Annotated in this window: 119 protein-coding genes and 1 riboswitch (2 of these 120 only partly in view); of the genes, 42 read left to right on the top strand and 77 right to left on the bottom strand. The window is 63.9% G+C overall.

From position 1 onward, the window contains the following. The 7 genes from tpx to ACOZ9V_RS07850 form a co-directional block, all read right to left on the bottom strand. On the bottom strand, positions 1-268 hold the 5' portion of the coding sequence (tpx, locus tag ACOZ9V_RS07880; RefSeq protein WP_181270412.1) for a thiol peroxidase. The gene continues 233 nt to the left of window position 1, outside the view; 268 of the gene's 501 nt are visible here — the first part of the coding sequence; the start codon lies at positions 266-268; its stop codon lies off the left edge, out of view. A 139-nt stretch (positions 269-407) separates the two neighbouring features. Beyond that, complete coding sequence (locus ACOZ9V_RS07875; RefSeq protein WP_434594989.1) at positions 408-2,606, bottom strand: bifunctional metallophosphatase/5'-nucleotidase; 2,199 nt, start codon at positions 2,604-2,606, stop codon at positions 408-410. Positions 2,607-2,721: 115 nt separating this feature from the next. After that, positions 2,722-3,729 carry a DUF368 domain-containing protein gene (locus tag ACOZ9V_RS07870; RefSeq protein WP_139466898.1) on the bottom strand — a complete coding sequence of 336 codons (1,008 nt, stop codon included), beginning with the start codon at positions 3,727-3,729 and terminating at the stop codon, positions 2,722-2,724. Positions 3,730-3,773: 44 nt separating this feature from the next. Next, entirely contained in the window at positions 3,774-4,292 is a 519-nt protein-coding gene (locus tag ACOZ9V_RS07865; RefSeq protein WP_172169044.1) for a DinB family protein, read from the bottom strand. A gap of 55 nt (positions 4,293-4,347) precedes the next feature. Next, positions 4,348-4,719, bottom strand: a complete 372-nt coding sequence (locus tag ACOZ9V_RS07860; RefSeq protein WP_101544850.1) for a VOC family protein — start codon at positions 4,717-4,719, stop codon at positions 4,348-4,350. A 107-nt stretch (positions 4,720-4,826) separates the two neighbouring features. Further along, complete coding sequence (locus ACOZ9V_RS07855; RefSeq protein WP_434594985.1) at positions 4,827-5,645, bottom strand: thioesterase family protein; 819 nt, start codon at positions 5,643-5,645, stop codon at positions 4,827-4,829. Positions 5,646-5,687: 42 nt separating this feature from the next. Beyond that, complete coding sequence (locus ACOZ9V_RS07850) at positions 5,688-5,903, bottom strand: hypothetical protein (RefSeq protein WP_139466894.1); 216 nt, start codon at positions 5,901-5,903, stop codon at positions 5,688-5,690. An 84-nt stretch (positions 5,904-5,987) separates the two neighbouring features. On the opposite strand from ACOZ9V_RS07850, the gene ACOZ9V_RS07845 reads away from it, so the two are divergent. Then, the gene (locus ACOZ9V_RS07845; RefSeq protein WP_434594981.1) at positions 5,988-6,965 is read left to right on the top strand and encodes a GNAT family N-acetyltransferase; all 978 of its coding nucleotides are present in this window, start codon (positions 5,988-5,990) and stop codon (positions 6,963-6,965) included. A gap of 75 nt (positions 6,966-7,040) precedes the next feature. Here ACOZ9V_RS07845 and ACOZ9V_RS07840 read toward each other — a convergent pair whose 3' ends face one another. Together ACOZ9V_RS07840 and ACOZ9V_RS07835 are read right to left on the bottom strand one after the other, a co-directional pair. After that, positions 7,041-9,236, bottom strand: a complete 2,196-nt coding sequence (locus ACOZ9V_RS07840) for a S1 family peptidase (RefSeq protein ID WP_139466893.1) — start codon at positions 9,234-9,236, stop codon at positions 7,041-7,043. A gap of 267 nt (positions 9,237-9,503) precedes the next feature. Then, complete coding sequence (locus tag ACOZ9V_RS07835; RefSeq protein ID WP_181270408.1) at positions 9,504-11,444, bottom strand: S1 family peptidase; 1,941 nt, start codon at positions 11,442-11,444, stop codon at positions 9,504-9,506. A 246-nt stretch (positions 11,445-11,690) separates the two neighbouring features. On the opposite strand from ACOZ9V_RS07835, the gene ACOZ9V_RS07830 reads away from it, so the two are divergent. Genes ACOZ9V_RS07830 through ACOZ9V_RS07820 form a run of 3 tightly spaced genes read left to right on the top strand, consistent with a single transcriptional unit; the run spans position 11,691 to position 13,459 of the window. After that, positions 11,691-12,170 (top strand): META domain-containing protein, encoded by a 480-nt coding sequence (locus ACOZ9V_RS07830; RefSeq protein ID WP_434594977.1) that lies wholly within the window; start codon positions 11,691-11,693, stop codon positions 12,168-12,170. After that, positions 12,167-12,487: an META domain-containing protein gene (locus tag ACOZ9V_RS07825; protein ID WP_434594974.1), complete on the top strand. Its 321-nt coding sequence runs from the start codon at positions 12,167-12,169 to the stop codon at positions 12,485-12,487. Before ACOZ9V_RS07830 ends, ACOZ9V_RS07825 begins: the two co-directional genes overlap by 4 nt. Then, positions 12,488-13,459: a DUF808 domain-containing protein gene (locus ACOZ9V_RS07820; RefSeq protein WP_434594971.1), complete on the top strand. Its 972-nt coding sequence runs from the start codon at positions 12,488-12,490 to the stop codon at positions 13,457-13,459. An 82-nt stretch (positions 13,460-13,541) separates the two neighbouring features. On the opposite strand, the gene ACOZ9V_RS07815 is transcribed toward ACOZ9V_RS07820, so the two are convergent. The 7 genes from ACOZ9V_RS07815 to ACOZ9V_RS07785 form a co-directional block, all read right to left on the bottom strand. Beyond that, positions 13,542-14,471, bottom strand: a complete 930-nt coding sequence (locus tag ACOZ9V_RS07815; protein WP_434594969.1) for an ABC transporter substrate-binding protein — start codon at positions 14,469-14,471, stop codon at positions 13,542-13,544. A 29-nt stretch (positions 14,472-14,500) separates the two neighbouring features. After that, positions 14,501-15,328, bottom strand: a complete 828-nt coding sequence (locus ACOZ9V_RS07810) for an ABC transporter ATP-binding protein (protein WP_434594966.1) — start codon at positions 15,326-15,328, stop codon at positions 14,501-14,503. Continuing rightward, a complete protein-coding gene (locus ACOZ9V_RS07805) occupies positions 15,325-16,338 on the bottom strand; it encodes a FecCD family ABC transporter permease (RefSeq protein ID WP_434595374.1) in 1,014 nt (337 codons plus the stop codon). The genes ACOZ9V_RS07810 and ACOZ9V_RS07805 overlap by 4 nt, the downstream gene beginning before the upstream one ends. 86 nt (positions 16,339-16,424) lie before the next feature. After that, positions 16,425-17,492 (bottom strand): iron chelate uptake ABC transporter family permease subunit, encoded by a 1,068-nt coding sequence (locus ACOZ9V_RS07800; RefSeq protein ID WP_139466886.1) that lies wholly within the window; start codon positions 17,490-17,492, stop codon positions 16,425-16,427. 96 nt (positions 17,493-17,588) lie between these two features. Further along, positions 17,589-18,074 carry a SufE family protein gene (locus ACOZ9V_RS07795; RefSeq protein WP_181270406.1) on the bottom strand — a complete coding sequence of 162 codons (486 nt, stop codon included), beginning with the start codon at positions 18,072-18,074 and terminating at the stop codon, positions 17,589-17,591. Further along, positions 18,074-18,982 carry a sulfurtransferase gene (locus ACOZ9V_RS07790; RefSeq protein ID WP_420096839.1) on the bottom strand — a complete coding sequence of 303 codons (909 nt, stop codon included), beginning with the start codon at positions 18,980-18,982 and terminating at the stop codon, positions 18,074-18,076. Before ACOZ9V_RS07790 ends, ACOZ9V_RS07795 begins: the two co-directional genes overlap by 1 nt. 72 nt (positions 18,983-19,054) lie before the next feature. Continuing rightward, the gene (locus ACOZ9V_RS07785) at positions 19,055-19,843 is read right to left on the bottom strand and encodes an alpha/beta fold hydrolase (protein WP_434594961.1); all 789 of its coding nucleotides are present in this window, start codon (positions 19,841-19,843) and stop codon (positions 19,055-19,057) included. A gap of 91 nt (positions 19,844-19,934) precedes the next feature. Here ACOZ9V_RS07785 and ACOZ9V_RS07780 point away from each other — a divergent pair, with 91 nt between their 5' ends. Further along, the gene (locus tag ACOZ9V_RS07780) at positions 19,935-20,393 is read left to right on the top strand and encodes an NUDIX hydrolase (RefSeq protein ID WP_139466882.1); all 459 of its coding nucleotides are present in this window, start codon (positions 19,935-19,937) and stop codon (positions 20,391-20,393) included. Between the two features lie 38 nt (positions 20,394-20,431). Here ACOZ9V_RS07780 and ACOZ9V_RS07775 read toward each other — a convergent pair whose 3' ends face one another. From ACOZ9V_RS07775 to ACOZ9V_RS07750, 6 genes are all read right to left on the bottom strand, one after another. Then, positions 20,432-21,388 (bottom strand): ABC transporter substrate-binding protein, encoded by a 957-nt coding sequence (locus ACOZ9V_RS07775; RefSeq protein ID WP_434594957.1) that lies wholly within the window; start codon positions 21,386-21,388, stop codon positions 20,432-20,434. Between the two features lie 100 nt (positions 21,389-21,488). Continuing rightward, positions 21,489-22,967 (bottom strand): amino acid permease, encoded by a 1,479-nt coding sequence (locus ACOZ9V_RS07770; RefSeq protein WP_301539170.1) that lies wholly within the window; start codon positions 22,965-22,967, stop codon positions 21,489-21,491. 106 nt (positions 22,968-23,073) lie between these two features. After that, on the bottom strand, positions 23,074-24,393 hold the full coding sequence (locus ACOZ9V_RS07765; protein ID WP_434594954.1) for an FAD-dependent oxidoreductase: 1,320 nt from the start codon (positions 24,391-24,393) through the stop codon (positions 23,074-23,076). Positions 24,394-24,420: 27 nt separating this feature from the next. Beyond that, positions 24,421-25,674: an alpha-hydroxy acid oxidase gene (locus ACOZ9V_RS07760; RefSeq protein ID WP_139466879.1), complete on the bottom strand. Its 1,254-nt coding sequence runs from the start codon at positions 25,672-25,674 to the stop codon at positions 24,421-24,423. Beyond that, positions 25,671-26,330, bottom strand: coding sequence for a response regulator transcription factor (locus tag ACOZ9V_RS07755; RefSeq protein ID WP_139467405.1), 660 nt, complete (start codon positions 26,328-26,330; stop codon positions 25,671-25,673). Before ACOZ9V_RS07755 ends, ACOZ9V_RS07760 begins: the two co-directional genes overlap by 4 nt. A gap of 29 nt (positions 26,331-26,359) precedes the next feature. Further along, complete coding sequence (locus ACOZ9V_RS07750) at positions 26,360-27,556, bottom strand: sensor histidine kinase (RefSeq protein ID WP_259356680.1); 1,197 nt, start codon at positions 27,554-27,556, stop codon at positions 26,360-26,362. A 153-nt stretch (positions 27,557-27,709) separates the two neighbouring features. Between ACOZ9V_RS07750 and ACOZ9V_RS07745 the strand changes: the two genes are divergently transcribed. Continuing rightward, positions 27,710-28,933, top strand: a complete 1,224-nt coding sequence (locus ACOZ9V_RS07745; RefSeq protein WP_434594950.1) for a DedA family protein — start codon at positions 27,710-27,712, stop codon at positions 28,931-28,933. Here the strand turns inward: ACOZ9V_RS07745 and ACOZ9V_RS07740 are convergent. Next, a complete protein-coding gene (locus tag ACOZ9V_RS07740; RefSeq protein ID WP_434594947.1) occupies positions 28,887-29,852 on the bottom strand; it encodes a ketopantoate reductase family protein in 966 nt (321 codons plus the stop codon). The genes ACOZ9V_RS07745 and ACOZ9V_RS07740 overlap by 47 nt on opposite strands. Then, positions 29,849-30,532 (bottom strand): thiamine phosphate synthase, encoded by a 684-nt coding sequence (gene thiE, locus ACOZ9V_RS07735; protein ID WP_434594944.1) that lies wholly within the window; start codon positions 30,530-30,532, stop codon positions 29,849-29,851. The genes ACOZ9V_RS07740 and thiE overlap by 4 nt, the downstream gene beginning before the upstream one ends. An 11-nt stretch (positions 30,533-30,543) precedes the next feature. Continuing rightward, positions 30,544-30,647, top strand: a riboswitch (TPP riboswitch). Between thiE and thiO the strand changes: the two genes are divergently transcribed. The 4 genes from thiO (at position 30,637) to moeB (ending at position 34,094) form a co-directional block, all read left to right on the top strand. Then, the gene (gene thiO, locus ACOZ9V_RS07730; protein ID WP_434594941.1) at positions 30,637-31,794 is read left to right on the top strand and encodes a glycine oxidase ThiO; all 1,158 of its coding nucleotides are present in this window, start codon (positions 30,637-30,639) and stop codon (positions 31,792-31,794) included. It overlaps the preceding riboswitch by 11 nt. After that, positions 31,791-32,048, top strand: a complete 258-nt coding sequence (thiS, locus tag ACOZ9V_RS07725; protein ID WP_139466873.1) for a sulfur carrier protein ThiS — start codon at positions 31,791-31,793, stop codon at positions 32,046-32,048. Before thiO ends, thiS begins: the two co-directional genes overlap by 4 nt. 1 nt (position 32,049) lies before the next feature. After that, positions 32,050-32,817 (top strand): thiazole synthase, encoded by a 768-nt coding sequence (locus ACOZ9V_RS07720; RefSeq protein ID WP_139907529.1) that lies wholly within the window; start codon positions 32,050-32,052, stop codon positions 32,815-32,817. Continuing rightward, positions 32,814-34,094, top strand: a complete 1,281-nt coding sequence (gene moeB, locus ACOZ9V_RS07715) for a molybdopterin-synthase adenylyltransferase MoeB (protein ID WP_434594936.1) — start codon at positions 32,814-32,816, stop codon at positions 34,092-34,094. Before ACOZ9V_RS07720 ends, moeB begins: the two co-directional genes overlap by 4 nt. Here moeB and ACOZ9V_RS07710 read toward each other — a convergent pair. Then, on the bottom strand, positions 34,065-34,580 hold the full coding sequence (locus ACOZ9V_RS07710; RefSeq protein ID WP_434594933.1) for an SRPBCC family protein: 516 nt from the start codon (positions 34,578-34,580) through the stop codon (positions 34,065-34,067). The genes moeB and ACOZ9V_RS07710 overlap by 30 nt on opposite strands. A gap of 23 nt (positions 34,581-34,603) precedes the next feature. On the opposite strand from ACOZ9V_RS07710, the gene ACOZ9V_RS07705 reads away from it, so the two are divergent. After that, positions 34,604-35,248 (top strand): mismatch-specific DNA-glycosylase, encoded by a 645-nt coding sequence (locus ACOZ9V_RS07705; RefSeq protein WP_434594931.1) that lies wholly within the window; start codon positions 34,604-34,606, stop codon positions 35,246-35,248. Positions 35,249-35,272: 24 nt separating this feature from the next. Here the strand turns inward: ACOZ9V_RS07705 and ACOZ9V_RS07700 are convergent, their stop codons facing one another. The 5 genes from ACOZ9V_RS07700 to ACOZ9V_RS07680 all read right to left on the bottom strand — a co-directional run bounded on the left by ACOZ9V_RS07700 (position 35,273) and on the right by ACOZ9V_RS07680 (position 38,396). Next, complete coding sequence (locus ACOZ9V_RS07700; protein ID WP_139466868.1) at positions 35,273-35,893, bottom strand: thymidine kinase; 621 nt, start codon at positions 35,891-35,893, stop codon at positions 35,273-35,275. Then, positions 35,886-36,566 (bottom strand): PepSY domain-containing protein, encoded by a 681-nt coding sequence (locus tag ACOZ9V_RS07695; protein ID WP_434594927.1) that lies wholly within the window; start codon positions 36,564-36,566, stop codon positions 35,886-35,888. The genes ACOZ9V_RS07700 and ACOZ9V_RS07695 overlap by 8 nt, the downstream gene beginning before the upstream one ends. A gap of 80 nt (positions 36,567-36,646) precedes the next feature. Further along, the gene (locus ACOZ9V_RS07690; RefSeq protein WP_139466867.1) at positions 36,647-37,108 is read right to left on the bottom strand and encodes a VOC family protein; all 462 of its coding nucleotides are present in this window, start codon (positions 37,106-37,108) and stop codon (positions 36,647-36,649) included. A 13-nt stretch (positions 37,109-37,121) separates the two neighbouring features. After that, positions 37,122-37,694 (bottom strand): DinB family protein, encoded by a 573-nt coding sequence (locus tag ACOZ9V_RS07685; RefSeq protein WP_434594924.1) that lies wholly within the window; start codon positions 37,692-37,694, stop codon positions 37,122-37,124. Positions 37,695-37,754: 60 nt separating this feature from the next. Continuing rightward, entirely contained in the window at positions 37,755-38,396 is a 642-nt protein-coding gene (locus tag ACOZ9V_RS07680; protein ID WP_139466865.1) for a hypothetical protein, read from the bottom strand. A gap of 113 nt (positions 38,397-38,509) precedes the next feature. Between ACOZ9V_RS07680 and ACOZ9V_RS07675 the strand changes: the two genes are divergently transcribed. After that, a complete protein-coding gene (locus ACOZ9V_RS07675; protein WP_139466864.1) occupies positions 38,510-38,797 on the top strand; it encodes a YrhK family protein in 288 nt (95 codons plus the stop codon). Between the two features lie 39 nt (positions 38,798-38,836). Here the strand turns inward: ACOZ9V_RS07675 and ACOZ9V_RS07670 are convergent, their stop codons facing one another. From ACOZ9V_RS07670 to ACOZ9V_RS07650, 5 genes are read right to left on the bottom strand one after another with little or no spacing between them, the layout of a single operon-like run. After that, positions 38,837-40,243, bottom strand: a complete 1,407-nt coding sequence (locus ACOZ9V_RS07670) for an ATP-binding cassette domain-containing protein (protein ID WP_139907527.1) — start codon at positions 40,241-40,243, stop codon at positions 38,837-38,839. 1 nt (position 40,244) lies between these two features. Then, entirely contained in the window at positions 40,245-41,063 is an 819-nt protein-coding gene (locus tag ACOZ9V_RS07665) for an energy-coupling factor transporter transmembrane component T family protein (RefSeq protein ID WP_434594919.1), read from the bottom strand. Between the two features lie 17 nt (positions 41,064-41,080). Then, the gene (locus ACOZ9V_RS07660; protein WP_139466861.1) at positions 41,081-41,959 is read right to left on the bottom strand and encodes a histidine kinase; all 879 of its coding nucleotides are present in this window, start codon (positions 41,957-41,959) and stop codon (positions 41,081-41,083) included. Further along, positions 41,956-43,116, bottom strand: a complete 1,161-nt coding sequence (locus ACOZ9V_RS07655; RefSeq protein ID WP_434594916.1) for a nucleoside hydrolase — start codon at positions 43,114-43,116, stop codon at positions 41,956-41,958. Before ACOZ9V_RS07655 ends, ACOZ9V_RS07660 begins: the two co-directional genes overlap by 4 nt. A gap of 27 nt (positions 43,117-43,143) precedes the next feature. After that, positions 43,144-43,602: a DUF2695 domain-containing protein gene (locus ACOZ9V_RS07650; RefSeq protein WP_259356668.1), complete on the bottom strand. Its 459-nt coding sequence runs from the start codon at positions 43,600-43,602 to the stop codon at positions 43,144-43,146. Between the two features lie 119 nt (positions 43,603-43,721). Between ACOZ9V_RS07650 and ACOZ9V_RS07645 the strand changes: the two genes are divergently transcribed. Further along, on the top strand, positions 43,722-44,624 hold the full coding sequence (locus ACOZ9V_RS07645) for a carbohydrate kinase family protein (protein ID WP_434594913.1): 903 nt from the start codon (positions 43,722-43,724) through the stop codon (positions 44,622-44,624). Here ACOZ9V_RS07645 and ACOZ9V_RS07640 read toward each other — a convergent pair. The 3 genes from ACOZ9V_RS07640 to ACOZ9V_RS07630 form a co-directional block, all read right to left on the bottom strand. Continuing rightward, positions 44,614-45,084: an SRPBCC domain-containing protein gene (locus ACOZ9V_RS07640; RefSeq protein WP_259356666.1), complete on the bottom strand. Its 471-nt coding sequence runs from the start codon at positions 45,082-45,084 to the stop codon at positions 44,614-44,616. The two genes, ACOZ9V_RS07645 and ACOZ9V_RS07640, sit on opposite strands and share 11 nt — an antisense overlap. Continuing rightward, positions 45,077-45,409: a VOC family protein gene (locus ACOZ9V_RS07635; RefSeq protein ID WP_434594909.1), complete on the bottom strand. Its 333-nt coding sequence runs from the start codon at positions 45,407-45,409 to the stop codon at positions 45,077-45,079. Before ACOZ9V_RS07635 ends, ACOZ9V_RS07640 begins: the two co-directional genes overlap by 8 nt. Positions 45,410-45,512: 103 nt before the next feature. Beyond that, positions 45,513-45,902, bottom strand: a complete 390-nt coding sequence (locus ACOZ9V_RS07630; RefSeq protein ID WP_259356664.1) for a DoxX family protein — start codon at positions 45,900-45,902, stop codon at positions 45,513-45,515. Between the two features lie 77 nt (positions 45,903-45,979). Between ACOZ9V_RS07630 and ACOZ9V_RS07625 the strand changes: the two genes are divergently transcribed. Then, positions 45,980-46,840 (top strand): sigma-70 family RNA polymerase sigma factor, encoded by an 861-nt coding sequence (locus tag ACOZ9V_RS07625; protein ID WP_434595369.1) that lies wholly within the window; start codon positions 45,980-45,982, stop codon positions 46,838-46,840. 11 nt (positions 46,841-46,851) lie between these two features. Here ACOZ9V_RS07625 and ACOZ9V_RS07620 read toward each other — a convergent pair whose 3' ends face one another. Further along, on the bottom strand, positions 46,852-47,343 hold the full coding sequence (locus ACOZ9V_RS07620) for a winged helix-turn-helix transcriptional regulator (protein ID WP_139466855.1): 492 nt from the start codon (positions 47,341-47,343) through the stop codon (positions 46,852-46,854). Between the two features lie 120 nt (positions 47,344-47,463). Here ACOZ9V_RS07620 and ACOZ9V_RS07615 point away from each other — a divergent pair, with 120 nt between their 5' ends. Continuing rightward, positions 47,464-48,102: a dihydrofolate reductase family protein gene (locus ACOZ9V_RS07615; protein ID WP_434594906.1), complete on the top strand. Its 639-nt coding sequence runs from the start codon at positions 47,464-47,466 to the stop codon at positions 48,100-48,102. Between the two features lie 137 nt (positions 48,103-48,239). On the opposite strand, the gene ACOZ9V_RS07610 is transcribed toward ACOZ9V_RS07615, so the two are convergent. Then, positions 48,240-48,926, bottom strand: a complete 687-nt coding sequence (locus tag ACOZ9V_RS07610; protein ID WP_434594903.1) for an SDR family oxidoreductase — start codon at positions 48,924-48,926, stop codon at positions 48,240-48,242. Positions 48,927-49,014: 88 nt separating this feature from the next. Between ACOZ9V_RS07610 and ACOZ9V_RS07605 the strand changes: the two genes are divergently transcribed. The 4 genes from ACOZ9V_RS07605 to ACOZ9V_RS07590 are packed head-to-tail and all read left to right on the top strand — an operon-like array spanning position 49,015 to position 51,220. Next, a complete protein-coding gene (locus tag ACOZ9V_RS07605; RefSeq protein ID WP_434594900.1) occupies positions 49,015-49,596 on the top strand; it encodes a hypothetical protein in 582 nt (193 codons plus the stop codon). A gap of 33 nt (positions 49,597-49,629) precedes the next feature. Next, on the top strand, positions 49,630-50,235 hold the full coding sequence (locus ACOZ9V_RS07600) for a 1-acyl-sn-glycerol-3-phosphate acyltransferase (RefSeq protein ID WP_139466851.1): 606 nt from the start codon (positions 49,630-49,632) through the stop codon (positions 50,233-50,235). Position 50,236: 1 nt separating this feature from the next. Continuing rightward, entirely contained in the window at positions 50,237-50,680 is a 444-nt protein-coding gene (gene arfB, locus ACOZ9V_RS07595) for an alternative ribosome rescue aminoacyl-tRNA hydrolase ArfB (RefSeq protein WP_139467401.1), read from the top strand. Positions 50,681-50,725: 45 nt separating this feature from the next. After that, positions 50,726-51,220, top strand: coding sequence for a mycothiol transferase (locus ACOZ9V_RS07590; RefSeq protein ID WP_181270397.1), 495 nt, complete (start codon positions 50,726-50,728; stop codon positions 51,218-51,220). Positions 51,221-51,226: 6 nt separating this feature from the next. Here the strand turns inward: ACOZ9V_RS07590 and ACOZ9V_RS07585 are convergent, their stop codons facing one another. From ACOZ9V_RS07585 to ACOZ9V_RS07570, 4 genes are all read right to left on the bottom strand, one after another. Next, positions 51,227-52,090, bottom strand: a complete 864-nt coding sequence (locus ACOZ9V_RS07585) for a GNAT family N-acetyltransferase (RefSeq protein ID WP_219922125.1) — start codon at positions 52,088-52,090, stop codon at positions 51,227-51,229. Between the two features lie 2 nt (positions 52,091-52,092). After that, positions 52,093-52,620 carry a GNAT family N-acetyltransferase gene (locus ACOZ9V_RS07580; RefSeq protein ID WP_139466848.1) on the bottom strand — a complete coding sequence of 176 codons (528 nt, stop codon included), beginning with the start codon at positions 52,618-52,620 and terminating at the stop codon, positions 52,093-52,095. A gap of 34 nt (positions 52,621-52,654) precedes the next feature. Beyond that, entirely contained in the window at positions 52,655-53,626 is a 972-nt protein-coding gene (locus tag ACOZ9V_RS07575; protein ID WP_434594895.1) for an alpha/beta fold hydrolase, read from the bottom strand. Between the two features lie 124 nt (positions 53,627-53,750). Next, positions 53,751-54,146 carry a hypothetical protein gene (locus ACOZ9V_RS07570; protein WP_139466846.1) on the bottom strand — a complete coding sequence of 132 codons (396 nt, stop codon included), beginning with the start codon at positions 54,144-54,146 and terminating at the stop codon, positions 53,751-53,753. 148 nt (positions 54,147-54,294) lie between these two features. Between ACOZ9V_RS07570 and ACOZ9V_RS07565 the strand changes: the two genes are divergently transcribed. Continuing rightward, positions 54,295-54,768 carry a phage tail protein gene (locus ACOZ9V_RS07565; protein ID WP_172168946.1) on the top strand — a complete coding sequence of 158 codons (474 nt, stop codon included), beginning with the start codon at positions 54,295-54,297 and terminating at the stop codon, positions 54,766-54,768. 77 nt (positions 54,769-54,845) lie between these two features. Here ACOZ9V_RS07565 and ACOZ9V_RS07560 read toward each other — a convergent pair whose 3' ends face one another. The 4 genes from ACOZ9V_RS07560 to ACOZ9V_RS07545 form a co-directional block, all read right to left on the bottom strand. Beyond that, a complete protein-coding gene (locus ACOZ9V_RS07560; protein ID WP_139466844.1) occupies positions 54,846-55,286 on the bottom strand; it encodes a YtoQ family protein in 441 nt (146 codons plus the stop codon). Between the two features lie 164 nt (positions 55,287-55,450). Then, a complete protein-coding gene (locus ACOZ9V_RS07555; RefSeq protein WP_139466843.1) occupies positions 55,451-55,804 on the bottom strand; it encodes a DUF1801 domain-containing protein in 354 nt (117 codons plus the stop codon). A gap of 221 nt (positions 55,805-56,025) precedes the next feature. Then, entirely contained in the window at positions 56,026-57,255 is a 1,230-nt protein-coding gene (locus tag ACOZ9V_RS07550; protein ID WP_434594890.1) for an alpha/beta hydrolase fold domain-containing protein, read from the bottom strand. 207 nt (positions 57,256-57,462) lie between these two features. Then, positions 57,463-58,056, bottom strand: a complete 594-nt coding sequence (locus ACOZ9V_RS07545; RefSeq protein ID WP_229663894.1) for a TetR/AcrR family transcriptional regulator — start codon at positions 58,054-58,056, stop codon at positions 57,463-57,465. A gap of 167 nt (positions 58,057-58,223) precedes the next feature. On the opposite strand from ACOZ9V_RS07545, the gene ACOZ9V_RS07540 reads away from it, so the two are divergent. Then, positions 58,224-59,078, top strand: coding sequence for an NAD(P)H-binding protein (locus tag ACOZ9V_RS07540; protein ID WP_181270394.1), 855 nt, complete (start codon positions 58,224-58,226; stop codon positions 59,076-59,078). Positions 59,079-59,198: 120 nt separating this feature from the next. Continuing rightward, positions 59,199-60,200, top strand: coding sequence for an IS481 family transposase (locus ACOZ9V_RS07535; RefSeq protein ID WP_434594887.1), 1,002 nt, complete (start codon positions 59,199-59,201; stop codon positions 60,198-60,200). Here the strand turns inward: ACOZ9V_RS07535 and ACOZ9V_RS07530 are convergent. Both ACOZ9V_RS07530 and ACOZ9V_RS07525 read right to left on the bottom strand, forming a co-directional pair. Further along, positions 60,197-60,451 carry a 2-phosphosulfolactate phosphatase gene (locus ACOZ9V_RS07530; protein WP_139467400.1) on the bottom strand — a complete coding sequence of 85 codons (255 nt, stop codon included), beginning with the start codon at positions 60,449-60,451 and terminating at the stop codon, positions 60,197-60,199. The two genes, ACOZ9V_RS07535 and ACOZ9V_RS07530, sit on opposite strands and share 4 nt — an antisense overlap. Before the next feature lie 43 nt (positions 60,452-60,494). After that, the gene (locus ACOZ9V_RS07525; RefSeq protein ID WP_139466839.1) at positions 60,495-61,442 is read right to left on the bottom strand and encodes a LysR family transcriptional regulator; all 948 of its coding nucleotides are present in this window, start codon (positions 61,440-61,442) and stop codon (positions 60,495-60,497) included. Positions 61,443-61,565: 123 nt separating this feature from the next. On the opposite strand from ACOZ9V_RS07525, the gene ACOZ9V_RS07520 reads away from it, so the two are divergent. Together ACOZ9V_RS07520 and ACOZ9V_RS07515 are read left to right on the top strand one after the other, a co-directional pair. Further along, on the top strand, positions 61,566-62,558 hold the full coding sequence (locus ACOZ9V_RS07520) for a putative oxygenase MesX (RefSeq protein WP_139466838.1): 993 nt from the start codon (positions 61,566-61,568) through the stop codon (positions 62,556-62,558). A gap of 17 nt (positions 62,559-62,575) precedes the next feature. Further along, the gene (locus tag ACOZ9V_RS07515) at positions 62,576-63,610 is read left to right on the top strand and encodes a methionine synthase (protein WP_139466837.1); all 1,035 of its coding nucleotides are present in this window, start codon (positions 62,576-62,578) and stop codon (positions 63,608-63,610) included. A 332-nt stretch (positions 63,611-63,942) separates the two neighbouring features. Here the strand turns inward: ACOZ9V_RS07515 and ACOZ9V_RS07510 are convergent, their stop codons facing one another. The 7 genes from ACOZ9V_RS07510 to ACOZ9V_RS07480 all read right to left on the bottom strand — a co-directional run bounded on the left by ACOZ9V_RS07510 (position 63,943) and on the right by ACOZ9V_RS07480 (position 67,325). After that, positions 63,943-64,212 (bottom strand): hypothetical protein, encoded by a 270-nt coding sequence (locus ACOZ9V_RS07510; protein ID WP_434594883.1) that lies wholly within the window; start codon positions 64,210-64,212, stop codon positions 63,943-63,945. Continuing rightward, positions 64,205-64,381, bottom strand: a complete 177-nt coding sequence (locus ACOZ9V_RS07505; RefSeq protein ID WP_180345507.1) for a hypothetical protein — start codon at positions 64,379-64,381, stop codon at positions 64,205-64,207. Before ACOZ9V_RS07505 ends, ACOZ9V_RS07510 begins: the two co-directional genes overlap by 8 nt. After that, complete coding sequence (locus ACOZ9V_RS07500; protein WP_139466835.1) at positions 64,374-64,967, bottom strand: ArsR family transcriptional regulator; 594 nt, start codon at positions 64,965-64,967, stop codon at positions 64,374-64,376. Before ACOZ9V_RS07500 ends, ACOZ9V_RS07505 begins: the two co-directional genes overlap by 8 nt. A gap of 129 nt (positions 64,968-65,096) precedes the next feature. After that, positions 65,097-65,495, bottom strand: a complete 399-nt coding sequence (locus tag ACOZ9V_RS07495) for an NUDIX hydrolase (RefSeq protein ID WP_139466834.1) — start codon at positions 65,493-65,495, stop codon at positions 65,097-65,099. Positions 65,496-65,539: 44 nt separating this feature from the next. Then, complete coding sequence (locus ACOZ9V_RS07490; protein WP_139466833.1) at positions 65,540-65,860, bottom strand: HigA family addiction module antitoxin; 321 nt, start codon at positions 65,858-65,860, stop codon at positions 65,540-65,542. Beyond that, positions 65,835-66,116, bottom strand: a complete 282-nt coding sequence (locus ACOZ9V_RS07485) for a type II toxin-antitoxin system RelE/ParE family toxin (RefSeq protein ID WP_139466832.1) — start codon at positions 66,114-66,116, stop codon at positions 65,835-65,837. Before ACOZ9V_RS07485 ends, ACOZ9V_RS07490 begins: the two co-directional genes overlap by 26 nt. A 228-nt stretch (positions 66,117-66,344) precedes the next feature. Further along, positions 66,345-67,325, bottom strand: a complete 981-nt coding sequence (locus ACOZ9V_RS07480) for an NAD(P)-dependent alcohol dehydrogenase (protein WP_181270392.1) — start codon at positions 67,323-67,325, stop codon at positions 66,345-66,347. Positions 67,326-67,455: 130 nt separating this feature from the next. On the opposite strand from ACOZ9V_RS07480, the gene ACOZ9V_RS07475 reads away from it, so the two are divergent. Continuing rightward, positions 67,456-68,022 (top strand): TetR/AcrR family transcriptional regulator, encoded by a 567-nt coding sequence (locus tag ACOZ9V_RS07475; RefSeq protein ID WP_218973592.1) that lies wholly within the window; start codon positions 67,456-67,458, stop codon positions 68,020-68,022. A 157-nt stretch (positions 68,023-68,179) separates the two neighbouring features. Here the strand turns inward: ACOZ9V_RS07475 and ACOZ9V_RS07470 are convergent, their stop codons facing one another. Both ACOZ9V_RS07470 and ychF read right to left on the bottom strand, forming a co-directional pair. Further along, entirely contained in the window at positions 68,180-69,028 is an 849-nt protein-coding gene (locus ACOZ9V_RS07470) for a serine hydrolase domain-containing protein (RefSeq protein ID WP_180345506.1), read from the bottom strand. Further along, positions 69,025-70,128, bottom strand: a complete 1,104-nt coding sequence (gene ychF, locus ACOZ9V_RS07465; RefSeq protein ID WP_434594876.1) for a redox-regulated ATPase YchF — start codon at positions 70,126-70,128, stop codon at positions 69,025-69,027. Before ychF ends, ACOZ9V_RS07470 begins: the two co-directional genes overlap by 4 nt. 72 nt (positions 70,129-70,200) lie before the next feature. On the opposite strand from ychF, the gene ACOZ9V_RS07460 reads away from it, so the two are divergent. Beyond that, positions 70,201-71,397, top strand: a complete 1,197-nt coding sequence (locus ACOZ9V_RS07460) for a DNA recombination protein RmuC (protein ID WP_434594873.1) — start codon at positions 70,201-70,203, stop codon at positions 71,395-71,397. Between the two features lie 72 nt (positions 71,398-71,469). On the opposite strand, the gene ACOZ9V_RS07455 is transcribed toward ACOZ9V_RS07460, so the two are convergent. Further along, positions 71,470-72,486: a 4-hydroxy-3-methylbut-2-enyl diphosphate reductase gene (locus ACOZ9V_RS07455; protein ID WP_420095771.1), complete on the bottom strand. Its 1,017-nt coding sequence runs from the start codon at positions 72,484-72,486 to the stop codon at positions 71,470-71,472. A 91-nt stretch (positions 72,487-72,577) separates the two neighbouring features. On the opposite strand from ACOZ9V_RS07455, the gene xseA reads away from it, so the two are divergent. Together xseA and ACOZ9V_RS07445 are read left to right on the top strand one after the other, a co-directional pair. After that, on the top strand, positions 72,578-73,885 hold the full coding sequence (xseA, locus tag ACOZ9V_RS07450; protein WP_434594869.1) for an exodeoxyribonuclease VII large subunit: 1,308 nt from the start codon (positions 72,578-72,580) through the stop codon (positions 73,883-73,885). Positions 73,886-73,937: 52 nt separating this feature from the next. Continuing rightward, a complete protein-coding gene (locus ACOZ9V_RS07445; RefSeq protein WP_025778102.1) occupies positions 73,938-74,177 on the top strand; it encodes an exodeoxyribonuclease VII small subunit in 240 nt (79 codons plus the stop codon). A gap of 20 nt (positions 74,178-74,197) precedes the next feature. Here the strand turns inward: ACOZ9V_RS07445 and ACOZ9V_RS07440 are convergent, their stop codons facing one another. Continuing rightward, on the bottom strand, positions 74,198-74,767 hold the full coding sequence (locus ACOZ9V_RS07440; RefSeq protein WP_253903678.1) for a DUF4245 domain-containing protein: 570 nt from the start codon (positions 74,765-74,767) through the stop codon (positions 74,198-74,200). Between the two features lie 198 nt (positions 74,768-74,965). Here ACOZ9V_RS07440 and glpX point away from each other — a divergent pair, with 198 nt between their 5' ends. The 3 genes from glpX to ACOZ9V_RS07425 all read left to right on the top strand — a co-directional run bounded on the left by glpX (position 74,966) and on the right by ACOZ9V_RS07425 (position 78,272). Then, a complete protein-coding gene (glpX, locus tag ACOZ9V_RS07435; protein ID WP_139466822.1) occupies positions 74,966-76,090 on the top strand; it encodes a class II fructose-bisphosphatase in 1,125 nt (374 codons plus the stop codon). 60 nt (positions 76,091-76,150) lie between these two features. After that, positions 76,151-76,777 (top strand): carbonic anhydrase, encoded by a 627-nt coding sequence (locus ACOZ9V_RS07430; RefSeq protein ID WP_139907497.1) that lies wholly within the window; start codon positions 76,151-76,153, stop codon positions 76,775-76,777. A 91-nt stretch (positions 76,778-76,868) separates the two neighbouring features. Further along, positions 76,869-78,272 (top strand): class II fumarate hydratase, encoded by a 1,404-nt coding sequence (locus ACOZ9V_RS07425; RefSeq protein ID WP_434594864.1) that lies wholly within the window; start codon positions 76,869-76,871, stop codon positions 78,270-78,272. 170 nt (positions 78,273-78,442) lie between these two features. Here ACOZ9V_RS07425 and ACOZ9V_RS07420 read toward each other — a convergent pair whose 3' ends face one another. Beyond that, positions 78,443-79,750 carry a PhoH family protein gene (locus ACOZ9V_RS07420; protein WP_434594861.1) on the bottom strand — a complete coding sequence of 436 codons (1,308 nt, stop codon included), beginning with the start codon at positions 79,748-79,750 and terminating at the stop codon, positions 78,443-78,445. A 211-nt stretch (positions 79,751-79,961) separates the two neighbouring features. Further along, positions 79,962-80,723: an isoprenyl transferase gene (locus ACOZ9V_RS07415; protein ID WP_310650266.1), complete on the bottom strand. Its 762-nt coding sequence runs from the start codon at positions 80,721-80,723 to the stop codon at positions 79,962-79,964. 103 nt (positions 80,724-80,826) lie between these two features. On the opposite strand from ACOZ9V_RS07415, the gene trhA reads away from it, so the two are divergent. Continuing rightward, positions 80,827-81,612 (top strand): PAQR family membrane homeostasis protein TrhA, encoded by a 786-nt coding sequence (trhA, locus tag ACOZ9V_RS07410; RefSeq protein ID WP_434594858.1) that lies wholly within the window; start codon positions 80,827-80,829, stop codon positions 81,610-81,612. 97 nt (positions 81,613-81,709) lie between these two features. On the opposite strand, the gene ACOZ9V_RS07405 is transcribed toward trhA, so the two are convergent. Both ACOZ9V_RS07405 and mca read right to left on the bottom strand, forming a co-directional pair. Next, positions 81,710-82,093 carry a hypothetical protein gene (locus tag ACOZ9V_RS07405; RefSeq protein WP_434594855.1) on the bottom strand — a complete coding sequence of 128 codons (384 nt, stop codon included), beginning with the start codon at positions 82,091-82,093 and terminating at the stop codon, positions 81,710-81,712. Next, complete coding sequence (gene mca, locus ACOZ9V_RS07400; RefSeq protein ID WP_434594853.1) at positions 82,090-83,100, bottom strand: mycothiol conjugate amidase Mca; 1,011 nt, start codon at positions 83,098-83,100, stop codon at positions 82,090-82,092. Before mca ends, ACOZ9V_RS07405 begins: the two co-directional genes overlap by 4 nt. Before the next feature lie 123 nt (positions 83,101-83,223). Between mca and ACOZ9V_RS07395 the strand changes: the two genes are divergently transcribed. Beyond that, positions 83,224-83,649: a DUF4307 domain-containing protein gene (locus ACOZ9V_RS07395; protein ID WP_139466807.1), complete on the top strand. Its 426-nt coding sequence runs from the start codon at positions 83,224-83,226 to the stop codon at positions 83,647-83,649. 259 nt (positions 83,650-83,908) lie between these two features. Next, positions 83,909-84,403 carry a transcription elongation factor GreA gene (gene greA / locus ACOZ9V_RS07390; RefSeq protein WP_101546580.1) on the top strand — a complete coding sequence of 165 codons (495 nt, stop codon included), beginning with the start codon at positions 83,909-83,911 and terminating at the stop codon, positions 84,401-84,403. Between the two features lie 99 nt (positions 84,404-84,502). On the opposite strand, the gene ACOZ9V_RS07385 is transcribed toward greA, so the two are convergent. Beyond that, a complete protein-coding gene (locus ACOZ9V_RS07385) occupies positions 84,503-85,963 on the bottom strand; it encodes an AI-2E family transporter (RefSeq protein ID WP_434594850.1) in 1,461 nt (486 codons plus the stop codon). 64 nt (positions 85,964-86,027) lie between these two features. Here ACOZ9V_RS07385 and ACOZ9V_RS07380 point away from each other — a divergent pair, with 64 nt between their 5' ends. The 3 genes from ACOZ9V_RS07380 (at position 86,028) to ACOZ9V_RS07370 (ending at position 89,728) form a co-directional block, all read left to right on the top strand. Next, positions 86,028-87,059 (top strand): SGNH/GDSL hydrolase family protein, encoded by a 1,032-nt coding sequence (locus ACOZ9V_RS07380; RefSeq protein ID WP_434594847.1) that lies wholly within the window; start codon positions 86,028-86,030, stop codon positions 87,057-87,059. Then, positions 87,056-87,793, top strand: a complete 738-nt coding sequence (locus ACOZ9V_RS07375) for a Maf family protein (RefSeq protein WP_434594844.1) — start codon at positions 87,056-87,058, stop codon at positions 87,791-87,793. Before ACOZ9V_RS07380 ends, ACOZ9V_RS07375 begins: the two co-directional genes overlap by 4 nt. Before the next feature lie 123 nt (positions 87,794-87,916). Then, entirely contained in the window at positions 87,917-89,728 is a 1,812-nt protein-coding gene (locus ACOZ9V_RS07370) for an acetyl/propionyl/methylcrotonyl-CoA carboxylase subunit alpha (RefSeq protein WP_434594841.1), read from the top strand. A gap of 73 nt (positions 89,729-89,801) precedes the next feature. On the opposite strand, the gene ACOZ9V_RS07365 is transcribed toward ACOZ9V_RS07370, so the two are convergent. The 4 genes from ACOZ9V_RS07365 to ACOZ9V_RS07350 form a co-directional block, all read right to left on the bottom strand. Next, positions 89,802-91,079 carry an RNA polymerase sigma factor gene (locus ACOZ9V_RS07365; protein ID WP_434594839.1) on the bottom strand — a complete coding sequence of 426 codons (1,278 nt, stop codon included), beginning with the start codon at positions 91,077-91,079 and terminating at the stop codon, positions 89,802-89,804. Further along, a complete protein-coding gene (locus ACOZ9V_RS07360) occupies positions 91,079-91,420 on the bottom strand; it encodes a YciI family protein (protein WP_139466797.1) in 342 nt (113 codons plus the stop codon). The genes ACOZ9V_RS07365 and ACOZ9V_RS07360 overlap by 1 nt, the downstream gene beginning before the upstream one ends. Positions 91,421-91,541: 121 nt before the next feature. After that, on the bottom strand, positions 91,542-92,966 hold the full coding sequence (locus ACOZ9V_RS07355) for an NAD(P)H-quinone dehydrogenase (protein ID WP_139466795.1): 1,425 nt from the start codon (positions 92,964-92,966) through the stop codon (positions 91,542-91,544). Positions 92,967-93,092: 126 nt separating this feature from the next. Next, on the bottom strand, positions 93,093-93,644 hold the full coding sequence (locus ACOZ9V_RS07350) for a gamma carbonic anhydrase family protein (RefSeq protein WP_139466793.1): 552 nt from the start codon (positions 93,642-93,644) through the stop codon (positions 93,093-93,095). Between the two features lie 283 nt (positions 93,645-93,927). Between ACOZ9V_RS07350 and ACOZ9V_RS07345 the strand changes: the two genes are divergently transcribed. Next, positions 93,928-94,176: a WhiB family transcriptional regulator gene (locus ACOZ9V_RS07345; protein WP_009374875.1), complete on the top strand. Its 249-nt coding sequence runs from the start codon at positions 93,928-93,930 to the stop codon at positions 94,174-94,176. A 213-nt stretch (positions 94,177-94,389) separates the two neighbouring features. Here the strand turns inward: ACOZ9V_RS07345 and ACOZ9V_RS07340 are convergent, their stop codons facing one another. Continuing rightward, positions 94,390-95,907: a sensor histidine kinase gene (locus ACOZ9V_RS07340; RefSeq protein WP_248283827.1), complete on the bottom strand. Its 1,518-nt coding sequence runs from the start codon at positions 95,905-95,907 to the stop codon at positions 94,390-94,392. A gap of 252 nt (positions 95,908-96,159) precedes the next feature. Further along, positions 96,160-101,040, bottom strand: coding sequence for an NAD-glutamate dehydrogenase (locus ACOZ9V_RS07335; protein WP_434594832.1), 4,881 nt, complete (start codon positions 101,038-101,040; stop codon positions 96,160-96,162). Positions 101,041-101,181: 141 nt separating this feature from the next. Between ACOZ9V_RS07335 and ACOZ9V_RS07330 the strand changes: the two genes are divergently transcribed. Beyond that, positions 101,182-101,646: a DUF2505 domain-containing protein gene (locus ACOZ9V_RS07330; protein ID WP_139466790.1), complete on the top strand. Its 465-nt coding sequence runs from the start codon at positions 101,182-101,184 to the stop codon at positions 101,644-101,646. Positions 101,647-101,665: 19 nt separating this feature from the next. On the opposite strand, the gene ACOZ9V_RS07325 is transcribed toward ACOZ9V_RS07330, so the two are convergent. The 3 genes from ACOZ9V_RS07325 to ACOZ9V_RS07315 are packed head-to-tail and all read right to left on the bottom strand — an operon-like array spanning position 101,666 to position 104,077. Continuing rightward, positions 101,666-102,142, bottom strand: a complete 477-nt coding sequence (locus tag ACOZ9V_RS07325) for a DUF6912 family protein (protein ID WP_139466789.1) — start codon at positions 102,140-102,142, stop codon at positions 101,666-101,668. A gap of 10 nt (positions 102,143-102,152) precedes the next feature. Beyond that, positions 102,153-103,430: an AAA family ATPase gene (locus tag ACOZ9V_RS07320; RefSeq protein WP_434594828.1), complete on the bottom strand. Its 1,278-nt coding sequence runs from the start codon at positions 103,428-103,430 to the stop codon at positions 102,153-102,155. Next, complete coding sequence (locus tag ACOZ9V_RS07315; RefSeq protein ID WP_434594825.1) at positions 103,430-104,077, bottom strand: flagella basal body P-ring formation protein FlgA; 648 nt, start codon at positions 104,075-104,077, stop codon at positions 103,430-103,432. Before ACOZ9V_RS07315 ends, ACOZ9V_RS07320 begins: the two co-directional genes overlap by 1 nt. A 159-nt stretch (positions 104,078-104,236) precedes the next feature. Here ACOZ9V_RS07315 and ACOZ9V_RS07310 point away from each other — a divergent pair, with 159 nt between their 5' ends. Continuing rightward, positions 104,237-104,458 carry a helix-turn-helix domain-containing protein gene (locus tag ACOZ9V_RS07310; protein WP_025780784.1) on the top strand — a complete coding sequence of 74 codons (222 nt, stop codon included), beginning with the start codon at positions 104,237-104,239 and terminating at the stop codon, positions 104,456-104,458. 37 nt (positions 104,459-104,495) lie between these two features. On the opposite strand, the gene ACOZ9V_RS07305 is transcribed toward ACOZ9V_RS07310, so the two are convergent. Then, on the bottom strand, positions 104,496-105,011 hold the full coding sequence (locus ACOZ9V_RS07305) for a hypothetical protein (protein WP_434594822.1): 516 nt from the start codon (positions 105,009-105,011) through the stop codon (positions 104,496-104,498). 149 nt (positions 105,012-105,160) lie between these two features. Here ACOZ9V_RS07305 and ACOZ9V_RS07300 point away from each other — a divergent pair, with 149 nt between their 5' ends. Both ACOZ9V_RS07300 and ACOZ9V_RS07295 read left to right on the top strand, forming a co-directional pair. Next, positions 105,161-106,063, top strand: coding sequence for a hypothetical protein (locus ACOZ9V_RS07300; RefSeq protein WP_434594820.1), 903 nt, complete (start codon positions 105,161-105,163; stop codon positions 106,061-106,063). Further along, positions 106,060-106,530 carry an Rv3235 family protein gene (locus ACOZ9V_RS07295; RefSeq protein ID WP_139466776.1) on the top strand — a complete coding sequence of 157 codons (471 nt, stop codon included), beginning with the start codon at positions 106,060-106,062 and terminating at the stop codon, positions 106,528-106,530. Before ACOZ9V_RS07300 ends, ACOZ9V_RS07295 begins: the two co-directional genes overlap by 4 nt. A gap of 18 nt (positions 106,531-106,548) precedes the next feature. Here ACOZ9V_RS07295 and secA read toward each other — a convergent pair whose 3' ends face one another. Beyond that, positions 106,549-107,289, bottom strand: partial view of a preprotein translocase subunit SecA gene (gene secA, locus ACOZ9V_RS07290; RefSeq protein ID WP_139907480.1) — the 3' end only. It continues 1,950 nt past the right edge of the window; the window shows 741 of its 2,691 coding nt (coding positions 1,951-2,691); the start codon falls outside the window, past its right edge; its stop codon occupies positions 106,549-106,551.

Below are 107,289 nucleotides of genomic sequence, written 5' to 3'. Positions count from 1 at the left end.
GGGCGAACGGAAGGTCGTTGGACACGCAGAGAACAGTGGTGTTCTCCAGGCCGGAGGCGAGTTCGTTGAACTTGCGCACCGAGGCGGCGCACACTCCCGTATCGAGGCTGGGGAAGATGTTGAGCACGACACGCTTGCCCGAGTTGTCCTGTGAGTTCACATCACCGAGGTCGGCGCCGACGAGGCTGAATGCCGGGGCTTGTTCGCCCTTGGCGGGCAGTTCGCCGACGGTCTTGACCGGAGATCCCTGAAATGCTGTGTTGGCCATGCTTGACTCTCTCCTTCTTCAGAGCTGACTGCTGTCACCCTCACTCTACGTGAGACGGCTCCGAGGGGAACACGACGAACATGGACCGGACTTTCGCCGGCCCTCGGATTGATGAATCCCACAGATGGCCGACAGCCGCTCAGCGACGACGGCGACGTGAGATGACCACGAGTGCCGAACCGAGTGCGATGATCGCAGCTGCGATGCCGATGCTTGTGGCAAGCTCGAGGCCGGTCCGCGGCAGGTCGGCCCCGCCACCTGCACCGGCTGCCGAACCGTCAGCTTCACGGCCGTCGGCGTCGCGGCCGTCAGCATTGCCGTCCGATGCACTGTTCGTCGAGCCGTCGTTCTCGGATGTTGCCTCTCCAGCATTGTCCTCCCCGTCAGCGCTTCCGGAGCTCCCGGAACCCGCGCCGTCGGAGGACCCACCGGCATCGGACTCGGCTCCAGCGGACGCCTTCGAGCCTGCCTCGGCAGTGGCTTCGCCGGAGCTGTCGGAATCCTCGCTGTCGCCGGAATCGTCATCGTCTCCGCCCGGTGCACGGCTGCTGGTGACGACCTGCCAGTTCTCGTCGAAGAAATCGGCGGGGTCGACGATCTGCTTCTCTTCCGCCCAGTCGATGAGTGCCTGACGAACCTCGACCTGTTCGTTGTAGACCTCTTTGAGTCCGTCGACCGGGTAGCCGCCGCCACCGGACTGACGATAGTTGTTGATGGCGAGGATGAACCGGTCATCGTCTCCGATTTCGCTGCCGTCAGCCTGCGTGAGGTTTTCGATCCTCTTCCCGGTCGGTTTGGAGACATTGATGTCGTAGTCGATTCCGGCCAGAGCATCGTAGTTGTAGTCCGGAATCGGAGAGTCCGAGACTTCGTCGATCGCGTTCGTGCCGTCGACCGGGTCGAATTCAGCGCCTTCCTCGGTCTGTTTGAAATAGCGTGCCGAGAATTCGAGGTAGTCGCGCAGCTGAGCGCCGTTGGTCTCGACTCCGGCAAGAGTGTTGTCGTAGACGTAGAGTCCGGCCACATCTCGGATCGTGATGTCGCCGGCGGGGAATTCTGCGGTGCGGCTGAAGGGTGATGCCTGCGAGATCACGGGAAGATCGGCATAGTCCGTTCCCTTCAGTCCTTCTTCAATCGTCTCGGTTTGGACGTGGGAGATGAAGTCGAGGATGGCCGTGTCTTCATAGTAGGAGGTCTTCGCCGACAGTGTTTCGGTGACCGATCCGATCTTCGTGTTCACGTAGTCGATCGTGGTCTGGTGCTGCTCATCGACAAGGTCTTTGATCTCCTGGTCCTCAGCGACCTCCCCCTGGGTGGCAAGAGCGTCTGCGTGCGGCGCGGCCTCGTCCCAGTCCACGTGGTGGGTGTCAAGATTGATCGGCAGTCCCACCTCGGATACCGACCGTGCCCAATAGTTCGGTTGGGTGATGAGCACCTCGGTGCCGTCGTCACGGGTCACGACCTGACTGGGTTCGTTCTGATGAGTATGGCCGGCGACGAGGACATCAACTCCTGGCACTTTCGCTACCGAGGTGCTGACGTTCTCCTGCAGCTGGTCCGGATCCCAGCTCTGTCCCTTCGGATCTTTGCCAGAGTGGGACAGTACGACGATGACGTCTGCGCCTTTCTGTTTCATCTCGGGCACATACTTCTGTGCCGTCTCGACCGGATCGTCGAAGTGCACCTTCCCGGACAGGTTGTTCTTGTCCCAGATGCGGCTGCCGGGAGTGGTCACTCCGAGAACACCGACGGTGATCGTCTCACCATCGACCTGCTTCTCCACCATCGCATAAGGGTCCAAATGGGACTGTCCGTCGGCGTCGTCGATGACGTTGGCCCCGAGCAGTGGAAAGTCGACCTGGTCACGGTAGGTGGCCAGCAGATCGAGGCCGTAGTTGAATTCGTGGTTGCCGACGACCTGTGCGTCGTATCCCAGGTGGTTGTAGGTCTTGGCCAGTGGGTGGGTTTGGCCGCTCGTCGTGATCGGCTCCTGTTTGGCGAAGTAGTATGCCAATGGATTGCCTTGGATCGTGTCACCGTTGTCGACGAGGAGCACGGAATCGGCACCTTTGTCCTCACGCACTCCCTTGATGAGAGTCGAGGCTCGGGACATGCCCAGCTCCTCCCCTGCCGGGTAGGGCTTGTTCGCGAAGTAGTCCCAGTTGAGTACGTTGCCGTGAACGTCAGTCGTCGCCAACAGGGTCAGTTCTCCGGTTGTCGCCGCCTGAGAGTCGGCGGGGGCATCGGCACTGCCGAGTCCGGTCGCGGAGGCGGCCGCGGGACCGGTGACGATGAGAGCGAGGGCGAGTGTGGACGAGGTCAGGGTGCGCAGACGCATGAGTCTCCAGAGAACTGGTCAGAGAGGATGAAAGTGATCCAACTCTCTTACCCTAGTGGGCGCTGATCGTTTTCTGAATGGATCTTGAGAGAAATTTGCACAAACTCGCTTGCGTTCACGCTGTGGTGGAATCGGCTCTATCAGCCTCATCCTTCGCAGACGCAGATTTAGCCTCGACGATGATGAGGATGACGACGACGGCCGCGCCGAGGACCGCAAGCAGGATCGGACCGAGTACCGGGTCGACGGGGGCCAGCAGGCCGCCCGCTCCGTGTTCTTCGCCGTCGGCGCCCACCTCTGCAGATGACTGCCACGGCCAGAGCGCGCGGAGGGAACCGAACATCAGTCCTGCCATGACGATGAGGGTCCACCACCGGTGGTTGTGCAGGAAGTATTTGAGAATGTTGACGAAGACCGCCAGGCCGAGGATCGCGCCGAGCATGAAAATTCCGAGGTACCCGAAATCGCGGGAGTCGACGGCCCGCAGAGTGGTCGAGTACATACCCACTGCCAGCAGGAAGAACGATCCGGACACTCCGGGCACGACGAGAGCGCAGATGGCGATAGAGGCGACGAAGAAGACGGCGATGAGCGGTGGATTCTCCACGTCTGCCCCACCTGCCAGACTCGTCATCCAGAACGCGAGAGCGGCGGCGAGGATGAACGCCAGAACGCCGAGGAGCACGGGCTGCCGTGAGGAGCGGGCCGGCAACATCCTCAACGGCACCGCGATGCTGGCGGCGACAAGACCGAAGAACAGACCCCGGGAGAGTTCGGGGTTGCTGGTGACGAAGCCTTCCATGACACCGGCGATGGTGAACACTGCCGCGGCCATGCCCAACAGCACCGGAATGACGAGGAACCAGTCGGTGCGCCGCAGTTCCGCCAGAGCCCCCGCGGCACGGTTCGGTCCTGTCACGAGGGTCTTCGCGGCCGAAACGACGTGGGCTGCGGAGTCGATGAGCTGGTCGTAGACGCCGGTGACCAAGGCGATGGTTCCGCCGGAGACCCCGGGGACGAGTTCCGCGCTGCCGATGAGAAAGCCCCGGATCAGGTCGAGCGGGAGGAGTGCTTTGGATCTCTTCGGCGCAGCGGCGGTATCGGTCGGCGGGGTGTTCGTCATACTTTCCAGCCTATTAGATCCACCGGGCGCCGATGAGGTGCGACTCAGTCGCCGATCTCACCATCGATGTCTTCGCGGAGGATGTCCGCATGACCTGCGTGACGAGCGTACTCTTCGATGAGATGAATGAGGATCCATCGGACGTTGAACTTCTCTCCGTCACGGTCTCCTCGTTCGGTGAGCGTGTCGAGGTCGGCCACCTCGGTGAGGATTTCACGGGACTTCTCACAGGCCTGCTCGTGGTCCGCCAGGAGCTCGTCCGCGGTCATCCCTGACGCAGACTCGAAGTCCCAATCACGGTCGCTGTTCCAGTCGACGCTCGACCACGGCTCCCCCAGCTCTCGGCCCTGCAGCACTTCGACGAACCAGCTCTCCTCGACGAGCGTGAGATGGCGGAGGATGCCGCCGATCGTCAGAGACGATGAGGCCACGGTGTGGTCGAGCTGCTCGGGCGTCAGCCCATCGACCTTGCGTCTGACCACCTGTCGGAAGTACTCGACGAATTCTTCGAGCCCACGACGTTCGTTCGGGGAGTTGCTCGGATCGGTCAATGGCAGGGTCATGCTGAGCCTCTCTGACCATGCAGACGGCCTGAAGTTCGAACCAGGTGTATGAGGCTCAGTCTAGTTTTCGCCGACCGATGTCGAAGAGATTTCCTTCGGGATCTTTCAGAGTCGTCCATTCGATCCCATATTCGTCGAAAGACGCGAGCTTATGTGCACCCAAGGAGACCGCGCGGTCGACGTCCGCCGGATAGTGCGGATCGTCGAGGTCGATGTGCAGCGGGTTCTTCCCCTCTGCCCGTTCGTCGACCTTGAGGAAAAGCATTCCCGGGGTCGGTGACTCGCTGTTGTGGACTCCCCCGATGCTCGCAACGAACTCGTTGGCGCCGGGATCGATGTCGGCACCGAGGAGGTCTGCCCAGAAGATCGATTGTGCTTCCACATCGAGGCAGTCGAAGGTGATGCTCAAAGATGCCAGCGACGCCATGAGCGCGGTCCTTTCGCAGTCGGATAGGTGTTGACCCGACTCTAGAGCACCCCACAGACATGACAAGTCGAAGGCGTCATCGTCGGTTATCCGCCGTCATCGTCGCGTCACCCGCGGGGCTGGCGCGCCAACTGCCGCGACTGAGCGACGAGGCGACCGGCCGAGTCCCACAGTTCGCAGTCCTCTTCGAACATTCCGCCGGCGATGTTCCGAGTGGACAGTCGCGCGCTGATCCAGCCGGGAGCGGGCAGGGCGCGGACGTGTGCGGTCAGTTCCATCGTCGGCGCCCAGTTGAAGCGACCGAGGTCGAACATCACCGGCGGAAACGAGTCGAGGAAAGTCAGCAATGACAGCGGGTCCGGGTCGGTCCCGTCGATGAGCCGAATCCAACCTTGCAGCACTCCACGACCACTGGGTTTGCCGACCGCGAATCCTGCGGTGGCCGGGTCGAGGCGCATATCGAACCGTTCGATGAGCGGCGCCGCCTTCTTGAAGTCCTCGCTGGCTTCGGCGACACCGACGCATTCTTCCGGTGGGGGCAGCTGGGGCGGCGTGGCTGTCGTGCCGACATCGTCGGGAAGGTCGCCGAGGTTGCCCATCGTCGCCATCGCCGAGATCGTCGGTGCCCCGTTCTGGGAGAGTTCGATGCCGTAGCTCGCCGTCGATCGGCCTTCGCGCAGTGTGCGCGTGGAGATGTCGACCGGACCTTCTCTGCTCGGTCCGAGATAGAAGGTGGAGATGACGAGGGGGTCCGGGGTGCTCGGGTTGACGGCCCGCAGGGCTTGTCCGGCGACTCCGAGGAGGTAGCCTCCATTCACGGCTCCGGCGACTTTCCAGCCGGCGTCGAGGTCGGCGGTAAAGCTGTGGTCGCCTTGGCGGGTGACTGCGGTGGCCTGTGAAAACTCACTGACGGTCGATTGACTCATATCACATACAGTACCAACAACTGAACGAACGTCCAGCCAGATTCAATGCCGACCGGACTGTCGTTCGTTGCCGTGACGATAGTGACCTGTTGCCCGTGCCAACAGCTGCTGGTCGGTGTCGTCATCTCGGCCGAGTTTGGGAATGAGCGCGGCAACCTTCTTTCCGCCGAGCTCCATGACGGTGCGGCCGCCTCGGCGAATGAAGAGGATTCCGGATTTGGTGATTTGGTAGTCGAATGGATCGTCTTCAAGGCTCATGTCTGGACTCCTTCGTCGGGCGCACCTTGTCGCTTTCATCTCTGCGTTGAGTTGCTGTGAGCGCTCACCGATTAGTCTAAGCGCATGAGTGTGAAGCTGACCCGGGTCGATCCACATGGCTGCGACGATCATGATCTGACTGAGTTCTACACCACGGAAGAGTTCCCTTTCCACGCCAGGCTGTCTCGCTGGTCGGCAGAAGAAGTCCGCCAACGGATTGCGGACGGCTATTTCATCAGCGAGGAGACCGAGACGTTCTGGCTCGTTCACAGCGAGCTGGGCCGGATCGGCATCGTCCGTCTGGAGGATCTTCGTGACGAGACGCCGATGTTCGACCTCCGATTAGCTTCGCGATTTCGAGGTCGGGGCCTCGGCGTTGAGGCATTGACCGCCATTACCGCTCATGTCTTTTCCACCACGGGAGCGATTCGACTCGAGGGTCAGACGCGCGAAGACAATCACGCCATGAGGGCGGTCTTCGACCGGGCAGGCTGGACGAAAGAAGCTCACTATCGCCGCTCGTGGCCTGTAATCGGCAGCGATCCGCTGGATTCGGTCGGCTATGCGATCCTGCGCGAGGAATGGGAGACAGGCGTCGTCCATGAGCTGCACTGGCATGATCGACGTCATTTCCGTGAGCAGACTCGTGCCGGGATCACGTATTCGTCGAATACTCCGCCATCGTGCAGTGAGATGCTCGCGCTCTACAACTCAGTCGGATGGTCGGCGTACACGAACGCCCCGGAACGACTGGTCCGCAGTGTCCTCAATTCTTCGCACGTGGTTTGTGCTCACCAGGCAGAGCTGCTCGTCGGATTGGCGCGCGTGGTCAGCGACTTCGGAACACTTGTCTACCTCCAAGATGTCCTGGTCGCTCCAGGAATGCAGCGGCGCGGCATCGGGGCTGAACTCGTCGCTCGCGTCCTCGAACCTTTCGCCGATGTCCGACAGACCGTCCTGCTCACCGACGCCGATCCCGGACTGGCTGAGTTCTACACGTCGCTCGGCTTCAGCGAAGCCGCCCGGTCTGCAGGGGCGGCGGTCCGTGCTTTCGTCCGATGACGTGAAAGTGCCCCTGGCCAGAAGGCCAGGGGCACTTTCTCTCAGTCGGTCAACGAGTGACCGTCAGAGTGTGTTTCAGTTGTTCTTCTTGCGACGCATGGTCAGAACAACAGCGGCTCCACCGACGAGGAGCAGTCCGGCTCCGGCGGCCAGGCCGGTCAGCTCGGCACCGGTGCGAGGCAGATCAGATCCGCCGCCGTCACCGTTTCCATCATCGTTGCCGTTGTCGTCACCATCGTTGCCGCCGCCGTTGCCGTCTTCGTCGGCAACAACCTGGAAGGAGCCGGTGAGGGCCTCTTCGTCTTCGGTGTCGTTGGCGCCGGTGACCTGAACGTCGTACTTACCGAGGTAGGCCTCGGGGTTCGAAGCGCTGGTGCCGTAGATCGAGAATCCGACGACTCCCTCAGCGTTGGCAGTCTGCGTCATCTCGTAGTCCTTGACGCCTTCAGGCCCGTCGACAACCTTGAGGGTCACTTTCTCTCCCTCTTCGAAGCCTTCAGCCGTGATCTGCACGCCCTTGTCTTCCTTCACGAAGTCCGAAGCAGCGATCTCCTTCGGCTCGACAGTCAGCTTGCGCTCGGCCTCTGCAGCCCGAACAGTCACCGTGAAGTTAGTGGCTTCCGAGGTCTGTCCGTTAGCTGTGACCGTAGCGGAGTAGGCGTATTCGCCAGCTTCAGCAGGAGCCTCGGTGGAGAAGTTTCCATCAGCATCGGTCTTGACCGTGACGCTGCCCTCAGCCGGTGCGGCCTGGGCCTGAGCGGAACCTGCCTGGGCATCGCCAGCGGGCTTCCAGGTCAGCTTGACGTCAGCGTTCGGAGCAGCCTTGCCGGTGATCTTTCCGCCTTCAACGACTGTCTGGTCTCCGACCTTGGGAGCTTCAGGCTTCTCGTCACCGTCGGCGTCGGAATCGGCCTTGTCATCCTTGCCATCGGCTGAGGAGGAAGCATCGGCATTGTCGCCATCGGCGGCAGCGGAAGCGTCAGCCTCTGCTCCGTCTGCGTCGGCCGAAGCTTCAGCGTCGTCGCCTTCCGCAGCGGACGAAGCATCAGCTTCCTTGGCGTCGGCGTCAGCGTTGTCGGAAGCGTTTGCGTCGTCTCCCTCGGCAGCGGCCGAAGCATCTGCATCTTCACCGTCGGCAGCAGCGGAAGCGTCAGCTTCTGCCTCATCATCACCCGGAGGCTCTTCGTTAGGATCAGTGAACGAGATCGACTGTCCGGACTTCTCGAGCGAGTAGTCGAGGTCGGCTACCCAGCTGAAGTCGATCTCCTGACCGTTCTCGTCCTCTGCAGGACCGCCGCCGGAGATGACGCCGACTGCAGTGTCTCCCTGGAAGACGCCGCCACCGGAATCGCCGGGCGCGGAGAACGGCTTGCCGGACGGTGCCTTAACACCGAAACCATGGACGAAGCGTCCGCTGACGTTGACGAAGTCGAACTGCTCGTTGTAGGCAGTCCATGTCTCGTTCTCGGTCAGTCCGGTCGTCCGGCCGGCCTTCTGAACGGTACCTTCGCTGTGAGCGCCGACCTTGGTGATATCAGTGGCGAGCTTCGCAGCCAGATCGTCGTCTCCGGCGGTCGACCAGTCAGTCACACCTGTCTTGACGTTGTACTTCGAAGCATCGACATTGATGACCGCGAAGTCGATATCGTCGTCATTGGGCTGAGCGTCTGAACCCGGAGGAACCAGTTCGCCGCCGAACTTGTTGTAACCCCAGCTGCCGATGACGCCGAGTCCGGTCTGCTTGAATCCCTCTCCACCGACCGCAGGAGCAGTGGAAGGCTGTTCGGTCTCGTCGACCGTCGTGTCGCCCTCAAATTCCCCGCTCTGCTCGTTGATGATCTTCGCGCAGTGACCAGCGGTGAGCACGATCGGCTTTCCATCAGCATCCCAACCGGAGAATCCGGTTGAACAGGCTCCGCCGCCCTCGCCTGCCTTGACGAGGTAACCTGCGCCGCCAACCAAGTCGTTGCCGGCATAGGCCTTCAGCTCTTTGACTCCCTCAACGACCTTGACGTTCGAGAAATCCTGCTCAAGCTTCTTTGTTGTCTTGTCGGCCTTTTCAACACCGATGGTGAGCTTGCCGTTCTTGGCGCCGTATGCGTTGACACCGGACGCCTTGTCCAGAGTCTTCTGCACAGCCGCATCGCTCTGCACATTCAGCTTCTGCGGACCGTTGTCAGCGACGGCCGGAGAAGCAGCGAACGCTCCGCCCAGGCCGAGCGCCGTTGCCGCTGTGAGCGCCAGCGAACTCTGTACGAGTTTCTTCTGCATAAGTTGTTGTCTCTCTGTTCTGAGGGATCAATGTCACAAGTTGATGACCTAAGTCACGATAAGGTTACGGGGCGCACTCAGTGACTACCAAAAAAGTAGGCCGAAGACTGTGAACTTAATGTACGAAACTTCAGTAGATGTATACAAAGAGACTTGCTGTTATCGCCTCTAGGCAGTCGCCATGAATAGACGATGCCCCCGGTCAGAAGACCGGGGGCATCGTCAGTGTCAGTTCGCCAGACCGTCAGACGGCCGGCATCACAGCACTCAGTTGTTGTTCTTGCGACGCATGGTCAGAACGACCGCGGTTCCGCCCACGAGGAGCAGTCCGGCTCCGGCGGCCAGGCCGGTCAGCTCGGCACCGGTGCGCGGCAGGTCAGAACCGCCGTCACCGTTTCCGTCATCGTCGTTTCCGTCGCCGGCTCCGCCGTCGGCATTGCCGTCGTCGTTGTTGCCGTCATCGTCTCCGCCGGATCCGCCGCCGGAACCGTCTTCGTCAGCGACTACCTCGAACGTACCGGTCAGTGCCGACTCGTCCTCGGTATCGTTGGCGCCGGTAACCTCGACGTCGTACTTACCGAGGTAGGCCTCGGCGTTCTCGGCGCTGGTGCCGTAGATCGAGAATGCGGCGGCACCGTTCTCATTGGCGGTCTCGTCCAGCTTGATGCCCTCGACGCCTTCAGGCCCGTTGGCAACTTCGAGGTTGACCTTCTCGCCCTCGTCGAAGCCCTTAACCGTGATCGTCACGCCCTTGTCTTCCTTCACGAAGTCGGACGCGACGATCTCTTTGGGGTCGACGCTGATCTCACGCTCGGCAGGAGCGGGAGTCTCGGACTCGTCCTTCTCAACGGTCACATCGAATTCGGTCGTCTTGGATTCCTGTCCGTCAACGATCGCCGTCGCAGTGAAGTTGTAGTCGCCTTCGGCCTTGGGGCCCTCGACGGAGAAGTTTCCGTCCTTGTCAGCCGTGACGGTCTCAGAACCGTTCTCGGCTGCCTGAGCACCTTCAGCGGGTTCCCACTTGACCTCGACCTTGGCGCCAGCCTCGGCCTTGCCCTTGACCTTGCCCTCAGGCTCGATGGTCTGGTCTTCGGCCTTCGGAGCAGCAGGTGCCTCAGGGGTCTCCTCACCCGGCTTCTTGAGGTTGAAGTCCGTGCCGGACTCCTCGAGCGAGTGGTCCAGGTCGGCAACCCAGGTGAACGAGGTGTTCGCATCGAGGTCGCCGCCGCCGGAGATGACACCCACGGCGGTGCTGCCCTGGTAGACGCCGCCGCCGGAGTCGCCCGGCTGGGAGAAGGGCTTGTCGATCGGCGCGGTCACGCCGAATCCGTGGACCCAACGACCGCCGACATTCTGGTAGTCGAAGTCGTACTCCGAGCGGGGCAGAACTTCGCCGTCGGTCTTACCGGTGGTGCGACCGGACTTGCTGATGGCGCCGTCCTTGTGCGCACCGACCTCGGTGATCTCGGTGGTCGACTTGGCCAGATCGTCCGAATCGGCGGTCGACCAGTCGGTGATGCCGTTCTTGACGTTGTACTTCGACTCGTCGACGTTGATGACGGCGAAGTCGATGTCGGACTCGCTGGGCTCAGGCCACTTGTTCTGGTCGGCGCCCTCGAGGAGGTCGCCGCCGAAGTTGTGGAAGCCCCACTTGCCGATGACGCCGCTGCCGGAGGCCTGGAAGCCTTCGCCGCCGTTGGCCTCGGAGATCGAGGGCTTCTCGGTCTGATCGACAGTGGTGTCGCCGTCGAACTCGTTGGTCTGCTCGTTGATGATCTTCGAGCAGTGACCGGCGGTCAGGACGACGGGCTTGCCGTCTCCGTCCCAGCCGGAGAAACCGGTCGAGCAGGCCCCGCCGCTCTCGCCGGCCTTGACCAGGTAGCCGGCACCGCCGACGAGATCATTCTTCGCATAGGGCTTCAGTTCCTTGACGCCCTCGGTGACCTTGATGTTCTGGTACTTCTTTTCGAGCTTCTTGATCTCGTCGGTCTTCTTGGCAACGCCGATGCTGAGCTCGCCGCCGTCGGTGCCGTAGGCGTTGACGCCTTCGATACCGGAAAGTGCCTTCTGGACGTGAGCTTCACTCTGAAGGTCCAGCTTCTGCGGGGCGTTGTCAGCCATCGCCGGTGAGGCGACGAGCGCGCCGCTCAGGCTCAGCGCCGCAGCGGCGCTGATCGCCAGTGAACTCTGCACGAGTTTCTTCTGCATAAGGTTGATTCCCTTGATCGTTGTCGATGCTTCGATTGCCCGACCCCGTCAACAGGCTTCGCCGCGACTCGGCGGTTCATGCTTCCGGTGTCAGATTTCCAACCGTGTGAAAGGTTACGGTTTGATCACGACGCAATGCAAGAACCATCAATGTCCCAGGTGAACACAACTTACAGAAGTCGGACTACACAAGCTGTCCTGTGTTCTTCCAGGTCGCTCGAAAACGGTGCCGTTATGATCAGGGGCATGCCGAACCACACAAAGCTTCGCCCCCTGGCCTCCGTAAGACCCGCCTCGAGGCTCGCGCTCGGACTCGCGGCCTTTGCTCTCACTCTGCCGCTGGCAGCCTGTGACACCGGCAACGACCCCCGAAACCCCAGCTCCCCCTCCCCCACCGAGTCCAGCGAAACCACGTCTCCCAGCGACGACGCCTCCAAGCTCGATCCCACCGGTAAATGGACCTCACCGGAGAAGGGCGACCCGTTCCTCGAATTCTCTGACGACGGCTCGCTCGAAGGCTCTGACGGCTGCAACGCGATCGTCACGAGCTGGAAGGTCAAAGGCGACGAGATCACCATCGACTCCTTCATGTCGACCCAGAAAGCCTGCGCCGGCGTCGACACCTGGCTGAGCAAAGCCTCAACGGCGACTATCGAAGGCGATGTCATGAAGGTCAAAGACAGCAACGGGAAAGTCATCGGCGGACTGGAAAAGGACGACAAATGACACAGGAACTCATCGGCCGCTGGACGGCCGAGACGAACGAGCGGGCCTTCCTCGAGTTCACCGAGGACGGCTCACTGCGCGGCAGCGACGGCGCCAACAACCTTATGACCTCATGGTCGGCCGAGCCCGAGGGTTTGATGATCAAGTCCTCGATGATGACGCTCAAAGCCGCTCCCGGAATGGTCACCTGGGTTCCCAAAGCCAGGAGAGTCGAACCCGACGGCGACCGTCTGCACCTCTTCGACGCTGCCGAGAACCACCTCGGCGACCTTCATCGTCAGCCGTCCGGCCCAACTCACAAGCTCGGCGGTCGTTAGATGGCCGGAGGTCTGATCGCACTCCTCGACGATGTGGCCGCACTCGTCAAACTCTCGGCTGCCAGCCTCGACGATGTCGCCGCAGGTGCGTCACGAGCCGGTGCGAAGGCGGCTGGGGTCGTCATCGACGATGCCGCGGTGACGCCGAAGTTCGTCGAAGGAGTGGACCCCAAACGCGAGCTTCCGATCATCCAGCGCATCGCGTTGGGCTCCCTATTCAACAAGCTCGTCATCATCCTCCCGATCATTCTCCTGCTCAGCCAGTTTCTGCCCTGGCTCCTCACTCCGCTGCTCATGATCGGCGGCACCTACCTCTGCTATGAGGGTGCCGAGAAGGTCTTCGAGAAGCTCGGCTGGATCGCCCACCACGAGAAGGACACCCCGGCCGCCGAACAGTCGACCGATGGCAAGGCGGCAGAGAAGAAGGTCGTGCGATCGGCCATCACCACCGATTTCGTCCTCAGCTGCGAGATCATGGTCATCGCCCTCAACGAGGTGGCCGCCGAATCCCTGACCAGCCGTGCCGTCATCCTCGCCGTCGTCGGCGTTGCGATCACCGTCGGCGTCTACGGTGTCGTCGCACTCATTGTGAAGATGGATGACATCGGTCTGCATATGGCGAAGAAGGACTCACCCGGGCAGCAGAAGTTCGGTCGGTTCCTCGTCGGAGCGATGCCGAAGCTGCTCGCTCTGCTCTCCGTCGTGGGCACCTTCGCCATGCTGTGGGTCGGAGGACACATCATCCTCGTCGGCACCGACGAGCTCGGCTTCCACGCCCTCTACGGCTTCGTCCACCACTTCGAAGAGCCCGTCGCCGCGATCGCGGTCCTCGGCGGCTTCCTGGGTTGGCTGGTCAACACGTTCTTCTCCCTCATCCTCGGTGCGATCTGGGGAGGCATCGTCGTCGGCGTGATCTTCGGAGTCAAGGCACTCTTGAAGAAGGACGGCAAGAAGGACACTGCTACCGCCTGAGCTGCGGCGGCGTCCCTCGTCGCTCGGGTTCCGGGCTCCGTGAGTTGGGTTGGGCCGGTGAGAGAAGGGCTGGCCCGGTCGCCTACTTCCTGAGCATGTCCTCGATGCCGCTGTCGGTCACCAGCCAGTCGAGGCTGGCCGGGCTGGCGGCATTGACGGCGGTCGCGAATTCGGCGTCGATGAAGGCTGCGGTGCCGTTCTTCACCGACGGCAGCGAGTCATAGCTCGGATTGTCAACGACCTGCTTCTTCCCGTCGTCGTCCATGGCCCACACGAAGAGGTAGTCTGCGTCGAGCTCGTCGAGATTCTCGGCCGAGAGAGTGAACTTGTTGATCTCTTCAGGCGTCTGGTGCTGCCCGGGTTTGAGGCCGAAGAGTTCCAGCGGTGCGGCGTTACCGAAATAGATCCCTTCGGCCCGCGGCGAGATCAGCTGATATGACTTCCCGTTGACCCCGAGGTCGGCACCGCCGGCTTCGAGCTTGTCTTTCGTCGTGTCGATCAGTTTCTCTGCCTCATCAGACTTCCCCAGAGCTTCGCCGACCTGTTCGGTCATCTCATCCCAGTCGGGATTCGCCGACTCCGTGTCCGGAATGATCACCGGAGCGATGTCGGAGAGCTGCTCGTAGGTGGAGTCGTCGGCGATATTCCAGGGTGCTGCGAAGATGACATCCGGTTCGTATTCCGCGATCTTCTCGAGGTTCGGCGCATATTCGGCGTTGATGAGCGAATCGTCCGCGACATCGTCGGTGACGCCCTTCTGCCACGGCATGATCTGGTCTTTCGTGGATGCAACGGCGACCGGTGTCACGCCCATTCCCGCAGCCGCGTCAGCGGCAGGCGAATTGAGGACGACGACGTTCTTCGCACCAGCCGGGACTTCGACCTCCCCCTTGAGAGTGTCGACCGTGACCGAGTCGGCGTTGTCCGCCGCCTCATCGGTTCCGCCGCATCCTGCCAGCAGCAGCGTCGAGGCCGCCAGCACCGAGATGACTCCGAGAGCGGTCCTTGTCATTAGGGTTCTCATTTCCGGGATACGTGCGCTCAGCGCTGAGCGAATGCCTTCTTCGGTGCTCCCGCCACGATCATCGGCGCACCCGTGACCGGATCGTCGATGACTGTGCAGTCGATGCCGAAGACCTCGTTGACGAGTTCCGAGGTGATGATCGTCTCCGGAGCCCCCTGAGCGACGATCGAACCGTTCTTCATGGCGATGATCTCGTCGGCGTAGCGGCAGGCTTGGTTGAGGTCGTGGAGGACGGCGACCAGCGTGTGCCCGTATTCGTGATTGAGCTGCGAGAACAGGTCGAGCAGCTCGATCTGATAGGCGACGTCGAGAAAGGTCGTCGGTTCGTCGAGCAGCAGGAGGGAAGTCTCCTGAGCGAGCACCATGGCCACCCAGACGCGCTGACGCTGACCGCCGGAGAGCTCGTCGACGAGCCGTGAGGACAGCTCTTCGGTGTTCGTCGCCCGCAGCGCCGACAGCACAGCTGCTTCATCGGCGTCGGTCCACTGGCGCAGGAACGACTGATGCGGGTGCCGCCCGCGGGAGACGAGCTCGGCGACCGTGATCCCGTCCGGGGCGATGGACGACTGCGGGAGAAGACCCAACCGCTGGGCGATCTTCTTCGTCTTCATCTTCTCGATGTTGTTCCCATCGAGAAGCACAGTGCCCTTCGCCGGCGGCAGCAGTCGCGCGAGAGCACGCAGCAGAGTTGATTTGCCGCACGCGTTGGGGCCGACGATGATCGAGAACTTACCGTCGGGAATGCTCACGTCGAGATCGCTGACGATCTGGCGCTGGTCATAGGCCAGGTCGAGGTTCTCGGCGATCAGCGGGGAGGCTGCGCCTGCGGGGTTGGGAATGCTCATGATGCCTTCCGAGCTTCTTGGATGAGGAGCCAGATGAGGTAGATGCCGCCGATGCTCACGGTGATGACGCCGACGGGCAGTTGGATATCGCCGAACGCATGTTGGGCGATGAGGTCGGCGGCGACGAGGAGCAGTGCTCCGACAGCCGCGGAGGTCAGCAGGCTGGTGCCCTGCGCCCGCGCGATCCGCCGCCCGATCTGCGGTGCGGCCAAGGCGACGAAGGCAATCGGACCGGCCGCGGCCGTGACCACGGCGACGAGGGCGACGGCGATGACGATGAGAACGGCACGGATGGGCTCGTTGCGTACGCCCAGCGCTTTCGCCGTATCGTCGCCGAGTTCCAGAGTGCCGAGATCTCGGGAGAAGAGTCCGCAGACCAGACCGAGGACGATGGTGGCCACAGCCGCCGGTGCGATCGTCGACCAGCCCATTCCATTCAGGGTTCCGGCACCCCATGTGGCAGCGGCCATGGCGAGCTCGAGATCGGCGCGCATGATCAGCCAGGTGTTGAAGGCGTTGAGCATCGCCGTCAGTGCGATACCCACGATGATGAGCCGGAAGCCCTGGACCCCGCCTTTCCAGGTGAGCAGGTAGACGACCACGGCGGTCAGGAGTCCGCCGATGATCGCGCCCGCCGCGGTGGAGACGAAGCTCGTGCCGAAGACGATGATCGTGACGATGCCGCCGGTGTAGGCACCGGTGGAGAAGCCGATGATGTCCGGGGAGCCGAGAGGATTGCGTGTCAGCGATTGGAAGACGGCTCCGGAGACTCCGAGTCCGGCGCCGAGGACGATGCCGGCGATGATGCGCGGTGCCCGCCACTCCCCGACGACGGTATTGACGATGCGCTTCTCAGCGGCCCCGAACAGGCCCTGGAACACTTCGGTCGGAGTCAGCGAGAACTTGCCGAGCATGAGACCGGCGAAGCCGCAGGCCAGCGCGATCAGCGTGATGATTCCGGCGGTGATGACAACCCGCAGGTCGATGCGGAATCCGAAGACTCGCAGCATGGGCCGGCCGAAGTCGACTTTCTCCCCCGGTAGTGCATGCGGGTGCGCGGTGAGGCTGCGGTCGGGCACCGCGAGGTTGGTGGTCTTCACAGGCCGCTCGCCTTCTTTCGACGGACAAGGGCGATGAGCACCGGAGCACCGACGAACGCGGTGACGACTCCGACTTGGAGTTCGCCGGGTTTCATCACGACTCTGCCGATGACGTCCGAGGCCAGGAGCAGAATGGGAGACAGGACGAGTGAGTAGCCGAGGATCCAGCGCTGGTCGGGACCGACGATCCAACGGGCGATGTGCGGAATCATCAGGCCGATGAATCCGATCGGTCCGGCGGCGGCCGTAGCCGCTCCGGCAAGGAGGGTCACCGCGAGGATGGAGAGCACTCGGGTGCGGTTGACCGAGGTGCCGAGGCTGGCGGCCAGATCGTCGCCGAGGGCCACGGCGTTGAGTGAGTGGGACAGTGCCAGTGCGAGCACGGTGCCGATGACCATGAACGGCAGGATCGCGGTGATCGTATCGAAATCGCGGCCGGCGATCGCGCCGACGTCCCAGGATCGGAAGGCGTCGAAGGCGCGTTCGTTGGTCAGCAGGATGGCTTTGGTCAGTCCGGTGAGCACAGCGGCGACGGCGACTCCGGCCAGAGTCAGGCGGATCGGATCGACCGTGCGGCTGCGGCCCGCGGACCCGATGACATAGACGCCGACAGTGGCGACGAGGGCGCCGGCGAACGCGAACCAGATGTAACCGGTGATCGAGGAGATCCCGAAGAATGCGACGCCGATCGTGATCGCCAGGGACGCACCCGCGTTGACGCCGAGGATGCCCGGATCGGCCAGGGGGTTGCGCGTCAGGGCTTGGATGAGACCGCCGGCCAGGCCCAATCCCATGCCGACGAGGATGCCGAGCACGGTCCGCGGCAGGCGCAGTTCGAGGACGACGAGCTGATCGTCGCTGCCGGTGGGCGCGAAGAAGGCTCGGAGGACCTCCGAGATCGGCATGTCCCTGGCGCCGATCGCCAAGGAGGCTGCGATCACGACGATGAGCGCAATGATCGCTGCGACCAGTCCCAGTACTCTTCTGATCCGCAGGCTCCCACCGGTCGGATGACTGGTGTCGGTATGCGGTTTCGCCTCGGCGGAGGTGGCGGAACCGGTCATCGAGGTGGTCCTTTGAGTGAGGTGGCGGTCAGGTGACTAAGGGCAGGCTAACCACACTGTAACTCACCGGACCACATCAGCCAAGCGAGAGAGGTCTCACTCGGCTGTGATCTTGCCGATCCTCTCGGACACCTGCCGCTGGATCCGCGACAGCATTCCGCTCATTCCGCGCAGCCTCAGCGGGCTGACGATCTCCGACATCGACAGCCGCAGGGGCAGGTCGGCTGGAACCGACAGGATCGCCTCGGCGGTGGCTCCGTCGAGCCCTTCGTGCAGGATCCCGGCGAAGCCCCGCGTGGTCGGCGCCTCCGGGGGCGCGGAGAAGTGCAGGCGCACTTCCGCCCGCTCCCCCGCCTCGGGGTCGGTCACCTCGGTGACGAGGAAGATCGGCGACTGGCATTCGGGTACCGGCTCGAGCAGCTCCGGGTGGTCCGTGTACTTCTCCGGCAGGTCGGGAAGGTCCGTCGCGAACTCCAGCAGCACCTGGAGACGGTCGTCGGACGGGGTTTCGGCGAAGTCCGTGACGATCTCCGCCAGAGCCTCCGGCAGATCGTCGGTCTTAGGCGTCGTCGTCTCGCTCATCAGCGTCCGGGCACCTCTCCCGGCTCCGCTCCGGTGACGATCGGCACGCCGACGACATTGCCCCATTCGGTCCAGGAGCCGTCGTAGTTGCGCACGTTCTCATATCCGAGGAGGTGCTTGAGGACGAACCAGGTGTGGCTGGAGCGTTCGCCGATCCGGCAGTAAGCGATGACCTCGTCGCTGGCGCCCAGCCCTGCCTGCTCGGTGTAGAGCTCCTTGAGTTCGGCGGCGGACTTGAAGGTGCCGTCTTCGTTGGCCGCCTTGCCCCAGGGCATCGACTTCGCGCCGGGGATATGGCCGCCGCGCAGTGCCCCTTCCTCCGGGTAGGCGGGCATGTGGGTGCGTTCGCCGGTGTATTCCTCCGGGCTGCGCACATCGATGAGCGGCAGGTCGCCGAGGCTGTCTCGAACCTCGGGAAGGAAGGCGCGGATGACCGAATCGTCACGTTCGACGACGGGGTATTCGGAGGGTACGGGCTGCGGCTTGTCCGTGGTCATCTCGCGGCCCTCGGCCTGCCATTTCGCGCGACCGCCGTCCATGAGGCGGACGTCTTCGTGGCCGAAGAGAGTGAAGACCCACAGCGCGTAGGCGGCCCACCAGTTGGACTTGTCGCCGTAGACGACGATGGTGTCATCGCGGGAGATGCCCTTGGCGGACATGAGTGCGGCGAATCCTTCGCCGTCGACGTAGTCACGGGTGACCGGGTCGTTGAGTTCCGTGTGCCAATCGACCTTGACCGCTCCGGGAATATGCCCCGTTTCGTAGAGCAGCACGTCTTCGTCGCTTTCGACGATGACGAGTCCGGGATCGCCTGCATGCTCAGCCACCCAATCGGTGCTGACCAGTCGGGTTCCGTCCGCGTATTCGGCGAACTTCTCTGCGGGATCGGCCGGGATCGAAGTGCTCACGCATTCCTCCTGAGGGTTTGAGTCCAATTGTGCTCGCTGTGGCAACGTCGAGCGCGTTCAGCATATTCCTTTTCAGGGGCGGCTGAGGAATGCCGACAGTGCTGAGACGAACTCACGCGGTTTCTCCGAGTGCACCCAATGCCCCGACCCTTTGACGGTGAGAAGGGTGGTGCGGGGGAACAGACTGCGCATCTGCGGCAGGTCGTCACGGTCGACATAGTCCGATTTCTCACCGGCGACCCAGAGGACCCGATGGTCGAAGACGGCACCGCCCATGTCCGGGAAGCCTCCGATGATGTCGAGGCTCGAGTGCAGCAGCGGCAGATTGGGCTGCCAGGAATACCCCGCCGAGGTGGGGCGCAGGTTCTGCAGCAGGAATCCCCTGATCGCGGCCTCGGGGATCGGCTCCCGAAGCGCCTCATCCGCGTCGGTGCGCGATTCGATCCGGTCGAGGTCGAGGGAGGCGAGACTGGAGAGCAGATGGTCGAAGACTCCGGTGGACCCGCCGGCGTTGGGGCCGATGTCGACGACGACGAGGCGGTCGATGAGTTCGGGGTGGCGCAGGGCGAGCACCATGGCGACCTTTCCACCCAGGGAATGTCCGACCAGGTGCACGGGCTGATCGCCGGGATCGACCGCCTCGGCGATATGGGCCGCCACGGCATCGGCGAGCTCGACATAGTCGAAGGTCTCTGTCCATTCGGATTCACCGTGGTTGGGCAGGTCGACGAGGAGACTGGAGAATTCGGGCTCGATGTCCTTGGCGATGCGGGCGAAGTTCTTGCCTCGGCCGAACAGGCCGTGGAGGAAGACGACCAGGCGCCCGGACCCGCCGATTCGAGTGCTGTTGATGGTGGTCACGATCCCAGCCTAGCCCGTGCCGTTCTGCATATCAGCAACCCTGTTGAGTTCCTCACCCGGCGGTCACTGCTGACGCGGGTAGGGTGAGGTCATGCACTTCTCCGAATATGACACCCGACTTGCCGGTTATGCGGTCATCGTCAATGACGACGACGAAATCCTCCTCAGCTGGTTCAACGGCGGAAAGGACCGCCTGCACGCGATCTGGACGCTGCCCGGAGGCGGAATCGAGTTCGACGAGAGCATCGAAGCCGGCACGGTCCGTGAGATCAAAGAGGAGACCGGGTTCGACGCTGAGGTCGTCCGCCCGCTGACCACTCATTCCTTCACGGAAGCACGTCGCAATCCGATCTTCAGCGATTCGACGGATCGTCCTTTCAAAGGCGTACGGGTTGTCTACGAGGCGCGGATCACCGGAGGCACCTTGGGCACACTCGAGGTCGACGGGACGACGGATCGGGCGGAATGGCTGCCGATCGATTCGCTTCAAAATGTGCGGCACGCCCGCATCATCGACCTCGGCCTGGATGCGTGGCGTGCCGCTGTGTGAGTTCTGCGCAGGGGCGCGCAGCAGCGCTCGTCAGTCGGTTACTTCACCTTGTCGGCGATGAGTCCCGGGAGCTCCTCCGCGGTGTACTTGGCCGAGAGGATCGAGTTGAGTGAGAATGCCTTGCGGATGTCGTCATTGTCGTTGGTCAGAACGAGGTCGTGCCCGTCCTTGACGGCAGGAATGCGCTTGTAGGCAGCATCCTCGGTGACATCCTTGTCCTCGATGTAGATCGGGAACGTCAGGAGCAGGTCCGCGTCGAGCTGATCGAGGTTCTCCTCGGAGATCGGCACGGAGAAGCCGTCCGCCTTCATTCCGGCAATCGTCTCGGACTGTTTGAAGCCGAGCTGCTTCATGACCTGCACGCGACCTGATTCCTCGACGTAGGCGCCCCAGCCCTCGGAGGTCTTCGCTGCCACGGTCACGGACTTGTCCTTGAACTCCGGATGGGCTTCGCGCGCATCGGCATAGGTCTTGTCGAGCTCGTCGAGCAGCTTCTTCCCGTCGTCTTCCTTGCCGAGCGCCTGGGAGACGAGGTCGACCTGCTGGTCCATCGTCGTCAGGTAGTTGTCGCCGCCTTCCGGCACTCCGACCGTCGGAGCGATCTCGGAGAGGCGGTCGTAGCGCTCCTTCTCTCCGGAGCTGTTCGTGTCGAGGATGACGTCGGGCTCGAGTGCGGCAATGGCCTCGTAGTCGGGTTCCATCGTCGCGATGATCTCCGGGGCTTCGTCGTAGAGATCTTCGGCCCAGGGGCCGACGCCCTTGCCGCCGAACTCGACCCAGTCAGAGGCGCCGACGGGCTGGACTCCGACCGCCAGAGCGGTCTCGGCATCGCCCCATCCCAGCGCCACGACCTTCTGCGGGTCGGCGGGCACCTCGACGGCGCCGAACTTCGTGTCGACGGTGGGCCCCGAGGCCTCGTCGGCTGAATCTGCTCCTCCGCCGCAGCCGGCGAGGACGAGAACGGAGGCAATCACTGGGGCGAGAATACGGCGCATGGAATCCTTCTTGACTAGTTAGGCGAGCCTAGCTTAACCCATTTCTCCGGCGGTTCGAATCCGACCGCACGGCCGCCTCGGCGAGGAATCGACCAAGGGATCAGGGAGCCTTGATCTCGAGCCCTTCGACGTCCATGTCGTCGAGGGCGACCATGCGTGAGCGGCGGCCCGTGACGATGCGGTGGATGACCCACAGAAGCAGGAACGCAGGAAGCCCTGCATAGGCGCTGGCGACCTGGAGCAGCTGCCCGTTGACGATCGCCTGCACGTTCTGCCCGATGATGACGACGATGAGCATGATGAGCGCGATGACCGGGCCGATCGGGAACAGCGGCGCCCGGTACGGCAGGTCCGCTACAGCGCGCCCCTGCCGCACATAGGCGCGGCGGAACCGGAAGTGGCACCAGGCGATGCCGACCCAGACGATGAAGCCGGAGAGTCCGGAGACATTCATCAGCCAGGTATAGGCTCCACCGTCACCCATGATCTCGGTGAGGAATCCGAACAGTCCGATCATGGCGGTGGCCAGCAGCGCCATGACGGGGACTCCGCGTTCGTTGAGTCGGGCGAACAGCCTCGGCGCGGTTCCCTCTTTCGCCATGGCGTAGAGCATGCGGGTGGAGGCGTAGAGGCCGGAGTTGCCGGCGGAGAGGATGGCGGTGAGGATGACGGCGTTCATCATTCCGGCGGCCACGGCGATTCCGGCGCGTTCAAAGACGAGGGTGAACGGTGAGGCCGTGATGTCCTCATTGTTCGCCGAGGCCAGCAGGGAGGGGTCGGTGTAGGGCAGGAGGAAGCCGATGACGGCGATGGCGCCGATGTAGAAGAGCATGATGCGCCAGAACACGGTGCGGATGGCGCGCGGCATGTCCTTGCGCGGGTTCTCCGACTCCCCCGCGGTGACGCCGACGAGCTCGGTGCCCTGGAATGAGAATCCGGCGATCATGAAGACGCTGATGATGGACATCCAGCCGCCGACGAAAGGAGCTTCTCCCGTCGTCCAATTGCTCACCCCGGGTGCAGTCCCGCCGAGGATGCCGGCGATCATGAGCACACCGAGGACGAGGAACGCCAGCACGGCCGTGACCTTGATGGCGGCGAACCAGAATTCACCTTCGCCGAAGGCCTTCGCCGACAGGAAGTTCAGCCCGGCCAGCAGGATGAGGAAGACCGCCGCCCAGATCCACGAGGGCACGTCGGGGAACCAGAAGGACATGATGACGCCCGCGGCGACGAGTTCGGCAGCCAGGGTGATCGCCCAGTTGAACCAGTAGTTCCAGCCCATGGCGAATCCGAACGAGGGACTGACGTATTTGGTCCCGTAGGTGTGGAACGATCCGGCCACGGGCAGGTGGGTCGACATCTCGCCGAGGGACTGCATGACGAAGAGGACCATGATGCCGATCGCGGCATAGGCCAGCAGGGCGCCGCCGGGGCCGGCTTGTGAGATCGTGCCGCCGGAGCCGAGGAAGAGCCCGGTGCCGATGGCACCGCCGATGGCGATCATCTGCAGGTGGCGGGACTTCAGTCCCCGTCGGAGTCGGCGTTCTTCGTTCGCCGAGGCGGCTGGCATTCCCATGGTCATCCTCGTTCGTGGTTCGGCAGGTCCGCGCACGAGGACCCTGGCCATTCCTACCACAAACGGAGGCATCCACGGCCGACGAAGATGCAGGGTGGGAGGAGGGTCACACCCTCTTCGGCGGGGATTCGAGCAGATGCAGTATCGGCTTGAGCGCGGTGCGGATGCTGATGAAGCGGAACGCCTGGTCGCGGGCGAACGCGAAGAGCCGGGACCGGTCGAACATCAGTCGGGCCAGGGACCGCGAGTTGTCATGAGCGGCCTCGACTCGCGACCGCTGGCGGGCCTCGAAGCGTTCGAGCGCTGCGAATGCACCTGGCCCGGTCGTCAGGGAGGAGAGTTCGTCGGCGAGCACTCCGGCCGATTCCATCGCCATTCCGGCCCCGATTCCGGCGGTGGGAAGGAACCCGGCGGCGGCATCGCCGAGCAGAACGGTGCGACCACGGCTCCAGCGCTGCGCTCGCGAATCCCGCAGCGGCCAGAAGAACGGTGCTTCGGCCTTTTCGACCGCGGTGAGGCAGGCGTCGATCCGCGGAGTCATCACCGTGAGTCGACTGCGGACCTCGGCGGCGAACCGCCGGGAGCCGAGCGGCTGCCGGGCGTCGGGACAGCCGAGAAAGACTCCGAGGGCGCCCTTGACCGGATAAATGCCGAGGAAGAATCCATCGCCCCATATCTCATCGACGGCGTCCTGATCGTCATCCGCCTCTGCCCAGCAGACCCATCCGCCCCATGTCGTGTCCACAGCGGACTCTGACGAGGGCTTATCAGAACCGTCAGCGGAAGTCTTGCCGGAGCCGGACATGGCGGTCGCGGCAGGCCCACCTGTCACGAGCCTGCGGGTTCGGGAATTCATTCCGTCTGCGATGACGACGGCATCGAATTCGAGCACTTCTTCCTGGCCACGGCTCTGTTCCTGCTCTCCAAAGCGCTGTCGGCCGACGCTCGCCTGGGCCAGTGTTACGGTGCCGCCGTCGTCGGACAGACCGGTCACTGTGGTGCCGAAGGCGATCGGGCAGTCGCTGCCGGTGAGCACGTCGAGCAGCGCTGAGCGGGAGATCCCGCGATAGTCGCCGAAGTCGGCCAGAAGATCACCGAGGTGGTCCTGCCGGAGGACTTTCACGGTGTGCGCATGGGCGATATAGCGGTCGATGCCGACGCTGGCTTCGAGGTAGGCCACCCGGCACTCGAGTTCTTCGATGATGGGATCGACCATAGGCATGAGGGCGAGCATATATCCGGCACGATTGTCACCGATCATCCGACCGGAATCGGCCGACCGATCGATGAGGGTCGGGTGCATCCCGCGACCCCGGAGCAGCTGCGCCAGGGTGATCCCGGCGATTCCGGCTCCGACGATGAGAATGCGCGGCTCGTCCGAGTCCACGTGCTTCAGCTGCTCGTTGACCGTTGCCGCGATGATCATGCGTGGTCTCCTTCGTCGGGCCGAGGCTCACACAGCGTCGGTCCGCAACTCCCCGTCAGCGGCCGGTGCCTGAGGCAGCCCGCGGACGAGCTCGGGACCCAAATCAGAGATGCTCCGGGCACCCATGAGTCCCATGGCGGTGAGGATTTCCTGTCCGATGAGCTCGATTGCCCGCTCGACTCCGCGCTGGCCTCCGGCCATGAGCCCGTACAGGTACGCCCGGCCGATGAGCACGAAGTCGGCTCCGGCGCACAGCGCGGCGACGACATCGGTGCCGGACATGATCCCGGAATCGAAGATCAGCTCCATCTCCGGTCCGACCTCCGCACGGACTTCGGCCAGTGAGGTCAGCGAGTCCGGAGCCCGATCAAGCTGCCGGCCGCCGTGATTGGAGACGACGAGTCCATCGGCTCCGATCGACTGAGCGCGGCGGGCATCCTCGGCGGTGAGAATTCCCTTGACGAACAGGCGTCCGTTCCACTGTTCGCGGATCCACCGCAGGTCATCGAGGTCGAGGGTCGGGTCGAACATCGTCTTCGTCATCTCCGCGAGGGACTGGGAGGTGTTCGACAGCGACGCGTATTTCGGCGGTTCGGTGGTGAGGAAGTTGAACCACCAGCCAGGTCGATAGGAGGCGTCGAGGATGGTTCCCAGCGTCAGTCGGGGCGGGATCGTCAGACCGTTGCGGTGATCGCGCAGACGCTGACCGGTGATCGGAGTGTCGACGGTGACCAGCAGGGTCTCGTAACCGCTGGCGGCGGCCCGCTGGATCAGATCGAGGCTGCGCTGCCGATCCTTCCACAGGTAGAGCTGGAACCACCGGGTGGAATCCGGCGCCGCCTGCGCGACGTCTTCGACCGAGGTCGTGCCCATCGTCGACAGTGAGAACGGGATTCCGGCCTTCGTCGCCGCACGCACTCCGGCGACCTCACCTTCGGAGTGCATCATGCGGGTGTAACCGGTCGGGGCGATGCCGAAGGGCAGCCGGGTTCGGGCACCGGCGATTGTCGTCGACGTATCCGGCGCATCGACTCCGTGGAGGATGCGCGGAAGGAGCTCAACGTTGCCGAGCGCTTCACGGTTCTTCGCCAAGGTCCGCTCGTCCAGAGCGGCACCGTCGACATAGTCGAACGGCGCGGTCGGCGTCACGCGCTTGGCGATGCGGCGGAGGTCCCAGATGTCTGCGGCCGACTCCAATCTGGCTGCGACCCGGTCGAGTCGGGGCAGGTCGAACTGCAGCAAGGGGGCGAGTTCTCTCAGATCGGGCAGTCGGCGCTTCATCTCTCTCCTCGTTCTCGGTTGAGGTAGGCGAGCACTGCCGCGACACGGCGGCTCGTGGTCTCCCCTGCCTGGAGGCCGAGTTTATCGAAGATGGAGCTGATCGCCTTTTCGACGGAACTGACCGAGACGAAGAGCCGTTCGCCGATTCCCCGGTTCGACAGTCCTTCGGCCATCGCCTCGAGCACTTCGCTCTCACGTGGAGTCAGCGTCGACAACGTATTCTGCCTTTCCGAGGTGGTGAGCAGCTGCCGGACGACGTCGGGGTCGATGACCGTTCCTCCCTCTGCGATCCGCTGTACGGACTCGAGGAACCGGTCGATGTCGGTCACCCGGTTCTTCAGGAGGTAGCCGACGCCCACCGATTCGGTGCTCAGCAGCTCCGTCGCATACTCCCGCAGCACATACTGGCTGAGGACGAGGACTCCGATATCCGGGAAGCGACGTTTGATCGCCAACGCCGCTTCGAGTCCTTCGGTGGTGTGAGTCGGAGGCATCCGCACATCGACGATCGCCAGGGTCGGGCGCAGCTCGGCGACCGCCCGCAGCAGCTCCCCTCCGTCTCCGACGGACGCGACGACGCTGATCCCTTCGTCTTCGAGCAGACTGCGGACGCCCTCTCGCAGCAACACCGCGTCATCGGCGAGGACGACGCGCATCCGGTTCTCTGTCTGGACCTCTGTCGTGTTCACTTCTGTCTCTTCTCCTTCGTCGTGCTGCCGTCCTGTGCGTCGGTCCCGAACGGGATCCGAGTTCGAACTGTGGTGCCTGCGCCCTCAAGGGAGTCGACCTCGAGATTCCCGTCGAGCGCTCCGACCCGCCGTGTGAGCCCTTGGAGCCCTCCCCCGCGCGGATCGGCTCCACCGACACCGTCATCGGAGACGGTCACGGTCAACGCGGTCCGGGGCTCGGCGACGATGCTCACCGTGATCGCGGACGCCTCGGCGTGTTTGACGACATTCGTGACGGCTTCACGGACGACGAAGTAGGCGGCAGATTCCACTGCGGGCGGAAATCTGCCTTCCGGCACGGTCACGAGGGTCAGCGGAATAGGACTGCGACCGGCGATCCTCTCGAGCACGGTTCGAAGACCATGGTCGTCCAGCGCGGTGGGATAGACCCGCCAGGCGACTTCCCGCATCTCGTCGATGAGGTCCTGGGATTGGACCAGCGCATCGTCGAGCAGCGCTTGGGACTTCGCCGGGTCAGAGGCACGCCTGGCTCGGGCGATGAGCACGGATAGGGAGACGACGTTCTGCTGCACGCCGTCGTGCAGGTCTCGTTCGATCCGGCGTCGTTCCTCGTCGATGGCGAGCACGACTCCACGGCGGGTCGTCAGCAGCTCGCTGATGCGGGTGTACACGGCGAAGGGGCGCTCCACTTCGACAAAATGAGCGTCGATGCGACCATGCGCCCAGCTTGCCGCCTCGGCCAGAGCGACGGCGCCGATGAGGTTCGCCGCCCCGTAGAGGACACCGACGAAGAGCGTGGGTTGCGAGATCGACCACATGTCGAACCCGATGTTGACCGCTCCCCCGATGAAGAATCCTTGGAAGAGCGATCCGAGAGTCACGACGAAGAATCCGCCGAGGAGGTTCGCGGTGGGAATGATGGCGAGTGCTGCGACCAGGCCGTTGCCGAGCAGGAACCGACGTTTGGTCGGCTCGTCGGCGAGGACGAGTCCGAACCCGCGAGAGTGCCGAGCGAGTTCCCAGCTCCGCACCTTCGCGGCCATGCGTGAGGTGGGCGGAAGCACGGAGGCCATGAGCAGCGGCAGACACAGCAGACCGCCCCACGCGACGGCGAGTACGGACCGCGCCCACCGCGCGGTGAACATCCGTACTTCGGGAGGAAGGCGGGTGGACAGCGCGCTCGGCCATGGCATGAGTCGATCGTAGCAACGCCTGACGCCGCCTCCCAGGGGTTCGGCCGCAGTCTCGGATTCCGGTTTTCCGCAATGGCGGTTGTTGTTCGACCGCACTGACCGTGTGCCCGACCGCGTACCGGCCCTGCCGTCTTGTGCCTAGCGTGGATGAGTATGGATCTCGCACTCGAGCTGCTCACTGCCACCCTCACATCTCCATGGGTGTACCTGCTCATCGCCGTGGCCGCGGCACTGGACTCGCTCATGCCGATTGTGCCGTCGGAGACTCTGCTCATCACCGCTGCGACCTTCGCCGCGACGGGGCACCCTCACCCGGCAGGACTCATCCTCGCCGCTGCCGGAGGGGCTCTCCTCGGGGATCTGGCGGCTCACCTCGTCGGCCGATTCGCTGCGACCGGGGTCGGCCGATGGCGACGGTGGGCTCGCATCGCGAACCTGCTCGACTCCGCCCACACGGTCTTCTCTCGCCGAGGCGGGACCGTGCTCATCGCCGGCCGATTCGTTCCCGGGGGCCGCAGCTTGGCCACCGTCGGCTCCGGTCTGCTCGGGTTCCCGATCCGCACTTTCCTCCTCTGGGACGGGATCGGCAGTCTCGCTTGGGCGCTCTATTCGACGGTGATCGGACTCATCGGGGGAATGATCTTCGAGGACCGGCCGCTGCTCGGAGTCGCCGTGGGCATCGGCATCGCCCTGGCCATCACCGGCAGCGCCGAACTCATCCGCCGATTATGCCGGCGCCGCAGAGGACACACTCGGCACCGATTCACCGAATTCCAAGACCGAGATGTCACGATGGCAGGGATGTCTCAAACATATGTGTGGTACGTCAGCTACGGATCGAATATGGCTCGCGATCGGCTCGCCTGCTATCTGCAGGGCGGGCGACCGCCCGGGGCGATGGTCACCTATCCAGGTGCCAGGGACGCAACACTGCCCCGCGCAGAAGCCGGGATCGAACTGCCCGGAACGATCTATTTCGCCGGCGAGTCCAAGGTGTGGGGCGGCGGCATGGCCTTCTACGATCATTTCCTCCCCGGACCGACCCCCGCCAAGGCCTACCTCATCACTGCCGAACAGTTCGCCGATGTGGCGGCACAGGAGATGCACCGACCGCCCGAACCGGACAGTCCGCTGGAACGCCTCGTCTTCGATCTGGCAGCCGGCAGCTCCCACTCTCTGGGTCCGGGCGGGTACGAGACGCTGCTCGTCCTCGATGATGTCGACGGTGTCCCGATGGTCACGTTCACCGCCGCGCATCGTTCGTCAGACGTCGAACACGCTCAGCCGCAGGAGCCGTATCTGGCGATGCTGCGCACCGGCATTGCCGAAGTCAGAGCCGCTTCTGGGCTTCCCCTGCCCGCAGCTGCACAAGTGTGAGGTCGAGCAGCGGAGTCGCCACTCCCAGATCCTCCGCCTTGATCGACAGGTCGCCGAGGATGTGCTCCGTTTCGCTCGGCAGCCCTGCCGTCACATCCCGGTAGAGGGATGAGGTGAAGGCGGAACCGTCCTCGGTGAGCATCTTGATAGTCATGGCGTGGGAGGCTTCCGACACCGGGTGTCCTGCCGCAGCCGCCACGGCTTCGAGTTCATCGATGATGGCATACACGTGCGATCTGCCGCCGGCTTCCATGATCGCTCCGACCGGGGCGCGGAACAGGCAGGTGACGACTCCTGCCGCGGCGATGAAGATCCATTTCTCCCACAGCCCGTCGATGATTCCATCGACGGTCTGGAGTTTGAATCCGGGCACATCGAGCGCCTCGGAGATGCGTGTGGGCACTTCGGCGCCGCGGAGATCTCCGATGGTCATCACGGCCAGGTCGGTGAGCTGGACGACGGCTCCGTCCCTGATGGTGCCGACGATCTTGACGAACCCTCCGAGCACCTGTCCGGGGTATCTGCTCTGCAGCTTCTCGATCTGAGCCATGCCGTTGAGGAACGGAATGATCGTCGTCTGCTCGCCCACAGCCGGTCCGATATCGGCGATGACCGAGTCGAGTCCACCCGCTTTGACCGCGACGATAACGAGGTCGAAGGTTCGTGGTGCGGCTGTGAGTTCCTCAGCGGTGATGACATCGACCTGATTCGTCCGATCATCACCGGGTGCAGTGAAGCGCAGCCCCTCAGCGCGGACCGTCTCCGCCCGTGCCTGCCGGAGCAGGAAAGTGACATCGCGTCCGGCCTCCTGCAGATAGGTGCCGAACGCTCCGCCGGTCGCCCCCGCCCCGGCGATGAGAATCGACAGGTCAGCGCCAGCACCCATTCCGTCGGATGCGCTGTCAGCTGCTTGGGTCATTCCAACTCCTCCTTGAGCTCCCGCGCGGCCGCAGCGGGATCCTCAGCCGAGGCTATCGCACGGACGACGACGGCACGCCTCGCGCCCGCCTGCCGGATCGCATCCAGCCTCTCCCCCATCGCGATACCGCCGATCGCGAACCACGGTTTGGCCGCCTCGGCGGCGGTTGCGGTCAGCAGCGCCGTCCCCACAGAGGCGCGGCCTGGCTTCGTCGGGGTCTCCCAGACCGGCCCGACACAGAAATAGTCGGTCTCCGGGTCCGCCTCGGCGGCGAGCGCCTGCTCGAGGGAATGGGTCGAGCGGCCGAGGATGACATCGGGTCCGAGCACAGCCCTGGCCTGAGCACTGGTGAGGTCGCCCTGACCGACGTGGAAGACGTCGGCGTCGGTCAGCAGCGCAACGTCGGCACGGTCATTGACTGAGAAGAGCTTGTCGTGACGGGCGGCGATATCTTTGAGGACCTCCAATGCCGCGATCTCGGCGCGGGCCTCGAGGCTCTTGTCCCTCAGTTGGATGATGTCGACACCTCCACGGTAGGCGGCGTCGAGGAACTCGGCGAGGTCGCCCTGACCGGTCCGGGCATCGGTGCACAGGTAGAGCTTCGCCTCTGCCAGTCGCGCCTCTCTCCAGGCTCTCTTCGTCTGCCGCGCTGCGGTGCGCGGTGGCATCTGTGTGGTCATGGTCATAGAGTAGAGGAGTTCGCGGGAGCCTCCCAACGAGGCTGAGAGGGCGTAAGAGCCGACCGTCAGACCTGATGCGGATCATGCCGCCGGAGGGAGAAGCTGTGAGAGTCATTGTCGTCGGCGCCGGGATCATCGGCCTGTCCACGGCCTGGTATCTGCGCCGCCTCGGTACCGAAGTCACCATCATCGATCCTGCGCCCGCTCAGGGTGCGAGCCATGCTGCCGCAGGGATGCTCGCTCCCGCCGCCGAGGTGGTCTGGGGGCAGACTCCCCTGTACCCGCTGATGCGAGCCTCCGCACAGATGTATCCTCAGTTCTCCGCCGAGGTGGCGAGCGCCGCTGGCAGCGATCTCGGTTTTTCGGATGCCGGAACATTGGTGTGCGCCGGTGACCGAGCTGATCTGCAGGCTCTGCGGGAGCTGCGCGATGCACAGTCGCGGTCCGGTTTCGCCACCGAGCTCATCACCGGCAGTGCTGCCCGCCGGGTTGAGCCGTCGTTGTCGCCTGCCGTCGCCGGGGCAGTCCACATTCCAGGCGATCACTCGATCGACCCCCGTCGGCTCACTGCCGCATTGCTGACTGTCCTGTCCTCTCACTCAGGAGGCTTCATTCGCCAGCGGGCGGCCAGCCTGATCAAGGACGGCGATACGACTGTGGGAGTCGCACTGGGCGATGGCCGCCGGTTGGAGGCCGATCAGGTGATCATCTGCGCCGGCAGCGCTGTGTCCGCGATCGTCGGTGCCCCGCAGCTGCCTCTGCGTGAGGTCTGGGGTGATGTTCTGCGACTGCGCGCCTCCGCGAAGGCGACTCCGCTGCTGAGCCGCACCATCCGCGGGCTGGTCAATGGTCGCCCCGTCTACCTGGTTCCTCGCCCGGACGGCGAGATCGTGCTCGGTGCCAGTTCGCGTGAGGACGGACTCTCCGGCACTCCGGCCGGGGCGATTCACCGGCTCCTCGCCGACGGGCAGCGACTGGTCCCGGGCATCCTCGACGCGGAGATCACCGATATCACCACCCGTGCCCGGCCCGGTTCTCCGGACGACCTGCCGATGATCGGCCGCATCGATCCCGGCTGCATCGTGAGCACCGGGTATTTCCGCCACGGCATCCTCTTGGCCCCGTTCGGCGGCAGGCTCGGTGCCGAGCTCGCCCTGGGCGTCGCCTCCGACTGGCCTCCTGACGGGACGCTCGAGTCCGTGTCCCCACACCGCTTCACCACAGACCACACCAGTGCCTACCCGATGAGGAGCATCTCATGACCGACCACGAACACTCACCGACCATCGTCCTCAACGGCGCTCGCCATGAGCTGCCGGGTGCCACCTCGGCGCTCGACCTCATCGCCGACGTCACCGGACGGGAACTGAACCCCGATGGGACACCAGCCGACGGCGGCCGCCTGGGCATCGCCCTGGCCGTCGACGGTGAAGTCATCCGTCGCGGTGCCTGGTCCGATTGCACCCTGGCCGACGGGCACACCGTCGACATCGTCACCGCTGTGCAGGGAGGTTGAGATGACCTGGACGATCGATGATGTGGAGATGTCGTCTCGCCTCGTGATGGGCACGGGTGGGGCGAGTTCCCTGAGCATTCTCGAAGACGCACTCGTGGCTTCGGGAACCGAGCTGACCACTGTGGCGATGCGCCGTTTCGATGCCGAGTCCCGCGACTCAGTGTTCACCATGCTCCAGCGTCTGGGTATTCGGGTGCTGCCGAACACCGCCGGCTGCTATACGGCCCGGGATGCCGTGCTCACCGCCCGACTGGCCCGAGAGGCGCTGGAGACGAATTGGGTGAAGCTCGAGGTCATCGCGGATGAGGACACCCTGCTGCCGGATCCCATCGAGCTCTTCGCCGCAGCCGAGGAGCTCGTCCTCGATGGGTTCACGGTCTTCGCCTACACGAACGACGATCCGGCCCTGGCGAAGCGTCTGGAGGACGCTGGCGTGGCTGTGGTGATGCCGGCCGGTGCTCCGATCGGCAGTGGGCTGGGCATCCTCAACCCTCACAACATCGAGACCATCGTCTCCCGTGCACAGGTGCCCGTCATCCTCGACGCCGGTGTCGGCACCGCCTCCGATGCCGCTCTGGCGATGGAGCTCGGGTGCACCGCGGTGCTGCTGGCCTCGGCGGTCACCCGCGCCCACGATGCTCACGCCATGGCCCGGGCGATGGCTTTGGCCGTCGAGGCCGGGCATCTGGCGGCCGGAGCCGGGAGGATTCCCAAACGACCGTTGGCATTGGCATCATCGCCGTTCGATGGAATGGTCGCAGCACGATGACCACCGTTGCCGCCACTCCTCCGTCGCTGCCTCCTCTCGTCGACCCCGTGGAGTCTCTGTCCCGGACGGAGCTGGAACGCTACTCCCGGCACCTGAGCCTGCCGGGATTCGGACTCGAGGGACAACGGCGTCTGCGGGCCGCCTCGGTGCTGGTCATCGGCGCCGGCGGGCTCGGGGCTCCAGTCCTCAACTATCTCGCGGCCGCAGGAGTCGGGTCGATCACGATCATCGACGATGACGTGGTGGAGGCCTCGAACCTGCAGCGCCAGATCATCCACCGGAATGCGGATGTGGGCCGACCGAAGGTCTCATCTGCCGCCGATGCCGTGCACCGGCTCGATCCGAACTTCGAGGTGCGCACGATCGCGGAACGGCTGAGCCCGGAGAATGTGCTCGGTCTCTTCGCTGAACACGATGTCGTCGTTGACGGGGCGGACAACTTCGCCACTCGGTACTTATCCAATGATGCCGCCGAACTCACCGGCACCCCGTTGGTGTGGGGCACGATCTTCCGCTTCGCCGGTCAGGTGAGCACGTTCGTTCCCGGTCACGGGCCGATGCTGCGCGATCTGTTCCCGGATATCCCGGAACCCGATTCGGTGCCCAACTGCGCCGAGGGCGGAGTCCTCGGTGTGCTGTGCGGAACCGTGGGCTCGGCGATGGCAACCGAGGCGATCAAGCTCATCTGCGGCATCGGTGCCCCATTCATCGGTCGGCTGCTGCGCTATGAGGCGCTGACCGGGGAGTACTCGACCCTGCGGTTCTCCCTCGATCCCGACCGTCCCCCGGTCACCGACCTCACCGAGGTGGCTGCCGCCTGTGCTGTGGACCTCGACGGCGGCGGCGTGGCAGAGCCTGCGGCGGATGAGATCGACGTCGCCGAATTCCTGTCCGTCGAAGACGATGTGCTCGTCGTCGATGTGCGGGAGGACTGGGAACGTGAGCTGGCGGCCATCCCCGGCTCGATGCATCTGCCGCTCGGCGCCCTCCGAGACGGCGGGTGGCCGGCGCTTGAGTCGTTGGTCGGTGCCTCCGGCCGGTCGGAGGCACCCGTCGATATCGTCATCCACTGCAAGTCCGGGGCCCGATCGGCCGAGGCCGCCCAGATTCTGTCCGGATCGGTCCCGACCGGAGTACGTCTGCGCTCGCTTGCCGGGGGCATCGAGGCGTGGGAGGCCGCCGCTCGCGCCTCGGCAGACCAGAGAGACCAGCGATCGGCAGATTCGAGGACCTGGGTACCGGTTCGCTCAGGAGCCGGGCCGGTCGGCCAGTCGTGATCGCAGTCCCCGTTCGCCGGCTCTCATCACTGCCCCATGCATGAGTCCGGACAGCGGTCGCATCGCACTGATGATCGTTCTGCTCGTCGTCACACACCACAGAGAATCGATTGTCGTCACCCCCTCGGTGGCGGTCAGAGTCCATCGGCCTTCGCCGCGCAGATCACCACTCGCCCGGAACCGGATGTGATGGGGTGCATCGACCTCCTCGACTTCGATGGAGAACCGCAGAGACCACCCGACCGGTGCGTGGACCAGAAGGCGGGCTCGGCTGCCTGGGGTCACCGGCAGATCGGCGGCATCAACGTCAGCCTGTGCAGCCCCGACCCTTTCGGCTGCTGTCAGTCCCGGCCACCACCCAGGCCACTCGTCGACCTGTTCCAGAACCGCCCACACCGATTCGATTCCGGCGTCGGTGATCCAGCGGTCGTTGAAATGAAAGGGTGCGGACTCTCCGGGCTGTGGGGTCACATGATCGTGGCTCATGGTACGACGGTAGTGTGAAAGATGTGAGTGAGGACAACTTCGTCAGCAATCGTCGGCTATCCCCTCTGGGCGGTCGCAAACCGACCAAGGACGATCTCGCGGCTTTCGCCACGGACGACCCGAATGCGATCGACGATATTCTGCCGACCGGTTCCTCCGGGCTGAAGATGCTCATCGTCGGCATCAATCCGGGGCTGTGGACGGCCGCGGTGAATGCGCCGTTCGCACGTCCCGGCAACCGTTTCTGGCCGTCTCTGCATCAGGCGGGTCTCACCGATCACCAAGTCGATGCCTCGTGTGGGCTCGAGCCTGCGGATGAGCTGCAGCTGCTCAGTCGTGGAATCGGTCTGACCAACCTCGTGGGGCGAGCCACTGTCCGCGCCGACGAACTCTCCCGGCAGGAGCTGCGTGAAGGTGCGGCTCACCTCATCGAGCGTCTTGCCGATATCCGACCCCGGGCGGTCGCGATCGCCGGGATCACAGCGTTCCGCACCGGCTTTCAGGTGCCGAAAGCTCAGCTCGGCCGGCAGGATACGACGCTGATCGACGGGTGGCCGGCTGATGTGGCGCTGCATGTGGTTCCGCAGCCGAGCGGCCTCAACGCCCACTATCAGATCCCAGACCTCGCGCGGATCTGGCGAGAGGTCTGGGCCAGCATCGACGGCTAGGACCGTTGGACAGGTCCGGTGAAGCTACCCGGCCCCGGTGAAGTGCTGCCGACAGCGAGCGACATAGGTATCCAAGCCACCGATGTGGCTGGCGTCGATCTCAGTCGCGGCCAGAGTCGCCTCGGGTGGCTGAACTGTCCGTGCTGCGTCTGGTCCGTTCGGGCTCTCCGTCTGTTCCAAACGCTGGTGGAACACAGCGTCCTTCCCACAGACTGTGCACACCGCCGTGAGTCTCAGGACCTCCTCAGCGACGGCCATGAAGCTGGGCAGCGGTTCGAACGGCTGCCCGTCGAAGGTCACGCACAGTCCTTCGACGATGACGTCGAGTCCACGGCTGAGGAGGTCCTCGACGGCGGGGACGAGCTCCGGGCCGAAGAACTGCGCCTCATCGATGGCGATGAGGTCATAGTCCTTCTGTAGGGCCGCCCCTGCAAGGGACGCGACGTCTCCGAGCGGCACTGCGGGGATATTCACCCCGGTGTGCGAGGTGATCGTGGAGATGTCCGATCGGGTGTCGAGCGAGTGGGACACGACGAGGACATCGATTCCGGCAATCGTAGCCCGCCGGACCCTGCGCATAAGCTCTTCGGATTTTCCGGAGAACATAGGTCCGGCGATGACCGTGAGACGACCGGTGTCAGTCATCGACGCTGACTCTCTTGGAGTCGGTATCAACGGTGACTTCCACGTCTCCGCTGCCCTTCTCGAAATCGAACTGGTATTCCTGCTTGCCGTCGTCGAATTCGAGTTTCCAGCTCACGAGCTTTCCGTCGGCTTTCTTCTGGGCAAGTTTGAGAGCGTCGTCGAAGGCCATCGGATCGTTGAGGTCGATGGCCTTCTCTTTGTCATCGGTCGAGTCCTGCTCGTGTTCGGCGATCTTCCCGGTCTCCGCGTCGATCTCGACGTCATGGTCGGTGTTTCCGTCGAGGATGGACACCTCGTACTGCCAGGCCTCGTCTTTGTCGTCCCAGTCGAGCTCGATGCCATGAACGATTCCGTTCCCGACTTCCTCCTCGACAGTCTTGATCGCGTCTTCGGCACTGATGGCCGGCGATTCTTTGCTCAGGTCGGCACCGGCGCTCAGGCCTTTCCCGGACGATTCCTCCGCCGGCCTGGTTTCATCGCCGTCATCGTTTTGGCCATCGTCGCTCTGATCCTCGCCTCCGGCAGGGCTGGCCTCGGCCGATTCGCTTGCCGCGGACGAGTCCTGCGCCTCATCGCCTCCGTTTCCGGAATCACTTCCGCCACACCCGGCCAGGCCGAGAGTGAGTGCTGCAAGTCCGGCCACTGTACTCATTGCCATGCGATTCGTCTTCATGGCTGCCACGCTAGCAAGCGAACACCTTTCACAAGTCGTTTCTGAGAACAATCTCATCTGAAGGGGTTCGAGACTGCTGGTCAGTCAAGGCAGAATTCGTTGCCTTCGGGATCGGCCATGACGATGAAGCCGTGTTCCAACGGCGGGTCCGGATCGACTCGGCGCAACCGAGTGCCTCCGAGTCCCGTGAGTCGGGTGCATTCTGCTTCGAGTGCATCCATCCGCTCATCGCCGTCGAGTCCCGGAGCGGCACGGACGTCGAGGTGCACGCGGTTCTTCACCGTTTTGGGCTCCGGCACCGTTTGGAAGAAGACCCGAGGACCGACCTGTTCAGGGTCTTCGATGGCGGCACGCATGTTCTCGGGACCGAGTTCGATGCCGAGTCCGGCGATGAATTCCTTCCAAGCGACGAGGGGGTCGTCGTCAGCACCGAGTCGCACCCCCGGAGGTCCTGGAATGATGTAGCCGAGTGCTTCGGCCCAGAAGCGGGCGAGCCTTTCGGGGTCGTGGCAGTCGACGGTCACCTGGATTGTTCGGCTCATGGTCGGTGGCTCCCTATTGTCCGGTTCTGCCGTCGATGCATTCACGCAGCAGGTCAGCGTGACCACAGTGGCGGGCATATTCTTCGATGCGGTGGACTAAGAATTCCCGAACCGCGATGTCTTCTCGGCCCACGTGTGTGCCGAGGTCGTCGTGTCTGCTGACTTCAGCGTCGGTGGCGGCCTGCTCCTGTTGCAGTCGGGCGAAGGCATCGGTGAGGACGGTTTCCTCGGGGTGAGACGGGACATCACTGAGGTCGAATGCGTCATCCAAGCTCCCATAGATCGGGGGTTCGGGTTCGCCGTCGGTGATCCAATTCCTCCAGTCTCGCTCCACTTCGGTCATGTGACGGACCAACCCGAACAGCGACATCGTCGACGGTGGGACGGAGAGCTTCATCATCTGCTCAAGCGTGAGTCCCTGGCATTTCAGATCCAGGGTCAGCCGGTAGTCGCGCAGGTAGCTCAGCAGTGTGGCGAGTTCTCCGTCGGGACTGTGTCTGTCGGAGCTGCGGGGGTCGTCGTCGGGATCGACCCACATATCGGGGTAGACGGTGGCAATGCTCCAGCGCTGTGGTGAGGTGGACATGATGGTCATTCTGCTCCGGTGGACGGCTGAGCACCAGGGTCGAAGGCGCTTTGCCAGGGTTCAGACAGCCAAGCTGTCATCGAGTTCGAACAGGCTCGGCATCTCCTCTCGGATCATGATCCCGAAGGCGAGCGCACCTCCGAAGAGTCCCTCGATCGTGTCGACGGTCTGCAGCACCCGGTCCCGGGAGAACTCGGGCATGAGCTCTCCGTATTTGAGGTAGCCCTTGAGTGATCCGGTCGCGGCGGCCCTCACACCGAGTCGCCCGGTGATGAGCCAGATGATGCATTCGGTTTCGAACCGCGCCTGGACTCCCTCAGCCTTCGGCTCGACCGACGCCGCACCGAGGTCGCGCCCTGGCCTGCGGTGGTCGGAGAGGCTGAGCGCGAGTTCGCTGAGGAGATGGATGAGCATGACGGAGGGGCTGCGTGTGTGCGGAAGGTCGTCCGGCAGCAGGTTCTTCCGGTGCAGCGTATTGATGACTGCGTGCAGTCCATCCCAGGTGGGTGGGCTCGCCGCGGGCAGAGACCTGAGACCGTCGGTCGTGCGATCGGGCCTCTGCTTCGCACCGCGGGCCGCTTCGACGGCGGAGAGCTGCGGGGACCGACGAACAGCGGCGAGCAACTCATCCCATGACATCGGCAAGTGACGGTCGAGCAACTCGGCAACGTGGGAATCGAATGGTTTCGACTTCTGATCCATGTTCTCACGGTAGGCGCAGCCCCTGACACGAGATTCGGCGCCGGTCGGAGTCCGTGCCCGGGCGGCGGCGGTAGGCTCGCTGTGAAACAGATTCAGCGGGAAAGGAGAGAGTGTTGACCGAGCACAATCCGGATCTTCATCTGCGGATCGGGCGGGAGGAACTCGTCGTCCGGCAGCGCTACCAGGTGATCAGCATCGCCAATGATGTGCTCATCGGCCTGTGGTTCCTCATCGGCAGCTTCATGTTCTTCTCCGAATCACTGACCTATTCGGGAACCTGGCTGTTCGTCATCGGCAGTGTCGAGATGCTCATTCGCCCGGTCATCCGCCTCATCAGGCATCTGCACCTGCAGAGGCTGCGCAGCCCCGCAGCCGCCGGAGACGATTCCTTCGACTACTGACCGCTGTCATCCGCTCTCAAATATCCGCCCGCCATTCCATCATGACCGGGCTCGCCCGTCGATAAGCCGCAGTCTGCGGTGCGCGAACTCGTTCGCCCAGCGCTGGTCGTGTGTTGTTGCCAGGACAGCGCCTCCACTGTTGAGGAACGACTCGATAATCGCGTTCAGTCGGGTCATTGCCGCGAGGTCGCGCCCGATCGTCGGTTCGTCAAGCAGCAGCACCGTGGTCTCGGTCATCAGAGCCGAGGCGATGACGATGTCTTTGCGCCTGGCCACATCGAGGTCGAAGGGATGGTCGTCGGCGACCTCGGTCAGGTCCGCCTCGGCGAGGACGCTGTCTGCGGCTGCCAGGCGATGGTCGCGCACTCGCTTTCGGTCTCGCCGTCGATGCGGCGGCAGCGGAGCGGCGTGAAGCAGTTCGCGTGCCACTGTGGCTGCGGAGAGCTGCAGTCCTGCATCCTGTCCCACCCATCCGAGGTGAGCACTGCGCGCGTGGGCGGGCAGGGTGTCCAATCGGATCATCTCGCCGAGGCGGCTGACTGTGATCGTGCCCGTCACGGACGCCGACCGGTCGAGCAGGCCGAGGAGGGCCCGCAGAAGCGTGGACTTGCCGGCCCCGTTGGCACCGGTGACTGAGGTGAGTTCGCCGGGCCGCAGATCGAGGTCGAGGCCGTCGAGGATTCGGCTGCTCCCCCGATCCACGGTGAGGTCGCGAACGGTGAGCAGCGGATCTGCCTGTGACCTCAGCATCGTCGAGAGAGTCGCATCATCGTTCGGGCGGCTGTCCCAGATTCCGACGGATCGAACCGTGGGAGTCGCCGTCTGCAGCCGACCGGCGTCAAGGAAGCGGACCTCTTCGCAGATCCGGGTCAGTTCGTCAGTCTGATGACCGGTGATGAGCACAGCCCCTCCCCGATCACAGAATTCCTGCAGCACTGTCACCAGGCGCACACGCATCTGCGGATCCAAGGACTGTGCTGGTTGGTCGAGAACGAGCAGGTCGGGCCCGGGTGCGAGGATCCGTGCCACCGCGACCAGTTGCCTCTGCCCTCCGGAGAGCGTGTCCAGCCGTCGGTTCCATAGGTCTCCGATGCCGAGGAGCTCGAGCAGGTTCCGGGCTCGGCGGTGGGCATCGGCCGGATCATGCCCGTACAGTCGACACGCCAGCTGGGACTCGTCACCGACGTGGCTGGTCATTCCGCTCAGTTGCGCTTCCGGGTCATCGCCGAGCAGCGCCACGGTTCCGTTCCGGTCGATGGTGCCGGTCAGGGCTCCCCGAGAGACGAGCTGTCCGGCGAACAGGCGGCAGAGAGTCGACGTTCCCGATCCGAGCGGTCCGAGCACTGCGGTCATGGTGCCGCTGACAACGTCGAAAGTGATTCCGCTCAGCGCGGCAGTGTCCTCTCCACGATAGGTGAACCACGCGTCCGTGATCGAAACGGTCATCTCAGGCACCGCCGATCAGCTGCGCGGCGCCCGGCAGCGGGAGGGATCCCGTCACCGAGGCGACGATGAGTCCGATGCTCACGAGCGGAGTCAGGATCCGCAGGAGGCTCTGCCCTGTCCCGTCCGTGTGGTCCTGGAGCGCAGTCGCGGTCGCGTTCGAATTGAGTCCGCTGGATTCGAGCACGTCGTGACGTTGGTCGACGGTCAGCAGGATCGCGGTGACGAGTCCTGTGACGATTCCCGGCAGCAGTCGGATGCGCACCCGCCAGGAGTCGGTGGCCCAGCCGCGGGCCTGTCTGGCTTCGATGATGTGTCGGGTGCGTGCGCCGATCATTGGGATGAGACCGATGGCAGAGGCGCACATATAGGCGACTGCCGAGGGCAGACGAAGTCGACGCAGACCGTCGAAGAGGCGAGCGGAGTCGGCACCCAGACCGAACATCGCGCACAGCCCGATCAGGGCGCTCACCCGCAGCCAGATCTGAACGGCGATGCTCAGTCCTTCGACGCTGAGGCGAGCGGGTCCGACCTGCCAGAGCACATGCACATCGGTTCCGGGGTAGAACAGCCCCTGCACGACGATCAGCACAACCAGAGTCGGCAGGCACAGGAGACCTACTGTCATCGCCCATTCCCGCAGTCGCACGGCGGGTGAGACTGTCACGGTCACGACCGTGCCGGTCAGGATGATGACCGGCACGATCGGAGAGGGGATTCCGAAGACGAGCAGCAGGCTGCAGGCAAGGATGATCAATTCCGTGGCAGGGTGCAGACGACGCTTCGGGCGGTGAGCCTCAGCCGCGTCAACGGCGGCGTGCATGTCGGAAGAGGCGTGACTCATTCCGCCGGCTGTGCCGATTCGGCCTGTTTGGTCAGATCGGGGCCGTCGGACTTCTTCGCCCGGGGGCGACTATGAGCGGCGAACTCGTAGCGACCGACGATGCGTTTGGGCAGCGACTGGATGACGACATAGGCGAGGGCGAAGATGAGCGCCTTGTCGACGATGTCGGAGACCATGCTCTGAGCGAAGGTGGCATTGAACATCTCGAGGCCCGTCGCTTGGAGGATCGCGACGACTCCCCCGGTGCCGGCCCCCAGCCCGCCGCCGAAGACATAAGCGGCGACGGGTGCTCCGATGGCGCCGGCGGGAACACCGGCGACGGCGCCGACGATGATCGCGGTCCAGGGTGTGCGGAAGACTCCGAGCCTTGCTGCCCAGCCGGCGGCGGCGCCGATGAAGGCGGCCCCGGAGCTGAAGGCGATGACGCTGGGGCTCAGGGTCACGCCCCAGATGAGGTTCGAGATGATTCCCGTGAAGGCACCTGCTGCGGGGCCTGCCAGGACGCCGATGAGCACGGTTCCGATGGAGTCGAGGTAGAGGGGCACAGGCGTGTAGTTGCCGATGATCTGCCCGATGACGACGTTGAGGGCGATGGCGACCGGGATGAGCGCGAGAACGCTGCGGGGAATGAGCGGGAGAGTGCCTGCGGCGAGCAGAACTCCTCCGCCGAGATAGCCGAGCATGACCCACAGAGTGGTGTATCCGAGGTCAACGCCGAGGTTGGCAGGTTGGGTGAGGAGTACGGCGACGTAGGTGCCGATGACGATGAGGGTGCCGAGCAGTGTGAGGATGAGGGGAAGAGTGCGGTTGCGGTTTTGTCCGGGACCGACCGTGGTGGTCGGCCCCTGCCCAGACTGTCTGGAGTGTGCGGTCATGCGGGTGGTCCTTTCATCAGGGTGGCGCTCAGGTGGTCGAGGAAGGCAGGAGCGTCGATGGCGCGGATGATCTCTGCGTTCACGGGGCGGCCCCACCGCCCCAGCCAGTCGGCGACGGTTTCGCCTCGTGTGAGTGTACCCGTGAGTTCGACATCGACAGGTGCCCACAGCGTCGACGCCCATGGCAGGTCCCCCGCACTTCCCCTCACGGGCACCGGGGCGGACGGCTCCCGGGAGTCGGAGTCCGATCCCTCGAGCTCTGTTCCGGTCGACGTTGTGGTGTCTTGCCGAGCCCAGGACAGAGCGCAGGCGAGGACGAACGGGTCGTGGATGTGGGCGAGGTAGCCGAGCCCGTCGGTTTCGTGGAATTCGAAGTAGAACCGAAGCGCCTCGGCCAGTTGTGCGAGTACTGATTGCCAGCGGTCATCGGCACCACCGGCAGAGGATCCGTCGAGGATGGTGGCGAGACGCTCGGGTGTCATCTCAACGGCTTCGGTCGCTTCGATCGGGGCGATGACCGGAAGGTGGGCCAGCCTCTCCTCCTGTCTGGTGCGGTCGAAAGCGGCAAGCACCTGGGCGGTGGACTCAGGGTCGAAGGTGACATTCCATTCCGTCGTCGGGTGGGTGTTGCCCCGGTAGTTGAACGCTCCTCCCATGATGAAGAGACGTTTGAACAGACTCGGGAGTTCCGGGTCGATTTCGAGGGCCAGGGCAAGATTCGTGGCTGGACCGATGACGACACCGAGGAGCTGTCCGGGATGGGCGTGGGCAGCATCGACCCAGGCCTGAGCCGCCGTCACCGAACTCACCGGCGTGCTCGGGGTCGGCAGCCGCGCATATCCCCGCCCGGACTCCCCATGGGTGAGGTCGGCATATTCCAGGGCTTCGCCCGTTGCCGTCTCCGCTGCCTGCGGATCCATCTGCAGGACCCGCCATGCCAGCGGAAGGCTGTGGCCGGCGTGGACGGGAATGTCGCTGCGTCCGGCCAGCGACAGCCATCCGCGGGTGTTCTCGACGACTTGTGCGGTGGCGACGTTGCCTCCGGATGCGGCGATGCCGACAACGTCGACGTCGTCTTGGCAGCACAGGTAGGCCAGTGCAATAGCATCGTCGATTCCGGGGTCGCAGTCGAGGAAGAGCGGCAGAGCGGCAGGCATGGTTCTATTCTGCCGGATCCGGCTGTGTCACCACCGTCGGATGCGGGCCCAGTTTCCGCAGGCTTGGGTTGATCCCCGTCTCACCAGTCGGCAGCAGAGGTAGAGCTTCGCCGAGGGAGGTTCGTCGATTCCGAACCTTTCTCTCATGTCGATGGCTTCCTCGCTGCCGAAGGGAGTGCCGATGACTTCACCGAACGGCATGCTGGTGATCCACGGTTTGGCGGCGAAGGTGAAGGCGTTGAGGAACATTTCACAGTCACAGCAGCAGGCACCCATGCTGCTCAGCCGCGCGAGAAGAGCCGTGGCGCGTGGAGCCGTACGGTCGCGGAAGCCTTCCGCGAACCGGTGGGTGCCGTTGCAGCCGAATTCGCCGAGTTGTCGGAACACGTAGCAGGCCAGGCATTCGCCGGGGCGCGGAGCGAAGACACGGGCGGTCTCCTCGTCGATGATCGTTCTGACGTCGTTGTCAATGGTGTTCTTGTCCATGGCCACACAATCCCAGACGGCACTGACATGACATGAGGAGAATTAATATCATTCATCGATTTCCGTCCTATTTATGCAGGTCTCAACTGGAGAAGACTTTTCACCTTAGAATCGTGCCCATGAGCATTCTCGTCATCGGTGAGGCCCTCATCGACATCGTCAGCACGCCCGGGAGTCCAGACCGATATGCACCGGGTGGAGCTCCAGCCAATGTCGCTCTCGGCCTGGGCCGCCTCGGCGACGATGTCGAGTTCCTCACCGATGTCGGCGATGATTTCCACGGCGGGTTCCTTCTCGCTCATCTTCAGGAGTCTCAGGTCGCCGTGCTCGCTTCACCACGTGGCGCCACGTCGACGGCGCTGGCTCGCCTCGCCGATGACGGCTCGGCCGAGTACGAGTTCCACCTGCGGTGGGATCCTGACTCTTCCCTGCTCAAGGACGCGTCTCGCTCTGTTGTGCATGTCGGTTCGATTGCGGCATTCCTTTCGCCCGGCGCCGCAGCCATCGATGATGTCCTCGCCTCTGCGACCGGCGCTTCCGGTACGCATCTTCGTCCGCTCATCTCCTTCGACCCGAATATCCGACCGTCGATCATCGGCGCCCGCGAGGATGTGCTGCCGCGATTCGAGGAGTTGGCTCGTCGAGTCGACGTTCTCAAACTCAGCGACGTCGATGCGAACTGGCTCTATCCCGATCTCGACGAGTCCGCACAGGTCGACCGTCTTCTCAGCCTCGGGGCGAATCTGGTCGCCATGACTCGCGGTGGTGAGGGTGCGATCGTGGCGACGGCCTCGGCGCGGGCATCGGTGACCTCAAGGAAGGTGGAAGTCAAAGACACGATCGGGGCCGGGGATACGTTCATGGTCTCGCTCATCCACGACCTGAATGCACAGGAGAACGCTGTGTCCGATCTCAGCACGGCAGAACTCACAGCCCTAGGAGATCGTGCATCGGCGCTTGCGGCGATCACGGTCAGCCGTGAGGGTGCGGATCTGCCGTGGGCCGCGGACCTCACGAACTGAGGAATTCGCCGAGCTGTCGCAGGCAGATGTCATGGCCGTTGCGGTGTCCGTCGATCATTCCCTGACCGACGAAGGACACGACCTGGTCGACGAGCTCGACCCGGGTGCCTGTCGGGATGGCGGTCAGGGTCCAGGTGATGATGGCCGTCGAGAGGATCTCATCGTCTTTGGTGAGAGTCTCTGTTGTGACGATGTGACGTCCCGGCTCAAGTGAGCAGTACTGCCCGGTGGAGACGAACTCGAGTTCTCCCGATGACCCACAGCGGGCCCGGATCGCACCGCCCGGACGGAATTCGTCGATGTCGCACACCATCTCCTCTCCCTCGGGGACTCCCCACTGCACGCGCTGATCCGTATCGGCGAAGGCGTTCCACACCTTCGAGGCCGGATGCTCGAAGTCAGCGCTGAGGCTGATCGTCGCGGTCACCGGCGCCCTCTGGTCGGATGCCGCCTCACTCACCGAAGAACACCACCTGGTTTCCGTCCGGATCGGTGACCGGCAGGATGCGCTGTCCGCCTCCTGGGGATGGTTCGTCGTGGTCGATTCCGGCCGCTCGCAGATGCGCGGTCATCTTGTCGAGGTCGTCCATGTCGAGAACCACGTTGGAGCGTCCGGGTCGCTGCGGGTCCTCCCAGATCTGGATTCCGATCCTCTCGTCGAAGAGCCATTGGGCCAGCCCCGCCATCGGCTTGTCATCCGGCTGTCTTTCGAAGAGTCGGGAATACCATTCGGTCGCTTCCTTCTCGCTGGTGACAACGATATTGGCCATGAGTCCGGTGATCATGATCGCTCCTTCGGGATCAGTCTTGAGATTGAGTGATTGCATTCTGCAATCACTTATTCCATAGAAGCACACATCGGCCCCGGGAACAAGAGCGACGCTCAGCTCAGCCCCCGAACGGGGCCAACGCAAACCGGCCCCATGCGAGGAACGCAAATACCAGCAGGTATGCGGTGTCCCCCGCCATCAGGCCCCATTCGCTGCGTCGAAATCGTGTCGTCGCCGCCCCAGCCATCACCAGCATGAGTCCACACGCCGCGATCGGCGAGAGAACCGGAAGGATTCCCGCCAGCGGGGGCACGATCAGTCCGATCACGCCGAGGAGCTTGATGGTTCCGATGACTTTGATGTGCCCCGGACTGAAATCGTCCACCCAGTGCTGGCTGCGAGCCAGCGCCCGATACTTCTCCTTGGACAGGATCACCTGCGAGGCTCCGCCGATGCCGAAGGCCACTGCCATTGCGGCGGCGACGACCCATAGTACGATGTCCATCATTGCGATTCTCCTTTGCCGAAAGAGCCCGGTCGGACTCTCACTCTGTTGACGCACCGCCGCCAGGAAAGGTAACAACCATCGCGCAGTCATCTGCGACCTCAGAGTTCGAAGCTCATCGCCCTCGCCTGACTGCGTTGGCCACGAGAGTGCTCGGCTCGCATTCGGACGCCGAGGATGCCGTTCAGGAAACATGGCTCCGCTGGGAGCGGAACGGACCGGAGTCCATAGACAATCTCGGCGGGTGGCTGACCCGGGTCGTCGGACGCATCTGTCTCGATGTGCTCCGCCGACGCACCGCTCGGGGAGAATCGTCGCTTGACGCCTGGGTCAGCGAAGCCATCGTCGACGAGGATGACCCGACGCCCGAGCAGAACGCAACGTTGTCGGATTCGCTCGGACCGGCCATGCTCATCGTGCTCGACTCGCTGCGCCCGGAGGAGCGAGTCGCGTTCGTCCTCCACGACATGTTCTCAGTGCCCTTTGCCGAAATCGCGGCCGTCATCGGATCTTCGGAAGCCGCCGCGAAGATGGCCGCCAGTCGAGCCCGGCGCAAGGTCAAGGACACACCACCACCGTCCGGAGAACTTTCACAGCGCCGTGCTGTCGTCGACGCATTCCTCACTGCCGCACGGCTTGGAGACTTCGACGCTCTGCTGCACTTTCTCGACCCGGGACTGACGTGGCACCGCAGCAACGCCCGCGGCCACATGGTCCGGATGGGTGCGAACGAGGTGCTCGCAGCGATTCGGCGCGGCGATCCGGACAGGATCGAAGTTCGAAAGGTCAACGTCAACGGCGAGCCGGGTCTGCTCGTTCTGACCGCAAGCGGTCACCGTTTGGGACTCATGGCATGCACCGTGGCAGACGGCAGATTGGTCGGCATCGTCTCGATCACCTCAAGGAAGCTGCTGGAGCGACTGAGACTGCCCGGGCAGTAGGCCCACCCGAATCAGCTTCCCGAGATCTCGGCCTCGTAGGCGGCCTGCAGTCGCTCCGAGGAACGCGGTTCGTCAGGATTCGGGCGCGGCACCCCGAGGTGGGTCTCCCGAAGCTCATCCACGAGACCTGCGACGAGTCGGGAGTCATCGGCCATGATTCTGGATCGGATCGTCAGCTCCGGCGAGGTCTCCCGGTGGGTCATTCCCCACGTTCCGAGGGCGACCATGACCGGCAGAGTCTGGATTCCAGCCTCGGTGAGGGTGTACTGGGCTCGCTGCCCGCGTGCGGCTTCCGCTTTTGTCAGCAGCCCTTCGTCGATGAGCTTCCTCAGACGACTGGCGAGCATGTTCGAGGCTATGCCCTCATCATTGTGGGTGAGCAGCTCGCGGAAGTGCCGACGATTGCCGAAGATGATGTCCCGCAGGACGATGAGCGACCAGTTGTCGCCGAGGACCTCGACGGCGGCATTGATCGCACATCCTGAACGCGGCTGTGCAGGCATCGCCCCACCTCCAGTGATTGCATTCTGAAACTACTTAATCTTACACTGGGTCCACTTCCCCGGAACCCACGCCATCCGTCGGACTGAAGACATCAGCCGAACCATCACATTGGAGTGCACATGGCCAAAGCGTGTGTCAACAACCTCTTCGTCTCCCTCGACGGATTCGCTGCCGGCGAGTTCGTCACCTTCGATCAGCCGATCGGCGAAGCCCAAGCACTGTTCTCCTACTTCGACGGCCGCGGCATCGAGGGCGTGGACAAGGTCGACGCCCCGGTGACCGCAGACCGCGCTCTGTTCGCCATGTGGGGGCAGGGCATCGGAGCCGAGATCATGGGCCGGAAGAAGTTCGGTCCCCAGACGGGGCCGTGGCCCGACGACGGCTGGCGTGGCTGGTGGGGTGAGGAGCCGCCGTTCAAGACCCCGTGCTTCGTTCTCACTCATCATCCACGGGAGCCGATGGAGTTCGACAACGGCACGAGTTTCCACTTCATCGACGCGTCGCCCGCGGAGGCACTCGCCGAGGCGAGCGCTGCCGCTGACGGCGGCAATGTCCGCATCGGCGGCGGTCCTTCGATGGTCAGACAGTTCCTTGCGGACGGCCTCGTCGACTTCATGCACCTCGTCATCGTCCCGGTCACCCTCGGCCGCGGGGTCTGGCTCTGGGAAGGACTCGAGGGGTTGGAGAAGGACTTCACGATCGAGAGTCTCACCACGGCCAGCGGCCTGACCCATCAATTGTGGAATCGCCGAGGCTGATCTGCCCGAGGACTCCGGGGTCCGGTCCCTGCCGGTGCGACAATGCCGATGGCCCGCCGTTCCCTATCGGAACGGCGGGCCATCGGGTCAGTGGGCCGCTCGGACCCGGGTGACGGCTCGGAGCGGTCGGACTCAGGTCAGCGGATCGCCTCGGCGATGGGGGTCTGACCGTCATAGAAGTTCACGGTCTCGCGCACCGCAGCGGACTCGGCGATGACGTGGGTGATGACGTCGGCGACGAGGTCGCGTGAGGTCACTCGCACATCGTCGGCCGGCTTCTGGCCATCGAGGTCGCCGGCCGCATCGGCGATGAGGACGCTGCCGTTCGAGGGTTCGAGGGTGAGTCCGCCGGGCCCGAGGATCGTGAAGTCCAACGAGCTGGCTCGCAGGTGCTCATCGGCACCGCTCTTGGCCTGCACGTAGGGGTAGAAGGAGCTCTCCGGGTCGACGCGGTCCGAGTCGACGGAGGCGCTGGCGTAGGAGACCATGACGAAGCGCTTGACCCCGGCCTGTTCGGCGGCGTCGATGGATCGCTTGGCTGCTTCGAGGTCGACGGCCTTCGTCCGCTCCGGGCTGCCGCCGCCGGCGCCTGCGGAGAAGACGACAGCCTGGGCTCCGGCGAACAGGTCGGCGAGCGCCTGGGTGTCGGCGGTTTCGATGTCGAGGACGACCGGGTTGGCCTCAGCGGCTTCGACGTCGGAGGACTGGTCGGGATTGCGGATCACGGCATCGACCGAGTATCCGGCGGCCTTGAGTTTGGGCGCGGCCAGGAGCGCGATCTTTCCGTGGCCGCCGAGAATGACGACACGAGCTGAATCAGACATATCTACCTCCGTTGTCGGTGCTGCTTGGCAATCGGTACAGCGATGCCTCTTGCGCGATTATTCCCAGTCCGCCGGTATTCTGAGGACCATGACCGACGACTTCTCCCCGACCGCCGTCGTGCGCCGGCTCGAGAGTGGACAGCAGGTCGTCATCCCTTCCTCGAAACGCAACGTCTTCACTGCTTTGACCATCGTGGTCCCGCTCGGCATCGGCCTGCTCGCCTTCCTCGTCTACATTGTCACTGCAACTCTCGGTGACGGAGGCAGCCCATGGGTCATCGTTGCGAACCTGCGCATGTGGGCAATTGTCGCTGGCATCGTCGGTTGCCTCGTCGTCGCACCGATCGGGGTGTTCGTGCGGATGTCCAGGCGAGAGTCCCTCGTCGTCTCCCCCACCGGCGTCGCGTTGGCCCGGCGCGGTGAGGTTCTGCCCGGGACTCTGCTGCCCTGGCACGATATCGAGGTGATTGTGTTCGAAAAGGCGGCACGCCGTGGTCCGAGGGTCGCGACGTATATCCTCACTCAGGAGGCGACTCGGCGGCGACGCGGGCGCAGGCATAATCCGCGGTTGCTCGTCAGAAGCGGATTCGTCCTCTCCCACCGCCGGCTCTTCCCGGTACTGAGAGCCGCTCATGCCCGTTTCGCACCACACGTCCATGGACACCGATAGGCCCACACATCCTCTTGCCTTACCGTTGAGTTCATGATCCGACGCCTCCTCGCTCGCGCTTTCTGGTCCTTCAGCAAGTGGAACCTCGTGACCGAGCCCGCTCCGAACCGTCCGACCATCCTCGTCGGCGCTCCGCACACTTCGAACTGGGACTTCGTCGTCATGCTCGCGATCGCGTGGCGCATGCGCGTCGACGTCCATTGGCTGGGTAAGCATTCCCTGTTCACCGGCTGGCGGGGGCCGATCATGCGGGGACTCGGTGGGATTCCCGTCGATCGGTCTGATCCGAGCAAGATCGTCACCGAGGTGGTCGACCGCATGCGAGACGGCGAGGTCTTCGCGCTCGTCATCACCCCGGACGGCACCCGCGGCGGACACACTCATTGGAAATCCGGGTTCCATCGCATCGCGATGGCAACGGGAATGCCCGTAACGTTGGGCTACCTGGATACCGCGACCCGGACGACGGGGCTGGGCCCGACCCTGGAGATGACCGGCGACATCGCCGCGGACATGGATCGGATCCGCGAATTCTACGCCGACAAGCGTGGAATCCGCCCGCACCTGCAGATCACGCCGAGGCTGCGCGAAGAAGACTCCGCCGGTGACGATCGCGAAGGCGAAGCGGAGCCGAACTGAGATGGACGGTGATCTGCGCGTCCCCGCCGGGCCGGGTATCCCCGCCGGGCTGGTCATCCCCGCGTCCGACCTGTCCGAACAGTTCTCCCGGTCATCCGGCCCGGGCGGCCAGCACGTCAATACCTCCGATTCACGGGTGCAACTGAGCCTCGACCTGGCCTCAGCGAGATTCCTCACCGAGGTTCAACGCGAGCGAGTGCTCAGTCGATTGGCACCACGACTGTCGGGCACCGTGGTGACCGTGACTTCGGAGAAGCAGCGGTCACAGCTGAAGAACCGTCAGGACGCACGCATGCGTCTGGCGCAGCTGCTGCGTGAGGCGTTGGCTCCGCCGGTGCAGAGGCGAGCGACGAAGCCGTCACGCAATTCCCGTCGTCGCCGAGTCCGGACCGAACAGCGGCGGTCGGAGATCAAACGCAACCGTCGCAAGCCCCGTCTCGATTGAGCCCCGGTGGTGACAGCGGTTGACGTGAAGAGCAGAATGGGCGACATGAACAGCATCGACATTCTCACCGACCTGTCCCAGCGCCCTCTCCAGGCAGCACAAGCTCTGCCCGACCTCTCCCCCGAACAGCTCAACAGCCGTCTGGGTGGTCATCCGAATTCCGTCGCCTGGCTGCTGTGGCACAGCGGCCGTGAGATCGATGTGCAGCTTTCGGACCTCACTGGCCGTCCTCAGCAGTGGGAGGACTTCCGGAACCGGTTCGATCTCGGCGAGATCGGCGAGACCTTCGGCTACGGACACAGTCCCGAACAGGCGGCAGAGATCAAGGTCGACGATCAACAGCTGCTCGTCGACTACCTCGCCGCTACTCTGAACGCGTTCACCGACTATGCAAAGACGCTCTCCGAGGATGACTTCGACGAAGTCATCGACAGGAACTGGACTCTCGCAGTCACTCGTGGCGTTCGGATGGTCTCGATCATCGACGATTCGATCCAGCATGTCGCGCAGGCGGCGTTCATAGCAGGTGCGTCTGTTTGATTCGGTTCAGGGTCGACAGAAATCCCTGACTTCGCCGAGGATGCTCATCCCAGCCGCACGGTAAGTGGCGACGGCGACTGTGTTCGATGTCGGCGTGGCAACGGTGACGCTCGACGCCCCCATCTCCCTCAGCGCCGCGGCCGCGGCCAGTGTCATCTCGACTCCGAATCCGTGACCCCGGTGGTCGCCGTGGACGCCGAGTGGTTCGATGACACCGGGGCGCCTAGGACCGGCCGACCAAACGGTTGTGGCACCGGCTGGAGCGCCGTCGGCGGTAAATCCGACGAGACATTTGGCCTGCTTGTAAGCGTGACCGTCGGCCATGGACCGCCAACGGTCCGCAGTCAATGAGGACCCGGGAAAAGCCGAGGATTCGACCGCGATACGGTCGGCGATACGGTTATCTGCTCTGTCGGGGTCGACCGTTTCGATCCGCTGGGTAACGGATGGGATCGGTTCGCTCAGATCTCGGTGGAGCGTGGTCCACGCTTCATCAGATCCCCATCCCGCCTCGGTGAGGGTATGTTGCAGGGCGGATCCGAATCGAGCTTCGACGATGCCCTTCCCTGCAGGCAGCAGTTCGGTGAGATCTCCGGTGAAATCGGCCAAGATCGCCTCAGCGAGCGCTTGGTCATCGGAGTGATCGGGTGAGATGGCCATTCGGATGAGTTCGGATTCGTCGAGGAATCCGACGGCCGCAGCTTCGTCGCCGACAGTCCACACCCGCAGTGCCGAGGCGAGCGCATCGGCCCCGAAACGCTGATACCAACCGAGGTCTCCGGGATGTACCTGGACGGGCAGTCCTTCGCGTTGCCAGGACGCGACAGTGTCGATGATGTCCGGCAGGTCCGTCGTAGTCGGTGTCAACATGGTCATTCCTCTGTCCTCGCCTCTGCGCGCCAGATGACTTCACCGTCGTCGATCTCGTCGGTCGGTTGCAGTCCGAGACAGACAGCGATTCGGGCGGAAGCGGCGTTGTCAGGATGGATGGCCGCTTGCACCACAGTCACGAGATGATCCGCCAGCCAATCGACCATGGCTCGGGCCGCCTCGGTGCCGAATCCCTGCCCCTGGCTGTCGACGCCGATGACCCAAGCGATGTCGGCTTGATAACCGGTTTCGGCTCTTGTCACTGTGGCCTGAACATATCCGACTGCAGCGGACTCAGCCGTTTCGCGAACGATCCAGTTCAGCCAGCCGGCGTCACCGGTCGGTGAGGCACCTGCGGATTGGAGTGCATAGAGTCGTTCGAGTTCGGACCGGCTCGGGCTCGTCCCACCGATATGGGTGTATAGGTCGGGTGAGGACAGTGTCTCCACCATCTCCGACGCATGGTGGACTGCGAGCGGCTCAAGCTGCAGCCTGTCGGTGACGATGGGTGTCGCCTGTGGCCAATTCACACTGCGGTTTGAGCTTTCTGCCGGGTTCACGGATTCAGCTCTCGTTCGTTTGAACGGGCCTCGTCCGATTGCTGACGCGGGAAGCGAAGTCGACGATCTCCGCCTCGACCTCGAGGCGGGTGGTCGGTTCGTTGTGGACTTCGTGGCGGACTCCGGCGAAGACGCGGGTGCGCACATCGTCGTGTCCGGTCGCGCGGAGGCGGTTCGCGACGTGATAGGCGCCTTCGCCGTAGTTCGCGACAGGATCCTGGTCACCTGCGAGGATGAGCACCGGCAGACCGCTGGGGATCGTCGCGTACCAGGAATCGGCATTGGCACCGTCATAGAGTTCGACGAAGCCCTGCAGGAATCGGGAGCTCATCGGGGCGCCGAAGTTGTTGAAGGGGTCGCGCCCATGATCGGCGACGACAGCCTCGTCGAGGGCGACCCAGGCGGTGGGGCCGGCATCCGGACCGAAACGTTCGACGAATCCGTCGAAGAGCTGGCCCACCAATTGATCGGATGCAGGTTCGGCTCGTCGGTTGCCGGTGGCCGCCTCGGCGAGTTCGACACGGTCGATGGTCTGATCGATACCGCGCATCTGCGCAGCGATTCCACACAGAGCCAGCCCCGCGAGGCCAGCCGTCGGATCGGAGGCCATGACCCGTGCAATCATCGATCCCCAACTGTGACCGAACACGATGTACGGCAGATTCGGGAGGATCTCGCGAGCCTTGCGCTGCAGCGTCAGTTCGTCGGCGACGACCACTCGAGCTGCGTCGTCGCCTGTATCGACCCAGATTCCCGACTGCATGGCCGTCCGACCGTGACCGGAATGGTCATCGGCGACGACGGCGAATCCGGAGTCGACGAGGGTGGCGATGAGGTGGTGGTAGCGCCGGGAATGCTCGCCGAGTCCGTGGATGATGTGGATGATGGCTCGAGGTTCAGTGGTCGGTGTGTAGAGCCAGCCGAAGACCGTGTCACGATCGTTGTGAGAGGTGAACTCGATTTCGTGCAGGGCCAAGGTGGGACTCCTCTGTCGTCACGTGTGTCCGCACCGCCGTGGTGCAGTTCGCAAAACCTGTGGAATGCAGATCACCCTACCGCACCGATTCGACCTGGGTGCGGGGACGGAGGCTTTCACCTGCTCAATGGCCTTCGGCCCGGCTCGCGGCCACCTCATGCCAGGTGAGTCGCACCTCTCCAGACGTCTGACGAATCGCCTCGACGAGGTCGTCAGTCGCTCCGATGACAGAGCTGATACCGTCCTGACCCGACGATTTGAGCACGATCTGCCATCCAATTCTGCCAGTCGACGGAGACGTCTCCGCCGTATAGCCTCCCCAAAAGTGAACTTCTGTGCCTTCGGCGACATCAGCATCGGGGTCGGGCCTGAGAGCAGCCTGAAACGTGCGCACCGCGCGCTCGGCGGCAGCACCTGTGATCGAGGCCCGGACTTGAACTACGGTCCACACGTCGAACGGCCAGTCGTTGAGCCAGTGGTCTGACGGTGTGAACGGTTTGACGTCGGTTCCGCTGTGCATGCATTCCTCCTCAGAGGTTCATTGACAGATGTTCATCGGCCCTCGGCGACATGCGGATTCGCTGCCTCATGAGCGAGTCTCTCACCCTTCCTGACGACCGTGGGCCCGGTCGTGGGCGGATATCCAGGATCAGGCATATCCATGACCCATGCCGTTCGAAGCCGTTTCATTCACCGATGTCTCCACCGCGGGACTCGAATCCTCCCCCATCGCCGAGGCGCTGGCTGGTCTGCGCGCCAACGAGGCACGGTACTTCTCCAACAAATACAAACACACATTCGCCGTGGCCCCGGCCGCCGAGGTACAGGAGGCCCTGAACTGGGTGGAGGAGATCCTTGACTCCGAGCGTGAGATCGTACCGACCTCGCCTGCCCTCGAAGTCAGCATCAATGACGTCGATGGCATCTATTGGGTGCACGTCTTCTACGAGTCCGGGCTCGCAGTCAATGTCCTATGGACACGAGCAGACGATGGCAAGCGGGCCGTCGGCTTCAAACTTTCGGAGGGGATGGACGTGCCTCCCGAGCTGTCGGCGTTCAAGTTCGCCCGTCAGAAGTCGAAGCTCGCCGGGGAGATCCGTGGATCCTTCTTCAAGATCAAGGGTGATCATCCCCTGCCGTAGCGTCACGACGCGCAGGTCCTGAGGCCGCGACCGGCCGTTTTCACTCCTCGGTCGTTCGCGGTCTCAACTCATCGAGTTCAGTCTCTGAGAACATACTTCAGGGTTTCGACCACTTGATCCGTCGTCTGGCACCAGGCCTTGGCTTCGGCATCGACTTCTTTGAGCGGATGCACGATGTCGGCATCGTGGAGGGTCACATAGGGTGTGCCGAGTGCCGCGCAATAGCCGGCATCGAAGGCGGCGTTCCATTGCTTGTACTTGTCTCCGAAGCGCACGACGACCATATCGGCCTTTTCGATCAGGGTCCGGGTGCGGATGGCGTTGACCTTCGCCGACTGGTGATCACGCCAGAAGGCGCTGTCGTTCTCGCCGAGGTGGTCACCGGCAGCATCGCTGGCAGGATGGTCGGTCACGGGTGCGGTGAAATCGATATCCAGACCGGCCGCCTCGGCACCGCGCTTGATCTCATCGCGCCACTCGGTGTGGATCTCACCGGACAGATAGACAGAGAAACTCAAGTCGATCACTCCTCATTCTTATGGCAGAAGGGACCGGTTCGTCCCTCAGGCACCACCATAGCCAATCGGAGGTCAGACGCTCAGCGCCGACCGCGCGGCCGAGCCCCAGACACAAATGTCGCAGGCAGTGTCGTCTGCGGGCTCAGCCCCGGCGGTCGTCACCGTCAGGAGGTTGCCGTCCAGACGATCTCGGCAATGCGTTTCTCGGCGACCTCATCGATAGTGTCGAAGTACCATGCGGCGGGCATCAGCGTTCCATCGGAACCACCGGCTGGGGTGAGGTCGACCTTTTCGGTGAGGGCCAGGTTGACCCGCTCGTCATTGCGCAGTGTCACCAGTGCAGGAGTGCTCGCTGACAGAGCATAGGCAGGCATGCCGTACCAGATCCGCGGCTTGAGACTGGGGGCGACGGTCACGATGATCTCGTGCGCTCGCTGCATGAGCGATCGTTCCGGTTCGTCCATCTTCGCGATCTTGTCGATCACCTGGGACAGGTTCTTCTCGTCTTTGGTCGTCATGTCATGTCCTTACGTCAGCCGGTGTGTCGCACCGGCGGTTGAAGACGGCGCAGAAATGCGCCGCACCCCATCTGGACATGTTCCGGGCCGACCGGAGCTCTCCGCAATGATTCAGGCTTAGGTACCTGGAAGTGCTGGCAACCGTACGTGCTGCCAGTTTCCACGATACTTGCATCGACGCCTCCCCGCCAGGACAGCCGAGATCCACAACGGACGTGTGGCTAGCGAAGTTGTTCGGATAAGTAGGCCTCTGCGATGCTCAGGTGTCCCTGGCTGCCGATTGAGTTCTTCGCCTTCTGCGGGTACGCATGATTGGCGAGGGGAACTTTCACGGTTGTGACGTCGACTCCGCGGCTTCGGGCCGATTCGGCCCATGAAAGCTGGTCGGTTGGGGTGATCACGTCATCGCGCATCGCTGTCATCATGAGCACCGGCGGCGCGGGTGCTTTCAGATGCGTGACGGAATCGGCCACTGAGTAGCGTTCCGGATATTCCTCCGGTGTGCCACCCGTGTAGCTGGTTGCGAACAGGCGCGTGCCGGATCCCGCGCCGGGCCCGGTGGGGGCGTTCTCGTAGAGGCCCGTCACGTCGAACGCGGGGTAGTCGGCAATGACCGCCGCCGGAACCGGAACCTTCCCACCGCAGGACGATTCGGCGTCGCCCTGCGCTGCGGCACCGGCGGTATTGGCGACCATGTTGCTGCCCGAACTCTCGCCCCAGAACGCAAGACGATCGGTGTCTGCACCGATCGTGTCTGCGTGGGTCTGAATCCAGCTTGCCGCACAGGCGACCTGCGACGGTGCGCTCTGCCAAGTGGCGTTATCCAGGGTGGCGAGTTCGTATTCGACCGATACGACCAGGTAGCCGTGATCGGCGAGTTCACGGAGCTCTGAACTCGCCGCGTTCGGTTCGCCTGCGATCCAACCGCCTCCGTGGACGTACATGATCGTCGGAGCTGAACCCTTCGCTCTCTCAGGTTCGTAGATCGATACGGAGAGGTCATCGCCTGAGCTGGATTTGTCGTACACTTCCTTGCGATTAGGCGATGCCGAGTCGATCGCCGAGAGTCCGAACGTCGCAGTGAACAGGTTCACCGAACCACCGGCCGAGGTGATGGCGACGAGGAGCACAATGACGACAGCCAGATTCGCGATCGTGCTCACCACTCCGAATCCTGTCACCACAGCTCCGGTCCTTCGCCGGCCTCGGCGCAGGCAGACGATTCCCAACCCAAGCACAATCGCTCCGATCACAGTCGCCATCGGCGCAATCGTCGGCGCAAACCGGGCCGCAGCGGAACTGAACGGGCCAAGCCCGGGAATGAGCGATGCCAGGCCGATGACCGCAGCGATCGCACCGAACACGAGCGCGAGGATGAGACCCGTTGCCCGAACTGTATTGGCCGCGCGCTGGGGCACCGCGGGCTGTGACGAACTCTTGCTGGCTGTCATCTTCGGTCCTCGCCTTCCGATCTGTCGGGTTGAGATTCCCGCTGCAGCAGATCTCATCGTGGCGGTCACCTCCTGACGCCAGGGGCCACTCTAACGCAGTCCGATTCTCACAACCCAGATGAATCGGCCTGCGTCCACGGCCATGGGAGCGCAGCCGAGGTCAGCAGAGAATCCCTGCACTGAGTCAGCCTCATCGATGTCGCGAGGCTAGTCGGGCATATTGGACGATCTGCAGATCCCACTGATCTGGAATGCGGTTCGGCGGTCATAGTCGGCTCGAGGCGGTCGGCCCCCGTGCTTGAGGACGAGAGCATTGTCGCGGGCAAGTGATTGGAAGTCTTCTGCTGTGAAGGCGGGGACCAATACGCCGGCGGCGTGCCCCTGAGCGACAAGGCTGTCGTGGAATTCCGTTCCGGCATGGCACAGGGCCAGCAACGGCTCGGAGTCGCGATACTCCTGGAGGAGAACATCATTGACCGCAGGAACTCGATACTGCAGGTCACGCAACGCATAGATATACGAGCAGATACGTTCTCGGACCTCGCCGATGGACCGCATCTCCTCGATGACCGTCTGCAGCTCCACCGCAACAACCTCGTCGATGACGGCATCGATGAGCCCGATTCTCCCGCCGAGTCGATTGAAGATCGTCGCCTTGCTCACATCTGCGACTGCGGCGACCTCCTCGAGGGGCGCAGAGAACCCCCGCTCCCGGAACACCTGGACCGCCGCACGTCGTATCCGGTCGACATTCCGGCGAGCATCCGAGCGAAGAGACTGCACACCACTTGGATCAGACACGATGACGCTCCCTCCCACAGCGACAAATAACTTGATCATAGCAGTCAACTTGGTGCAGAATGGGGCCACGCAAGTTGACCTTATGAGTCAATTTCAATCATGACAGCAGCTCTGACGTGCGCACTGAGCACGACGTCAGTTCATATTTCGCACGAACGGGAATTCAGATGATCATCGTCACCGGAGCGACAGGCACTCTCAACGGAGCCACAGTCGACCACCTTCTGAAGCGGATTCCGCCAGAGCAGATCGGCGTCAGCGTACGCGATCCCTCGCGTGCGACCCATTTGGCCGATCACGGAGTCCGCGTACGGCAGGGGAGCTATGACAATCCAGCGGCTCTGCGCCAATCGTTCGCGGACGCCGAACAGGTTCTCCTGGTGTCCTCCAGCGACCTTACTGCCGACGTCGTCGCACAACACCGCAGGGCGATCGATGCAGCCGTCGGTGCAGGGGCTCAGCGGATCCTGTACACAAGCACCCACGGAGCAGGCTTTGACACTCCCTACCCGCCGCTCGGAATCCATGCGGCCACGGAACAGTATTTATCAGAATCGGGAGCAGCCTGGACCTCGTTGCGAAACGGCTTCTACGGAGACCCGGCTCAGCTGCTCGGTGCGTGGGAAGAAACCGGCGAGATCGCTATGCCCGCCGATGGACCATTTTCCTGGATTGATCGCCGCGACGCGGCGGAGGCCGCTGCTGCGGTTCTGACTGCGGATGAACCGTTCGAGGGCCCGATCGACCTGACGCTGCCCAAGCCGGTCACCCTCGCGGATTTCGCCGCTTCCGCGTCCGAGATCGCCGGACGCCGAATCGAGCGCGTCGTCGTGGACGACAAGAAGTGGGTGGCCGACGCCATCTCCCGCGGTACGCCCGAGGAGGTCGCGCGTTTCACCCTGTCGATGTTCCAGGCAACAAGGAGCGGGCATTTCTCGGATTCGGACCCCACGCTCACGCGACTCCTGGGACGCAGCCCACGCAGCATCACCGATCAATTGAAAGATCTCGATACTCGGTGACACGGTCGCCGTCCACTAGATGTACTTCCCCGACACGTTGTGAACGGTAGTTGAAACACAACGAAGACCTCCGATACCGATATGGGTAACCACACTCATGATCGAGTCCCGGAGGTCTTCATGACACACCGTAACGCACCACTGACCATCGAGGGCAGACGCCGCCTTGTCGCTCTCGTCATCGATGATGGATGGTCCCAGCGCCGAGTCGCCGAACGCTTCCAAGTCTCATCGGCAACAGTGTCCAGATGGGTGCGTCGACACCGTGCAGGCGATGGTCTCGACGACCGCTCGAGCCGACCACACCACAGCCCTGCACGACTGTCGACCAAACGGGAACGACGTATCCTCGCGTTGCGGATCACTCGGCGGTGGGGTCCGCACCGGATCAGCTACCACCTTCACATCCCACGCTCGACTGTCGGTCGAGTCCTGAACCGGTACCAGATGCCGTTGTTGGCTCATGTCGACCAGATGACCGGGCTGCCGGTGCGTAAGCCGGCCCCGATCCGTTACGAGGTCGAGGCTCCCGGGCGCCTGGTCCATGTCGATATCAAGAAGCAGGGCCGGATCCCCGACGGGGGCGGGTGGCGTGCTCATGGGCGTGGGTCAGCTCAGGACAGGAAAGTCGGCTCCCATCGAGGTCGTGCCGCCCGGGCCGGAGCTGCGGGCTCGCGTGGGTACCGGTTCCTTCACCACGCTGTCGATGACTACTCGCGAGTCGCGTACTCCGAGATCCTCGATGATGAGCGCAAGGATACTGCGTCCGGGTTCTGGCGGCGTGCGGACGAGTTCTTCGCGAGTATCGGTGTTCAGGTCACGGCAGTGATGACCGATAACGGATCCTGCTACCGTTCTCGGGCCTTCGCGGAGGCTCTTGGTGAGGGTGTGAAACACCGCAAAACGAAACCCTACCGACCACAGACGAATGGGAAGGTCGAGCGATTCAACCGGACTCTCGATGCCGAGTGGGCTTATACGAGGGTGTATGCCAGCGAAGCCGAGCGTGCAGCGGCCTACGAGGCGTGGGTCCATGACTATAATTTCCATCGACCCCATACCGGTATTGGCGGACTCACACCATCAGCTCGTGTTCACAACCTCACGGGGAAGTACAACTAGACGTCGAATCTGAGTTCCACCCATGAGACGTCCAACGAGGCTGCCACTTCAACGTCGGAGTGAAGTCCCACCGCTTCCAGCTCTCGAATCCCGACGCATTCGGCCAGGGCCTGAGTCAGACGTGGCCTCACTGCCTCGAATAGGTCGGCGGCAGCTGAGGCCACAGGACTCATCTCCTCGCGGATTCCGCGATCTGCAACCCCAGAGCGCACGGCCCCTGCACCGAGGTGGTCTTCAAGCGAGGGGCGCAGCGAGTCGTACGGCTATTCGAGACCGCCTCGGCGCTGTCCTCGGTCACGGCTGATCGAGCAGCGCAATGCCGAAACCGCCGACGACGGCCCGTACTTCGTCGAGGTAGCGTTGCGCCTGTTCGGTCAGCGGGATCCCGGAATGATCGATCCAGCCGATCTCGATGCGCTCCTCGACCTCGAGTGGAATCGCGACAATGGCCGGATCGAGATCGTCGCTGATGATGCCCGTCGAGATGGTGTAGCCGTCGAGCCCGATCATCAGGTTGAAGATGGTCGCACGGTCAGAAACCCGGATCTCCTGCTTGCTCGACAGGGTGGAGAGAATCTCCTCGGCGAAGGAGAACGAGTTGTTCGCCCCCTGGTCGAAGGTGAGCCGAGGCAGGGCGGCGAGATCGTCGAGGGTGACGCGGCGGCGGGAGGCAAGCGGGTTCGTACGAGAGATGAAGATGTGCGGGGAGGCGAGGAAGAGCGGGTGGAACGCAAGCCCGGAATCTCGCAGCAGCTTATCGATGACCTTCCTGTTGAAGTCGTTGCGGTAGAGGATGCCGAGCTCACTGCGGAGCGTGCGAACGTCTTCGATGATGTCCCAGGTACGCGTCTCTCGCAGTGAGAACTCGTACTCGGCAGCATCGCTGGCCTTGACCATCCGAACGAAAGCATCGACGACGAACGAGTAGTGCTGCGCCGAGACTCCGAGCAGACGCCGGGACGGTGGGCGCCCTAGGTAGTGCTGCTCGAGGAGTTCCACCTGTTCGACGACCTGCCGGGCATAGCCGAGGAACTCCACACCGTCGTCAGTCAACGTCACCCCGCGGGCGGATCGGACGAGCAGAGCGCGATCCACACGGGTCTCCAGGTCTTTCATCGCGGCAGACATGGTCGGCTGAGAGACATAGAGGAGATCGGCGGCGGCGGTGATCGATCCCTCCGACGCGACCTCGATGAAGTACTGGAGTTGCAGCAGCGTGATGTTCTTCAGACCTCGAGACATAGATCAAGGCTATAGGAATCCATAGTTCCCCCGAGTTACCCGATGACCACAGGGGACGGGCAGGATGGATCACAGACATGCCAGCGACCACAACCGGCCGAACACCCACCGAATTGGACGTCCATGACACCTGAGTTCTCATTCAGCATCACCACGACTCGATTCGACGAGGACTACTCGCCGTCGGAGAGCACCCGAGCGACGACGAACTTCGCCAACCTCGCCAGGGGCGAGGACCGCCAGCAGAACCTCCGCACTGCTCTGAGCATCATCAATCGCCGCTTCAACGAACTCGCGTCCTGGGACAATCCCGACCGGGATCGCTATGTCCTCGAACTCGACATCGTCTCCGGAGGACTTCACTTCACCTCGGGCGGCCGGGAACAGGAGTTCCCGCTGCTCGAAGTCCTGGATATCCAGATCATCGACAGACTGACTGGAAAACGTTACCCCGGGATCGTGGGGAACAATTTCTCGTCCTTTGTCCGCGATTTCGATTTCAGCGTGCGGCTGCCGGCTGCCAATGAGGCCGCAACCGAGTTCACGGTCCCCGATGACTTCGGTGATCTGCATGGCAAACTATTCCAACACTTCCTCGATTCTGCTGCCTATCGGGAACGGTTCCAGACGGCACCCGTGATCTGCATCAGCGTGTCCACGAGCAAGTCGTACCGTCGGACCGAGAATCACCACCCGATTCTCGGGTTCGAATACCAGCAGGACGACTACTCGCTGACCGATGACTACTTCGCAAAGATGGGACTCCAGGTGAGGTATTTCATGCCACCGGGCAGCGTCGCACCGCTGGCCTTCTACCATCGCGGCGACCTCCTCGGCGACTATTCCGATCTGGCGCTCATCGGCACGATCAGCACGATGGAGACTTTCCAGAAGATCTATCGGCCCGAGATCTACAACGCGAATACCGCCGCCGGAGAGGTCTACCGGCCGACGCTGGACCGGCACGACTTCTCGGAGATGCCGGTCACCTATGATCGCGTCGAACGCAACCAGCTCGGCACCAGACAGGGAAAGTTCACGGAGGAGTTTTTCGTCAACCCGCACCGAGAGATGCTCGAGCAGTGGGCGTCCGACCGCCCCGTCCCAGTCGCATGACCGCAGGAGAAGAAACGATGACCCAGCCGCTGCTGCCCACCTCAATCGTCGGCAGTCTGCCGAAGCCGTCCTGGCTCGCGCAGCCCGAAACCCTCTGGTCCCCCTGGAACCTCCAAGGCGAAGCCTTGGTCGAGGGCAGGCACGATGCCCTGCGCATCTCGACTCATGAGCAGACCAACCGCGGCATCGACATCGTCAGCGACGGAGAGCAGACCCGCCAACACTTCGTGACGACGTTCATCGAGCATCTCAGCGGAGTCGATTTCGAAAAGCGCGAGACAGTTCGGATCCGCGATCGCTACGACGCAAGCGTGCCCACAGTCGTCAGCGCCGTGAGCCGTGAGAAACCGGTCTTCGTCGACGATGCGAAGTTCCTCCGCCAGCAGACCGATCAGCCGATCAAGTGGGCGCTGCCGGGACCGATGACGATGATCGACACACTCTATGACGACCACTACAAGAGCCGCGAGAAGCTGGCCTGGGAATTCGCCACGGTCCTCAATCAGGAGGCAAAGGATCTGGAGGCGGCGGGAGTGGACATCATCCAGTTCGACGAGCCGGCATTCAATGTCTTCTTCGAGGAGATGAAGGACTGGGGAGTCGCCGCGCTCGAACGAGCAGCGGAAGGTCTGCGGGCCGAAACCGCAGTGCATATCTGCTACGGCTATGGGATCAAGGCGAACAACGACTGGAAAACGACCCTCGGGTCCGAGTGGCGCCAATACGAGGAATCCTTCCCCCTCCTGCAGCGCTCGAGCCTCGACATCGTCTCGCTCGAATGCCACAACTCCCATGTCCCGATGGACCTCATCGAACTGATCCGCGGCAAGAAGGTCATGCTCGGTGCCATCGACGTGGCAAACGAGACCATTGAGACACCGGAGGAGGTCGCCGCGACTCTGCGCAAGGCTCTGAAGTTCGTCGACGCCGACAAGCTCATTCCAAGCACGAACTGCGGCATGGCCCCCTTCGCGCGCGACGTCGCCCTCGCGAAGATGAGCGCCTTGAGTGCGGGAACAGCGATCGTCCGCGAGGAGCTGTCTAGGGGCTGATCGCCGCCGCACTCCATCCGCACACGTCCAGAGCCGTCCGGCCTCTCCGCAACTATTCGGGCGTTCTGAGCCGGGGAAGTGCAGTGACAGCTCAAGCTGTCGTTGCCACAGTGCCCCAGCCTCTGCCGCAGACGTTGAAGCGGAACCTTCGGCAGACCGGATTCCGCGAAGAGTCGAACGGCTGCGCGACTACGAGAGGTGTGATCGCAGAGATCCTGTCGCGCAGCACCCGACGTTCACGACGCAGCCCGCAGCTCGACTTCAGATTCATCCAGAACTCTTCCGCCGTGTTGAAGCCGATGCGAGCTACTAACTGCACCCAAATTCGTCGACTACCCGTCGCGACGCACGTACTCGGCACAGACATCGACGATCCGAACGGCCGCGGTGATCGCTTCAGCCACGTCTTGGTTCGTCGCTGTCGGTCGATCGTCGTCGGGATACTCAGTCGCGTTGCGCACCTGACGCACCCATTCAAACTCGCCCAACGCACTGTCGTTGACGAAGCCCGCTGCCGCGATCCCGGTCTTGCGATGAGCTCCGCCGACGGGTCGGGCACGGAGTCCTTCGGCAGCAAGAGCCGCGACGAGCGATTTACGCACAATCGTGCGCGGCTGTGAACGCCATCGCGTGATCGTCGGTATCAGCAAGCAGCTCCGCCGTACGGATATGGCGTTCTGCGGTCACGACCACAGCCAGCGCATGCTCGCGATTCCGCTCCACACGCTCCAGTCTTCGGTTCACGAGCATCTGATTGACGATCTCAGGCAAGGATCTCACCGGACCTCACATCGACTAAGGGGCGTGACCGAATCGTCGAGACGAACGGCGACGGGTCCTCAGAGTTCCAGTCAACCGGTACGATACGCGTGATGTTCACGGGCAAGTCGAGCTTGTCACCTGCTTCGGCCGCAATCCCCGAGAGCGTCCTCCGCGGCGTCTCCCCCACGACGAGGACGTCTAAGTCGTTGGGAAACTCACCGCTTTCCCCGGACCGGCGCGCGGCCCAAGATCCGTAGATCAGCAGCTCCTCCACCCCGTCGATCCCGTCGAAGAGCTCACGCAAGACCGGCACCGGCCCGTAGGTCGCCGCGATCAGATCTCGCATCAGAGCGAACAATGGGTGGTCGGCATTCGCACTCACGAGACGGTTTCGCCCCTCATACCGGTCACGAAGCACGGCGGAGTCGACCAGTCGCCCCACTTCGCGGTGCACGACCGGGCCACTCGTGTCCGTGCGCCGCCCAAGCTCTGCCAGCGTAAACTCCCGCTCAGGGTGCCCGAGAGTCTCGGCCAGAATCGCCCCAACGGCATCCGAGCGCACGAAAGGCGTCAGCTGCGGTGCGATATTCTTCATAGAACACGAGGATATCTTCCACTTATAGGAAGAGTCAAGAGTGTGGGCACCACTCGATGAACCGGAACTCCACCGAGTTCCGGCACGGAACAACGTCTCAAACCACACGCTCGGCAAGCACGGGAGACCTCAGCGGAGGAACCGTGTCTCGATCACGCCCTGAATCTCTGGCGTACATGACGCACCAATAACATCCCTTGCGGTGATCCATCGAGCCGCGACGTGCTCGTCCGAGAGCTTCACAATACGATCGGCCAACGGCACTGACACTGTGAGCTGTCGCGTCAGTCTCCCCGAAGCGGATCTATAGTCGAAGTGTTCAAGGAAGTCGCCATCGATCACCACAGACTCGAATCCGACTTCTTCGAGCAGTTCACGATCAAGCGCCGCTGTGAGCGACTCCCCGACCTCAACGCCACCAGAGGGCAGTTCATCGATCCCAGGCAGGAAGTCGTCCAGTTCGCTACGAGTGACGACCAGCACAGACCCATCTGAATGTATCACCGCGCCGACCACGAACTTCTCCACGCCGTCACGTTGTGCAGAATCGCGGAGCTCTTACACGAGGACAGTCACGCAACCTCCAACGGCGTGATCGCGGCAACCTTGTCGTGAAGGACACGGCGCTCAAGCCGAAGCTCGTAGTTCGACTGCAGATTCATCCAGAGCTCCTCGGACGTTCCGAAGTAGCGCGCCAGACGGATCGCCGTATCAGCGGTGATCCCCCGCTTGCCGTGCACGATCTCGTTGATCCGGCGCGGCGGCACGCCGATGGACACCGCGAGCTTGTTCTGAGTGATCCCGAAGCCCTCGATGAAGTCCTCCATCAGGATCTCTCCCGGGTGGATCGGCTCGATCAGGTCGGCCTCAGTGGTAGTCGACGAGTTCGACATCGTCCGCACCTCCCTCTCTCCAGACGAAGCAGATACGCCATTGCGCGTTGACGCGGATGCTGTGCTGCCCGCGTCGGTCGCCGACCAGACGCTCCAGGCGGTTGCCCGGCGGGACCCGGAGGTCCTCGACATCCTTCGCCGCATGGATCAGCTCGAGCTTCCGCATGGCCGCCCGCTGCACCGTCCGGTCGACGCGCTTGACGTACTGCTCATGCCAGATGCGCTCGGCGTCCTTGCTGCCGAACGATCTGATCACGAGAGCATTCTATAACGGAAACCGTCAATAACGCTAGACGTTAAACCTGAACTCAACCGAGTTCCGGTACGGAACAACCTCTGGGTTCTACAGGTCTTCCAGTCTCGGTGGGCGGTCATGCGGTATGTGGGGGCCGTCAAGTACGCCATCACCCCTTCCGGAACCCAGACCCGAGATGGCGTCAACGATGCCGGACCGAATCCGTTGTCCCCGGCAACGAATTACCGGTCAGTCCACTGCCCCCGACGCCGTCTCTTCGACGACGAGGACAACCTTGCCGTGCACCCCGCCGGCCTCAAGCCTGGCGTGAGCGTCACCTATGCGGTCGAGAGGATAGACCTCATCGACGATCGGCTGCAGGTGCCCGTCTTCCGCCAACCGAGCCACCTCACCGATGAGTGCAGCGGTCGGGTGCCCGAGGAAGAAGCGTATGCGGCGGCCACCGAAGATGCTCGACGCGGCGATACCGGCCAGGCTCCGCGCCTTGCGATCGACGTCGAATGACACTGCGACCATCCGTCCGCGGGGCGCGAGGTGTTTCCGCAGTTCCCACAGATCAGTTCCACGCGTATCGAACACCACGTCGAAGGTCCCGATGGCGTCGAGGGAGGTGCGATAGTCGATCACCTCATCTGCGCCGAGTCCTCGGACGAACTGTTCACTCGACTGGCTGGACAGCGCGGTGACGTGCGCACCGTACAGTCGGCCGAGCTGCACGGCGACACTGCCCACGCCGCCGGAGGCGCCGCGCACCAGCAGTCGTTCGCCGGCCCGCAGCCGGGCCTTGTCCCGGAGCCCGACGACTGCGGTCGCAGCCCCGGCCAGCACGCTGACCGCGTCTGTTGCGCTCCACCCCTCGGGCATCCGGGAAACTCGGCCTGAATCGATCGCCACCGCCTCTGCGGCCGCACCCACCGAGCCGCGCTCGTCGACGGTTCCCCACACCCGGTCCCCGATCGAGAACTCGGTGACGCCGGGCCCCAGCGCCAGAATCTCACCTGCAAAGTCGATGCCAACATACCTCGGCAGGCTTACCCGGGCGAGTGCACGCAATTTGCCCCGCCGCTGAGCGAGCTCGCCGCCGTTGACAGAACTGGCTTCCACCTTGACGAGAACCTGCCCTGCGCCCGCCGCCGGCATCGCGACCCGCATGACCTCCAGGACCTCGGGTCCGCCATAGCGGCGGAAGCCCGCTGCTGCCATCGTCATCGTGATCTCACACTCCCTGAGTCGTTCCTACCTTCCCGGGCAACGGTACCGCGGAAGTGGGCAGGCCTATCCGTTTTCCGGTAAAGTGGGAGTGTACTCCTGTTCGGTCTCTCACATCGGAGGTGAGGTCGTGGCCGAGTCGATGAATCGAGCGGATGCGCGTCGAAACCGCGTTCGCATCATTAACGCAGCACGTGCGGCGTTCTCCGACCATGGGCTCGAGGTGTCGGCCGCCGCAGTCGCGCGCCACGCCGGTGTCGGAACGGCCACGCTGTACCGGCATTTTCCCACCCGCTCCGACCTGATCGACGCCGTGTTCGGCCACGAGATCGAACACTGCCTGGCCTTCCTCGCGGACGCCGCCAGAACCTCGGACCCGTGGCAAGGGCTCGGTAAGGCGCTCGACGCAGTCGTCGATCTGGAGCTGGCTGCGCCAGGCCTAGCGAGCATCATCACGACGAGCGACCGGTCCGCGCCGCTCCTCGAGCAATTTAACCGGCACGTGCTCCAGGATCTCGAACGCCTAGCCGAGCGGGTGCGCGGCACCAGCGAGGCTCGCCCCGATCTGACCAGCGGGGACATCGGCTTGCTTCTCACCGGCGTACGTGCCATCGCGGCAGGCGGTGGCCCTCAAATCCGCACCCGCTGCCGCAGGTTCATCACGCTCATCACCGAAGGCGTACGCCGTCACCGGTAGCCCATGCGCGGGCAGGCGCGACAGCCCACCGTCGGCCGCTCCCGGATCTCCCGGGTTCCCAACCAGGGACCTCTTCTACGATCCTCCCGGATCGCCTGGTGCACGGCATGATGGAGCGCGTTCGACATCCCTCGCGAGCGGGAATACGCCCATGGGTTCAGTTCGAGAAACGGAACTCGACTGCGTGCCCGTCCCGGCTCTCGACATCATCGACACATGACTGGATCAGGTCCAAATCCTCCCGTTGGCCCTCTGCGACCCGCCCGCTCCAACGGAGTCCATCAGCACTCGCTGCGGCGAAGAGGTTGAAGCCTGGTCCCTGACCGCCGTGACCAACGAGTGTCACCGGCTCGCCTTTGCTCATGATCCCGAGGCCGTATCCGGCATGGGGTGACAGTGGGTGCCGGGCCGGAGCGTTGACCGGGACCGATTGCATCATCAAGTGGGGAATATCGTCGCCAAGTTCGCCGCGCATGACCGCCGCGATTCCCCGGGCCGCTTCGTCAGGCTCAGCAGCGAACGTACCTGTGAATACCCATCCGGGATCGTAAGCACGAAGCTCTTCCCCGATTGACTCGTGCGTGCAGGCGCGCCAGTCGCCACGGGACGCGAAGGGGAAGGCCACAACACCGAGCGGCTGGAGTACTCGACGGGAGATTGCGGTGAAGAAGTCTGCGGATTCGTCGTACTCAAGAGCAAGTCGCAGCAGGGAGAAACCGATATTGGAGTACCGGAACCGGCCAGCACGATCAACGACTGCGCCTGCGATAACACGGTCGATCTCCCACGCATCGTCACGCGCTTCTACTGCTACGCGGTAATCCGCCCACCCGAAGTAGTCGTTGAGGCCCGAGGTGTGGCTCAGCAGGGCACGCACAGTCACCGGGCGAAGGGACTCCGGCAAAGCGGGAACCAGCTCACCAAGCTGCCCATCGACATCGAAGGAGCGAAGCACCGCGACAGCCGTGTAAGCCTTGGCAATGCTGTACACCGGAACAACGCTCACTTCTTTCCACCAGAGGTTAATCCGCTACGAAACTCCACCACGTCCCCATCGACCATGATGTAGTCCTTGCCTTCCATCCGGACCTTGCCGGCGGACTTCGCGGCAGCCATCGAACCGTTCGCATCGAGATCATCGAAGGACACGATTTCGGCCTTGATGAAGCCCTTCTGGAAGTCTGTATGGATGACTCCGGCCGCTTCGGGGGCGGTGGCACCCTTCGGAATCGTCCACGCACGGGATTCCTTGGGCCCGGCCGTCAGATAGGTCTGCAGACCCAGGGTGTCGAAGCCGACTCGGGCGAGCTGATCGAGTCCGCTCTCTTCCTGGCCGGTCGATTCGAGCATCTCCCGGGCTTCCTCCTCGTCGAGTTCGGCGAGTTCGGACTCGAACTTCGCGTCGAGGAAGATCGCCTCGACGGGAGCCACCAGTGCCCGCATCTCATTCTTCTTGTCCTCATCGGCGAGCACCTCGTCGTCGACGTTGAACACGTAGAGGAAGGGCTTGACCGTCATCAGCTGCAGCTCGCGCAGTGCACTGACATCGAACTTCTCGGCCTGCATCGCCTGGTAGAGCGTCCGCCCGCCTTCGAGGATCTCGGTGGCGGCATCGATCGCAGTCAGCTGCTCAGCAGGAGCGCGCTTGCCCTTGACTTCCTTCTCGATCCGGGGCCGAGCCTTCTCCAATGTCTGGAGGTCGGCGAGGATGAGCTCGGTATTGATCGTATCGATGTCGTCTGCGGGGCTGATCTTGCCGTCGACGTGGACGACGTCGTCGTCGACGAATCCGCGGATGACCTGGCAGATCGCATCGGCTTCGCGGATGTTGGCGAGGAACTGGTTGCCCAGGCCTTCCCCTTCGGAAGCGCCGCGCACGATTCCAGCGATATCGACGAAGTCGACGGTGGCATTGAGGATGCGTTCGGAGCCGAAGATCTCAGCCAGTCGTGTGAGTCGCTCGTCCGGCAGCGGGACCACGCCCACGTTCGGTTCGATCGTGGCGAACGGGTAGTTCGCCGCGAGAACTTGGTTCTTGGTCAGTGCGTTAAACATGGTCGACTTGCCGACATTGGGCAGTCCCACGATTCCAATAGTCAAAGCCACGGTATCCAAGTCTAGCCGTCGCCGAGGTGGTCCTCGAATTCTAGTGTCAGTGCCCTCTGTCACCCTGGGATCATGAATGCTTTCCCCGCATCCGCAGTCATCATCGTCTTCATCGTGGCGATCGTCCTCGCCGCCGTGCTCGGATTCCTCCTCGGCCGCAGTCTCACCCGTTCCCGCTATCTCGAGAGACTCACTCGCGCCGAGACCACGTCACGCATCCTGTCCGAGCGCACCGAAGATCTCGAGGCCGATGCGCAGATGGCCGGTGAGATCACCGCCGCCATCGGGCCGTTGGCGGCAAGCGTGAAGAATCTGCAGGAGAACCTGCACTCCCAGGACCGCACTCAGATCGAACAGATCACCCGACTGAACTCCCAGATCGGGCACCTCAGCCAACAGAACCTCCGCCTCCAGGAATCGACCGGGTCACTGGCCAACGCTTTGAATTCGACGACCCACCGTGGAGACTGGGGCGAAGTCCAGCTCAAACGCATCGTCGAATATGCCGGCCTCCTCCCCCACGTCGACTTCGACACGCAGGTCAGCGCCGACCGGGACGGCAAGCGCCACCGCCCCGATATGGTCGTCCATCTGCCCGGTGGCGGCACGATCGTCATTGATGCGAAGACACCGTTGTCGGCACGGATGAACGAGGACTCCGTCGAGGCGGCCGACTCCGGCACGGGCGGTCAGGACCATGCCCGCGCCCTGTTGCGCCATGTTGATGCCCTGGCGTCGAAGGAGTACTGGAAGGCGTTCGATGCCTCCCCCGACTTCGTCGTCTGCTTCGTGCCCACCGACGGTCTGCTCTCCGCGGCCGCGGCAAGCTACCCGAAGATGATCGATCATGCACTGGGCAAGAACGTCGTCCTCGCCTCACCAGCGACTCTGCTGGTGCTGTTGAAGACCGTGGCGCTCAACTGGCGGCAGGCGGACATGTCCACCTCGGCGGCCGAGGTGCTCCGACTCGGCACGGAACTCTACGAACGTATCGGCACCCTTGTCACCCACGTGTCACGGATGGGTGCCAGCCTGGACCGCTCGGTCGAGGACTACAACCGGTTCGTCTCCTCGCTGGAGTCGCGCTTCCTCGTCACCGCGCGAAAGTTCCCCTCGACGGGAATCGTCGCCGACGAGCTCGACGCCGTGGCCGAACTCGATACTCGCACTCGCGGCATCAGCGCCGAGGAACTCAGTCGGCCGCGGGCCATAGACTTCGATGATCGTGGTCCGACTCATCTGCGCGGTCGGCAGACGGGGACAAGTTGAGAATCGACAGCGATTGTCGACCCCGTTGAGTCGTGGAAGTCCCCGTCGCGTCACGTAGCGGAACTGCTCAGCTCAGCCGAGCTTGCGCAGTTCCTTCGGCAGCGAGAAGATGAGGTCCTCTTCGGCGGTGACGACCTCTTCGACGGTGTCGAATCCGTATTCGGCCAGCAGCTGCAGCACGTCCTGGACGAGGTTCTCCGGAACGCTCGCACCTGAGGTGACACCGACCGTGGCCACGTCGTGGAACCATGTCTCGTCGATCTCGCGGGCGAAGTCGACACGGTAGGCAGCCTTCGCCCCGTGTTCGAGAGCGACTTCGACGAGGCGAACGGAGTTCGAGGAGTTCGCCGACCCGACGACGATGACGAGATCCGCGTCGGGCCCGACCTTCTTCACCGCGACCTGCCGGTTCTGTGTCGCGTAGCAGATGTCATCGCTGGGTGGATTCTGCAGGTGCGGGAAGCGCTCACGCAGGATCTCAACCGTTTCCATGGTCTCGTCCACGCTCAAGGTCGTCTGTGAGATCCACACCAGCTTCTCGGCATCGGGAACCTCGATGGTGCGGGCCTCTTCCGGACTCTGCACCAGTGTGATGTGTTCCGGCGCCTCGCCCATGGTGCCCTCGACCTCTTCGTGTCCGGCATGGCCGACGAGGAGGATGCGGAAGCCGTCCCGGGCGAACCGGATGGCCTCCTTGTGGACCTTCGTCACCAACGGGCATGTCGCATCGATCGTCGACAGCGAACGCTGGGCAGCCTCGGTGTGCACGGCCGGTGAGACTCCGTGAGCGGAGAACACGACCCGAGCGCCTTCCGGGACTTCATCGGTGTCTTTGACGAAGACGGCCCCGCGTTCGGACAAGGTCTCGACGACATGCCGGTTGTGCACGATCTCCTTGCGGACATAGATCGGTGCACCAAAGTGCTCGAGGGCGCGCTCGACGGCGATGACAGCACGATCGACGCCGGCACAGTAGCCGCGCGGTGCGGCCAGCAGCACCCTCTTGTCAGCATTGACCGGAGTGCGGATCTCGCCGGGTGCCAGACGCCGGCGCGGAATAGTCGGGGCAGGTACTGAAACGACGCTCACCCGTTCAGTCTAAGCCGGAGCCATCGACTGCGGCCAGGAATGGGCTGCGTCAGTGCCGTTCGTTAGGCTTGGGATTCGGAAGGGGACTTAAATGGCGCAAAGAATTTCCGGCACTCCCGGCACGCTCGGTGAAACAGCCGAGCCGAAGGAGCTCGCCGCCACCGCAGCCGAGACCACGGCGGAGAATCCGTGGCCGCTGAGTCTGCTGTCTTCGAAGATGAAATCCTATATCGACCGCATGTCGAGCGTGTGGATCGAAGGGCAGGTCGTCGAGCTCAACCATCGCGGCAAGGCCAGCTACCTGACCCTGCGCGACACCGATGTCGAGATGTCCTTGCCGGTCCAGATCTGGAAGAACGTCCTCGACCGCACCGGGGCTCCTCTGACCGAGGGCAGCCACGTCGTCGCCAATCTCAAAGCCGATTTCTGGACGAAGACCGGTCGGCTGACGATGCGCGCAAACGATATCCGCGCCGTCGGCCTCGGCGAACTCCTCGCCCGCCTCGAACGATTGAAGAAACAGCTGGGCGCCGAGGGGCTCTTCGATCCCAACCGGAAGCTGCGCCTGCCGTTCCTGCCGAACCGGATCGGGCTGATCACCGGACGGGATTCGGATGCGCAGAAGGACGTCATCCGCAATGTGCACCTTCGCTGGCCTGCCGCCGAATTCGAAGTCCGCAACTGTGCAGTGCAAGGCCCGGATGCCGTGCCGGGAGTGATGAAGAACCTCGCCGAACTCGACGCCGACCCGCAGATCGATGTCATCGTCATCGCCCGCGGCGGCGGCAGCATGGAAGACCTCCTGCCGTTCTCCAACGAAGCCCTCGTCCGTGCCGTCTCCGCCGCGCAGACACCGGTCGTCTCGGCGATCGGGCACGAGGCGGACCGGCCCATCCTCGATGAGGTCGCTGACATGCGGGCGTCAACACCAACAGATGCCGCAAAGAGGATTGTTCCGGATGTCGCCGAGGAAGGCATGAATCTGCTGCGTGCCCGCGCCGAGCTCGAAGCTGCCGTCAATCGCATCCTCGACCGCGAACAGGAGATGCTCACCGCCGTGCGATCACGGCCGGTGCTCGCCGAACCGCAGACGATGATCACCGCGCATGAGAACGAGCTGACAACGATCCGCCGCCGCAGCCTGCAGGCGACGAACGGACGGCTCATCCAAGCTCAGAACGAGATCCAGCATCTTCGTTCCCAAGCCAGGTCCCTCTCTCCCCTGCGGACGTTGGAGCGCGGCTACGCCGTGGTGCAGACCGACGAAGGCCAGGCCGTCCGCAATGCCGCCGAAGTCGCCGCCGGCGACACCATCCATGTCCGGGTCGCTCGTGGTCGTTTCGACGCAGATATCACCGAGGTCACTCCGGAGACCGACGATTCGACGACCGACGATTGACTACAACTCCACACTCTGTCCACGTTTCACACACTCTGCGAAGGAGACACCGATGACCGAACCGACGACCCAACAGGACCAGCCCGATATCAGCACGCTCAGCTACGAGCAGGCGCGCGAAGAACTCGTCATGACCGTCAAGCGTCTGGAGACCGGCAACCTGCCGCTCGAAGAGTCACTGCGGCTGTGGGAGCGCGGCGAGGCTCTGGCCGACCGGTGCCAGGCGTGGCTCGACGGAGCACGGGAACGCCTCGACAAGGCCCGTGAGGAAACCTCGGACGACACCGAATAGAACTTCGGGTCAGCCTGGGATCACTTCAGTTCGGCGGCGACCTGATCGGCGAAGCTGTTGACGGTGTCCGGCGCAGCGGTGGCAGTCAGAACGACATACATATCGCCCTTGTGCGTGACCCAGTATTCCTTAGCTTCCTCGGTGCGGTAGACCTGGAAGTCGGCGCCGCCGACGGTCACCTTCTCGGCGGCGACAGCCTCATCGGTCTTCCGCTTCGCCCAGTTCGCACTCGCTTCGGCCTGTTCGATGCTCACCCATTGGTCGTCGGGGCCGATGAACGACATGTACCACGAGGTGTATTCTGAGTCGCCCACGCGGTCGAGGCTGGCTTCGTTCGACGTCCATCCGCGCGGGATCTGCGGAACGATGAGGTCGAAATCGGCGTTGCCCTGGGACTGCTCGGCGATCCCCTGATAGTCGACGACACGTTCTGAGTCGACTTCGGGCTGCGGGGCGAGGAACAGGATCCCGACGGCGACCGCCAGACAGGCGAGGATCGCGATGACCATATTGACCCAGTTCGAGTTCTTGCGCAGGAAGCGCATCTCTTCCCGGGACCCCGGCAGCATCACTCCGGACTCATCAGCCATGGACTCTCCCCTAGGACTCGGCGTCGCCTCGTCGACGACCGTTCGAGTACCCGTCTCGTCGGCAGCATTTCGGACATTCACACCGCCATTGTCCTCGGCTCGCGCGCGAAGGGCCAATTCCGGCCCGAGGACGTGACTGCGGCCACAAGCGGACACCGCTGTCGCGACCTCGATCACAGGGGTGGCACAATTGGAGGCATGAGTGACTCCAAAGAGCCTGTTGACGTGAAATCTCACCATGACCGAGGACGAGTTGATGAGGAGGCTCCGCCTGTCGCAGTGACCGACTCATGGTCACAGAAGGCTCAGGTCGAGTCGGATGCTCCCGACCGCAACTTGGCTCTGGAGCTCGTCCGAGTCACCGAGGCCGCAGCCATCGCCGCCGCCCCCTGGGTCGGCCGCGGCGACAAGAACGCAGCCGACGGAGCAGCCGTGGCCGCGATGCGCAATGTCATCTCCACCGTCCGCATGGCCGGCACCGTCGTCATCGGCGAAGGTGAGAAGGACGAAGCTCCGATGCTCTTCAACGGCGAGCAGGTCGGCGACGGCGGAGGACCGCACTGCGATGTTGCTGTCGACCCGATCGACGGCACTCGCCTGACCGCTCTGGGCATGCCCAATGCGATCTCGGTCATGGCTGTGACCGAAGACGGTGCGATGTATGACCCCTCTGCCGTGTTCTACATGGAGAAGCTCGTCACCGGCCCCGATGCCGCTGACGCCGTCGACATGCGTCTGCCGATCGCTGAGAACATCCGCCGCGTCGCCAAGGCGAAGGGAACGAAGGATCCCGCCTCGGTGACGGTGATGATCCTCGACCGCCCCCGCCACCAGCAGATGATCGATGAGATCCGCGCCGCCGGAGCCCGCATCCAGCTCATCACCGATGGCGACGTCGCCGGAGCCATCGCCGCCTGCCGTCCGGGAACCGGCGTCGACATGCTCATGGGCATCGGGGGTACCCCCGAAGGCATCATCACCGCCTGCGCCATCAAAGCACTCGGCGGAGTCATCCAGGGCCGTCTGTGGCCGCAGGACGACACAGAGCGCGAGGCCGCGGCCAAGGCCGGCCTCGACATCAATCAGGTGCTCAACACCGATGACCTCGTCACCGGTGACAACAGCTACTTCGTCGCCACGGGCATCACGAACGGCGACCTGCTCGACGGAGTGAAGTTCCAGGGTGGCCACGTCACCACGCATTCCCTGGTGATGAGGTCGAAGTCGGGGACCGTCCGGCAGGTCTTCGCCGAGCACCAGGCCGCGAAGACCCACTCCTACGTGGAGGCCGCCGAAGAAGCCGCACGCCGCGGATTGGTCTGACCTCCAATCGCACCCGGTCCCGGGCGCGATGCACACAACTCGGAAGCAGGTGCGAAAGCAATGCCCAATCAGGCGTGGAAGCGACTCCTCGAGGGAAACCAGCGTTTCGTCGACGATGTCCCTCAGCACCCCAACCAGGACACGGCGCGACGTGAGTCACTGTCGGGCAGCCAGACCCCGTTCGTCACTCTCTTCGGCTGCTCGGATTCCCGAGTCGCCGCTGAGATGATCTTCGATGTCGGCCTCGGTGACATGTTCGTCGTGCGCAATGCCGGACAGGTCGTCGATCCTGTCACCTTGGGCTCGCTCGAATACGGAGTCGAGATGCTCGGCACTCCCCTGCTCGTCGTGCTCGGCCACGACAGCTGCGGGGCCGTGACCGCGGCATACAACGCCTACGACTCGGGTGAGACTCCCCCGGGATTCATCTCCGACGTCGTCGCCCGCATCCTGCCGACAGTGGCCCGGGCCCGAAAGAACGGGCGCACCACGATCAACGAGACCGTCGGTCAGAACACCATGGACACGGTCGACAAGATCATGCAGCTGTCCACGATCATCAAGACCGCCGTCGACGACGGCCGACTCATCATCGTCGGGCTCACCTACCAGCTCCACGACGGCCACACTACGGTCGTCGCCCAATACGGAGGCGACGAGGCCGCGGTCTCCACCTATGCTTCTTGAGCGACCGGCCGCCTCGGTGGTCAGCCGTTCAGTCTCCCAACGAGCCTGAGCTCCGCAATCATTTCCCAGGCACCCAACGGAAAGGACAACAATGACCGAAGAATTTCGCATCGAACACGACACCATGGGTGAGGTCAAAGTCCCCAAGGACGCCCTCTACAGCGCACAGACCCAGCGTGCCGTCGAGAACTTCCCGATCTCGGGCAAGACCCTCGAATCCGCTCACATCGCCGCACTGGCTCAGGTGAAGAAGGCCGCTGCGAAGGCTAACGCCGAACTCGGCGTGCTTGACGAGGCCCGCGCCACAGCCATCCAGAACGCCGCCGACCGGGTCATCGCAGGCGAATTCGACGCCCACTTCCCGATCGACGTGTTCCAGACCGGCTCGGGAACCTCGTCGAACATGAACACCAACGAGGTCCTTGCCTCGTTGGCGACCAAGGCGCTCGAAGCCGACGGAATCAACGTCCACCCGAACGACCACGTCAACGCTTCGCAGTCGTCGAACGACGTCTTCCCCACCTCGGTGCACCTGGCAGTGACCAAGGCCCTGGTCAACACCCTCATCCCGGCCATGGACACCCTGGCGACTTCGCTGGAGAAGAAGGCGAAGGAGTTCTCCTCGATCGTCAAGTCCGGACGCACCCACCTCATGGATGCCACTCCAGTGACTCTCGGTCAGGAGTTCGGCGGCTACGCAGCTCAGGTCCGTTACGGGATCGAGCGCATCGAGGCTTCCCTGCCGCGCGTGGCAGAGGTCCCGCAGGGCGGAACCGCTGTGGGCACCGGCATCAACACTCCCGACGGCTTCTCCTCCCGCGTGGTCGAGATCCTCGCCGAGGAAACCGGACTGCCGATCACCGAGGCTCGCAACCACTTCGAGGCCCAGGCCAACCGCGACGGACTCGTCGAGGCCTCCGGTCAGCTGCGGACCATCGCCTACGGCTATATGAAGATCTGCAACGACCTGCGCTGGATGGGTTCGGGACCGAACACCGGCCTCGGCGAGATCGCCATCCCCGACCTGCAGCCCGGTTCGTCGATCATGCCCGGCAAGGTCAACCCAGTCATCTGCGAGGCCACCATTCAGGTCGCCGCACAGGTCATCGGCAATGACACCTCCGTGTCGCTGTCGTCGACCAACGGCGCGTTCGAGCTCAACGTCGGCATCCCCGTCATGGCCTCGAACCTGCTCGAGTCGATCCGCCTGCTCGCGAACGCCTCGACCGTCATGGCCGAGAAGATGGTCGACGGACTCACCGCCAACGAGGAGCGTGCCCGCTTCCTCGCCGAGGCGAGCCCCTCCATCGTCACCCCGCTGAACAAGGTCATCGGCTACGAGGCGGCCGCGAAGATCGCCAAGCACGCCGTGGCTGAGAAGATGACCGTCAAGGAAGCGACGATCGCGCTCGGCTTCGTCGAGAACGGCTCCATCACCGAGGCGGACCTCGACAAGGCCCTCGACGTCACCACCATGATCGGCAGCTACAAGTAAGCCTCCGATCTGACAGAACGAAACGGCGCCCGGACGGATACCGTCCGGGCGCCGTTTCGTGTTGGCGGCCCATTTCGAGTCCCGTCGACCGCCCACCCCAGCGTCGACCGCTCACCGAACAGCACGCGACATCGGCGGTAACGTGAGCGGTCGGCGACCGGAGCAGAGGCTCAGGACCGGAACGGGTCGAATTCCTCGAGCACATCGGTGACCAGGGCGGCGATCTCCGACCGCTCCGACCGCGTCAACGTGACATGCGCGAACAGTTCGTGGCCCTTGAGCTTCTCGATCACGGCGGCGACTCCGTCGTGCCTGCCCACTCGCAGGTTGTCGCGCTGGGCGACATCGTGGGTGAGCACCACCTTCGAGTTCATTCCGATGCGTGAGAGCACGGTCAGCAGAACATTGCGCTCCAACGACTGTGCTTCATCGACGATGACGAATGCATCGTGGAGGGACCGTCCCCGGATGTGGGTGAGCGGAAGCACCTCGAGGATCCCCCTGTTGACCACCTCGTCGATGACGTTCTTGCTCACCAGCGCACTGAGGGTGTCGAACACGGCCTCCGCCCAGGGGTTCATCTTCTCACCTTCGCTGCCGGGCAGGTAGCCGAGGTTCTGCCCGCCCACGGCGTAGAGGGGACGGAAGACCATGATCTTCGAGTGCTTGTTCTCCTCGAGCACCTTCTGCAGACCTGCCATGAGGGCCAGCGCGGACTTCCCCGTTCCGGCTCGCCCTCCCATCGACACGATCCCCAGGGCGTCGTCGAGCAGCATGTCGATGGCGATCCGCTGTTCTGCCGACCGTCCGTGGACGCCGAAGATGTCACGATCCCCGCGCACCATCGACACTCGGTTGCCGCTGCGCACACGTCCCAGTCCGGATCCGCGCGGTGAGGTGATGACGACCCCGGTGTTGACCACCTCGTCGGAGACATCCTCGGTGACGACCGACCCCGAATCGTAGAACTCGTTCATCTGCTCGTCGTCGAGGCCGAGCTCGCTCATCCCGGTGAACCCGGAGTCGACGGCCAGCTCCGCCAGATACTCCTCCGCGTGCAGACCCAGGGCCGAAGCTTTCACTCGCATCGGCACGTCCTTGGTCACGACAACCACGTCACAGCCTTCGGCAGAGAGGTTGCGGGCCACGGCCAGGATGCGGGTGTCGTTCTCCGTCCGGTCGAAGCCGACCGGCATCGTGGAGGCGTCGATGTGGTTGAGCTCGACCCGCAGCGTTCCGCCTGCGTCACCGACGGGAATGGGCTGATCCAACCGGTCGTAGTCGGAACGGAAGTCGTCGAGGATGTGGAGGGCTTTGCGTGCGGTGAATCCGAGTTCGGGATGATTGCGTTTGCCCTCGAGTTCGGAGACGACGATGAGCGGGATGACGACGTGGTGTTCGGCGAAGCGCAGAAGCGCTCCGGGATCCGACAGCAGCACCGAGGTGTCGAGAACGTAGGTGTGGACTTTTTCAGCCATGAGGACCTCTGAGGCGTGAGTTCCGCCGAGATCCGGTTCTGACATCCCCCGATCTCGGGTTGGTGTCGACCAACTACAGCCAACCTAACCCGGTTCGCCCCCGCAGGCGGTAGCGGCACGCGTGCTCGGTCAAGTCAGGGTCATGAACTTCGAGTGAATGCGGGATTCCCCCGTCAGACGGCCGGCAGGTCTCGCCGGAGGCGGGCACGACCTATTTGCCGAAGCGCCGCTGCCGCAGACCGTAGTCGCGCACGGCTCGGAGGAAGTCCGTACGGCGGAAGTCCGGCCAATAGGCTTCGCAGAAATAGAACTCCGAATAGGCGCTCTGCCACATGAGGAAGCCGGAGAGTCGCTGCTCTCCCGAGGAGCGGATGATGAGGTCGGGATCGGGCTGGCCCTTGGTGTAGAGGTGTTCGCCGATCTGCTCCGGCGACAGTTCGGAGATGATCGACTCCAGGTCCATGCCGTCGTCAGTCCGTGTGCGCAGCAGGGACTTCACAGCATTGACGATCTCCTGCCGACCGCCGTAGCCGACGGCGACGTTGACGCGCATTCCACAGTTCTCGGTCGTCGACACCGCTTCGAGGCGGGCACGCAGATCCGGGGGAACGATGTCGAGATCACCGACGAGCTGAACGCCGACGCCGTCGAGTGCCGCGATCTTCTCCACCAGGTCCGAGATGATCTCGATGAGGATCGACACCTCTTCTGCCGAGCGGGCGAGGTTCTCTTTGGACAGAACGTAGAGAGTGACGATCTCCACATCGATCTCGTGGCACCAGCCGAGGAACTCGACGATCTTCGCCGCTCCGGCGCGGTGACCGTCAGCGGTCGTCGCACCGAACTCCTTGGCCCACCTGCGGTTGCCGTCGGTGATGACTCCGACGTGACGTGGAACCGGAACCGACTTGTCGAGCTCACGTTTGAGCCGTCGCTCGTACAGCCGATAGAGCAGGTTCACGGGTCGCGCCACAGCTGTCCTCTTCCACATGGGTCGTCGATCGGTTCGAATACTGTACAGACTACTAGCCGATGATGCTGAATGAGGCCTCAGGTCCGCTGGCTACCATGGAGCTATGAATGCTTCGCTCACCGATTCCTCTCCGGTCGTTCCCGACGGCGCCGGGCCGGTCGGTTCAGCGGGCGCGGATGACGTTCCGCCCGCCGATGACCACCGCATCGCCCGTCGCCGCTCAGCACTGCGCGCCGAACTGACGAAGTTGGCGGGTCAGGTCAAGCCGAAGCTGCGCGGTTGGTTCCACGCCGGGGCGTTCCCTCTGGCGATGATCGGCGGCCTGGCTTTGGTGATCATCTCCCCGACCATCGAGTCGCGCATCGCCGCCGCGATCTTCGCCGTCACCGGCATGCTGCTCTTCGGCACCTCCGCCGTCTATCACCGAGGCCGCTGGCGCACCCGCGTCCGCCTCGTCCTGCGGCGGCTCGACCACGCGAATATCTTCCTCATCACCGCCGGTACGTACACACCGCTGGCAGTGCTGATGCTCCGCACCGACCAGGCAGTCCTCCTGCTGTCCGTGCTGTGGGGTGCCGCCGCACTCGGCGCTGCCTTCCGTACGATCTTCACCACCGCACCGAGGTGGCTCTTCGTCCCGATCTACGTCGGGTTCGGCGTCGCCGGAGTCGGGTACATTCCCCAGATCTGGGCCACGAACTTCCCCGTCGGACTCCTCGTCGTCATCGGCGGCGTGTGCTACATCGCCGGCGCGGTGATCTACGGGATCAAGCGCCCGAACCCCTCACCGAAGTGGCTCGGCTTCCATGAGATCTTCCACATCTTCACGATCCTCGGCTACGGCTGCCACCTCGCCGCACTCATCATCGCCGCCGTCGCAGCCTACTGAACTCCAATCGACTGAGTCCGCACGGACGCACACGGCGCGATCACCGATCGGTGATCGCGCCGTTGTCTGTGTGCGCAGGACCTCAAAGCCTCAGAGCTCAGGCTCGTTCATTGCGTTCGTCGGTGGATTCGGAGGAATCGATCGGCTCCTCCGCCAAGCCGCCTCGGCGATCTGCATCGGATGGTCCGGTATCGGCGGACGCGTCGGAGTCGCTGTCAGCGGTCTCCGGTTCGGGTGCCTCCGGCCCTGAGAGCTTCGACTGGTTGGGCACCACATGCCTGCGCAGCGGGATCGGATAGGCATCGCTGGCGCCCGAGTGCGCCCGCACCCGACGGACACGGCGCAGGGCGTCCCTGATGAGGAAGATCGTCAGGACGACGATGGCGAGGGTGGCCAGGAAGCCGACGGTTCCGGGCGTCACCAGATCCGGGTCCGGTGTGCCTCCGTCCGGAGTCGGGGCTGGAGAGGACGCGAAGATCATGCGCGAGTGTCGCTTTCGGTCGGGACGGCGGAATCAGCGTCGAGGTCGTCGGCAGCCGGCGAGTCCGGGAGCATCCCCTCGGCGGGAACGCGACGACCGTCATCGAAGGTCACGGCAGCGAACAGGTCGGTCTCCTGGAAGTCCAGCTCCCGGTCCAGTGGCTCACGCCCGGTGAGGTCGAGAGCCAGCTCGAACTCTTCGGTCGGCCAGTAAGTGCGAGCGGCCTTGCGCGATGCGGAGAAGAAACCGCCTTCGGGATCGATCTGAGTGGCGTGGGAGAGCAGCGCACGATCGCGGGCAGAGAAGAACTCGGAGCAGGAGATGCGGGTGCTCAGCCAGTTGTGGCGCTGGTTGTCACGCTTCTTGAAATCCTCGAGGTGGTCGGCGAACGGGGACTTGAGTCCCGCCTCGAGCATCTTCTCGTGGATCGTGATCCACTTCTTCGCCGACAGGTCCTGGTTGAAGTAGATCTTCTGCACCTGCCACGGTTCGCCGAGCTCGGGATGCGAGGTCGCATCTGCGGCGGCTTCGACAGCGGCCATGGTCACAGCGTGGTTCTTGATGTGGTCGGGGTGAGGATATCCGCCGAGCTCGTCGTAGGTGGTCACCACCTGAGGACGGAAGGTGCGGATGATGTGCACGAGGGGAAGCATCGCCACCTCGTCGGGAACCCGATAGAAGCATCCGGGAGGAGTCTGGTTGTCGAAATCGCCGTCGGGCAGTCCCGAGTCGACGTGACCGACCCAGACATGTTCGGCGCCGAGGGCTGCGGCAGCGGTCGCCATCTCCTCCCGACGGAGACCGGCGATGTCGCGGCTGGCCTTCGGACTCTGCAGGAGAGCGGGATTGAGGATATCGCCGGCCTCGCCACCGGTCATGGTGGCGATGAGCACCCGGGCACCCAGTGAAGCGTACTTCGCGCTCGTTGCCGCACCCTTGGAGGATTCGTCGTCGGGGTGGGCATGGACGGCCAACAGGCGCAGTCCATGGTACGGAAGCGAAGTCATATCCTAAATGTCCCTTTCGATTCAGCCTGGTGGCTACCTGCTGCCGGCGCTGCGGCTGACATGATCGCCGGCAGAGGATCGACTACTCTAGATTAGTGCGCGAAGTACTTAAAGAGGAATTCAATGACTGAGGTAACAGTGGCACCACCACTGCATGATGATCGCTACGGCCGGACCAGCAGACCCAAGCGAGAGCTGAGTCGTCGGGCGAAGATCATCGCCGTCATCGTCCTCGCCGTGGTGGTCGCCGTCATCGCTGTCTGGGCATTCCGCCCGCAGACGAATCCCACAACACCGCGCACTCTTGACTATTCGGTTGTCGACGATTCTTCAACGCGCGTCAGCGTCGGAATATTTCCTGATCAGAAACGCGACGTGCACTGCATCGTCCAGGCCACGAATGAGCAGGAAGCGATCGTCGGATTCACCGAGGTGACCGTTCCCGCCGATCCGAACGCCGATCCGAATTCGCCGAAGCGCATCGACGTGGACCTGGCCACAACTCAGCTGGCCGCCTCCGGCCACGTGGACTCCTGCTGGTTCGAATAGGCCGAACCCTCGACCGCTTCGACCGCCTGGTGGAAGCACAGGAACCCGGTCGCACGAGTCTCTTCGAATAGTTCTCGCACGGGAACGCATCTTGCGGTCGCGAACCTCCGCCTCACGGCCGGGGACGTGATCGAACTCATCGTTTTTCTCCGCAGATGCGTTACACTGTAGTTTCATTCAACTTCCGGGCGTGCCCATACGCCCGGCTTTTTCGTTGCCTGACACGCCCGTCAGTGCACCGACCGAAGAAGGAGAAGTCATGACCGAGGAAGTCACCCAGGAAGAGACATGGTTGACCCAGGAAGCCTTTGACCGCCTGTCGAAGGAACTCGAGCATCTCTCCGGACCGGGTCGTGCAGAGATTGCTGAGAAGATCGAAGCCGCCCGCGACGAGGGTGACTTGAAGGAGAACAGCGGTTATCACGCTGCGCGTGATGAGCAGGGCAAACAGGAAGCACGCATCCGCCAGCTCGAAGTGCTGCTGCGGAACGCGAAGGTCGGCTCCAGCGACAGCGACGGCAAGACCGTGGCACCCGGAACCGTCGTGACCGCCAGCGTTGCCGGCAACTCCATGCGATTCCTGCTGGGCAACCGCGAGATCGCCGGAGACTCCGATATCGACGTCTTCTCGGAGAAGTCGCCGCTCGGAGCGGCTGTCCTCGGCGTCAAGGCCGGTGACAAGACCTCATACGAGGCTCCGAACGGCAAGACCATCGAGGTCAAGGTCGATTCCGTCGAAGCCTTCACCGGCTGATCGAGACCGAAAAGAGAAGTGGGCGGGTGCGATCGCACCCGCCCACTTCTCTATTCATTCCGGTTCAGGCGCGTCCTTCCGGGTCGTCTGGTCCGAGCCTCAGGCATCGGGGCCCTTCTTCGGCCGTCCGGGTTCGGCCGAACCGGTCTCACCCGACGTGGTCGGACCGGTTGATCCGGTTTCCGTCGAATCGGTCTGTCCGGAACCTGATGCATGTTCGTCTTCCGCGGACTCGTGGACGGCATCGGTGAGCCGTTCCTTCGCCGTCTCGAGGACTGCCGTGGCCTCGCGTTCGTCCGGGTCACGCTCGGCGTCGTCCTCCGCTTCGTCTTCGTCCGAATCACCGGCGTTCGTACGCACGATATAGCTGACGACGCTGTTGAGCACGGCAACCAAGGGAACGGCGAAGAGAGCGCCGACGATGCCGAAGAGGAAGCCGCCTCCGGTGACTGCGAGGATCACAGCCAGCGGATGGACCGACACTGCCTTGCCCATGAGGAACGGCTGCAGCACCTGGCTTTCGATCTGCTGGACGGCAATGACAACCGCGAGCATGATGACGGCACTGACCAGACCGTTCGATACCAATGCCACGAGCACGGCGACCGCACCGGAGGCGATGGCTCCGACGACGGGGACGAACGAGGTGAGGAAGACGAGCACGGTCATGGGGATGACCAGCGGGATGCCGAGGAACGCAGCGCCGATGCCGATGCCGATCGCATCGACGGCGGCGACGAGGATCTGGACCCTCACGTACTGCACGAGGGTCGTCCACCCCTTCAGAGCGGCACCCGTGGCGACGGGACGGGCCGGGACCGGCAGCAGGTTCATCACCCACCTGAAGATGTTCTGCCCGTCGTAGAGGAAGAAGAACGTCGCGAACAGACAGACGGCCATACCGGTGAGGAAGGTGCCCACCGAGGAGGTGGCCTCCAGGGCGCCGCCGAGAAGCTGGCTGCTGTTGTTCTGGAAGAAGTTCGTCGCGGTATCGATCGCATCGTTCATATAGCTCGAGATCGTCGAAGCATCGATGCCGAAGGGACTTGAAGCCAGCCATCCGCTGATCCCGGACACACCGGCGATGACCTGTTTGACGAGGTCGGGCATGCCGGAATAGATCTGCTGACCGACGAGGCCGAAGAGTCCGAGCACGACGACGATGAACCCGATGAAGGAGATCGCGGCGGCCCCTCCTCGAGGCACGCCCTTCTTCTTCAGCCATCCGGTCAGGGGCGCGAGCAGCGCTGCCAACAGCAGAGCAATGAGCACGGGCAGCACGACGCTGGAGATCTTCGACAGGAGCCACAGCGCCACACCGATCGCCACGAGCACGACGATCGACCGCCACGACCACGCGGCAGCTAGCTTAAGACCGGGAGCCACATACGGTTTGGCCTCGGCTTCGATTCGGCTGAGTGCGATCTCCTCGGGACTGACTGCCTGCGATGGGGTTGCTTCGGGTTCGGACGAGGAGTGAGACGAGCCGCGTCCGCGCCGGAACGCCTCCCATGCCCCTCGGAATCGGTTCGGAGGATGCTGCTGATCGTTTTCGCTCATGACTCAACAATAGTTGTTGATGCAGTGACAAAGGTGCAATGATGACGCCGGAGGAGGGAAATCAGTGGGAAGACGCTTGATCTACACGCTGGCGACCATGGGGGCGACCGTCGTCGGCGCCGGCGCCTCGGCGGCGGGACTGCTCCGCCACCAGGCCGGATCGCTGCGCCGTTCCTTCGACGACGACAAGAACCGTCGCTTCTCCACCTTCACCGAGGCGATCGCCGCCCCACGTGACAACGACGATGACGACTCCGCCGCTCTTGCCATCATCGGCGACTCCTGGCTGTGCGGGGTCGACGTCGACCCGGAGCAGGCGCCCCCGACCCTCATCGGGAGGGGCCTGGCGCGGATGCTCGGCACCACCGTCCGGGTCCAGACAACCGCACGCCCCTCGGCACTGTCGGATGATCTGCACCGACAGGTCGACGAAGTCCTGCGCTCGCCGTGGCTCTCCCGCCAGCTCTCGGACCGCTGGACCGACGACCGCCGGTTCGCGATCATCTCGATCGGCACCGGCGACATCATCCACCCGATCCAGGCGACCATCGGCGTACCCGTGCTCAACCAGGCCATCAACCGGCTCCAACGCGAGGGCCGCTACACCGTGTTCGTTCTCGTCTGCCCCAATCTCGGCGGTCTGCCGGGGCTGCGCGATCCGCTCAAGACGTCGCTGCGCCGAACCTCGCGGGTCCTCGCCGGCTCTCAATGGCTGGCCGCCCTGGCCGCGCGTGCGGTTCCGCTGCGGTCGACGGGATCGCTGAGCGGAACGACACGCCGGTCTCTGCTCAACGACTCGGGCCGATTCCCCAGCGAACTCGGCTATGCGCAGCTGTCCTCGACGCTGCTGGCCGCAATCGCCGAACGCATCGATGCACCGGTCGTCGTCGACCGCAGCCTCGACATCCCCGAGAAGGGCGAAACCGCCCGCCGACACGAACTGGTCCCCGGCGCCGAGGCGCAGTCTGCTGCTCAGAACGATTCGGATGTCGCCGCGCAGACCGGTGCCGAGGCGCAGCCAGATGCCGAAGATCCAGCAGTGAAAGAAGACGCCAGCCCCGAACCGGTCCCGAATCGTTCGGAAGCAGCCTCGTGATCCCCGTCGTCCTCGCCTCCCAGTCTCCTTCACGTCGCCAGATCCTCCGGGACGGCGGGATCGAACCGGTCATCATCGTCTCCGAGGTCGACGAACGTGCCATCGAGGACGATTTCACCGGCTCCGTCGGCGAACTCACCACAGCGTTGTCTGAGGCGAAGGCGCGTGCGGTCATCGACCGGATCATCGCGTCCGCTCCCCCGACACTTGACGGCGCGGACACCGTGGTCGTCATCGCCGGGGATTCCCTGCTCGAATTCGACGGACAGGCCATCGGCAAACCGGGAACGGCCGATCGCACTCGCAACGTGTGGTCGGCGATCGCCGGTCAGTGGACACAGCTGCATTCGGGCCATACGGTCGCAGTGCTCACGCGGGCGCAGCAGTCGAACGGCGCAGTCGGGCGAGCGGGAGACGATGTCCGCAGTGACGGCCCCGACAGTGCTGATCGAACCGGCTCGGCGCCCTTCGAACTCGGCGCTCTGCGCTCGCAGGGGTCGGCCACCTCGGTGCTCATCGGCTCACCCAGCACGGAGGAGCTCGAGGCGTACATCGCCACCGAAGAGCCCTTCCACGTGGCCGGGGCGCTGACGATCGACGGCTATGGTGGGGCCTTCGTCGACCGGCTCGACGGCGACCACCTCACCGTGCTCGGCCTCAGCCTGCCCGTCGTGCGCGAATTGGTCACCGACATGGGGCTGTTCTGGCCCGATCTGTGGACTCTCAAGCGGTAGACTCGACCCTGGTCCGGTAACACGCCCGAGGACATTGAAGTTCTCGTCCCAGTTTTTTATCGCTGTCCTACAAACCCTTGGTGCTGTTCTCTAAATTGTTCTGTGATCGTACAAAGGAGCACCATGACCACAGTCCTCTCCGACTCCACGGCCTCGGTACTGAGCACCACTGTTCCGACCGGGGCCGTCCGCCGAGTCCTCATCGCCAACCGCGGTGAGATCGCTCTGCGCATCATCCGGGCCGCCCACGACCTCGGTATCAAGGCCGTCGCCGTGTACACTCGCGCCGATTCCGATGCCGACTTCGTCGAACTCGCCGACGACGCGTGGCTGCTGGACGGTTCCGGAGCCGGGGAGACGTATCTCGACATCGAGAAGATCCTCGCCTTGGCAAAGCGCTCCGGCGCCGATGCCGTCCACCCCGGCTACGGCTACATGGCCGAGAACGCGCAGTTCGCGCAGGCCGTCATCGATGCCGGGCTGATCTGGGTCGGTCCTCCCCCGGCGGCGATCGAGCTCCTCGGTGACAAGTCCGGAGCCCGTGCCGTCGCCGAAGCCGTCGACGCTCCGGTTGCGCCCGGTTCCGACGGTGCCGTGGCCAATCTGACAGAAGCCGCCGAGGTGGCCGACCGGATCGGGTTCCCCGTCGTCGTCAAGGCCGTCCACGGCGGAGGCGGGCGTGGCTTCCGCGCCTGCGCCGCTGCCGAAGACCTCGAAGCCGCCTATACTGCAGCGACCCGCGAGGCACAGAGTGCCTTCGGGCGCGGTGAGTGCCTCATCGAGAAGCAGATCGTGCGCCCCCGTCACCTCGAGACCCAGTGCCTGGCCGATGCCCACGGCAACGTGCGGATCGTGTCCACGCGTGACTGCACTCTGCAGCGCCGCAACCAGAAGATCATCGAGGAAGCACCCGCTCCGTTCCTCACCGCCGAACAGGAGCGCATCGTCTCCGAAGCCTCGTCTCGCCTGCTCGCCCACGTCGGCTACGTCGGCGCCGCGACGTGTGAGTTCCTCCTCGGCGAGGACGGCACGATCATCTTCATGGAAGCCAACGCGCGCATCCAGGTCGAGCACACCGTCACCGAGGAGGTCACCGGGGTCGACCTCGTCGGTTGGCAGGTGCGCATCGCTTCGGGCAAGGCGCTGCCCGACGAATTCCCCGCCGTGCGCGGACACTCCTTCCAATTCCGCATCAACGCCGAAGACCCCACGACGTTCTTCCCCGCCACCGGCGCAGTGAAGAACCACCGTGCACCTTCGGGTCCCGGAGTGCGTCTGGATTCCGGCATCGGCGAAGGCAGCGTCGTCGGCACGGACTTCGACCCGATGCTGGCCAAGCTCGTCGTCACCGGCGCCACCCGTGACGAGGCCCTGGCACGAGCACGCCGGGCCCTGTCCGAATACCGCATCGAGGGCGTCTCGACGCTGCTGCCGCTGCATCGGGTGCTCGTGAACGAACAGGCCTTCGCGACCGATTTCAAGGTCTGGACCAACTGGCTCGAAACCGCTTTCGTCAATCCGCTTGTCGATCCACAGCTAGGAGAACAGATGAGTACTGCAACCGACAGCTTCAGCGTTGTGGTCGAGGTCGATGGCCGCCGCATGACCGTTTCGGTCCCCAAGGACGTCATCTCGGACCTCGGTCATGTTCCCAGCCCCAGCGTGCCGCGGCGCAAGCGCGGGCTGAGCAGCCGCAAGGGTGCGAAGATCGCCGACGACTCGAATGCGCTCAACGCTCCCATGCAGGGCACCATCGTCTCCGTCTCCGTCAACCCCGGTGACACCGTCGAAGCCGGTGACACCCTCGCCGTCATCGAGGCCATGAAGATGGAACAGCCGCTCAAGGCCGGCCACTCCGGCACCGTCTCCGAGGTGCTCGTCGGCGCAGGCGCCTCGGTGAAGTCCGGTGAGGCGATCATCCGCTTCGCCGCCTGAGCCGCTCCCGCTCCTGCCTCCGTTCGCTCCGGCCTGAGGTCAGGAGTCACGAACACAGAAGTCCCTGCCCGGATCACCGTCGAAGATCGGTGATCCGGGCAGTGATGTATTCGGATTCGGCATCGTTGCCGGGACATTCCAGACCCGCGGCATAGGCGTCCTCGGCCTCCGCCGTACGACCGAGTTCGTCGAGGGTGATCGCCCGTGCGATGTGGAAGGGCCGGTAACGCAGCAGCTGCGGATCGTGGGCCAGTTCATCGAGTGCGCTCATGGCCGCTTCTGGACCCGAGACCTGCCCGAGGGCGATCGCGGTGTTGAGAGCGACGACCGGCGACGGATCGAGGCCGGACAGCATCCGATAGAGCACGAGGATCTGCTTCCAATCCGTGTCGGCGAATCGCGCGGCGTCGGCGTGAAGGGCGGCGATCGCCGCCTGGATGGTGAATGCCCCGGCTCCCGGTTCGCCGGCGGCCACGTCGACGAGTCCGGTCCCTTCGGCGATGAGGCGTGAGTCCCACAGGCTGCGGTCCTGCTCGGCCAGCGGCACCGGCCGGCCATCCGGCGTCACACGGGCGGTCTCACGTGCCCGTGTGAGCAGAAGCAGAGCCAGCAGGCCACGGGCTTCGGTCTGCTCGGGCAGGTATCCGACGAGCAGTCGGGTCAGCCGGATGGCTTCGTGCTGCAGATCGACTCGAGTATGTTCGGGTCCTGCAGTGGCGTTGATGCCCTGAGTGAAGATGAGATAGAGGACGCGCACCACTCCGGGCAGCCGGTTGCCGAGTTCATCGGGCGCTGGGCGGCCGAAGGGAATCCCGGTCTTGAGGATCCGCTGTTTGGCACGGACGATCCGCTGTTGCATCGTCGCGGTCTCGATGAGGAACCCGGCGGCCACCTCGGCGGTGGTCAGCCCCGAGAGGAAGCGCAGGATGAGCACGATGCGTTCGTCCTCGCGCAGGGTCGGGTGGGAGCAGGTGAAGAACAAGCCGAGGCGCTCGTCGGGCAGATCCGCGGCATCCATCTCCTCGCCGAGGCGCTCCGCGTGATCGTCGTGGTCACCTGGTCGCAGCTCGTCCTCGATGCGCAGGCGGGCGAGATGCCGGGTGCGCGCCTCATCGGAGCGGATGAGATCGATGGCGCGGTTCTTCGCCGTGGCCATCAGCCACGCCTGAGGGCGTTCGGGCACTCCCCTGCCCGACCACGTCTCGACCGCGCGCAGCACGGCATCGTGGAGGGCCTCCTCGGCGAGGTCGAAGTCACGGAACCGGGTGACCAGCGCCGCGAGCAGCCGCCCGTAGTCCTCCTCGCCGATGGCGCTGAGGACGCGGGCGGCCGCATCGGGGTCGGGGTCCATCAGTAGTCGGCCACCGGACGGATCTCGATGTGTCCGGCCTTGGCCGCGGGGCTCTTCTTCGCCCAGGCGATCGCCTCGTCGATATCGGCGACGTCGATGACGTAGCTGCCGCCGACGAACTCGTTCGATTCGGCGAACGGGCCCGAGGTGACAAGCGATTCGCCTCCGGATCCGCTCACCCGGACCCCGAGGTCGGGTCCTTCGAGGGCGAAGCCGCCGACGACGATCCCCGCCTCGCTGATCTCCTTGTCGAATGCCATGAATTCTTCAGGGTCCGCTCCGCCGTCCTCACCGCAGTCAGGATCCTGTGTGCGTCCCATGAGCAGAAGTGCGTATTTCATGTCGTTCTCCTTCGTCGTTCCTCATGTCATGCCGGGCGGCCTGACACCATGATGACGGTCGAGGAGCGACCGGATCGACAGCTGTGGAGAAAAACTTTCCTGCGATCGTCGGATCGACGATTCAGAGGTGACGGTGGAGCTTCCGTGCCGCTTCGGTCAGCGAACCGCTCACCGAGGGGTAGACGACGAAGGAGGCGGAGAGCTGATCGACGGTCAGCCGGTTCTCCACTGCCATGGTGATCGGCAGAATGAGCTCACTGGCTCGGGGACCGACGACGACTCCGCCGAGGATGGAGCCGGATCCGCGCCGAGCGAAGATCTTGACGAAGCCGTCCTCGATGCCGAGCATCTTGGCGCGCGGGTTCGTGTCCAGCGGCAGCATCACGGTGTCGATGTCCGTCGGGTTCTCGCGGTAGTTCTGCTGAGTGAAGCCGACGGTGGCGATCTCGGGTGCGGTGAACACGTTCGATGCTACATTGCGCAATTTGAGAGGCTGCACGGCGTCGCCGAGCGCGTGGTTCATGGCGATCCGCCCCTGCATCGCGGCCACCGAGGCCAGCGGCAGCACACCGGTGCAGTCACCGGCCGCGTAGATTCCGGCCCGCGAGGTCCGCGAAACGCCGTCGACGACGATGTGTCCGGATTCGCTGACCCGGACACCGGCCTTCTCCAGGCCGAGACCTTCGGTGTTCGGAATCGAACCGACGGCCATGAGGCAGTGGGATCCTTCGACACGGCGACCATCGGCGAGCACGACTTCGACTCCGTCGTCGGTGCGAGTCACCGAGGCGGCGCGGGAGCGGGAGAGGACATTCATGCCCTTGTTGCGGAAGACGAATTCGAGCACATCGGCTGCGTCCTCGTCCTGGCCGGGCAGGACCTTCTCACGCGAGGACACGAGGGTCACCTCGGTGCCCAGTGCCCGATAAGCCGAAGCGAACTCGGCACCGGTGACACCGGAACCGACGACGATGAGGTGCTCGGGCAGTTCGTCGAGGTCGTACAGCTGAGTCCAGGTGAGGATGCGCTCACCGTCAGGCTGCGCAGTGGGCAGCTCACGCGGGTGGGCGCCGACCGAGAGCAGGATCGTCGAGGCCTCGAGGGTGTACTCGGTGCCGCCGGATTCGACGACATGGACCTGGTCGCGACCGGCCAGAGTCGCCTTGCCCTGGATGGCTTTGACACCGGCCCGAATGAGGCCCTCGTAGATGTCGTTGGCCTGAGCGTCGGCGAGGGAGAGGATGCGCTTGTTGACCGCTTCGAGGTCGGCGGTGACTCGGCGCGCAACGGCCTCGGTGTCCTCGGAGTTCTCGATCCGGATTCCGAGCCCGTCGGAGCGCTCGATCTCGTCCATCATCTCGGCGGTGGCGATGAGCGACTTCGACGGCACGACGTCGGTGAGCACGGCGGAACCACCGCACCGATTCTGCTCGATGAGCATGACATCGGCACCGAGCTGAGCCGCGACGAGCGCGGCTTCGTAGCCGCCGGGGCCGCCGCCGATGATGACGACGCGATCTGCAGTGGAATCAAATTCAGTGTTCACATACTGATTGTCTCAAATCGCCACGATGCTGGCGAACGGCCCCCTGGGGATCGACCGAATGGTTCCTTTGGGATCTGGTGGAGATCGGGCCTGGGCCGGTCCGCAATCGGTCCGGTTACGGTCCGATCAGTTCGGGTCGACCACCTCGGCGGTGTCCTTGTGCAGGGTCGACAGACGCACATAGGACTGGGCGTTCTGCCGGACCTTCTCCACTCCTTCATCGGTCATCTCCCGGCGCACCTTCGCGGGCACACCGGCGACGAGCGACCGTGCGGGGATCTGCGTGCCTTCGAGGACGACGGCGCCCGCGGCGACGAGGGACTCGCTGCCGATATGGGCGTCGTTGAGCACTGTGGAGTGCATTCCGATGAGCACATCGTCATCGACCACGGCACCGTGGACGAGCGCTTGGTGGCCGATGGAGACGCGGGCGCCGATGACGACGGGTTTGCCGGCGTCGGTGTGCATGACGGTGTTGTCCTGTACGTTCGAGTCCTCACCGATCGTGATCGGGGCGGCTTCGGCGCGCAGAACACAGCCGTAGAAGACGCTGGCGCCCTTCTTCACGTGCACGTCGCCGACGAGAGTGGCACCGGCTGCGACGAACGCCTCCGGATCGATCTGAGGTGTGTGTCCGCCGACGGAGACGATGCGTGGGCTGGCGAGATCGTTGGTCATGAGTCCTCCATTGGTTCACGTGATGTCTATGTGCATTCACCTGCTGTCTGCATGTGCCTGACAGTCTAGGCGGAGACGCTCAGACAGGCCCGAAAAGACGAATCGCGGACCGATTTGCGCGATCGCCCTCATAGCAGGACAATGGGGAAAATTCTTGTCAGAAATTTCACACTGCCGGACCCTTGTGCGCCCAATTGCGTTATGTGAACCTTGACTGTGAGAGTTGCACGCCCGGAATTCGGGCGTAGCCAACCGCGTTCACTGAATTCGTCGAAAGGTCACCATGGATTGGCGACACCGTGCAGCATGCCTCAATGAGGATCCGGAGCTCTTCTTCCCGATCGGCAACACCGGACCCGCGCTGCTCCAGATTGAGGAAGCAAAGACTGTCTGTCGCCGTTGTGAAGTCGCAGAGACCTGCCTGCAGTGGGCCCTCGAATCCGGTCAGGATGCCGGAGTCTGGGGCGGTCTGAGCGAGGACGAGCGCCGCGCGCTCAAGCGTCGTGCCGCTCGCGCCCGCCGCGCCGGCTGAGTCGCCGGCCATTGAGAAGGCGGTTCCCCCGGACTGCCGAAGCCATAACTGAATCACCAGCCACACCTGCACCGAAGACTGAGTCCCTTGTCCCGACGGCGAAAGATCGCCGTCGGAACAAGGGACTCAGTCGTGTGCGCGCACGAGCGTCCGGCCGAATGTCGACCGACACCGGAGCGTGGCAGCTCTGCGGGTCGGTCCGACGGGCCTCGCTCAGTCGTAGGAGTCCGGGCGCAGCGGAACGTCGAGGACGGCAACTGTTCCGCCGCCTTCGCGCGCCTGCCATTGGATCGAACCTGCCAGGTCGGCCGAGACCAGCGTGCGCACAATCTGCGTGCCCAGACCATTGCCCGGATTCTGCGTCTCTCCCAACCCGATGCCGTCATCGGCGATCGTCACGCTCAGGTGATCGCCGTTGCGTTCCGGGGTCACCCACACATGGCCGTTGAGCGTCTCCCCCGGTTCCAGATTCTCGAGGTTCTCGGTGGGGAATCCGTGTTCGATCGCGTTCGTGATCAGCTCCGTGATGGCCAGGGCCAGAGAGGTGGCATCGGCGGAGGAGATGGTTCCGAAGCTTCCGCACCGTTTGAGTTCGATATGCACCAGCGGGCTGGTCAGCTCGGGAGTCAGACGCAGTCCCTTGTCGACGACTTCGTCGAAGTCCACTTCGGATTCGACGCCTTGACTGAGCACATCGTGGACCACGGCTATGATCGAGACCCGGCGCATCGCCTCGGTCAGCGCCCCCTTGGCCTCGGGGCTGTCGATGCGGCGGGTCTGCAGCCGCAGCAGGGCGGACACGGTCTGCAGATTGTTCTTCACCCTGTGGTGCATCTCCTTGATCATCGCGTCGCGGGAGAGCAGCTCGCGTTTGCGGCGACGGATCTCTGAGACGTCACGGGCGAGGACGATCGCACCGACCCGCTCACCCTCGTCCGTCAGCGGAATCGCGCGCAGGGACACACTCGTTCGCCCGACTTCGAGTTCGGTCCGCCACGGGGCACGCCCGGTGAGCACCAGTGGGAGGGTCTCATCGACCTGACGCAGCTCTGCACTGAGGTTCGAGACCACCTCGGAGAGATAGCTGCCTTCGATCTCTCCTCCGTAGCCGAGCCGGTGCATGAGCGATACGGCGTTCGGGGAGGCATACTGCACATGCGAATCGCGGTCGAGGATGAAGATGCCGTCGCCGACTCGCGGTTCGCCGTGCCGGGCCCCGGACGGGGCATCGCGATCGGGGAACGTTCCCTGCACGACCATCCGCATCAGAGCCATCGCCGTTTCCCGGTAGTACTTCTCCAGGCGAGACGAACCTCTGCGTCGGACCTCCTCCGAATACCGGACGACGAGCGCGATGGCCTCGCCGCTGCGGATGATCGGCACCGCCTCGGCGAGGATGTCGACGTCAGAGGATCCGGCGCTGATTCCCATCTCTCGGGCCGCGGCAACGTGGGAGACAGAGCTGCGGGTGCTGCTGGCCCGGTCAAGCAGCTCTTTCTCCAGACCGGTCGCACGCGCTCCGATCAGATCCCGGTTGAACAATGTCGCCCCGGTCGTCGATCGGGCATGAGCCAGGACCGTGTAGGCACCGTTGGGCGACGGCACCCACAGCACGAGATCGGCGAAGGAGAGATCGGCCAACAGCTGCCAGTCGCCGACGAGCAGATGGATGTGTTCGACGTCTGACTCATCCGTGATGCCCTCGGCCGCCAGCAGTTCGTTGAGCACCATACGTTCCTCCAAGGTGAGATCAGCAGACCCGCGTTGCGCGGATCTGCTGAGATGTCGATGTTCAGACGCTACCACTTAATCGGTCGGTGTTCGGACCCACCGAGGCGACTGTGTCCGCACGATCCCAACTGACCTGCCGATCGTGGTCGCCCTGCCGGTCACCGCTGTCGAACCGATCAGGAGTGTCCGGCCGGTCGCGGACGCACTGCCGATCGCGGCCGACCATGGTGTCGACCGCGACCGCAATCGGCCTCAGCCGTTGTGTTCGCTCTCCCAGGCCGAGGAGCGGACCATCGACCGCAGTGAGCGCAGCAGCACAGACAGCGGCGCCTGGGTGACGGAATCGAGACCGAGGATCGTCTCCGTCGTCTCCAGCACCCGCCCCACGACAGTCTCGTTGCGTTCGAGCCATTCGGCCAGGCGCTGCTTCGCCCGTTCGTCCGGGGTTCCGGAGATCGGCGAATCCGTGGCGGCCAGAACCGTGCCGGTCACCGACAGGATCGCGGCGTAGTAGTCGTCACGCATGGATCCGCGGGCCAGCGCAGACCACCGGTCGCTGCGATCGAGCTCTCCGATGAGGGTGAGGATCTGCGAACCGGAGAAGCGTTCGTTCACGGCGTAGTAGACCTCTGCGACATCCTCGGCGGATTCGTTCGCCCGAGCTGCCAGCTGGGTGATGTCGAGCAGCACGAACTCGTCGAGCAGGGCGGCGGAGCGCCACGCGAGTTCGCTCGGCACGCCTTCGTCGATGTAGCTCTGCGCCTTCGCCTGCATGGTCTCGGCATCGTAGCCGTCGACGAGGTCCGGGACCCGGGAGCGCAGTGCTTCGACGACCTTGCCGTACATCTCGATGCCGGAATCGACGTCGAGGCTGTCCGGCGCCTGCTGCACGAGCCAGCGCGAGGAACGATCGAGGACACGCACATAGTCGTGCTGGAGTTTCACCTGCACCTCGGTCGGCACCTGGTTGTCGAGTGCGCACACTGCGTCGAAGAAGTCATCGAGTCCGAAGATCTCCGAGACCACGACGAACACGCGTGCGATCTGCGGCACCGACGCCGGCGTCTCTTCCAACATCCGGTAGATGTAGGTCAGTCCGCCGCGGTCGACGAGCCGGTTGACGAGCTTCGCCGTCGCGATCTCCCGGTGCAGCGGGTGTACGGGGATGAGTTCGCCGTATTTCTCCTGCAGAGCATCCGGGAAGTAGGACACGAGTTCGCGCCGCATCCACGTCTCATCCGGCACGGTGCTGGCAAGGACCTCATCGGCGGCGTGCATCTTCACATAGGCCAGCAGCACGGCCAGTTCAGGCGACACGTAGTAGCTGAACTCGCGTTTGGCGAGCTCATCGGCGTTGGGCAGGAATTCGACCGCCCGGTCGAGATCGGCGTTCTTCTCCAGATAGCCCAGCAGCCGGCCATAGGTGCCCGACATCGATTCGGTCTGGGCCCGAGCCTCGCCGAGGACGACGTTCTGCGAGTAGTTGTTCGCCAGCACCCGGTCGGCGACCTGGTCTGTGAACGAGTGCAGGACCGCCTCCCGTTCTTCCGCGGCGAAGGCTCCCTTGTGCAAGAGCGTACGCAGGAGCAGCTTGATGTTGACCTCGTGGTCGGAGCTGTCGACGCCGGCCGAGTTGTCGACGGCGTCGGTGTTGACCTCGACGCCGCCCAGGGCGGCCTCGACACGTCCCAGCTGTGTCACACCGAGATTGCCGCCCTCGCCGATCACCCGCGCCCGCACATCGGCGCCGTCGATGCGGATGGCATCGTTGGACTTATCGCCGACGTCGGCGTGGCTCTCGCTCGAGGCCTTGATATAGGTGCCGATACCGCCGTTGTAGACGAGGTCGACCGGTGCCTTGAGGATCTCCGACATGAGGTCGGCGGGGCTGCGCTTTCCGGGTTCGACTCCGAGCACCGAGGCGGCTTCGGGGCTGAGGTCGATCGACTTCGCCGACCGGGAGAAGACTCCGCCTCCTGAGGAGATGAGGTCCCTGTCGTAGTCCTGCCAGCTCGAACGCGGCAGGTCGAAGAGGCGTTGGCGTTCGACGAAGCTGCGGGCGGCGTCGGGGTTCGGATCGAGGAAGATGTCCCGGTGGTCGAATGCCGCGACGAGGCGGATGTGCTCGCTGCGCAGCATGCCGTTGCCGAAGACGTCACCGCTCATATCGCCGATGCCCACGACGGTGAAGTCCTCGGCGGCGGTGTTGAGTCCGAGTTCGCGGAAGTGGCGTTCGACGGATTTCCACGCGCCCCGGGAGGTGATGGCCATCGCCTTGTGGTCGTAGCCGACCGATCCGCCCGATGCGAAGGCGTCGCCGAGCCAGAATCCGCGGCGTTCGGCGATCGCGTTGGCCACATCGGAGAACCGTGCCGTGCCCTTGTCGGCGGCGACGACGAGATAGTAGTCGTCTCCATCGTGGCGGACGACACGGTCGGGGTGGACGACGACGCTGGAGTCGTCGCTGCCGTAGGTGAGGTTGTCCGCAACCTCGAGCATGCTTTCGATGAACACCTCGTAGGCGACCTGACCGGCGGCCATCCACGCGTCCCGATCGCTCATCGGCGGCAGCTGCTTGGGGAAGAAGCCGCCCTTCGCCCCGGTGGGCACGATGAGCGCGTTCTTGACCATCTGGGCCTTGACGAGACCGAGGACCTCGGTGCGGAAGTCATCGCGACGATCCGACCACCGTAGCCCTCCGCGGGCGACGGTGCCGAAACGCAGGTGCACGCCCTCGACCTGCGGGGAATACACCCACATCTCCAGAGCCGGCTTCGGCTTCGGCACGAAGCTGAGCTCGTCGGGCCGGATCTTGAGCACCAGGGCGGTGGGCAGAGCACCGGATTCGTCGATGTAGTAGTTCGTGCGCAGGGTCGCCCGCAGCAGTTCCAGCGAGGAGCGCAGCACACGGTCGGCGTCGAGGCTGGCCACTTCGCTGAGGGCGGCTTCGATCGCGTCGTCGATCTCGGTCATCGTCGCTTCGCGTCCGGCGTCGTCGACGTCGGGATCGAACTTGGCGGAGAAGTAGTCGACGAGCAGCTTCGAGATCTGCGGGTTGTCGCTGTAGACCTCACCGACATAGGCGTCGGAATAGGTGAATCCCGCCTGGCGCAGGTACTTGCCCAGTGCGCGGATGATCGTCACATGCTGCCAGGAGAGTCCGGCGACGACGAGGCGGTCGAAGACCCCAGCTTCCTTCTTGCCGTCCCAGCCGGCCATGAAGGCCTCGGCGATGCGGTCGTAGTCGTCATCGGCCAGCTCTTCGGAGAAGCTGAGTCCGAAGTCGTAGATGTAACGATGGGAACCGTCGGCGAGGTCGAGTTCGTGGGGTCGTTCGTCGACGACGTCGGCGCCGAAGGCCGTGAGGAAGGGCAGGACCTCGGACAGGCTGACCCGGTCACGACGATAGAGGACGAGGCGCACAGAGGCATCGGTGTTCTGTTCGGGACGGTAGAGGCGCACCGCCGGACCGTGACCGGCGTCGAGGGCTTCGAACCGACCGACATCGGCGACCGCCTCGGCGGGGGTGTGGTGCTCGCCGTAGCTGGGAGGGAACGCCTTCGACCACAGGTCGGCCCGGGCATGCGAGGCGCCGGAATCGCCGGTCTCGGCGGGGACGAGGAACGCGTGGACGTCTTCGGACCAGGAGCGAACGGCCCCGACGATGCGTGCCTCGACCTCGTCGGCGCCGATCTGCGGCAGTTCGCAGTCACGGGCGACGCGGGCCACGAAGTGGATGCGGGCCAGCGCGGATTCACTCAGCAGCACATCGAAGTCGACGCTGTCGGCGTTGTAGAACTTGCGCAGCACTTCCTGCACGCGCACTCGAGCGTCGGTGTTGTAGAGGTCGCGCGGGAGGTAGAGGATGACGGAGACGAAGCGCTGGTAGGGGTCGGTGCGGACGAACACGCGGGACTCACGACGCTCCTGCATGTCGACGATCTCCATGACGACGTCATAGATCTCCTCGGTGCCCTCGTGGAGCAGGTCCTCGCGGGGATAGTTCTCAAGGACGCCGAGAAGTTCATTGGCCGAGTGGGATCCGGTGGGGAATCCGCTGGCCGAGAGGATATTCGCGACCTTCCTGTCGATGACCGGGATGTTGAGGACGCTGTCGTTGTAGAACTCGGGTTTGAACACTCCGACGAAGCGCCGCTCGCCGACGATCTCACCGTCGGCATCGAAGGTCTTCACGCCGATGTAGTCCATGAATGAGGATCGGATGACGCGGGAGCGGGAGTTCGCCTTCGTCAGCACCAGCACATGCGGTTCGAGCGCTTTGTCGGCGACCGCCCGGCTGAGCGGTGACTTCACGAGGGGGCGCAGGGCCGAGATGCCCATCGAGGTGTCCTCGATCGGTTCGAGGCTGCTGTGCTCGGCGTCGTGGGTGTAGTCGTATTCGCGGTAGCCGAGGAAGGTGAAGTGTCCGTCGAGCCAGGTGAGCAGGGCGGCGGCGGATTCGGCTTCGGAGGCCAGCTCCGGGCGCGGCGCGTGTGCGCTCAGCTCGGCGGCGATGTCCTTGGCCTTCGCGGCCATCGCCTGGGCATCGCGCGCTGCCGCAGCCACGTAGTCGAGGACCCCGCGCAGCCGCTCTTCGAGTGCATCGAAGTCGCTTTCGGAGATGCGGTCGATCTCGAGGCGGATCCAGGACTGCTGCTGTGGGGCGCCGTCCTCGCTGTCGGCAGGATCCTCGGAGACCGTCGGAATGCTCGCCGTGTCCGCACTGAGTGCGGGGGCTTCTGCCGGGGAGAGGATCTTCTCGTCCGGGCCGTTGCCGGTGACACTGATGATCGGGTGGTGCACGCGGCGGATCGCCCTGCCGTTGGCAGCGAGGTCGCTGACGATCGAGGACACGAGATGGGGCATGTCGGCGAGCACGATGGCGATGACCGTGTGGTTGTCGCTGAATTCCGGCGAGTCGACGTTCGGATTGTAGATCGCGATCGCCGGTCTCTGCCCGTCGTATTCGGTGCCGAGCGCGAAGTGACGGGCCGCCGCGGCCGCGTAGGCCTCGGGATCGGTCGCCCCTGTTTCGAACCGCGGATAGTACGCATCGAGGAAGTTGTCGGGAGCCGATTGCCCCCTCTGCTTTCTCCACTCTTCTGCAACGTTCGAAATTGAGACCTGAGTCACTGTTTCACCTCTATGATCAACGAGCATTCGTCACGCGATTCGACGCCGAATCGTCATTCCCCACACTATGCCCAAATATCGAGAAAGGCACGCCGAGCGGCCTACGGTGAAGTACCGTTCATTCGCTGGCAAACTGGAGCTATGCGATCTCTGACTCTCAATCATGAATATTCGGTTGATCTGTCGACATTCTTGGCCAAACTCGCCGACCCCGGCGTGTGGGAGAAGCTCGGTTCCGAGGCCAGTGCCGAATACATCGACCCCGACACGGAGATGACCGTGCGGACCCCGATGCCCAAGGCTGAGCTTCCATCGGCTCTGGCCTCTCGGCTTCCCGACAACACCGTGCTGGTCGAGGTGTACATGATTCCCGGGGATGTCCTCGGTGATGATGCCGAGATCCGCATGTCCGCACGCGCCGCAGGCGTCCCCGTCGAGATCGATGCGGTCCTCGAACTGCGCGAGGCCGAGTCAGTGACGAAGCTGGCCGCTCATGCCGAGATCAGCTCGTCGATCCCGATGTTCGGCGCAATGATCGAACAGGCTGTGGTCCCGATCCTGGAGAAGCGCCTGAGCGACCGGCTGCGCCGCTTCGAATCCGCCTGATCCCGGGGCCGGCGTCGGTTCAGGCCTGGTCGCCGAGCAGCTGTTCCAGTTCGGAAGAGTCGTACCACAGCAGATCGGAAGCGCCGAGGTGGTCCTCGGCTGCACTGGAGTCCGTGTCCTCGGCCAGCTGCACCGCCTCATCCCAGACGGCGTCCTCGTCGAGGTGGAAGCTCGCAATCCGGACCATGTCGACATCGGCAAGGGTGATGAGCTCGAAGCCTTCGGTCAGCGGCGCGGCCGGGCTGGACTCTGGGGCGTCATAGGCCACGATGACACGCCGCTCGGGAGCCGCCTCGGTGCCGGTCTCGGCTTCAGCAGGAGCGAACACTGCGTTCGCGGCCAGTGCCGCGGCGATGCACATGGCGTCGAATTCAGCGGATTCGAACTCCTCACCGCGCAGACGGCGCCCCTGAGCGTCGGGGGCGACGGCGCGGACGTCGGTCAGCGTCGAACGCAACGCGGTCAGGGTGGTGGGAATGTAGCAGCGAATGGCCATGCCCCTCATCCTAGTCCTGTAGTCCGCTCCCCTGGCTCACCCTGACTTTCTGCGGGCGTCCCCGGCGGCCGGCGCCGCGACGGTCACGGCCTCCGACGGATCTGCGGGAACGGCGGCGACCCGGCAGCAGCTCGTCGATCATCGCCGCGAGGTCCCCGACGAGGACGGACCGGGGATTCTGCTCGTGCAGGGTGTGGCCGGCGAGCATCGCCGCATCGGCCGTGGGCCGGTCATCTCTGAGAATGAAGTCCGGAGTGATCCGGACGAATCGGTCGAGGACTTCACTGATCCGCGTCTCAGCTGGATGGCCGACCGCGCTCGGGCGCACCTTCGTGATCACCAGCCGCATCTTCTCGCGCACCGCCTCGGCCCGTGGTGTGCCGAGGAGTTTGACCAGTCGCTGCAGGCCGATCGGCTCCCCTGCTGCGAGGACGAGCACGATATCGGCGGCCTCGAGCGCGGCACGGGTGGCGCAGTGTCGATCGTAGAAGGGGTCGGCGAGGTCGTCATCGGGATCGATGCGGTCGCTGACGTCGACGATGACGACATCGTAGACCTTGGCCACGCGTTTGAGCACAGACTCGAGGACGGAGGCACGGATCTCCGGCCACCTCTCGGGCCGAGTCAGCCCGGTCACCGCATGGAAGCTCTCACGGATCGATGCATGCGGCACCGCATGCGCGCCGAAGCGCCCGACCGGGTCCGACTGCGACCGGCAGAGGCTGGCCAGATGCGAAGATTCCTCTGTCAGCCCGAGGGTGGACGCGACCATGCCGGAGACCGTGTCAGCGTCGACGACGACGCTGCGCTTGCCCTGACGGGAGGCCTGATCAGCGAGGTTGACGGCAGTGAGAGTGCGTCCGGGCGACGAACCGGTCCCCCAGACCGTGATGACCATTCCCGTTCCTCCGACCGGCCCCGGCGGCGATATCGGGCGCGGCGGGACCACAGTGGAGGCACGGAGGTCGTCGATCGCCGCGGCCATCGTCGTCGCGTCGGCGTCCGTTGCGACGACGGCGCTGATGCCGACTGCTTCGAGGGCGTGCGCGTCGTCGCCGAATCCGAGCACCTTCGCACCGGAGGCCGTGATCGCGGCAACCACCTCCGCGTCGAGGCCGGGAAAGTAGCGGCCGATGATGACGACATCGGCTCCGCCGGTGCGGCAGTGTGCCAGCAGCTCCACCTCGTCGGCGGGGCGGGCGACGATCGTGACGTCGTCGATCTCGCTGAGCAGCTCGAAGAGGATGAGGTCGTATTCGAAGTCGACCGCCAGCAGGACCTGCGTCATCACTGCTCGCTTTCATCGGCAGGAACGGACGGGGCACCGACCACGGAGAGCACACTGCGTCCGTCGAGTGCGGCAAGCACGCCGGGCAGGTCCACCGAGCCGACGAACACTTCGATGCGGGCGCCGTCACCTGCCCCGAAGCTGCCGACGTCTCGATTGATATGAGCGACCGGGGCCGAATCGACGATCTGCTCCGGCGGTGTGCCGTCATCGTCGAGCCCGTTCTGCTCCGGCTGGGCCCAGACGTCGACGAGGCTGCCCGAGTCGACGACGCTCGGGACTGAGCCGGCGATGTCGATGGCTACGACTCGCCCCTCGAGTTCTGACACTGGCGCCACCGCCGAGGCAGCCAGCAGTTCGCCTGCCGCCACGACGCTGCGCACGCTCGTGTTCGTCGGCAGCTCGGAATCGGCAGAGAGATACTTCTTGCCGAGATCGGCGAGATTGACCTCGGCCACTGTGAGGTCGGCCGGTTCGAGGATCTCACCGGGGACGAGTGCGCGTGCGCTCGCCCAGACCCGGGTGGTCGAGTTCGCCGAGGTGACGAGCAGGTAGGTTCCGACGACCGCGAGGACGACGAGCATCGCACCGACGAGGAGGCGCGCATCGGTCCAGCGGGGTCGTCGGATTCTTTTCGAGAGCTCCATTGCATCTCCAGATTCGCAGAAGTTTCGCTGACAGAAACTGCTTCTCAGTGATAATATTGGGCATCAAATGATGCCAAAGCAAGGTTTTTGGCCGAATGGACTAACAAGCAGATGGACATCTGGTGGCAGATGGACATTTGGAATGGGAGAAGACACCTCATGGCCGTCGAAAGTCGCTTCCTGCCGCTGACCGATGTGGCCGAGCTGCTCAATGTCTCGATCGCACAGGCTCGGGCCCTGGTCCGCTCCGGCGATCTCCGCGCCATCAAGGTCGGAGGGCGCGGCCAGTGGCGGGTCGAGAAGTCCGAGATCGAAGCGTATATCCAGCGCATGTACGAGCGCACCGAGTACCAGATCAAGACCGGTTCTATCGAGGACTGACCCACTCGCTTCGGCTCTGATCTCCAACATGAACGAGTCATCCGAAGGGATTCGTCCGGGCGTGGACGGCGTTGATCGCCGCGAAGGGAATGATCCTGCCAGCGATTTCGACATAGTCGGAAGCAACGAGCGCGCATCGCCCCCGAATGTTGCCCGCACGGTCCGCGACATCGATCGACACCTCTTCATAGGCGGCTGACCAGCGGCGCAGCGCCGATCCCAGGCCCAATCTCTCCAGCCCGCCAGCGTCGAATCGATGCACTCTCGTGGTCAGCCTGAATCCGCGGACAGCCCTGATTGCAATGACGGAGACTTCGACTCCGGCGAGGACGATGATGTTCCGACCGAGGAAGCACGCCGTCCCCGTGATATCCCGATCCGGCATCGTCACCTGCACCGTCGATCCCAGCGCCCCGCGCATCCGTTCGAGCAGAGTCCTCTCGGCCGCCTGACCGGCCACCTCGTCACCGAATTCGCCTCTCCTGACGTGCGCCTGCGCTGCCGCGTCGGCGGCTTCGATATCCGCCAGTAGTGCATCGATCCGATCGTCCATAATCGCCAAGCCTGCCCCAGCTGTAGTCCACTTTCAAGACTTGAAATGAAGACGCACCGAACTACAGTCATGTAGTTAGATCTGACCCATTGACACCAAATAACATCTAACGGCATCATTATGTTCAATATCCAATGGAGGATGTCTAGATGTATCTCTTGATCGCATGTGCGAGTTCGTGGCTGGTCCTGCTCGGTTCGTTCGCCGCTGCGTGGGAGCGGCTTCCTCAGCCGTGGACGACCAGCGACGTCGTTGTCATCGCCATCATCGGCACCGGATCGCTCCTGTTCGCACGGATCGGACTCATCTCTCTGCTGGCCCTGCTGCTGCAGGTCCTTCCCACCGGCCGTTTCCGATCGGCGCTTGCCGGATTGGTCGTCAAGGCAATGCCCCGGATACTCGCGTCGAGTGTTCTTGCCATCGTCTCTGCCGGCCTCGTGGTCCACTCCGCTCAAGCAGCACCGCTCGCTGGTCCCGGCCCTGACCCCGCATCGTCCGCACAGGCTCCTTCCGTCTCTGCGCCGTCTGCGCATACTCCGTCCGCCCCTGCCGACCCCGGCTGGCCGACGATCGACGATGATCAGAGCTCTGCGGACCCATCCGACGATGCGGGACGGTCTCAGGATGAGCAGCCGCCAGACGGTTCCAAGCCGCGTAAGGAATCCGAGCCACCCGACCGAGTCCGCCCGCCCGATCCCGGCTGGCCCACAGAACCGCCCGTAGACAGAGCGCCTTCAGCACCACCGACCGACCGGCCGTCGAACGGGCCGATGGAGGGGCCCGGCGAATCCGACCGGTCAGGCGAATCCGACCACAGCAGGGAGCCGAATGAGCCAGGCGACAGTGACTCTGCCGCCGAGCCTACGGATCCTGGAACCGCCACACATGTTGTGGCTCAAGGGGAGAGCCTGTGGTCGATAGCTGCCGATCTGGCCGAGACCCCAGAAGAGATCCCCCAGCTCGTCGCGCACGTCTATGCCGCCAATGAGGACACCATCGGACCCGATCCGAGCCTCATCATCGCAGGTCAGAGATTGGAGATTCAGAAATGACCGCCCCACTCACCCTCACTCGGCCGCAGGCGTCGGCACCGCCTCGGCGAGAGGTCGCAGCGTCGTCCACGGAATCGCAGAATCGCCGGGTCAGCGGGCAGGTCCGGGGCCTGGAAATCGCGGACGACCGGGCACGGATCGCGGCCACGGCCACCTCGTTGGCGGTAGCCTGCCTCGAAGTCCTCTCCGGCGTCAGACGCAGCGAGACGATCGCCCGATGGGTCCAACCGGAGCTGCTGGCGAAGATCGACCACCGCTGTCAGCTGCGCGCCGAGGTGGCACCCCACAGGGCGACCGTGCCAGGAACACGGACGGTGAGGCCGGGAACGGCGCACGTCTGCCAGATCAGCCCTGAGATCGCCGAGGTCACAGTCATCGTCGCCGCCGCAAATCGCGTCCGGGCGGTGGCAGTCCGCTTGGAACTGCTCACTACCCGGTGGACGCTGACTGCGCTGCAGACGATGTGAGCCGCTGTCGGCTCGGAGTCAGCTCTTGGCCTTCTTCTTCGCGCGACGTTCGGCGCGATTGACCGGAGCCGGCTCGTCTTCGTCTTCGGATTCGGAAACCGAGGCGGAACCACCCTCGGACGGCGCCGACAGCTGCATCTTGGGAGTCTTGTGACGCAGCTCCTCAGCGTCGACCTCGACCTCGGGTTCGTCACCATCGGAACCGGCCGATGAGGTCACCTGAACCTGCAGAGTATTGGTCAGGCGAACGACGTCCTCCTTGATCCCGTCCTGCATGGTAGTGAACATCTCGAAGCCCTCACGCTGGTATTCCACCAGCGGATCGCGCTGGGCCATCGCCCGCAGTCCGATGCCGTTCTTGAGGTAGTCCATCTCGTAGAGGTGCTCACGCCAGCGCTTGTCGATGACAGAGAGCACCACGCGGCGTTCGAGTTCGCGGGTGGCATCCTCTCCGAGTTCCTCTTCGCGCTGGGAGTAGAACAGTGCGATGTCGGACTGGATCTCCTGATTGAGGCGGTTCTTCGTCAGGTTGCCGAGGCCACCGAGTTCCTCGGCGAGGTCGTCGGGGGTGATCGACGGTGAGTAGATCTTTCCGAGAGCCTCGAAGAGCTCGTCGACCTGCCATTCCTCGACCGGTCCCGTCGTCGCCTGGGCGACATAGGCGTCGATGACCTCTTCACGGAAGTTCGCGACCTGATCTTCGAGGTCGGCGCCGTCGAGCACACGGCGGCGCTCATCGTAGATCACAGTGCGCTGACG

The organism is Brevibacterium sp. 1718 (genome assembly GCF_051131255.1).
Classification (GTDB): Bacteria; Actinomycetota; Actinomycetes; order Actinomycetales; family Brevibacteriaceae; genus Brevibacterium; species Brevibacterium sediminis.
The sequence above is the reverse complement of the archived record's forward strand: the minus strand, read 5'-3'. Positions and strand labels throughout refer to the sequence as shown.

What these genes read in the sequence shown, in the direction of transcription:
- ACOZ9V_RS07765 (WP_434594954.1), bottom strand. Translation starts at nt 24,393, where the DNA reads ATGATCATCGCGGCAACGGTCAACGAGCAGCTGAAGCACGTGGACTCG.
- moeB (WP_434594936.1), top strand. Translation starts at nt 32,814, where the DNA reads ATGACCACCGTTGCCGCCACTCCTCCGTCGCTGCCTCCTCTCGTCGAC.
- ACOZ9V_RS07635 (WP_434594909.1), bottom strand. Translation starts at nt 45,409, where the DNA reads ATGATCACCGGACTCATGGCCAATATCGTTGTCACCAGCGAGAAGGAA.
- ACOZ9V_RS07860 (WP_101544850.1), bottom strand. Translation starts at nt 4,719, where the DNA reads ATGGCGTCGCTGGCATCTTTGAGCATCACCTTCGACTGCCTCGATGTG.
- arfB (WP_139467401.1), top strand. Translation starts at nt 50,237, where the DNA reads ATGGACGGTGATCTGCGCGTCCCCGCCGGGCCGGGTATCCCCGCCGGG.
- ACOZ9V_RS07445 (WP_025778102.1), top strand. Translation starts at nt 73,938, where the DNA reads ATGACCGAACCGACGACCCAACAGGACCAGCCCGATATCAGCACGCTC.
- ACOZ9V_RS07855 (WP_434594985.1), bottom strand. Translation starts at nt 5,645, where the DNA reads ATGAGTCAATCGACCGTCAGTGAGTTTTCACAGGCCACCGCAGTCACC.
- ACOZ9V_RS07585 (WP_219922125.1), bottom strand. Translation starts at nt 52,090, where the DNA reads ATGTTGACACCGACTACGACGGACCTGCCGGACATCATCGACACTGTC.
- ACOZ9V_RS07845 (WP_434594981.1), top strand. Translation starts at nt 5,988, where the DNA reads ATGAGTGTGAAGCTGACCCGGGTCGATCCACATGGCTGCGACGATCAT.
- ACOZ9V_RS07660 (WP_139466861.1), bottom strand. Translation starts at nt 41,959, where the DNA reads ATGACCGCACACTCCAGACAGTCTGGGCAGGGGCCGACCACCACGGTC.
- ACOZ9V_RS07325 (WP_139466789.1), bottom strand. Translation starts at nt 102,142, where the DNA reads ATGGCCATTCGCTGCTACATTCCCACCACCCTGACCGCGTTGCGTTCG.
- ACOZ9V_RS07645 (WP_434594913.1), top strand. Translation starts at nt 43,722, where the DNA reads ATGAGCATTCTCGTCATCGGTGAGGCCCTCATCGACATCGTCAGCACG.
- ACOZ9V_RS07320 (WP_434594828.1), bottom strand. Translation starts at nt 103,430, where the DNA reads ATGACGCAGGTCCTGCTGGCGGTCGACTTCGAATACGACCTCATCCTC.
- ACOZ9V_RS07520 (WP_139466838.1), top strand. Translation starts at nt 61,566, where the DNA reads ATGACACCTGAGTTCTCATTCAGCATCACCACGACTCGATTCGACGAG.
- ACOZ9V_RS07490 (WP_139466833.1), bottom strand. Translation starts at nt 65,860, where the DNA reads ATGTCGAACTCGTCGACTACCACTGAGGCCGACCTGATCGAGCCGATC.
- ACOZ9V_RS07695 (WP_434594927.1), bottom strand. Translation starts at nt 36,566, where the DNA reads ATGAAGACGAATCGCATGGCAATGAGTACAGTGGCCGGACTTGCAGCA.
- ACOZ9V_RS07825 (WP_434594974.1), top strand. Translation starts at nt 12,167, where the DNA reads ATGACACAGGAACTCATCGGCCGCTGGACGGCCGAGACGAACGAGCGG.
- ACOZ9V_RS07775 (WP_434594957.1), bottom strand. Translation starts at nt 21,388, where the DNA reads ATGCGCCGTATTCTCGCCCCAGTGATTGCCTCCGTTCTCGTCCTCGCC.
- ACOZ9V_RS07330 (WP_139466790.1), top strand. Translation starts at nt 101,182, where the DNA reads ATGCGATCTCTGACTCTCAATCATGAATATTCGGTTGATCTGTCGACA.
- ACOZ9V_RS07795 (WP_181270406.1), bottom strand. Translation starts at nt 18,074, where the DNA reads ATGAGCGAGACGACGACGCCTAAGACCGACGATCTGCCGGAGGCTCTG.
- ACOZ9V_RS07460 (WP_434594873.1), top strand. Translation starts at nt 70,201, where the DNA reads ATGAATGCTTTCCCCGCATCCGCAGTCATCATCGTCTTCATCGTGGCG.
- trhA (WP_434594858.1), top strand. Translation starts at nt 80,827, where the DNA reads ATGAATGCTTCGCTCACCGATTCCTCTCCGGTCGTTCCCGACGGCGCC.
- ACOZ9V_RS07655 (WP_434594916.1), bottom strand. Translation starts at nt 43,116, where the DNA reads ATGCCTGCCGCTCTGCCGCTCTTCCTCGACTGCGACCCCGGAATCGAC.
- ACOZ9V_RS07500 (WP_139466835.1), bottom strand. Translation starts at nt 64,967, where the DNA reads ATGAAGAATATCGCACCGCAGCTGACGCCTTTCGTGCGCTCGGATGCC.
- ACOZ9V_RS07680 (WP_139466865.1), bottom strand. Translation starts at nt 38,396, where the DNA reads ATGGATCAGAAGTCGAAACCATTCGATTCCCACGTTGCCGAGTTGCTC.
- ACOZ9V_RS07295 (WP_139466776.1), top strand. Translation starts at nt 106,060, where the DNA reads ATGACCGCCCCACTCACCCTCACTCGGCCGCAGGCGTCGGCACCGCCT.
- glpX (WP_139466822.1), top strand. Translation starts at nt 74,966, where the DNA reads ATGAGTGACTCCAAAGAGCCTGTTGACGTGAAATCTCACCATGACCGA.
- ACOZ9V_RS07745 (WP_434594950.1), top strand. Translation starts at nt 27,710, where the DNA reads ATGGATCTCGCACTCGAGCTGCTCACTGCCACCCTCACATCTCCATGG.
- ACOZ9V_RS07740 (WP_434594947.1), bottom strand. Translation starts at nt 29,852, where the DNA reads ATGACCCAAGCAGCTGACAGCGCATCCGACGGAATGGGTGCTGGCGCT.
- ACOZ9V_RS07690 (WP_139466867.1), bottom strand. Translation starts at nt 37,108, where the DNA reads ATGAGCCGAACAATCCAGGTGACCGTCGACTGCCACGACCCCGAAAGG.
- ACOZ9V_RS07555 (WP_139466843.1), bottom strand. Translation starts at nt 55,804, where the DNA reads ATGACGACCAAAGACGAGAAGAACCTGTCCCAGGTGATCGACAAGATC.
- ACOZ9V_RS07805 (WP_434595374.1), bottom strand. Translation starts at nt 16,338, where the DNA reads ATGCTGCGAGTCTTCGGATTCCGCATCGACCTGCGGGTTGTCATCACC.
- ACOZ9V_RS07620 (WP_139466855.1), bottom strand. Translation starts at nt 47,343, where the DNA reads ATGCCTGCACAGCCGCGTTCAGGATGTGCGATCAATGCCGCCGTCGAG.
- ACOZ9V_RS07670 (WP_139907527.1), bottom strand. Translation starts at nt 40,243, where the DNA reads ATGACCGTTTCGATCACGGACGCGTGGTTCACCTATCGTGGAGAGGAC.
- ACOZ9V_RS07755 (WP_139467405.1), bottom strand. Translation starts at nt 26,330, where the DNA reads ATGCGCGTCGTCCTCGCCGATGACGCGGTGTTGCTGCGAGAGGGCGTC.
- ACOZ9V_RS07405 (WP_434594855.1), bottom strand. Translation starts at nt 82,093, where the DNA reads ATGATCTTCGCGTCCTCTCCAGCCCCGACTCCGGACGGAGGCACACCG.
- ACOZ9V_RS07760 (WP_139466879.1), bottom strand. Translation starts at nt 25,674, where the DNA reads ATGAAGCGCCGACTGCCCGATCTGAGAGAACTCGCCCCCTTGCTGCAG.
- ACOZ9V_RS07480 (WP_181270392.1), bottom strand. Translation starts at nt 67,325, where the DNA reads ATGACGATGGCAGCAGCGGGCTTCCGCCGCTATGGCGGACCCGAGGTC.
- ACOZ9V_RS07875 (WP_434594989.1), bottom strand. Translation starts at nt 2,606, where the DNA reads ATGCGTCTGCGCACCCTGACCTCGTCCACACTCGCCCTCGCTCTCATC.
- ACOZ9V_RS07810 (WP_434594966.1), bottom strand. Translation starts at nt 15,328, where the DNA reads ATGAGCATTCCCAACCCCGCAGGCGCAGCCTCCCCGCTGATCGCCGAG.
- ACOZ9V_RS07525 (WP_139466839.1), bottom strand. Translation starts at nt 61,442, where the DNA reads ATGTCTCGAGGTCTGAAGAACATCACGCTGCTGCAACTCCAGTACTTC.
- ACOZ9V_RS07565 (WP_172168946.1), top strand. Translation starts at nt 54,295, where the DNA reads ATGCCGTTCGAAGCCGTTTCATTCACCGATGTCTCCACCGCGGGACTC.
- ACOZ9V_RS07430 (WP_139907497.1), top strand. Translation starts at nt 76,151, where the DNA reads ATGCCCAATCAGGCGTGGAAGCGACTCCTCGAGGGAAACCAGCGTTTC.
- ACOZ9V_RS07720 (WP_139907529.1), top strand. Translation starts at nt 32,050, where the DNA reads ATGACCTGGACGATCGATGATGTGGAGATGTCGTCTCGCCTCGTGATG.
- ACOZ9V_RS07365 (WP_434594839.1), bottom strand. Translation starts at nt 91,079, where the DNA reads ATGGACCCCGACCCCGATGCGGCCGCCCGCGTCCTCAGCGCCATCGGC.
- ACOZ9V_RS07830 (WP_434594977.1), top strand. Translation starts at nt 11,691, where the DNA reads ATGCCGAACCACACAAAGCTTCGCCCCCTGGCCTCCGTAAGACCCGCC.
- ACOZ9V_RS07590 (WP_181270397.1), top strand. Translation starts at nt 50,726, where the DNA reads ATGAACAGCATCGACATTCTCACCGACCTGTCCCAGCGCCCTCTCCAG.
- ACOZ9V_RS07780 (WP_139466882.1), top strand. Translation starts at nt 19,935, where the DNA reads ATGCACTTCTCCGAATATGACACCCGACTTGCCGGTTATGCGGTCATC.
- ACOZ9V_RS07550 (WP_434594890.1), bottom strand. Translation starts at nt 57,255, where the DNA reads ATGACAGCCAGCAAGAGTTCGTCACAGCCCGCGGTGCCCCAGCGCGCG.
- ACOZ9V_RS07315 (WP_434594825.1), bottom strand. Translation starts at nt 104,077, where the DNA reads ATGGAGCTCTCGAAAAGAATCCGACGACCCCGCTGGACCGATGCGCGC.
- ACOZ9V_RS07345 (WP_009374875.1), top strand. Translation starts at nt 93,928, where the DNA reads ATGGATTGGCGACACCGTGCAGCATGCCTCAATGAGGATCCGGAGCTC.
- ACOZ9V_RS07710 (WP_434594933.1), bottom strand. Translation starts at nt 34,580, where the DNA reads ATGAGCCACGATCATGTGACCCCACAGCCCGGAGAGTCCGCACCCTTT.
- ACOZ9V_RS07370 (WP_434594841.1), top strand. Translation starts at nt 87,917, where the DNA reads ATGACCACAGTCCTCTCCGACTCCACGGCCTCGGTACTGAGCACCACT.
- ACOZ9V_RS07305 (WP_434594822.1), bottom strand. Translation starts at nt 105,011, where the DNA reads ATGGACGATCGGATCGATGCACTACTGGCGGATATCGAAGCCGCCGAC.
- ACOZ9V_RS07340 (WP_248283827.1), bottom strand. Translation starts at nt 95,907, where the DNA reads ATGGTGCTCAACGAACTGCTGGCGGCCGAGGGCATCACGGATGAGTCA.
- ACOZ9V_RS07615 (WP_434594906.1), top strand. Translation starts at nt 47,464, where the DNA reads ATGGCCAAAGCGTGTGTCAACAACCTCTTCGTCTCCCTCGACGGATTC.
- ACOZ9V_RS07310 (WP_025780784.1), top strand. Translation starts at nt 104,237, where the DNA reads ATGGCCGTCGAAAGTCGCTTCCTGCCGCTGACCGATGTGGCCGAGCTG.
- ACOZ9V_RS07600 (WP_139466851.1), top strand. Translation starts at nt 49,630, where the DNA reads ATGATCCGACGCCTCCTCGCTCGCGCTTTCTGGTCCTTCAGCAAGTGG.
- ACOZ9V_RS07815 (WP_434594969.1), bottom strand. Translation starts at nt 14,471, where the DNA reads ATGACAAGGACCGCTCTCGGAGTCATCTCGGTGCTGGCGGCCTCGACG.
- ACOZ9V_RS07685 (WP_434594924.1), bottom strand. Translation starts at nt 37,694, where the DNA reads ATGTCCACCTCACCACAGCGCTGGAGCATTGCCACCGTCTACCCCGAT.
- ACOZ9V_RS07750 (WP_259356680.1), bottom strand. Translation starts at nt 27,556, where the DNA reads ATGCCATGGCCGAGCGCGCTGTCCACCCGCCTTCCTCCCGAAGTACGG.
- ACOZ9V_RS07700 (WP_139466868.1), bottom strand. Translation starts at nt 35,893, where the DNA reads ATGACTGACACCGGTCGTCTCACGGTCATCGCCGGACCTATGTTCTCC.
- ACOZ9V_RS07420 (WP_434594861.1), bottom strand. Translation starts at nt 79,750, where the DNA reads ATGGCTGAAAAAGTCCACACCTACGTTCTCGACACCTCGGTGCTGCTG.
- ACOZ9V_RS07800 (WP_139466886.1), bottom strand. Translation starts at nt 17,492, where the DNA reads ATGACCGGTTCCGCCACCTCCGCCGAGGCGAAACCGCATACCGACACC.
- ACOZ9V_RS07535 (WP_434594887.1), top strand. Translation starts at nt 59,199, where the DNA reads ATGACACACCGTAACGCACCACTGACCATCGAGGGCAGACGCCGCCTT.
- ACOZ9V_RS07350 (WP_139466793.1), bottom strand. Translation starts at nt 93,644, where the DNA reads ATGACCAACGATCTCGCCAGCCCACGCATCGTCTCCGTCGGCGGACAC.
- thiE (WP_434594944.1), bottom strand. Translation starts at nt 30,532, where the DNA reads ATGACCACACAGATGCCACCGCGCACCGCAGCGCGGCAGACGAAGAGA.
- ACOZ9V_RS07665 (WP_434594919.1), bottom strand. Translation starts at nt 41,063, where the DNA reads ATGCACGCCGCCGTTGACGCGGCTGAGGCTCACCGCCCGAAGCGTCGT.
- ACOZ9V_RS07300 (WP_434594820.1), top strand. Translation starts at nt 105,161, where the DNA reads ATGTATCTCTTGATCGCATGTGCGAGTTCGTGGCTGGTCCTGCTCGGT.
- ACOZ9V_RS07570 (WP_139466846.1), bottom strand. Translation starts at nt 54,146, where the DNA reads ATGCACAGCGGAACCGACGTCAAACCGTTCACACCGTCAGACCACTGG.
- ACOZ9V_RS07360 (WP_139466797.1), bottom strand. Translation starts at nt 91,420, where the DNA reads ATGAAATACGCACTTCTGCTCATGGGACGCACACAGGATCCTGACTGC.
- ACOZ9V_RS07865 (WP_172169044.1), bottom strand. Translation starts at nt 4,292, where the DNA reads ATGACCCTGCCATTGACCGATCCGAGCAACTCCCCGAACGAACGTCGT.
- thiS (WP_139466873.1), top strand. Translation starts at nt 31,791, where the DNA reads ATGACCGACCACGAACACTCACCGACCATCGTCCTCAACGGCGCTCGC.
- xseA (WP_434594869.1), top strand. Translation starts at nt 72,578, where the DNA reads ATGGCGCAAAGAATTTCCGGCACTCCCGGCACGCTCGGTGAAACAGCC.
- ACOZ9V_RS07425 (WP_434594864.1), top strand. Translation starts at nt 76,869, where the DNA reads ATGACCGAAGAATTTCGCATCGAACACGACACCATGGGTGAGGTCAAA.
- ACOZ9V_RS07540 (WP_181270394.1), top strand. Translation starts at nt 58,224, where the DNA reads ATGATCATCGTCACCGGAGCGACAGGCACTCTCAACGGAGCCACAGTC.
- ACOZ9V_RS07870 (WP_139466898.1), bottom strand. Translation starts at nt 3,729, where the DNA reads ATGACGAACACCCCGCCGACCGATACCGCCGCTGCGCCGAAGAGATCC.
- ACOZ9V_RS07770 (WP_301539170.1), bottom strand. Translation starts at nt 22,967, where the DNA reads ATGGGAATGCCAGCCGCCTCGGCGAACGAAGAACGCCGACTCCGACGG.
- ACOZ9V_RS07605 (WP_434594900.1), top strand. Translation starts at nt 49,015, where the DNA reads ATGACCGACGACTTCTCCCCGACCGCCGTCGTGCGCCGGCTCGAGAGT.
- greA (WP_101546580.1), top strand. Translation starts at nt 83,909, where the DNA reads ATGACCGAGGAAGTCACCCAGGAAGAGACATGGTTGACCCAGGAAGCC.
- ACOZ9V_RS07850 (WP_139466894.1), bottom strand. Translation starts at nt 5,903, where the DNA reads ATGAGCCTTGAAGACGATCCATTCGACTACCAAATCACCAAATCCGGA.
- ACOZ9V_RS07610 (WP_434594903.1), bottom strand. Translation starts at nt 48,926, where the DNA reads ATGTCTGATTCAGCTCGTGTCGTCATTCTCGGCGGCCACGGAAAGATC.
- ACOZ9V_RS07395 (WP_139466807.1), top strand. Translation starts at nt 83,224, where the DNA reads ATGACTGAGGTAACAGTGGCACCACCACTGCATGATGATCGCTACGGC.
- ACOZ9V_RS07630 (WP_259356664.1), bottom strand. Translation starts at nt 45,902, where the DNA reads ATGATGGACATCGTACTATGGGTCGTCGCCGCCGCAATGGCAGTGGCC.
- ACOZ9V_RS07440 (WP_253903678.1), bottom strand. Translation starts at nt 74,767, where the DNA reads ATGGCTGATGAGTCCGGAGTGATGCTGCCGGGGTCCCGGGAAGAGATG.
- ACOZ9V_RS07820 (WP_434594971.1), top strand. Translation starts at nt 12,488, where the DNA reads ATGGCCGGAGGTCTGATCGCACTCCTCGACGATGTGGCCGCACTCGTC.
- ACOZ9V_RS07515 (WP_139466837.1), top strand. Translation starts at nt 62,576, where the DNA reads ATGACCCAGCCGCTGCTGCCCACCTCAATCGTCGGCAGTCTGCCGAAG.
- ACOZ9V_RS07385 (WP_434594850.1), bottom strand. Translation starts at nt 85,963, where the DNA reads ATGAGCGAAAACGATCAGCAGCATCCTCCGAACCGATTCCGAGGGGCA.
- ACOZ9V_RS07835 (WP_181270408.1), bottom strand. Translation starts at nt 11,444, where the DNA reads ATGCAGAAGAAACTCGTGCAGAGTTCACTGGCGATCAGCGCCGCTGCG.
- mca (WP_434594853.1), bottom strand. Translation starts at nt 83,100, where the DNA reads ATGACTTCGCTTCCGTACCATGGACTGCGCCTGTTGGCCGTCCATGCC.
- ACOZ9V_RS07840 (WP_139466893.1), bottom strand. Translation starts at nt 9,236, where the DNA reads ATGCAGAAGAAACTCGTACAGAGTTCGCTGGCGCTCACAGCGGCAACG.
- ACOZ9V_RS07650 (WP_259356668.1), bottom strand. Translation starts at nt 43,602, where the DNA reads ATGGACAAGAACACCATTGACAACGACGTCAGAACGATCATCGACGAG.